Raw genomic sequence first — 115,343 nt, 5'->3', positions numbered from 1 at the left:
CGGGAACGAAACACCGGGCCTCTACACTACGGGCGATGCGGCTCACGAATATCGCGCAGGCCACGCTCCCGCCCGGAGCGGTGCACAGCTACGCCCTGCGCCCGGTCGGCCCCCGCGGCCGCGCTCTTCCGGTCTCGTTCGATCAGGGCCGCCATGTGGGCGCCGGTGATCGGCCGGGCTCCTGGATGTCCATCGCCCTGCGGTTACCGGCCGGAACGACACGCGACGACCTCGCCGCGGCGTGGGAGCGCACGGTCGACCGCCACGGGACGTTCCGGTCGGTGTTCGGCCTCGACGACGCCGGCGAACCGACCCTGCACGAGGTGCACCTCGGGGACGGGGCGTGGGAGACCCACGACGTGCCGGAGGGCATCGCGACGCGCGAGGTCGTGCGCGAGCTGTTCGACGTCGTCTGCCGCCCGCTCGCGGCGCCGTCGCACCGGATGGCCGTGGTCGAACCGGATGCGGCCGCGGACGATCCACGGCCCTGCGTCGTCCTCGCCGCCGACCACGCGCACGTCGACATGTGGTCGCTCGTGGTGGTCGCCCGCGACTTGATCGCCTACCTCGATGCGGCCTCCGGGCAGGCGGGCGCCGACGACCTGCCCGACGCGCCGCCGTTCGCCGAGCACACCGCCGCCCTGGAGAAGCGCGGCCCGGCGCCCGCGGAGGTCGTCGCCGAGTGGGCGGAACTGCTCGATCTGGGCGGCGGCGAGATGCCGCGGTTCCCCCTCCCGGTCGGGGATCCCGAGCCCGGCGCGCTGCCGGTGGTCGAGGTGCGCGAGGTGATGGACGCCGTCGAGTACGACGCGTTCGCGGGTGCCGCCAAAGCCGCCGGCACCTCGACGATCGGTCTGGCGATGTCGGCCCTCACCGATGTGACCCGACGACTGGCCGACGCCCCCCTCAGAGCGGTCTTCCCGGTCCACAGCCGGCATGAGCCGCGCTGGCACGATTCGTCGGGATGGTTCATCACCAACTCGGTCCTCGAGTGCGACGACGCCGCACCGACGGCCTGCGCGGCGTCGGTCAAGCGGGCGATCACCCTCGGCTCCCACCCGCTCGCACCCATCCTCGAGCCCTACGGCGGCATGAAGGTCCCCCGCGGCATGTTCGCCCTGTCGTGGCTCGACACCCGCCGCCTGCCGGCCGAGCTCGACGACCGACTCGACGCACAGTACGTCTCGGCCGTCAGCGCCAGCGACGATGTGATGCTGTGGTTCGTCGTCAACCGCCGCGGGCTGCACCTGCGATGCCGTTACCCCGACACCGACGAGGCCGTCGCCTCGGTCGGCGGGTGGCTGGATGCGGTGGTCGACGCGTTCGTCGAGCGGATCCCCGACACGGGCGCGGAACGAACTGTCGGAGCCGGCCCGGTGTCGATAACGTGAACCGATGCACAACGACAGTGGACACGGGCCCGAAGAAGTCCCGGTAGGGCCGCCGGACGGCGCCGCCGCGGCCGAACGAGCCGCCGGCGGCGGCACGGCCGACGTCGCGGCGGAGGCCAGCGGCACCGACGCGGCCGGGGTGTTCGCGAACGCGCCAGGTGACGCCGACACGCGCTTCTTCGGTCAGCCCCGCGCGCTCGCGCACGTGTTCGGTGTGGAGATGTGGGAGCGATTCAGCTTCTACGGCATGCAGGGCATCCTGCTCATCTACATGTACTACTCGGTCGCCGAGGGCGGCCTGGGGATGGACGAGGCGATCGCCACCGGGATCGTCGGCGCCTACGGCGGTACCGTCTATCTCTCCACGATCGTCGGGGCATGGCTGGCCGACCGCGTGCTCGGTTCGGAGCGGGTGCTCTTCTACAGCGCGTGGGTGATCATGGCCGGGCACATCGCCCTCGCCCTCCTCCCCGGGTTCTGGGGACTGGGTGTCGGGCTCGTGCTCATCGCCTTCGGTTCGGGCGGCCTCAAAGCCAACGCCACCGCCGTCGTCGGCACGCTCTACCGCGCCGACGACCCGCGCCGCGACGCCGGGTTCTCCCTGTTCTACCTCGGCATCAACCTCGGGGCGTTCTTCGGTCCGATCCTGACCGGTCTGCTGCAGACGACGATGGGATTCCAGTGGGGCTTCGGTCTCGCCGCGGTCGGCATGGCGATCGGACTCGTGCAGTACGCGATCGGCCGCAAGGGGCTGCCGGATGCGGCCCGCATCGTGCCGAACCCCCTGCCACGCAACCGCTACCCGATGTGGATCGCGATCACCCTGGGCGCCGTGGTCGCTCTCGCCGCCCTGGTGCTGCTGGGCGTCGTCACCCCGAGCAACCTCGATCTCGTCGTGATCCTCATCACCGTCGTCGCCGCCGTGTCCTACTTCGTGGTCATCCTCGGCTCGAACCGCATCACGTCGATCGAGCGTTCCCGGGTCTTCGGCTTCATCCCGCTGTTCATCGTCAGCGTCGGCTTCTGGTCGCTGTACCAGCAGCAGTTCACGGTGCTGACCATCTACTCCGACAAGCAGCTGGACCGCTCGATCTTCGGCTGGGAGATGCCGGTGTCGTGGGTGCAGTCGATCAACCCGATCTTCATCATCGTGCTCTCCGGCGTCTTCGCGGCCCTGTGGACCAAGCTCGGCAACCGCGCCCCGTCGACGCCGATGAAGTTCGGCCTGGCCGCGATCGTCATGGGATCGGCGTTCCTGCTGTTCCTGCCGTGGGCCGGCGGCGCCCCGAACTCCACACCGCTGCTGGCGATCGTGGGGATCCTGTTCGTGTTCACCGTCGCCGAGCTGCTGCTGTCGCCGGTGGGCCTGTCGGTGACCACCAAACTCGCCCCCACGGCATTCCACGCGCAGATGGTCGCCCTGTTCTTCCTGTCGGTCGCCCTCGGCACGACGATCGCGGGATGGGCCGCGGAGTTCTACACGCCGGAGGACCAGGTGCCCTACTTCTCGATCCTCGGCGGCATCGCCATCGTCATCGGACTGGCGATGATCGCGTCGGTCAAGCCGGTACTGGCGCTCATGAAGGGGGTCCGCTGACCAGGGCCCGCGCACGCGCGTCCAGGCGCGTCCCGTACTCTGGGTGACCGGAACCTCGCCGCGTCGCGCTCCCGCGCACGTGCCCACCCGGCTCGCTCGAGTCCCCCTTTGCTTCCGGAGATCCCATGGCCACCGCTTCGCGCGCCACCGCGTCCGACCGTTACCGTCCGCGCCCGTCCGTCCTCGAGGCGCTGCGCAGCCCCCGTATCCTCACCAAAGAGGTGCTCGCCGGGCTCGTCGTCGCGCTCGCCCTGATCCCCGAGGCGATCTCGTTCTCGATCATCGCCGGCGTCGACCCCCGTGTGGGGCTGTTCTCGTCGTTCGTGATGGCCGTCTCCATCGCGTTCCTCGGTGGTCGCCCCGCGATGATCACCGCCGCGACCGGCGCGGTGGCCCTCGTGATCGCCCCGGTCGCCCGCGAGTACGGCATGGACTACTTCCTGGCCACCGTGATCCTCGCCGGTGTCTTCCAGGTCGTCCTCGGCGCGGTGGGCGTCGCCAAGCTCATGCGCTTCATCCCCCGCAGCGTCATGGTCGGTTTCGTCAACGCCCTCGCCATCCTCATCTTCACCGCGCAGATCCCGCACCTGGTCGACGTACCGTGGCAGGTCTACCCGCTGGTGATCGCGGGCCTGGTGATCATCGTCGGGATGCCGCGCCTGACCAAGGCGATCCCCGCGCCCCTGGTGGCCATCGTCATCCTCACCGTCATCACGGTGACCTTCGCGATCGCCGTGCCGACCGTGGCTGACCAGGGCGAGCTCCCCGACAGCCTGCCGGAACTGCTCATCCCGAATGTGCCGCTGACCGGGGAGACGTTCGCGATCATCGCCCCTTACGCCCTCGCGATGGCGCTCGTGGGCCTCATGGAGTCGCTCATGACAGCCAAGCTCGTCGACGACATCACCGACACCCACTCGCACAAGACCCGCGAAGCCCTCGGCCAGGGTGCCGCCAACGTGCTGTCCGGGATCTTCGGCGGGATGGGCGGCTGCGCCATGATCGGCCAGACGATGATCAACGTGAAGGCCTCCGGCGCCCGCACGCGCATCTCCACCTTCCTCGCCGGCGTCTTCCTCCTCATCCTGGTCGTCGGTCTCGGCGACATCGTGGGCCTGATCCCGATGGCCGCGCTCGTGGCCGTCATGGTGATGGTCTCGGTCGCGACCTTCGATTGGCACTCGATCCGCCCCGGCACCCTCAAGCGCATGCCCATCGGTGAGACCATCGTCATGGTCGCCACCGTCGCGGTCGTCGTGATCACCCACAACCTCGCGATCGGCGTCGTGCTGGGTGTCGTGGTGGCGATGGTGATCTTCGCCCGCCGGGTGTCGCACTTCACCAGCGTCACCCGCACCATCGACGAGCAGGCGAGCGTCCCCACGGCGCACTACCGCGTGGACGGCGAGCTGTTCTTCGCCTCCTCGAACGACCTCACCACCCAGTTCGAGTACGCCGACGACCCGGACCGCGTCGTGATCGACATGTCGCGCTCGCACGTGTGGGACGCCTCGACCGTCGCCGCCCTGGACGCGATCGTGACCAAGTACGAAAACCACGGCAAACGCGTCGTCATCGAGGGCATGAACGAGTCGAGCTCGGCGATCCACTCGCGTCTGACGGGAAACCTCGGCGGCGAGGGCTGAGCGCACGGTCGTGAGCGGTATCGGCGGGGACGGCGAGGCGCGGACGACCCCCGGTCGTCACGCTCGCGCCGTGTTGCGCCTGCTGCGCGACGAGGGCCCCGCCTCCCGAATCGTGCTCGCGGAGCGACTCGGGCTCTCCCCGACGACGATCACCCACACCGTCGGCCCGTTGCTGGTCGACGGCAGAATCGAGGAGCTCGCCGGGCCCGGCGCGCATGCGCGCCGGGGCCGCCCGGCGATCGCGCTACGCGCCGTCCCCGAAGCCGTCACCGTCGGGGGCATCCAACTGGGTGTCGGCATGATCCGTGCCGGGCTGGCGGACGGCCTGGCACGGGCCCGCGGGGTCCGGGTGGCGGAGTTCGACCCACGGATGCCCGCCGACGACGTGCTCGCCCTCGCGGCCGCACAGCTGCGCGCGGTGATCTCCGACGACCCCGGCACGCCCCCGTGCGCCATCGGGGTGGCCGCGCCGGGCGCGGTCGACGGCTCCGGACGCGTGAACACCCTCGCTGTCAACCTCGGCTGGCGGGACATCCCCGTCGCCGACCTGCTCGAACGCGAGCTCGGCGCACCGGTGCACGTGGAGCACAATGTGCGCGCGATGGCCCTCGCCGAGGCGCACTACGCCGAACACCCCTCGCCCGGCCGCCACCGCGCCGGGGGGTTGGCCTACGTCTACCTCCGCAAGCGCCTCGGGCTGGGCCTCGTCATGCGCGGTGCGGCCGCACGCGGCGGGGCCCACGGCGTGAGCGAGCTGGGACACATCCAGGTCGACCCGGCCGGGGTTCCATGCCCCTGCGGCAACCGCGGTTGCCTCGAGACGGTGACCTCGACCGTTCACCTGCGCGCACGCCTGGAGGCAGCCCGTGCGGAGGTGACCGGTGTCGACGACCTCGACATCCTCGTCGCCGTCGACGCGGTACGCGGCACGCCCGTGCACGAGGACTTCGTCGCGCGGATGGCGCAGGGCCTGTCGATCGTGGCGAACCTGACCGGTCCGGATGTGATCGTGCTCGGCGGGGCCTTCGCGACGGCGCCCGACCGCCTCCTGGACGACCTGGCCGACGCGACCGCCGCGGCCACCTTCCCCCTCGTGCGACCCTCGGTCGTGATCCGCCGTGCGAGCCTCACCGAGGGCGGAGTCGCCGGTGCCGCCGCAGTGGCCCTCGATGCCGCGGTCTACGGGCCACCCGTGGTCTGAGACGGTCAGATCAGCGCGAGGAGCGTCAGGGACCCCCCACCGAACACCAGGATGAGCACGATGTCCGGCACGGTGGCGAGACGGTGGATGAACGGCACCGTCGCCGCGAGCGCGACGCTGCCGACGACGGCCCACGCGGGCGGGATGCCCGCGCCCTCGGCGATGCCCGCGCTCGCGTGCAGCAGCGACACCGAGGTCGATGCGAGCAGGCCGCAGATGACCGGCAGGATGTAGGCGGTGATGTTCCGCACGAAGATCGAGTCTCGGGCGCGGTCGTATCCGGCCAGGAGCAGGAGGGCGACGGCGCAACAGCTGCCGACGGTGATCAGCAGCGCCGCGACGGCGAGCACCGCCCCGGCCGCCACCGACCCCGACTCCGCCCCCACCGTGTATGCGACGCCCGCGGCGATCTTGACGAGGATCGGCCCGGGCAGCGCGTTGGCGACCGGAACGATCTGGCCGTAGAAGACCGACGAGTCGACGACTCCGGACGCGACGAAGAATCCGTCGGCGACGCCGACATAGGCCTCGCCACCTCCGAACGACGACACGGTCGACACCAGGATCAGCCCCAGGAACCCCGCGGTCTCGGCGCCCGGCACCGCCACCAGGGCGAGGCCCACACCGACGACCACGAGCGCGGCCACGAGACCGGCCGCCCGCATCGCACGGCGACCGGCACCGGGGGGCGCGGCCGCGGCGTCACCGGTGTCCGGGTGGGACGAACCGCGCACCATCTGCCAGATCGTCACCACCGCGATGCCGCCGAGTGAGGCGAGCACGAGTCCGAGTGCCGACAGCTCCGGCACCGCCCACCCCGGTTCGGCCTCGGCGAGGTCGTGGCCGAGCGAGACGGTCTTGCCCGCGCCCGAGAGCACGAACGCCAGCACGGCGATGATCACCGGCACGGCCCGCAGGCGGCCGGCCGGCGCGAGCACCTTCACGACGTAGTGGGCCAGCAAGTAGAGGATGAACGCCGAGATGCCCAACGAGGCCGCCTCGATCACCGAGACCGCCCCCGGCCCGAGCGCGGAGAAGAGGGCGAGGAGGGCGACCGTTGCCACCGTGCCGGGCAGGGCGACCGCGAGCGCCCCCGCGAGCGCCGCGGTCGAACCGTTCAGCTGCAGGCCCGACAGGGCGGCGAGCTTGGGGGGAAGGGCGCCGGGGGTGATGTTGACGATGACCGTGTCCTTGACGAACTCGTCCTCGTCCAGTCGGCCGGTGCCGACCAGCTCCTTCTCCATCACGGGGATCAGCGCGCTGCCGCCACCGAAACCGATCACGCCGACCTTGAGCATCGCCCCGAAGTGTCGCCAGCGGCCCATCCGGTGTGCGGGACGGGCGGTGGGGACGGCGGGGGCGGTCAGGACGGACTCCTCGGTCGGCGGGCGTCTCCTCCTAGTGTCGCATTATTTTGGCTGTTGGAATAATTCGATGCGGTCCCCTCGCCCGGGACCGCCGTCGACAACACAGGAGATCCGCGCCGTATCGGCCGCGTAGCGGCGGTTCCGGGCCGTCGAGGCTGCGGATCTCCTGTCGGGGTTGCGCGCACCTACGGCAACAGGCCGTGCTCAGTCGGAGGAGGAGAAGGCTGCGTCGAAGGCCCGGCCCGACGGGGTGTAGCTCGACAGGCGACGCACGAACGACAGCGCCTCGGGTGCCCCGACCATCCGGTCCATCCCCGCGTCCTCCCACTCGACCGAGAGCGGGCCGTCGTATCCGATCGCGTCGAGCATGCGGAAGGCACTCTCCCACGGCACGTCTCCGTGCCCGGTGGAGATGAAGTCCCAGCCCCGCCGCGGATCGGCCCACGGCAGGTGCGAGGACAACCGCCCGTTGCGGCCGTTCTGCATGCGCCGCTTGGTGTCCTTGCAGTGGACGTGGAAGATGCGGTCACGGTAGTCCCACAGGAACCCGACGGGGTCCAGGTCTTGCCACACCATGTGCGAGGGGTCCCAGTTCAGGCCGAAGTTGGCGCGGTCCCCGATCGCCTCGAGGGTGCGCGCGGTGGTCCAGTAGTCGTAGGCGATCTCGGAGGGGTGGACCTCGAGCGCGAAGCGCACACCGAGGTCGTCGTACACGTCCAGGATCGGCGAGAAGCGGGCGGCGAAGTCCTCGTATCCCGCGTCGATGAAAGCCTCCGAGGCCGGCGGGAACATCGCCACGGCCTTCCAGATCGACGACCCGCTGAATCCCACGACGGTGTCGACGCCGAGCTTGTCGGCCATGCGCGCGGTCATCATGATCTCGTCGGCGGCACGTCGACGCACCCCTTCCGGGTCACCGTCGCCCCAGGCGCGCGCCGGCAACACATCGCGGTGGCGCTCGTCGATGGGGTCGTCGCACACGGCCTGCCCGGCGAGATGGTTCGAGATCGTCCACACCTTCAGCCCGTTGCGCGCGAGGATCTCGCGACGCGAGCGTACGTATTCGGCGTCATCCCATCGCGAGACGTCGAGATGGTCGCCCCAGCAGGCGATCTCAAGGCCGTCGAAGCCCCACTCGCCGGCCAGGCGTGCGACCTCCTCGAACGGCAGGTCGGCCCATTGTCCCGTGAACAGCGTGACGGGTCTGGTCATCGTTCTCCTCCTCGATCGTCTCCGGCCTCATCGCCGGTCGATGTCCATCGCGACCCATCGTGGTCGCTGCGCTCGACCGCGTCGAGCACCCGCTGCACCGACAACCCCTCGGCGAAGGTCGGGTGCGGCGACGTGCCCGTCGCGATCGCCTCCACCAGATCGACCACCTGGTGGGTGAACCCGTGCTCGTACCCGAGCATGTGGCCCGGCGGCCACCATCCGGACAGGTACGGATGCGCCCCCTCGGTCACGAGGATGCGCGAGAACCCCTGGCGGTCCTCCGGCGCGGTGCGGTCGTAGTACTCGAGGGCGTTGAGGTCCTCCAACGCGAAACGCAACGCGCCACGTTCGCCGGATATCTCGATCTCGAGGCCGTTCTTGCGTCCGGTGGCGAACCGTGTCGCCTCGAACGAGGCCAGCGCGCCACCGCTGAGGCGACCGGTGAACAGCGCCGCATCGTCCACGGTGACATCCCCGTAGCCTTCCCCGGCGGTGCCCTGCAGACCGGACCCGGCCGCCTGCAGGGGTCGTCGCGCGACGATCGTCTCGAGGGTCCCCGAGACGGCTGTCACCGCCTGCCCGGTGACGAACTGCACCATGTCGACGATGTGGGCGCCGATGTCGCCGAGCGCGCCGGATCCCGCGTGCTCCCGCTGGAGCCTCCAGGCCAGCGGCATGTCGCGGTCGACCAGCCAGTCCTGCCGGTAGGCCGCACGCACGTGGGCGATCCGCCCGACGACGCCTTCGGCGATGAGATCACGCATATGGGTGACCGCGGGCACACGCCGGTAGGTGAACCCGACCATGGCGACCTGCCCGCGCTCCCGCGCGCGATCCGCCACGGCCGCCATCGCCTCGGCCTCACCGAGCGAATTGGCCAGCGGCTTCTCACACAGGACGTGCTTGCCGGCGTCCAGCGCCGCGATGGCGATCTCCGCGTGCGAGTCCCCCGGGGTGACGATGTCGACGACGTCGACCTCGTCCGAGCGCACGACCGCGCGCCAGTCGTCCGCCGCGCCGCGCCAGCCCCATCGCGTCGCCGCCTCGGCGGCCGCGTCGGCACGTCGCCCGACCACCACCGCCATGTCCACCGCGCGCGGCAGGTCGAACATCCGTGGCGCCTGTCGCCAGCCCACACTGTGGGCGGCGCCCATGAATCCGTGGCCGATCATGGCCACCCGGAGCGGTGAGTCGGTCATCGTCGTCCTCCTCTTCTCGGCGTGTTCTATGCGTGGGACTCCGACACCCCGAGGTAGCGCGCCTGGGCATCGGGGTCATGGGCGAGGACATCGGCCTCGAGGTCTGCCGCGATGCGCCCGTTGACCATGACGAGGACCCGCGGGCACAGCTCGAGGGTGAAGCGCAGGTTCTGCTCGATGAGCAGCACCGCCTGCCCCTCGCGCACGAGCATGCGCAGGGTGTCGGCGAGGTGGTCGACGATCGCGGGGGCGAGGCCCTCGCTGGGCTCGTCCATCACGAGCAGGTGGGGATCGGTCAGCAACGCCCGCGCGATCGCGAGCATCTGCTGCTCGCCTCCGGAGAGCTCGGCGCCGCCGTTGCGTCGACGTTCGGCCAGACGCGGGAACAGGTCGTAGACATCGGCGACGCTCCAGCGCCGCGACCGGCGTCCGCCCACCATCGTCAGGTGCTCGTGCACGGTGAGTGAGGGGAAGATGCGTCGCCCCTGCGGCACGTAGCCGACGCCTGCCCGGTTGACCTGGTTCGGGGTGCGTCCGACCAGCTCGCGGTCGCCGAAGCGCATCGATCCGGAGTCGATCGGCAGCATCCCGGCGAGCGCTTTCGCGAGGGTGGACTTGCCCATCCCGTTGCGGCCGACCATGCCGAGCGGTTCGGCACCCATCGTGAACGCGACATCCTGCAGGATGTGCACGTGGCCGTACGAGACGTTGAGTCCGGAGACGGACAACAGTGGTTCAGGCGACATCGTCGATCGCTCCTCCCAGGTAGATCTCCCGCACGCGTTCGCTCCGCCGGATCTCGTCGGGGGTGCCTTCGAGGATCTTCGACCCGTCGTGCATGACGATCACGCGATCGGCGACGGCGAGCGCGATGTCCATGTCGTGTTCGATGAGGATCAGGCTGACTTCGTGGGGCAGCTCGCGGAGGATGGTGACCAGGCGCGCACGCTCGGCCGGCGAGAATCCGGCGGCGGGCTCGTCGAGCATGAGGATCTTCGGCTCGAGCGCGAACGCCATCGCCAGTTCCAACTGGCGTTGCTCCCCGTGGGAGATGTCGCCGACGACCGCATCGTGTACCTTCTCGAGGCCGACGCGCGCCAGAAGTTTCGAGGCCTCGTCCCATCGGGGCGCATCGCCGCCGACCGGCCGCAGGCTCCCGCCCGGGAAGCGGCGCCCGCCGAGGGCCACGTAGACGTTCTGCGCGACGGTCATGTTGTCGAACAGCCGCGAGGTCTGGAAGGTGCGTGCGATACCCATCCCGGCCCGGTGCGCGGCGCTGGTGCGCGTCACGTCGGTGCCGAAGAACGACACGCGGCCCGTGCTCGCGCGGACGGTGCCGGCGATGCAGTTGAACAGGGTCGACTTGCCGGCACCGTTGGTGCCGATCACGCTCAGGCGATCACCGTCGCCGAGGGTCAGGTCGATGGGGCGCATCGCGTGCAGGCCGCCGTAGTGCTTGGACAGCCCCACGACCTCGAGCGCCGGGGTGCGGTGCGTCATGCGCGTTCCTCTCCGTCGAAGATGTGGGGGCCGGGCATGATCGCCCGGCCCCCGGCCCGCATCACGGGCAGCTGTCGAACCGGTCGTATGTGACCGTGTCCTGCGTCACGCCGGCCGCTTCGCTGATGGTGTTCAGCACGAGCTCACCGCCGTCGGACTGCACCTCGACGATGAAGTTGTCGACGATGCCCTGGTTGTTCTCATCGACCGTGATGTTGCCGGTCGGGCTGTTCCAGTCGGTCGCCGAGAGCGCCTCGTGCAGGTTCTCCTGGTCGGCGCCCAGATCGCCACCGGTGGTCTCGATGCCCATGAGGAGCGGCATGATCGAGTTGTACGGCAGGATCGCGAAGATCGACGGGCTCGGGAACGCGTCCGGCAGCGCCGTGTAGGCGTCGGAGAACTCGATCCAGTTCGGGTTGTCGTAGTCCTGACCGGGCACGGGGCCGCCGGAGATCATCCCCTCCGCCGCAGAGGCGAGGTTGGTGTCACCGGACAGTGCCGTCGTGTCGACGGCGATCGTCCCTCCGACGAGGGGCTTGGCGACACCGGCGGTGACCGCCTGTGAGAGGAAGCTCGCCGCGTCGGCGCCACCGAGCCCGACATACACCGCGTCGGTCTCATCGGGGATGGTCGAGATGATGGTCGCGTAGTCGGTGGTGCCGACCGGAACCCACGAGCTGCCGGTGATCTGACCACCCGCGTCACAGAACTCGGAGAAGAAGCCTCCGGCGTTGTCGTACGGGAAGGAGTAGTCCTCGGCGATGAGGTAGATGTTCTCGTACCCCTTGTCGTCGTGGGCGTAGGTCCCGACCCCGCCCATCCACATGGCCGAGTCGCCGAAGAACCGGTAGAGGTTGTCGGCACCCTCGAGGGTGAGACCGACCGGGCTGGCCGCCGAGATGACGAACGTCTTCTCGGGAACGGTCAGCGCGTACTGCGCGACCGCTTCGCCCTCGTCACCGGAGACCGGCCCGAAGACGATGTCGACGTCGTCGTTTTCGACGAGCTTCTTCACCTTCGTCTGGGCAGTACCGCTGGTGCCGTCGGTCGACTCGTAGATGAACTCGACCTCCGTGTCGCCGACGGTTCCCCCGTCGGCGTCGCCGCCGTACTGCTGCATGGCCACCTCGATGGCGCGCTTGCTCTCGTCCATGGCGAACGCGAGGCTCCCCTCGCCGACGGCGAGGACGCCGATCGTGAGCGTGCCATCGCCGCCTCCGGCGTCCGAGCCGCCGCCCGAACCGCTGCAGCCGGCGAGTGCGAGCGCGGATGCGGCCGCGATCGCGCCGACGGCGAGGAGTCGCCTGTCAGTCTTGCTGGTCAGCCTCATTGCTGTTTCCTTTCTCGATTGCGTGACCCCGTGACGGTGCTGAGGCCCCGGCTGCGGGCGCGTCGCCCGCAGGGTCTGTGGAGCGCTTCCGGGTGAAGCGCGTCTTGATCTGCGCCGCGATGCCGGCAAGGCCTGCGGGCGCGAAGTAGAGCACCAGGATGAAGATCAACCCGGTGAGGGTGAGGTAGCGGTCGGTGAAGTCCCCCGCGAAGTTGTCCAGGAGAGTGAGGAACAGCCCGCCGGCGAACACACCGCCGAGGGATCCGATCCCGCCGACGACGGCGACGACGAGGATGTCGAGGGTCGCACCCAGGCTCACCACGTCGGGGTCGACTTGTGATCGGTCGAAGGCGAGGATGACGCCGCCGATCGAGGCGATGAACCCGGCGAAGGTGATCGCGAGCACGCGGTAGCGCACGATCGGGTACCCCAGGGCGCTCATGCGCTCGGGACTGTCGCGGATGCCCTGCAGCGCGTAGCCGAAAGGTGTGGAGGCGATGTAGCGGCACAGCAGGTAGCAGCCGACGGCGGCGAGCAGGACGGTGTAGTAGAAGACGTTGAGGTCACGGAAGTCCAGGAACCCCCAGTCCCCGCGGGTGATCGGAGCCAGGCCGCGGCGGGCGTTGGTCACCTCGATCGACTGCGAGGCCCACGAGTAGAAGACCTGGCCGAGCGCGAGGGTGATCATGAGGAAGTAGATCGCCTTGGTGCGCGCCGCGACCAGCGCGGTGATCAGAGCCCCGAGGGTTCCGGCGAGCACGCCGAGTCCGATGGCCGCGACGTCGGGCCACCCGAGGGTGACGGCGGCGAAACCGACCCCGTAGGCGGCGATGCCGGCCACGGTCATCTGCGCGAGCGAGAGCAGGCCCACGTACTTGTTGAGGAACACCAGGCTCATGGCGATGATGCCGAGCCACAGCGACTTCACCCCGATGTTGGACACCCAGAACCGCGGACGATCGACGATGAACGGGAAGATGATCGCGAGGATCAGGATCACCGTCCACACGATCCACATGCGGTTGCGGCGGCGGGTCGGAGGCGTCGCGGCATCGGCCGGCGCCGTACGGGTGTCGGTGGTCATGTCGTCCTCCCCATGAGGCCCTGCGGTCGCAGTGCGAGCACCACGACCATCAGGGCGAAGGTGATCACGAGGGCGTAGGTGGGCACGTACACCAGCGCGAACTGCGAGACGACACCGACGAGCACCGACCCGATCGCCGCGCCGGGGATGGAGCCCATCCCGCCGACGATGACGACCACGAGCGAGAACAGCAGGTAGGTGGCGTCCTGGCCCGGCAGCAGCGGGAACAGGGATCCGCCGACGACACCGGCGAAGCCGGCGAGGGCCGAGCCGACGACGAACACGATGGCGAACACACGCCCGATCGCGACGCCGGTCGCGGCGGTCATCTCACTGTCATCGACACCGGCGCGCACGATGGCACCGAAGCGGGTCTTCTGGATCACCAGCCAGATGGTCACGCCGATGACGATCGCCAACGCGAGGATCACCAGTCGCAGCAGCGGGTAGGGGCTCGACAGGAAGGGAAGGTCGACGCCCCCGGCGAGCCACTCGGGCACCGGCACCTGGGTGGCCGTGCCGCCGAAGACCGCGAACATGAGGTCGGCGCCGACGATCGACACGCCCAGGGTGATCAGGGCCACCCGCATGTCATCGTCTTGGAACCGCTTGATGAGCACCTGGTGGATGAACAGGCCGACCAGGCCGACGGCGGCGGCCGCCACGATCGCCCCGAGCAGCCAGTTGCCGGTCTCACGCACGACCACGTAGCCGATGTATCCGCCGAGGAGATAGCTGGTGCCGTGGGCCATTGTGATGACCCGCATGAGCCCGAAGATCAGCGACAGTCCGCTCGCGACGAGGAAGTACACCGCGGCGAGCGTGAGGCCGTTGAGGGCGACTTGCAGAAACTGGTCCATTCACCTCACTCCTTCGTGACAGGTGGTGTGTTCGTCATTGGACACGAAACTGTATTCCTTCTTGTATACAGGTATGGGCGCAGGGATGGAAGAGGCTGCCGAGCGGGTTTTCAGCCGAAGAAGACCGAGGCCGCTTCGAGCTTTTCGAGGATGCTCACCCGCATGTGGCCGATGTGCTTCTGCACCGCCGGCGGGATCGCCTCGGTGTCGCGGGCGACGATCGCCTTGGCGAGCTCGACGTGCTCGGCGGAGCATCCGACCAAACGGGACTGGGCGGACGCGGCGCGGGTCCAGAACCGCTGGATCCGGCGTCGGGTGTGCTTGACCGTCTCGGAGACCAGCTGGTTGCCGGCGACCTCGTTGACCAGCCGGTGGAACCGGATGTCCGCTTCGGACCACGCGGTCTTGTCACCGGCCTCGGCCGCGGCCATCATCTCGTCGACGACCTCGATGATCTGCGTCGACACCGCCTCGTCGTGCTCGCGGGCGGCTTTGACGAAGATGTACGTGTCGAGCACTTCGAGCAGATCGCACGCTTCGTTGACCTCGCGCGGCGTGAGCGTCGAGACCGAGAACCGGGCGTTGTCGGTGCGTCGCACCAGCCCTTCGGTCTCGAGCCGCTGCAGGGCCTCGCGCACCGGGGTGCGACTGATGCCCAGTTGCGTCGCGATGCGGTTCTCCGAAAGCGGCGCGCCCGAGGACAGCCGGAAGGCGGTGATTTCCGCGAGGAGCCACTCGTACGCCTCGTTCACCCTCGAAGCCGAGTCGGTCATCGACATCGCCCTCACCGCCTTCCGCTCGTTCGACATGCAATCCTCACATCGTACGGTCGATGAATTCGCGCGTGTGGACGTCGACGTCGACCTTCTGCAGCTCGAGGATGCCGCGGGCGACGTGCTCGCTGTAGCGACGGAACGCCTCCTCGCCCTTCTCGGCCGTGGCGCGCATCGGATTGCCGATGATGCCGTTCTCGACGAACTCGTGGTGGTCCATCGGGAAGGTGAAGTACTGGTATCCCTCGAACTCCGTGTCGGGCATCCCGTCGTTCTTGCGGAAGGCATCCGGCAGGAAGGCGGGCGTGTGGGCCCGCGTGTCGACCGCCCGCTCCATCCGCACCAGGTCGGGGTTCCAGGCGAGGTCCTGCGAGGTCTCCAGTTCGCTCGAGTGCCAGCCCGGGGTCTCCTCCGGCGGGTTCTCCATGAGGCCTTCGAGGATGCCGACGTAGCGCTCCATGAACGGCTTGACGAACGAGATCAGCGCACCGGTCTCGTACCGCAGGCGACGCAGCACCGGGTCGACGACCTTCGTGTTCGAGCCGTGACCGTTGATGAAGATGATGCGGTTGAACCCGTGGTGGATGAGGCTGCGGGCGACGTCGTTCATGAGGTTCAGCAGGGTGCTTGCCCGCAGCGTGATGGTGCCTCGGCCCTGGCCGACGCCGTACATGTGCTGCGGCGAGTAACCGGCCCACAGCGGCGGGGTGTGCAGCACACCGATCTGCTCGGAGATGCGCGAGCTGATCTCGACCGCGGTGATGGTGTCCGTGTACAGCGGCAGGTGCGGCCCGTGCTGCTCGGTGCTGGCCATCGGCACGAGCACGGTGTCCTTGGTCTTGAGGTACTCCTCGATGTCGACGTACGACAGGTCGGCGAGGTTCCACGAACGGAACTTCGCGCGGAAGTCCTCGTCACCCTCGGTGAGGTGGGGAACGCGGCGTTCGGGACGTTCGGTCATGAGGTCTGCTCCTTGGTTTCTCGGGCGAGGTGGAGGGTGTGGAAGGCATCGGCGACGAGCCGACCCAGGGCGGGGTCGTCGGCATGGAGGGCGACCGTGCGCACGGGGATGTCCTCGCGCAGGTCGCGTCGGACGGTGTCGAGGAACCGCCGATCGGCGTCGGGGTTCCAGAACACACCCCCGGGGGCATTCGGGATGGACAGCCCCTCGGTCGGGACGATGACCTCCACGTCGGCGGTCGCCTCATTGAGGCGTGCCGCGAAGATCTCGCCGACCTGCGCCATCTCGTCTTCGGAGGTGCGCATGAGGGTGTACTGCGGGTTGTGTTCGTACAGCGGGCGGTCGCGGTGACGCTCGGGGATGGCATCCGCTTCGAAGACGGAGAAATCCACGCACGCCGGCACGACGACCTGGGGGATCCCGGCCCGCCCCACTCGGCGCAGCCGATCGGGGCCGGCGTCGTGGATGCCGCCGGTGAGGTGGTCGACGATCTCGTTGGTGGTGTAGTCGATCACCCCGACGAAGTGACCCGCCTCGGCGAGCTCCTCCATCGACCTTCCGCCCACACCGCTGGAGTGGAACACCACGGCTTCGTAGCCGTGTTCGGCCAGACGCTCGGCGAGCGCCCCCACCGCGGTGGTGGTGTTCCCCAGCATCGTGACGCCGACGTATCGGGCTGTCGGGTCGGGCGCCGGGAGCGCGTGGCCGTGCTCGAGCATCCCCGCCATCGCGGCCGCCGCGTTGTCGAACACGGTGGTGGCGATCGCGTGGAGACCGAGGATGTCGACCACCGAGTGCAGCACCATGACGTCCTTCGTGCCCACGTAGGGCGCGAACTCGTGGTGACCGGACGCGGTGGGGGCGATGACGATCTTGGGCACGCCGAGGGGGAGGCGGTGGAGCGCCGCCGCCCCCATGACGACGCCCACACCTCCGATCGCGATCCCCCCGGCGATGCGCCCTTCCCGCCACAACCGGTCGACGTAGTCGACGACGAAGCCGCGCATCAGCGCGACCGCGTCCCCACGCGTGCCGGCATGCTGCAACCGCTCGAGTGTGATGCCCCCGAATTCCGCGAGGTCGGCGTGGCTGACGTCGGGGGTGATCCCGACGGGTTCGCCGAGGATCCCGGTGTCGATCACGATCGACGGCACGCCGAGCGCCGCGAGGCGATCGCGCAGGTAGGCGACCTCGGGCCCTTTCGTGTCGAGGGTCGCGATGAGGGCGACGGGAAGGCTCACGTGATGCTCCGTTGCAGAGGTGAGGGATGGATGGCTACTTCGTCAGCGGCAACAGGGTGTCGGAGTTCTCCTTGACGAGCCAGTCGTAGTACTCCTCGGTGAGGATCGACGAACCGTGGTCGATGATGAACTTCAGCTGCTCCTCGTCGATCTCGAGGTTGTCGAAGTTCGTCTCCAACGCGTTGGGGTACTTGTTGGCCGGGGTCCGGTCGACCGGGGCGACGAACTCGGCCGTGAGAGCGCCGTCGTATCCGATCTCGCGGAGGACGCCGACGAACTCGTTCCAGTCGTAGTCGCCGTGGCCGGCGGGCATCCGGTTGTTCTCGGCCACATGGACGTCGACGAGCTTGTCACCGACGAGCCGGAACGCGTCGTAGATGTTGCTCTCCTCGATGTTCACGTGGAACGCGTCGAGCACGACGCCGAGGTTCGGGCCGACGGCGTCGCACAGCGCCAACGCCTGCTCGGCACGGGTGATCAGGTAGGACTCGAAGCGGTTCAGCGGCTCGACACCGACGCGGATGCCCTTCTGCTCGGCGAAGTCGTAGATCTCCTTGGTGCCCTCGACCAGCCACTGCCATTCGTTCTCGGGCGTGGAGTCCGGGACGACCTTTCCGACGGTTCCGGGGACGTAGGTCAGGATCTGACCGCCCAGGTCGCTGACCATTTGGATGCAGTCCTTGACGTACTGCACGCTCGAGGCGCGCATCGCCTCGTCGGCCGACTGCATGTTGCGCTTGTCGACCATGAGGGTCACCGCCCCCCAGCAGTCGAGACCGTAGTGGTCGAGCAGCCCACGCACGTGCTTGGCGTCGTACTTCTCGGGCTCCCCACTGATCTCGATGCTCTTGTAGCCGTACTTCGCCAGACGGGCGATCGTCGTCTCGATCGGCTCTTGGCGCATCCAGTTGTGCATGGACAGGTGCATCGTTCTCTCTCCCTTGAGTGTCGGTTGCGGTCGTGCGGATGTGTCGCGTGGTGCGCAGGTCAGCGGCGCGGCGGCCCGAACCCCAGTTTTCCCGGGTTCATGATCCCATCGGGATCCCACGCGTCCTTCTGCGCCTTGAGCAGCCGGAAGCCTTCGCCGTACTGCTTGTGCATGAATCGGCCGAGCTTGATGCCGACTCCGTGGTGGTCGTTGAGCACGGCGCCGTGCGCGATGCCCTCCAGGATGCCGGCGTCCCACAGCCGATCGTGCAGGCGCATGGCCTCCACGGGGTCGGCGGGCGGTTCGTCGACGTAGAAGCGGTCGTAGAGCATCGCTCCCCAGTCGTACCAGTGCGACAGGTGCGCCGTATAGCGGGCGCCGTACTCGGCGAACTCCTCCTCGACGATCTTCTTCTTTGCCCGGTAGATGGCGGGCAGGTCCGAGAACCTCGCGACCTGATCGAAGGTGCCGTACATCAACGGCGGCTGGGGCAGCTTTCCCTTGGCGTAGGGCTCGTACTTGCCCTCCCACCAGATGCGGCCCACGTCGGGACCGTGCGAAGTGCCGCCGGCGGCCTCGACCAGTTCGGTGATCGCCCGGGTCTCGTAATCGACGAGCTCTTGCGCGCCGTCGCACATGACGACCATGAGCGTGCCGGTGAACGGCGTGCCGACCCAGTCTTTGAGCTTGACGCTGTCGGCCTCGTCGTAGAGCCGGATGACCGCCGGCCGCAGCCGGTTCGTCATGATGCGGCGCCCGGCCTCCATGCCGGTGAAGATGTCGGGGAAGCTGAAGGAGAGGAATCCGCGCGCCTCGGGCAGCGGATCCACCCGCAGCGTGGCCTCGGTGATCACCCCGAGGGTGCCCTCGGATCCGACGAAGCTCTGGAGCAGGTCGGGGCCGGCCGCGTGACTGGGGACCCGGAGGGTCTCCACCGTGGCGCCGGGCGGCACGACGGCCTTGACCTGCAGGACCTGGTCTTCGGCCTTGCCGTACTTCGTGGATACGACCCCGGATCCGCGGGCGGCGATGAAGCCGCCGATGGTCGCACCGAGGTGGTAGGAACCGGGATAGTGCGCGAGTGTGAGCCCGTGCGTGTTGAGCTCGGCCTCGAGGGTCGGGCCGTCGATGCCGGCGCCGACGGTGACCGTCAGGCTCTGCTCGTCGATCTCGACGATGTCGTCGAGATCGGTGAGATCCAGGGCGATGCCGCCGTAGACCGCCAGGGTCCCACCCTGCGTGCCGGATCCCCCACCGCGCGGGACGACGGGCATGCGGTACTCCGATGCGATCCGCACGACCTCCTCGACCTCCGCGGTCGTGGCGGGCTTGACCATCACGTCCGCCGAGGGCAGCCGGAGACCGGCGTATTGGATGTACTTCGACGACCACGACCAGTCGGCCGCCTGGGCCTGGAGATCGGCGTCCTCGACGCTCACCCGCTCGCGGCCGACGGCCGCTTCCAGCTCCCGCACGACCTGGCCCTGCAGGAACGCCTCGCCGCTCACTCGCGCCGCGCTTGACCGATCCGTCACCTCAACTCCTTTGTTCGGGACTTCGTCAGGTTCGAATTCCACCTTGTATCCGAAGCTGTATTCAAGCTAGTACACGAGCGCGCCCGAGGTCAACACCCCCTTTTCTCCGCGTGAACTCGACAGGAGATCCGGCCGCCGGACGGCCTTACACCGCCCTCGGGCGTGCGGCGCCGCCGACTTCTCCTGTGTTGTTCACCGAGGGGCGACGGGAGGGGGCGACCGCTCAGTCGGAGGAGGCCGGCAGCAGTCGCTCCGGGGTCCAGGGGAGGCGCCGCTGGGCGGCGAGAACATCCCGTGCCGCCGCCGCGACCTCCCCCGCCGCGGCGCGGCGGGGCGTCGCGGCGGCGAAGTACTCCTCGCACAGCTCGGCCGCACGGTCCCGCAGTCGGGACACGTCGACGCCGGTGACCACCCCGTCGTCGACCACGATGCGCCCGCCGACCATGACCGTGCGCACGTCCCCGGCGCGCGCGGCGGTCACGATCTGGTTCACGAGGTCGATCCCCGGGGTGAAAGCCGCGGCGCCGAGGTCCCAGAAGACGAGATCCGCGGCGTAACCCGGGGCGATGCGCCCGGTCACCTCACCGAGCCCCACGGCCGCGGCGCCTCCCGCGGTCGCGGCCCGCAACACCTCGCCGGGGGTGAGCCACTCGTGCGCGGGACGATCGAACACGTGACTCACCGACGACGTCAGTTGCACGGCGTGCAGCATGTCCAACGCGTCGGCGGAGTTCGCACCATCGGTGCCCACGGCCAGCGTCGCACCGGCCTCCACCAGCGCACGGGAATCCTGCAGCCCCGAGCCGAGCCGCATGTTGCTGCCGGGCACCGTCACGACGTCCACACCACCGGTGGCCAGCAGCCGCGCGTCGGCACCGTCGATCCACACCGCGTGCGCGACCGTCACCCCGGGCCGCAGCATGCCGCGCGCATCGAGCTCCGCCGTGATCGAGCGTCCGTAGCGTTGCGCGCCCGCGCGGGCCTGCGGCTTGGATTCGGCCAGGTGCATGTGCAGGCGCACCCCCGTTTCCCGCGCGAGACGGTCCAGCCCGGCGAGCAGCTCGTCCGAGCAGTGTGCGGGAATCGTCGGTGCCACCGCGGGGGCGAGCATCGTCCGATCGTGGGGCCAGCGCTCGATCAGACCGGCACATGCCGCGATGATGTCCGCCGCGGCGGGCAGGCTGGACGCCGCCGCGGTCGCGGGGTGGCCGCAGGAGGCGAGCGCGGGCAGCGCCTCGTACAGCGAGCGGTCGGCCACCATCGGCGCGAGGGTCGCGCGCACGCCGACGTCGCGGTAGGCCTCGGCCGTGGCGAGGAAGCCGTCCGCGTCGACATCGGGGAAGCGGTACACCAGGTCGAACAGTGCCGTGCAGCCCGAGGCGACCAGCTCGGTGGCCACCAGGAGCGCGCTGATGCGGGTGAGCTCGACCGAGCGCTCCGCGCCGGTCCACGGGCCGTTGATCAGCGAGTGTTCCAACGTCCAGTCCCGGGCGATGCCGCCGAGGATGCCGGTGTGCGAGTGGGTGTGCCCGTTCACGAAACCCGGCGCGACGAGGCGTCGTCGCGCATCCAGGCGCGCCGCGTCGACCCCGGCGAACGGGTCCTCACCGTGGCCGCGGTCGCGGATCTGGGCGATCATCCCGTCTTCGATCAACAGGTCGGCGTGGACGACCTGCTCGGCGTCGGAGGAGAGCACCGCTCCCCCGTGCACGATCAGGCGACGCCGATCGGTCATCGCGAGCCGCCTGACGGAGCGGGGTGCTCGGTGCGCCAGTGCTCGGCGATCGCGGCGCGCGTGGTGATCCACACGCCGGAGTGAGTCTGCACGTGGTCGAGGAACCGGGCCAGGCCCGCGGCCCGCGCCGGATGTCCGCTGAGCCGCGGGTGGATGCTGACCATCATCATCCCGGGACTGTGCGCGCCTTCCGCGTACATCAGATCGAACGCGTCCCTCAGATAGGTGAAGGCGTCCTCGGAGGTCCCCCACCACCCTTTGGCGTACTTGTTGTCGTTGTTGGAGAAGGTGTGCGGGACGACGAGGTGGGGGCGGCCGGCGACCGGGGTCCAGTACGGCAGCTCGTCGTCGTACGCGTCGGAGTCGTATCCGACGCCGTGTTCGACCAACAATCGCCGGGTGGCCAGACTCGGCCCGTATCTGCAGTACCACCCGTCCGGGATGTCACCCCAGGTTCCCTCGAAGGAGGCCATGGCACGGCGCAGGTGCGATCGCTCCGTCTCCTCGTCCAGCAGGTAGTGGCGTGTGAAACGCCAACCGTGCCCGAGCAGATCGAACCCCGCCGCGCGGAAGCGTTCCGCGACGGCGGGATTGCGTTCGAGCGCCACCGCACACGCCGACAGGGTCCCGACCATCCCGCGCTCCTCGAGCAGGCGGAGCACCCGCCACACCCCGACGCGTGCACCGTAGGCCATCAGCGACTCCGCGGCGAGATCCCGCCCGGGCACGTCGGCGCCGGCGGGCACACCGTCGGTCAGAGGTGCCTCGCTGTGCGCGAAGCCGTCGGGGACGGACTCCTCCGCACCGGCCTCGTAGTTCACCGTGAGGTTCAGCGCGACACGCGCACCCTCCGGCCATCGAGGATCGGGGCGGTCGGGTCCGTAGCCGACGAGGTCACGCATCGGGCCGCCCCACCTCCACCAGTTCGGGGGTGTCGTACGCGCGGTAGCTGTCGAAGAAGGCATCGGCGTCCTCGACGAACAGGGATCGGCTGACGGCGTCGCCGAGGCGCCTCGCGCCGGCACCGAGTCCAGAGTTCATGTTCCCGTTCAATCCCATCGACAGCCGCGCACCGTAGGTGAAATCGTAGACGCGCGAGACCCAGGCGTCGGCGGGATCGCGCGGGAGGAACTCGAACCCGGACCCGAGATAGGGGTACTCGGCCAGCGCGTCGTCCTTCCACTCGTCGGGCGCCTGGTAACGATCGCGCCAGCGCGCGATCCGCGGTGCGAGCTCGGCCAGCTCGGGCCGCACCTCGAGTTCGACCGAGGGCCCGGTGCCGGCGATGACATGGTCGAACCGGAACGTCCCGGTCGGGGTGCGGACCTCGATCTCGCCATCGACGAGGGCGACGGACTCCCAGGGCGATGAGACGTGCCAGGAGAACTGCGCGAACCGTGCACACCGGTCCCAGGTGTACTGCGGCACCGGCTGGTTCGTCTGCTGGAAGCGGGCCGTGAACCGCCACTTGTCATCGTCCGACAGGTCGGGGAAGTGTGCCCCGAAGGCGTAGAACTCCATCCAACGGAACGGGTTGACCCGGGGGATCTCGGCGCGTCGGTAGAAGAGGTCGACGCTGTGCGCCCCCGTCTCCAGCGCCTCGCCGGCGTAGTCGAAGGCCGAGGCGCCGCCACCGAGCACGCCGATGCGCTTGCCACGCAGGGTCTCGGTGTCCAGCGGGGCGCCGGTGTGGTCGTACCGGTCCTCGGGCAGGTTCTCGGCGATGATGCCGGGGACGCTCCACCGGCCGTTGCCGGCCATCCCCGTCGCGAGGATGACGCGGCGCGCCCAGGTCCGTCCGATCTCCCCGTCCGGACCGACCGCCCGCACCTCCATGAGGTCGCCGTCGGGTCGGATACCGGTCGCGCGCACCCCGTTGCGCACGGGCGCGGCGGTGACCCGACGGAACCAGCCGAGATACTCCTGCCAGTGCTCCTTCGGGATGAACCGCAGCTGCTCCCACGCCGTGTCCCCGTAGCGTGCGCGGTACCAGGCCTCGGGGGTCAGCGACGGCACCCCCTGGTCGGGTCCGGTCAGGTGCTTGGGGGTGCGCAACGTCCGCATCTTGGCGTAGGTGACCCACGGCCCCTCACGCCCCTCCTCCGCCTCGTCCCACACTTCGACCTCGGTGACGGCGCGGCGCCGGAGGGCGAACGCGAGCGCGAGCCCGGCCTGACCCGCGCCGATGATGAGCACGTCGAGCACGCGACGGTCGGGGGTCGACCGTGAACGCACCCACTCCGGGGTCGGGTAGGAGGTCAGCGCGATGTCGCGGGCCACCTCGGCTTCGAGGCGCCGCAGTCGATCGTCGGCGCTCACCGCTGCAGGAGCGCGGTCAGGTCGCGCACGTCCGCGACGCTCTGGATGTCGGCGACCATGTCGACGATCGCCTGCGCCCGCCCACGGTCCCACGACGCGAACTCGGCGCACTCGTGGAACTTCGCCGCGACCTCCGAGTAGTCCATCGGATCGGCGGGGCTCCCCTTGCCGAAGGCGGCGCGTCCGGACACCGTGCGGCCGTCGGTCAGCTCGATGTCGATGATCGTGGTCATCTTCGCGTAGCCGTCCGCCTCCGCCTCCGGGTGCACACCGAACTCCACCTTGCCCAGCGCCTCCTGGACGTCGGGGCGCAGGACGACCTCGTCGGTGAACTCGTTGAGTCCGGCGCGGCGCTCCAGCAGCAGGATCGCCATGCAGAACTCCATCGAGAACTTGGCCTGCAGCTCGTTCACGGGACGGTGGTGGATGAGGGCGTTGGGCATGTTGTGGTTGGTCCCCACGCGCACACGGACCACGTCCTCCATGCGGATGTCGTGTGCGTGGATCAGGCGCAGCATCTCGGTCATGCCGGGGTGGGTGAGCGAGCCGGAGGGATGGGGCTTGATCGACACCCCGGGGCTGTCGAAGGTCCACGGCGACCCCAGGGTGCCGCGGATGGCGCCCTCGTCGTACCCGCCACCGGCGGCCTGGAAGAAGCCGCGCGGAGCCTCGAGGATCTCCGGGCTGGCGCTCCAGCCGGCGCGGGCGAAGTCGGTGGCCACGACCCCCGATTCGGACGAGCGGCCGGCGTGGAACGGCTTGGTCATGGTGCCGAAGTTCTCGCGCAGGCCCGCCGACTGGCTGCCGGCGATCGACAGGGCACGCTGGGTCTGCTCGACGGTGAGCCCCCGCAGGCGGCTCGCGGCGGCGGCGGACCCGAAGGTGCCGCATGTCGCGGTCGCGTGGAACCCGTGCTGGTAGTGGCGGGGCGAGATCGCCTCGGCGATCTTGCACTCCAGGTCGACGCCGACCAGGTAGGCCATGAGCATGTCGGCGCCGGAGAGCCCGAGCTGCTCCGACACCGCCAACGCCGAGGGGAGTACCGGGGCGGTGGGGTGGGTGAGGAGGCCGTAGACGCGGTCCTCGGCGACGGCGAGTTGCGTGTCGTCATAATCGTCGGCGTGGATGGCGACGCCGTTGGCGAAGGCGGCGAAGCGCGGGGCGGCACGGAGCCCCGTGCCGATCACGGTGGTCTCGCCGCTCCCGGTGACGCCCGTGGCGGCGAGGTAGTCGTGCACGATCTCGCCGGATTCGGCGACCGATCCCGACAGCGCCAACCCGAGACCGTCGAGGATCGACGCGCGGGCCAGGTCCCCGACCCGGTCGGGCACGCTCGAGGCCTCGGTGTCGAGGACGAAACGAGCCGCTTCCGCCGTGAGGTCGACGCCCTTGGTCGGGTCGATCGTCGGGGTGAAGGAAACAGGGGAGGTCATGAGGTGGATCCTTGTCTGTCGGTGCGTGCGGAAAGGGGGAACGGGTCGCCCCGCAGGGCGGAATCGATGGTGTGGGCCGCGGCGAGCAGGCGACGGTCCTCGCCGTCGGCGCCGAGCAGTTGCAGTCCCAACGGCAGACCGTCGACCGCGAGGACGGGCAGCGAGACCGAGGGGATACCGAGGTAGCTGGCGGTCGCCGGCATGGTGCGGCTGCCGGTGCGCGCGTGGCCGACCGGCGCGGGCCCGGTCGTCGAGAGGGTCGCCACCACGTCGACGGCACCGGCGAGCCGGGCGTGGGCCTCGCGCAGTCGCCGCCGGAGCTCGTGCGCCTCGGTGATCTGTGCGTCCGTGAGCGAGCCGGCCCGTCTGACCAGTTCGGTCAGACGGGGGTCCGTCTCGGGGTCCGGGGGTGCCAGGTGAGGGGAGATGTGGCGTGCGGCCTGGGCCGCGAACAGGTCGAACATGCGCTCGGTCGACCCCGGGACGAGGCTCTGGAATGCGGCGAGCGCGTCGTCCGCCGCGCCGGTGAGCGGGCGCGCCCCGGCGTCGGCCAGTCGTCGACGCGCGAGTTCGAGCGCGTGCCACGCGGCCGGGCCGGCCTCGTCCCCGCCGTCGAGCACGACCCAGCCGATCCGCAGTTCGGCAAGGAGCGGCCTCGGATCCGGGGCGGCGTGACCGGTGAGGACGGCGTCGACCCGGTCGATGTCCTGCAAGGATGCGGCGATGAGACCGACGTCGTCGAGGGTCTCGGCGACCGGATGCACACCGCCCATCGGATAGCGTCCGTGGGTGGGTTTGAGCCCGTAGGCCCCGCAGTAGGAGGCGGGTCGGATCGTGGAGGCACCGGTCTGGGTGGCCAGCGCCACCGGCACGAATCCCGCCCCCACCGCGGCACCGGATCCGGCGGAGCTGCCGCCCGGGGTGTGCCCCAGGGCGTGCGGGTTCCGCGTGGGCGTGGTCGTGCCGCACGCGAAGGGCGTGCTCGTGGTCATCCCCACCACGGTGGCGCCGGCGTCGACGAGACGCTGCACGACATCGGCGTTGCGGGCCGGGCGACGTCCGCGCGCACGGGCGGACCCCCACTCGGTGGGGTGGTCGGCGCTGTCGATGATCTCCTTGACCGCGACCGGCATCCCGCCCAGTGCGCCGCCTCGGTCGTCCTCGACGGTCCGCAGGCGTGCGGTGTCGTGATGGGTGAACGCGCGCACCTCCGGCTCGTACCGGTCGATGCGCTCGGCGCTCTCCCGCGCATAGCGCGTCGCCCCGGTCGGCCCGGTCCACGGTCGCAGCACGGCGCGCTGGTGCGCGACGCTCACGCCGGCACCTGTGCGCGGTACCACGCGGCCATCTCGGCGGATGTGACCGGGCGGCACTCCGGGGTCTGCATGATGAGGTCGACGATCCGCTCGAGCTCGGCGATGCGGTGCGGCACCCCGACGATGTGCGGATGCAGTCCGATCGGCATGACCACCGCGCCCCGGGGCGCCTCGGCACGTAGCCGCGTCAGGGTCCGTTCGACCCGGGCCAGCAGGGCACCGTCGGGCTGGTGCTGCACCTGGTAGACGGTGACGTCGTTGTTCTCGACGGTGTACGGCAGTCCGAGCATGCGGCGGGGCCCGGCGTCGAGCCAGACCGGCCGGTCGTCGATCATCCAGTCGTGGGAGTACTCGATACCGGCCTCCGCCTGCAGGCGCAGCGTGTCGTCGGTCTGGTTCATGCCCGGGCTCAGCCACCCTCGTGGGCGGCGACCGAAGCGGGACGACAGCTGGTCGATCGCCTGCGCGATGGCCGCCCGTTCGTCGGGGACACCGTGCACGCTCTGCTGCCGCACCCCGTGGGCGAGCACCTCCCAACCTTCACGCTCGATGAGGTCGGCGGCAGCGGGGTACTCGGGTACGACGGCGGAGTTCACCGCCGCGGAGACCCGTCCCCCGAGGGGGGCCAGAGCCTGCGCGACGCGGTGCAGTCCGGCACGGAGCCCGTAGAGGACCCAGGAGTGATTGGCCACGTCGGGAACCACCGTCATCCCGTGCGGCGGCGGCAGCACGGCGCGCGGCATCGGCGCATCGAGGCTCCAGTGCTCGACGTTGACGACGAAGGGCACGAGGATCGACGCCCCCTCCAGCGGCGCCAGGGCGGTGCCCGCTGCGGCCATCTCGAATGCCGCGGGGGCGCGGCGCGGGGCGGTCACGCCGCTCCCCGTCGTGTGGCCCATCGCAGCAGCACCTCGTCGTCGCCGGGCATCCCCAGCAGCGACACCCCCACGGGGGCGCCGTCGACGATCCCGGTCGGGACCGACAGCTGCGGCATCGCGCACAGCGACGCCGGAACGACCAGGGGGAGGTTGCGTGTGCGGTAGTCCATGAGCTCGTCGAACGACGCGGTCCGCAGCGGCGCCGGACCGACCGCGGTCGGAAGCACCAGCAGGGCGTCCTCCATGTGGTCCGACAGCGCGTTCGCGAGCGCGTGGCGCGCCGTGTCGGCGACGGCGACCTGCGCGTCGTCGACCTGCCCGGCGGCGAGGATGCGATCACGGATGCCCTCACCGAGCGGCGGGTCCTCGGTGAGCACCCACTCCCCGTTGCTCTCCCACAGCTGCCGGCTCATCAGTGGCCAGAACGTGTCCACGAGGTCGGCGGGGGTCACGCCCTCCGGACAGACCCGTCGGGTCTCGAGCTCGAGTCCCCACAGCCGCGACCATCGTGCCGCGGTGCGGTGCACGAGCGCCACGGTGTCGGGATCGGCGGGTGCGAGCAGGTCCTCCGCGACGATCAGACGCGTGATGTGCCGCGGTGCGGCCGACGTGTCCACGAGCGCCTCCAGCGCCGCCGCGATCACGTCGGTGCGGCGTGCGAGCAGGGAGACGGTGTCGAAGCCGGGCGCCATCGGACGCACTCCCTCCAACGGGATGCGGCCGTGCGTGGTACGCAGACCGAACAGTCCGCAGAACGACGCGGGGGTGCGTACCGACCCGCCGGTGTCGGTACCCAGTCCGAGCGCGGCGTCTCCGGCGGCGACCGCCGATGCCGCTCCGCTGGAGGACCCCCCGGGAACGCGGTCCAGCGCGGCGGGGTTCCACGGGGTCCCGAAGTGGGAGTTGACCCCGAACATCCCCGCGGCCAGTTCGTCGGTGGCGGTCTTGCCCATCACCGTCGCACCCGCCGACAGGAGCCGCGAGACGGCGACGGCGTGCGAGCGCGCCGGTGACCCGTCGAAGGTCAGCGCTGGGTTGCCGGCGCCGGTGACCCGGCCGGCGACGTCGTAGAGGTCCTTCACGGCCACGGTGACACCCCGCAGGGGACCGTCGTCGACTTCGGTGAGCGTGAACTGCCCGCCGGGGCTGAAGTAGGAGCCGTCATGGATCATCGTCCGACCGTGCTCTCCCTCAGGTGCCGACGGAGACCGCCGACGATGTGGTCGGCGGCCCGGCGGCGGGCCGCTTCGGCATCCCCGTCGATGACCGCCGCCGCGATCGCCTCGTGCTCCTCGAGCGACGACGCGACGTTCTCGCTCACCGTCAACGCACGGGCGCGGAACAGGCTGATCTCCCGGGAGATCGCCTCGTACTGTCGCAGCAGGCGCGGATTGCCCGAGGCGGTCAGCAGCGCGCGGTGGAAAGCGCGGTTGAGTTCGTAGTACGCCTCGGAGTCGTCGCGCTCGAAGGCCGCGCGCATCGAAGCCAGCAGATCGCGCAGCTCGATCTCGGCGGTGGCCTGCCGCCGGGTGGCCGCGAGCTGGCAGGCCAGCCCGAACAGGGCGGAGCGCACCTCGTAGAGGTGGCGGGCGTCATCTTCGCTCACGGTGCGCACGAACGCACCCCGGTTCGGATACTGCACCACCAGTCCGTCGCGGGCGAGGGCGGTGATCGCCTCCCGCACAGGGCCGCGGCTGACCCCGAGCCGCTCGGCGAGCTGGACCTCTGCCATGCGGTCGCCCGGTGCGAGTTCACCCGAGGTGATGAGCCGCTCCAGCTGGTGACGCACGATCGCGGGGCGCCCGACGGCCACGGTGTCAGTCACGGGCCTCGTCCTCGAGGTCGTAGCCGGCCAGGAAGTCCCGCACATCGGACTCGGCCCGCGCGAACGGATAGTTGCGGTGCGCGTAGTTCTTCACCACGGCGGGGGATCCGGAGTAGAACCGCTCGTATTGCACGTGCCGGCCGGCGAACTCCGTGCCGACCGCATCCCAGACGAGCTTGAACAGCTTCACCCGCTCGTCGAGGCCGTTCTCCCCCGACCCCATCAGGCGCTGCATGGACGCCCGCTCGGTGGGATCGCGCAGGTCCGCGACCGAGGCGGGGAGCTGGATCACACCGCCACCGACCAGTTCACCGAGCAGCTTGATCGCGCGGGGGTAGACGTCGGTCTGCATCCCGAGCGCGGCGTAGAGGAATTGGCCGTCGGGGCGCACGACGCCGACATCGTCGACTTTCGCCCGGGCGTACGCCGATTCGACGAAGGCCTCGATCGTGGTCGCGATCATCGAGATGTCGGCCACGGCATTGCGCACCGATTCGGACTTCTCGCGCCCGTTCGCCTTGGCGGCGAGCGAGGCGAGCCCGGTGATGAACCGGAGCTTGGCCGACAGTCGGATGATCGCCTGGATGTTGCCGAGCTGGTGCGCGGCGGTGTCGAAGAACTGCGCCTGCAGTCCGGCGCGGTCCCCGACCAGGAACACGCGCTCCCACGGGATGACGACCTGGTCGAAGGTCACCATCGCGTCGGATTCGTCGAACCGCGCGGCGAGGGGATAGTCGAAGGGCGATCCGAGCGTGGCGTAGGGCCGCCGCGAGATCAGGCGAAGACCCGGGGCGTTCAACGGCACCACGAAGGACAGCGCGCGGCGTTCCTCCCCCGGTGCGAGCGGACGCACGCACGTGACGAACAGCTCGTCCGCGACCGCACCCCCACTGGCGAGCATCTGGGCACCGTCGACGACGATTCCCTCGGGGCCCTCGTCGACGACCTCCACGGGCCGCACGTGGGACGTGGGGTCGGCGGGGTTGGCCTGCGGAGGGACGATGGCGTTGGTGATCCACAGGGAGCGCGACGCGGCGTACTCGTGGAATTCCACCACCTTGCCGCTGTGCGGGCGCTCGGTGTCGTGGAACAGCTCGGGCTTGCTCGCGAACCCGGCGAGGAGACCCGACACGTGGTCGGCTCCGCGTCCGATGAAACCGTGGGTCGCCTCCGACCACTCCTCGAGCGCGGCTCGTCGGGCGTCGCTGGCCTCGGACGTTCGGGGGATCGCGTAGATCAGGTGGCGACCGGTCTCCGGGTCGAGGAGTCGACTCTCGGAGCGCAGCGCCTGGTCGTAGAGCGCGGCGGTCGTCTGCGCGACCCCGGTGAAGGCCGGGTCGACCGCCACGTTCTCGACCCGTCGACCGTCCACCCGGATGTCGCGTCCGTCCGAGAGCGCGTCGAGGTATTCCTGACCGGTGCGCATTGCCACCTCTTTCGATTGTTGACAATCTGAGCGTAGGGCGGCCGTGTTTCTTCGGTGTTACAGCGGAGTATCACCTCGAAGCACGGGATTTTTCGCGGATTTCGGCAGAGATGTCGAGCACGTTTTGTCGACAATCTGCGTGGCTCAGGTTGCGAGGAGGAAGTCCTGCGCCGGGCCCGCGAAGACTTCCTCGGGCGAAAAGTCCTGCTCGATGAGCCGGTCGCGCCGCAGGTAGTCCAGCAGCGTCGCCACCGTGTGCCGGTTCGCCGCGAAGCCCATCGGCCACGGGTCGCCACCCATCAGGTCCTCCGACTCGCGCAGCGACTCCAACTGCCACGGCAACATCGTCGACAGGGCCGTCGAGTCCCACAGGTCGGCGCGGGCGAGATCCTGCGCGTCGCGGAACGCGCGGTACAGCTGGGGGATGAGCTCCGGCGACGCCTCGGCGATGTGCCGCTTGACGCCCACGAGGTGCATGGGCGGGAAGATGCCGGTTCGGCGGAAATACCCCAGCTCCTCCTCCTGCGGGCGCTCGAACAGGCGCGTGACGCGATCGGAGGGCCACGTGGACGGGGCCCGCGCGGTGTAGAGGGCGTCGATCTCGCCGTCGGCGAGTAGCTGCGCGAGCGAGGCGTCGCCGCGCCGCTCCACGGTGAACTGCGGCGGGTAGAACTGCGGGTGCTCCTCCCCCGCCCGGGCCTGCTCGAGACCGCCGGTGACGTACACCGGCGCGACGCGGTCGAGACCGTAGTGATCCTGCAGGATGCCGCGCAGCCAGACCGCGGCGGCCATGTCGAACACCGGCACCCCGACCCGTCGACCCGCGAGGTCGGCCGGGGAGGAGATGCCGGCATCGGCGTTGACGAATACGCACGAGAGGCGGAAGTGCCGCGAGGGGAACACCGGCAAGGCGACGTAGGGGTTCTCATCGCCCTCCTCCATGAGGCGGACGAACGTCGCGATCGGCAGCTCGACGCAGTCGAAGGTGTGGTCGACGAGCTGCTGGTTGAACAGCGCCTGGGTCGGCAGCAACGACACCTCGACGTCGACGGGGGTCTCGGGTGACCCGACCCGGACGCGCCCGTCGGCGAGCGGGCGGACCCGATCCATGCGGGACAGTCCTATCGTGAGCGTCATGACACAGCCTTTCTGCGGCGCGCCAGTCGCGCGCCGATGCGTTCTTTGAACGAGGTCGCGAACCGCGGATCGAGCTCCCACTCGATGGGGACGACGTTGGGGATGCGCCCTTCCCAGCCGTCCGGCAATCGGGCGGCGTTGTTGACGACGACCACGTCCACCCCCTCGAGCCTCGACGAGTCGTCGACGCCGATGTGGAAATGCTCGATCGGACCCGAGAAGTACTGACCGACCACGGCGGCCATCCACGACACGCCCCTCGCCGTGGGCGCGGCCACCACGAGGCGCCGCGCATGGCGCAGGTTCACGAGTTGGCGCAGCGCCGACTGCGAGGCGACGAAGGTGATCTCGACGACGTTGTCGAAGTCCGACACGACATCGCTGAGGTCGTTGAGGTGGAACACCGGCGTCGTGACGATGTCGAACTCGTCATCGAGGGTGCGACCCCACGCGTCGGCGAGCAGGACCGGCTGCATCTCGAACCCCGACTCCCGCCGCACCAGCGAATGCATGTGCTGCAGGTCGCGTCTGTTGCACTCCACGAAGGCGATGCGCGGAGCCACCTCGAGCTCGTCGACCGCGTCGGCGATGAGGGCGCGGATCTCCTCGAGGGGGACACCCGAGCGCCAGGCCCGCCGCAGCACCCGACGGATCTCGTCACCGATCTCGCCGCGTGAGTCCACCACCGGCGTGCCGACGGTCGCGACGTACGTACCGGTTCGCGGGACAGTCCGCACGAGACCCATCTCGGCCAGGCGTCGCACCGCACGGTCGACCGTGGACGGGTTCGAACCGAGCTCGCCCGCCAGGCGACGACACGAGGGCAGACGCGACCCACGGGCGTAGTCGCCGGCGCCGATGCGGTCCAGGATGATGCGGTAGACGTCGTCGACCCCCATGGGCTCCAAAGGCATGGTCACCCCCGCTCCCCCACCAGAACGAGGTTCGGTGCGGCGACCCCGCCGTCCCGGACCCGGTCGAAGCCGGCCTCGCGCAACAGCTCGGCCACCTCGCCGGCGCGGCGGGCGCGACCGGGCGTCTCGATCTGCATCATGAGGTCGAACATCGCGCCGAGCGGTGCCGGCGCGTCTCCGGGGATCTCGAGGACCACCACGGCACCCCCGGGGCGCAGCGCGTCACGGGCGCCGGCCAGGACCGTGCGGACGTCGGCGTCGTCGAGATCGTGCAGGAGATGCGACATCAGCACGGTGTCGGCCGAACCCGGCGCGACACCCAGGGCGGGCACCGTGAGCATGTCGGCCGCGACGACCTCGATGTCCGCGCGCGCGGCCAACTCGTCGCGGCACCAAGCGGCGACCTGAGGCAGCTCGACCAGTCGCACGTGTGCGCCGTGGTCCGCGAGCGGGACCGCATACGATCCCAGCCCGCCGCCGGCATCGACGACGGCGCGACCGGCGCCGAGCTCGGCGATGCCGGTCAGGTCGGCGCCGATCATCCGCGCGAGGGTGACCAGTGCACGCAGGAACGTGCGGGAGGATGCCGGGTCGTCTTCGAGTCGTCGCCGCCAGGAGGGGATCGTCGGTGCCCCGGTCCGGACCGTCTCGTCCAGTCGCTGCCACTGCCCCGCCAGGTAGTCCTCCTTGGCGGCCAGGTCGCTCAGGGCGCCACCGCGGGCCAGCTGGGCGGCGGCACCGCGCCGTCGGTAGGTCGGCGCGGTGCCGGAACCGTCTCGTGCGAGAAGCGACATGTCCGCCAGCGCGTCCAACAGCGTGCGGGTCGGCGCCTCGGCCGTACCGCACACACGCGCGACGGCGGAGGCGGTCATCGCCGCCTCGCCGATCGCGCCGAACACGTCGACACGCACGGCGGTGGCGATCACCGCGGAGCGCTGGTAGGCGGTGACGGCGTCGAGCACGCCGTAGGCGTCCATCCCGTCCTCGGTCCCCTCGGTCATCGCGACCCCTCCCCTCTGCGCACGCTCACGCGCCGCGCCTCATCTGCAGGTACGTCTTCATCGCCGACCACAGCCCTCCGACCTCCCCCGCGACGGAGCGTAGCCGCGCCCCCGCCGACGGGCGGGCGTCGAGGTCGTGCAGCAGTGCCGTGGCCGCGGCACGCCCCGAGACCCCGGACAGGCCACCGCCGGGCGGGGTGCCGGCGCCGGTGAGGTACAGCCAGGGCACCTCGGTGCGGTGCCCGGCGGCCCCCGGCGGTCGCCACCCGAACATCTGGTCGAGGGTCAGATCGATGTGGTTCGGGTTGCCGGTGCCGCCGATGCGTTGCATCCATGTGCGCGGGCCGGTCACGGTCACCTCGGCCCCCTCGCCGGCCAGGTCGACATCCAGCTGCGACGACACCGTCTCGATCACAGACTGCGCCGCGCGCTCCTCGGCGCGTTCGGTCCAGGCTCCGGATGCGCGCCGCAGCGGCACCACGGTGCTGATCCACGTCGCACTGCCGGGGCCGCCGTCCTGGTCGACACCGGTGACCATCGCCCACGGGCGTCGCGGCGCGCGTCCGGCGACGATGTCCCCGAACCCGCGGCGCAGATCGTCCAGTCCGGCCTGGACGAAGGTGATCGCCTCGTCACCACCGGGCAGTCGGGGACCGGCCCCGGGTCGGGCGATCGAGAGGGTCATCTCGGCGACGTTGAACGAGCCCGACACCAGGGTGCGCGCCGAGGCCGCCGTCGCGTCGGGGACGCGATCGAGCAGCGCGGTGGTGCGCCCGAGGTCGAGGGAGGACACGACACGGTCGACGACGACGCCCTCGCCGTCGGAGGTGTCCACGCGCACACCATCCCGGGTCTGGGTCATCGCGGTCACCGAGGCTTCTACACGCACGTGGCCGCCGGCCGCCTCCAGCGCGGCGCGCAGGGCGTCCGCGAGCGCTCGGGACCCGCCGACCGGACGGACGCCCGGCTCGCCGTGACCGGCGGGAAGGAGGAGCCCCATCGCCCCGCTGCCGGGGGCCCACGGCGGCAGTTGACTGTGGGCGGCGTACAGTCCGAGCGCCGCGCGGGTGCGCGGATCGTCGAGACCGTCCGCGATGACGCGTTCGGCCGACATCAGGACGGTGCGGAACAGGTCGTCGCCTCCGCGCAGCGACGACAGCATCGCGGCCAAGCTCGTCGGTGTCGGTGGCTGCGCGAACATGTCGACGGCGTCGAAGAGCATGCGGGCCCGCGAGACGAGGGCGAGGTACCGGTCACGGTCGGCGCCGAGTCCGTCGGCGGTCTGCGCGGCGTCGGCGGTGAACAGGCGGTCCTCACCGTCGACGCGGAACGCCGACAGCAGCTCGCGCTCCCGCCACGTCAGACCGAACCGCTCCAACCCGAGCTCGCCCGCGATCGCCCGCATCCCGCCGTGGTCGATGGCGCCGCGTTCGATCACGACACCCGACGGCGTGCGCTGGGTCCACAGGCACCCGCCGACCTCGGCGGCCTGTTCGAGGACGGTGACCTCGCATCCCGCGCGGGCGAGCAGCACGGCGGCGACCAGGCCGTTGTGTCCGCCGCCGACGACGGCGACGCGGGTGGCATCGGACGAACCGCTCACAGCACCGACCTCCCCTCGCGGGCGAGCCGGCTGTCGCGCGCGATGTGGCGTGCCAGCGGACGGCTGCGCGCGATCTGCGCGACCTCGTCGACGCTCACGCAGCGGTGGTCGTCGACGACACGCCGTCCGTCGACCCACACCGCCGCCACCGACCGAGGCGAGGCCCCGTAGACGAGCTGACCGTAGGGATCGTGCAGCACGGACACATCGACGGTGTCCTGGTAGAGGACCACGTCGGCCCGCTTGCCCGGTTCGATACTGCCCACCAGGTGCGACAGACCGAGCGCCCGGGCTCCGTCGATGGTGGCCATCTCGAACACGGTCCGCGCGTCGATGACGCTCGGGTCCAGGGCATGCACCTTCTGCAACAGCGCGGCCGACTTGACCGCCTGGAGCATGTCCTGAGAATCGTTGGAGGCGGCACCGTCGGTTCCGATGCCGACCGCGATACCCTCGCGGCGCAACGCCGAGACGGGGCACACGCCGGACCCGAGGATCATGTTGGCGACCGGGTTGTGCGCGACGGCCACCTCCCGTCGGGCAAGGAGGTCGATATCGGGGGCGGTGACCCACACGGCGTGTCCGGCGATGACCGGCCGACCGAGCACCCCGAGATGCTCGGCGTGCGGGATCGTCCGGCGTCCCCACCGTCCCGCCGCGGTGACCAGCTCCTCGCGGGTCTCGGCCAGGTGGGTGTGGACCGACCATCCGCCGCGTTCGCACGCGTCGACCCCGGCGGCGAGGAGGGCGTCGCTCTGTCCGAGCAGCGTGCCGATGCCGTAGCGGAAGGTCACAAGCTCCGTGGCCGCGGCCGCCGCGTGCAGCGCGTGATGCTCGTCGAGGATCTCCTCGACCTCGCCCCAGGGGCCGGCATCGGGGTCGGCGAGGTCCTCCGCGCCGAACGAGACCACCCCGCGCAGCCCCGCCCGTTCGAGCCCCTCGACCACACCGAGGCTGGCGAACGATCCGCGGTTGGCGTGGACGAACATGTCGTTCACGCACGTGACCCCGCTGAGCAGGAGCTCCACCGCCCGCAACGCGGTACCCTCGGCGGCGTCCTCGGCGGTGATCACATCGCCGACCGGGCCGACGATGTGCTGGCCCCACTCGAACAGCGTCAGTTCGGACCCCATACCGGTCGCGAGGGCCTCCGAGAGGTGGGTGTGGGTGTTGACCCAACCGGGGGCCACGATCCCGGTCCCGTCGCCGACGACCGGGACCTCTGGTGCGCGCGCGATGACATCCGCCGCCGGTCCCACATCGACCACGGCGCCCTCGCGGATGCGCACCGCACCGTCGCGCACCGCACCGGGTGCCGCCGCGGTCAGCACCCACGCGGCCCGGATCACGACGTCTTCGCGCATCGGCGGGTTCATCACGCGACCCCACCCGCACTGATGCCGATCCCGGCGGCGATGACTTCCCGCAGTGTGGCGGCGAACCGATCGATCTCGGCCTCGGTCACCACCAGCGGCGGGGTCACGCGCACGGTCCCGGCGGAGTTGAGCACCGATCCGACGAGCACGCCGCGCTCCTGCAGCGCACCGGCGACGGCGTTTCCGTCCCCGGCGACCTCGAACGCGCACCACAGCCCGCGCCCCCGCACGTCGACGATGCGTTCCGGGTACTCCGCCTGCACCTCGCTCATGCGCGCACGCAGGTGTTCCCCGCGTCGCGCGGACGCCTCGACGAGCCCATCGCGCACCATGACGTCGAAGGCCGCGATGCCGGCGGCGCACGACATCGGATTCCCGCCCATCGTCGTCAGGTGCGACAGCGGCGGGTCGACGAAGGTGTCGAAGATCTCCGAGGTCGACACGATCGCGCCCAGCGGCAGCCCCCCGCCGACGGCCTTGGCCATCGTGATGATGTCGGGCACGACATCCCAGTGCTGGTGGGAGAACCACTTCCCCGAACGCCCCATACCGCCCTGCACCTCGTCGACGATCAGGAGGGCCCCGGAACGGTCGGCCAGTGCCCGGAGGCCGGGAAGGAAGTCGTCGTCGGGCACCCGGATCCCGCCTTCACCCTGGATGGGTTCGACGATGACGGCGGCGGTGCGCTCGTCGATGGCCGCCGCGGCGGCGTCGAGGTCGCCGAAGGGCACGAACTCGACCTCCGGCAGGAGGGGTTCGAAGGGTCGCCGCCACTCCTCGCGCCAGCTCACCGACAGCGCGCCGAGCGTGCGGCCGTGGTACGAACGCTCGAAGGCGACGAACTTCGGTCGTCCGGTGTACTTGCGGGCGAGTTTGAGCGCACCCTCGGTCGACTCGGCGCCGCTGGAGGTGAGGTAGGCGACATCCAGTCCCGGCGCGGTCACCGAGGTGATGCGCTCGACCATCTCCACCTGTTCGGGGATGACGAAACGCCCGTACACGTTCACGTGCGCGTAGCGCCCGGCCTGCTCGGTGATGGCGGCCACCACGTCGGGGTGGGTGTGTCCGACGTTGGCCACGGCGATGCCGGAGGTCATGTCGAGGTAGTCGCGCCCGTCCGCGGCGGTGAGGGTGCAGCCGTGTGCGCGGGCCACGACGAACTCCTTGCGCCCGGGCACGGTCTGCGACAGATGCCGCGCGAACCGGTCGCGATAGGAGTCGATGCTCGCGTCGTCGAGGGGGGTCGTATCGCCCATCGGTCGTCCTCAGTCTTCCGTCTGCGCGTCCCAGGTGGGACGCAGGTTGCGCACCGCGATGAAGCGGGAACGGGTCAGTTCGTCGATCGTGTAGCCGATGCCCTCGCGGCCCGCGCCGGCGAGCGCGACACCGCCGAAGGGGACCACCGGGGGGCGGTAGTTGTTGGTGCCGTTGACCACGACCCCGCCGTAGTCCAGCTCGGCGGCCATGGACATGGCGCGGGGGATGTCGGCGGAGAAGACCGCGGCGGTCAGGCGCAACGACGACGCGTTGGCGACGGCGAGCGCCTCATCGGCCGACGAGACCGGGACCACGGTGAACACCGGGCCGAAGATCTCGTCGTCCACGGCCACGGCCGCAGACGTGGGCACATCGGCCAGCAAGGTGGGGGCGAACCACGCGCCGTCGTTGGCGGCACCGCGCACGCGGCGGGCGCCGGAGGCGATCGCACGATCCACCTGACCGCTCACCCGTGCCGCGGAGCGCTCGTCGATGAGCGGCCCCAGTCGCGCGGATTCGTCGAGCGGGTCGGCGGGCGCGAGGGGGGACAGTGCCGCGTCGAGCCGGGCCGTGACCTCGTCGGCCACGTCGCGGTGGACGACCAGGCGCTTGGTCGCGGCGCAGGCCTGCCCGTTCATCAGCAGACGCCCCCGCAACGACTCCGACACCACGAAGTCCAGGTCTGCGTCGGGCAGCACGATCGCCGCACCGTTGCCCCCGAGCTCCAGGTGCAGCGGCCGCAACTGCGCCGCAGTCGCGGTCGCCACGCCGATGCCGGCGCCCACCGAGCCGGTCAGGGACACCGCGTCGACCCCGTCCGCGGCGCACAGCGCCGCCGAGGCGGGGGTGTCGGCCGAGACGATCTGCAACACGTCCTCGGGGATCCCGGCCTCATGCATGAGAGCGACCACACGGCCGGCGGCGAGCGGGTTCTGCGGCGGCGCCTTGACGATGACGACGTTCCCGACGGCGAGGGCCGCGGCGGCCTTCTCGACCATCAGCTCGATGGGGAAGTTGAACGGGATGACGGTGACCACCACGCCCAGCGGCACCCGTTCCACGATGGTCAGGTCGCGCTCTCCGCCGGGGAGCGCACCGGTGGGGGCGATGTCACCGGCGCGCATGCGGCCGAGTTCGGCGTTGGCCTCCATGAGGCGCACGGCACCGCGCACCTCGAACCGGGCCTGCGCGATGATCTTGCCGGATTCGCGCGCGTGCAACCGCGCGATCGACTCGGCGTCGGCCAGGATGAGCTCGCACGCGCGACGGAGGGGATCGGCGCGTTCGTGCGGTGCACGACGTCGCCACCCCGCCAGGGCGGCTCGGGCGCGCGCGACGACGGCGGGCACCTCGCCCACTTCCATCGTCTCCACCTCGCCGAGCACGTCGGCGTCGGCGACCGCGCGGATCTGCTGCACGCTCATGCCGGCACCTCCGTCACGGCGGCGCCCGCCCGGACGGCGGCCTCATCCAGCCAGCGGGTGAGGGCGCGCAGCGCTTCGGGCAGCCCCAGCGGGGTGTCGTTGCCGTCCCCGCGCGCGTAGACCGCGCGCACCGCGCCGGGGGAGCCGCCGCGGCCTTCGCGCGTCAGCCGTTCCGCGAGCTCCGTGCGAGCACGGTCGAGGTCGTCCTGGGTGGGCATGATCGCGATGTCGGGGGCGTCGAGGTCGCCGACACCGATGAGGGGAAGTTCCCGGTCGTCGTGTCCTCGACGGGATCTCGCGAGCCCGTCGAGGTCGCGCTGGGCGCGTCCGGCGAGGAAGCTGCGGTGCGTGAGGCCGGGGGAGAGCCACGCGCCGATCCCGCCGTAGGCGTCGCCCACCCGCCGGAAGGTCTGCGCGATGACCTCGGCCATCCGGTTGTGCATGAGGACATACGCCTCACGCTCGCCGGGCCCCCACTTCCACCCTCCGCTCGCCGCGGGTGTCGCGGTGAAGTCGGGGTGCTCCGGAGAGACCGACGTGCCGCGCGCCTCGAACAGGCCGGGGTCGTCGTAGGAGGTCGCGGGGCTCTGTCGCCCGTCCCATCGGTACACCAGCGGGTAGGGCACGACGCCGAGCGGTTCGGAGATGACGAAACGGTCCAGGACGATCCCGTCCCTCTCCCACGCGGAGACATCCAGCACGGCGGGGTCTTCGCCCTCGTCGAGCAGCGCGAGCAGTTCGCTCGGGGTCTCGACGCCTCCGGTCGGTCGCCAGCCGGCGGCCAGGAGGGCGGCGTTGATGGCTCGATGCTCGCGACTGACCGGGTAGGGCTTGTACTTGCAGCACGGCACGAGCAGGGCCACGCGGGGCCGACCGTCGGAGGCCGGTTCCCAGTGCTCGGTGATGAAGGTGATCCACTCCTCGATGAGCGGGTGCGACAGCGAGTCGACGTTCTCCTGCGGGGAGTACAGGCACAGCGAGGGATCGAGCACGAACGGTGCCCGGATCTTGCGCTGTGAGGCCGGGAAACGGGCGGCACGCGAGAGCGTGGACGTGTCTGCGGTCATGGACGTGCTCCTTCGGCCGTGTCGGCCAGATCGGACAGGTGGGGCAGACCCGCGGCGGTCACCAGCTGCGCGGCCAGTGGACGCGAGCGGGCGACGACCTCGGCGGCGTCCACACGGGTGAGGACGCCGTCGCGGACACTGCATTCGCCGTCGACCCAGACCGATGAGATGTCGCGGGCACCGGCGGCGAACACCACCGCCTGATAGGGGTCGTGGATGTTCGCCAGCGCGAGCGAATCACCGTCGAACTGCACGAGGTCGGCCGCTTTGCCCGGTTCGAGCGAACCGATGGTCTGATCCATCCGCAGGGCGCGGGCCCCACCGATGGTCGCCATCTCGAACGCGTCGACGGCGCTCAGCGCGGTCGCCTGCTGGTGATGGACGCGTGCCAGGAGCGCGGTCGATTTGATCGCCTGCATCATGTCCTGGCTGTCGTTCGAGGCGGGACCGTCGACGCCGATGCCCACGTCGACCCCCAGGCGCCGCAGCTCGGCCACCGGCGCGACACCCGAGGCGAGGATCATGTTCGACACCGGGTTGTGCGCGACACCCACCCGGTTGCGGGCGAGGATGTCGCGGTCGTGCGGGTCGAGCCAGACGCAATGGGCCGCGAGCGTGGGCGCGCGGAAAAGTCCCTCGCGCTCGCAGTGCGCCACGGCGGTCACGCCGGTGCGCTGCACCGTCGCGGTGACCTCCTCGCGGATCTCCTGCAGATGGATGTGGACACCGTGGCCACCGCCGGTGGCGTAGTCCACCGAACGCGCGAACATCTCCTCGCTCTGCCCGCCGACGGCACCGATGCCGACACGGAAGGTCGACAGCCGGCTGGAGCGGGCAGCCTCGAGGAGGGCGTCGTGCTCGTCGAACTCGGCCTGCACGCCCAGCGTCGACCCGATGTCACCGGCGCCGAAGGACACCACTCCGCGCAGGTTCAGCTCGTCGAGGGCGTCCACGACGCCCGGCGTGACGGGGGCGCCGGGTCGCGGATCGGCGACGAACATGTCGTTCGCGGTCGTGATCCCGCTCATCAGCATCTGCGCCCCCGCCAGGAGCGTGCCCACGTAGGCCTTCTCCCGGTCGAGGAAGGGCGAGACGGGACGGATGAGCGCATGGATCCACTCCCACAGCGTGAACTGCGACGCGATGCCGGTGATCAAACCCTCGGAGAAGTGTCCGTGGGTGTTGACGAACCCGGGCGTGACGATGTCGTTCACCCCTCCGTGCACGGGGATGTCGGGGTGCGCCGAACGCAGCGCGTCGTAGGTGTCGACGGCGGCGATGCGTCCGTCGACGATGTGCACCGCGCCGTGACGGATCACCGCGGGGATCCGGTCGGAGGTCGAGGCGGTGAGAACGTATCCGCCGCGGACGAGGGCGGCGGTCATCGGTTCCCCTCGTAGTCGAACTCGTCGCCGCGCACATGTGTGAGTTCGGCGTAGAGCTCGGGGCGTCGGGCGCGGAGCAGTCCTGGGATCGAATCGAAGGGTTTGGGTTCTGCCAGCGAATCGTCGGTATCGCGCAGCCATCGCGCGCGGGCGAGGTCGAGGTGGGCGATGGCGAGTTCGGCGCGTCCGGCCTCGACGAGCACGTGTTCCGGACCCGCGACCAGCGCCGCGCCCTGCTCGTCGCCGTACAGGTTGTTCGTCAGCGCGAGGTGGCAGAGGTTCTCGATCGCCCGGGCGCGGGCGATGACCTGCCAGTTCTTCGTGAGGGCCGTGAAGTGCCCGCCCGCGGGCGAGAGGATGATCTCCGCTCCGCGCAGGGCCAGCACGCGCGTGGTCTCCGGGATCCACAGTTCGGAGCACACGGCGATGCCCATCGGGATCCCGTCCAGTTCGAAGGACCCGAGCTCTCGACCCGGTGCGACGAACCCACCGGTGTCGGCGCTGGGGACGGTCGCGGGGTGCGTGCGCTCGTAGCGCAGCACCGTGCGCCCGCCACGGTCGAGGACGTAGACGACCAGGCGCCACAGGCCGTCCTCGCACGCCTCCATGCGGCTCCACACGACGTTGATCGCCCCCTCGCGGGCGGCGGCGGCCAGCGGACCGGCGGCGTCGTAGTCCTGCCCCTCGCGGAACGGTCCGGGGCTGTGCTCCGGGAAGAGCACGAGGTCGCTTCCCCGTGCCGCCGCCTCGGCGACCAGGTCCACGGCGTGCGCGACGTTCGCGGAGTGGTCGGGCTCGGTGCGCACCCGTGGCTGTGCCACGGCGAGCGTGTAGCTGTCGGCGGTGTCCGTCACGGTCGGCTCCTTTCGCGCCGGGCTGCACCCGTGCGTCACTGTCTCCTGTACCCGGCACCCGAAACGCTAGCCCGCGGGTCGGCGCGGAAAAGGCTTGGGAAGCAGGCTGGAACGCGCTTTTTACAGGGTGGTTACAGGTGACCCCGCGCGGACCAATCGCCGTTACAGAGCGCGGCACAGAGAGACAGTCGGGGCGGTCGCCGCCCCGCCGGTCGCCGATCTGTGTCTGTGTGACCCGCCCGGTAACGGGAATCCGCACGGATTCGAGGCCTTCGTAAAAACGCGGTAAAAGCCTTCCTCGTCGCGGGGGTGCGCACAGCGTCGCGGTGCCACTCTCAGGGATACACACAGCCGGATCGTCTGCCCTGCAGCACCCGAGGACCACCCGGGCACGACGCCGCATCGATGAAAGGGCAACCATGAGAAGACGCACTCTGACCGCGGCACTCGGCCTCGCCGCCGCCGCCGCACTCGTCCTCACCGCGTGTGCGGGAGAGAGCACCGAGACCACCGACGACACCGCCGCGGAGCCGGAATTCACCGTCGGCGTCGCCTATGACCTCGGCGGGCGCGGGGACGGCGGGTTCAACGATCTGGCCTGGGACGGCGCCACCGAGGCCGCCGAGGCCGCCGGCGGCGAGGTGATCGAGTCGACGGCGCGCGCGGAGGACACCGACGCGGACCGCGTCGCGCGTCTCGACCTCATGGCCCAGGGCGGCGCCGACCCGATCATCGCCGTCGGCTACCTGTACGCCACAGCGCTGACGGAGGTGGCACAGAAGTACCCCGACACGTCGTTCGCGATCGTCGACGACGACACGGTCGATCAGCCCAACGTGACCTCGCTGATGTTCGCCGCCAACGAGGGGTCCTTCCTCGCCGGTGTGGCCGCGGCGATGGAGTCCACCACGGGCAAGGTCGGTTTCATCGGCGGCGTGAACATCCCGCTGATCAACGAGTTCCAGGCCGGATTCGACGCGGGCGCGCTCGCCGCCGACCCCGACATCGAACTGTCGGCCAGCTACCTCACCGAGCCGCCGGACTTCAACGGGTTCAACGACCCGCAGCGTGGGGCCGAAGCCGCCAACGGCATGTACGACTCGGGCGTCGATGTGATCTTCGCCGCCGCCGGCGGTTCGGGACTGGGTGTCTTCGAATCCGCCGACGCCGCCGGAACCTGGGCGATCGGGGTCGACAGCGACCAGTACACCACCACGGACGAGCCGCTCAACGAGGTCATCCTCACGTCGATGCTCAAGCGTGTCGATGTCGGTGTCTCCTCCTTCATCGAGAGCGTGCTCGACGGCACCGTGACCGCCGGCACGACCGTGTACGACCTCTCCTCGGACGGTGTCGGCTACTCCACCTCGGGTGACTTCCTGTCTCCGGAGACGATCGAGGCGATCGACGAGTTCGCCGCGCAGATCACCTCCGGCGAGATCGTCGTCCCGGCCACGCTCGACTGAGCGATCGGGAGCACCGCCATCATGGATCGACCCGCCGTCGAACTCACCGGGATCACGAAGACCTACCCGGGGGTCATCGCCAACGCCGATGTCAGCATCACGGTCGCGGCGCAGACCGTGCACGCGATCGTCGGAGAGAACGGCGCGGGCAAGTCGACCCTGATGAAGGTGCTCTACGGGGCCACCCGCCCCGACAGCGGCTCGATGCGCGTGGCGGGTGAGCCGACCTCGTTCGGCTCACCCGCCGACGCCATCGACGCCGGTATCGGGATGGTGTTCCAGCACTTCAAGCTCGCCGACAACCTCAGCGTGCTCGACAACGTCATCCTCGGCGCAGAACCCCTGCGGCGGGGCGTGGTCGACCGCGCGGGCGCCCGGCGACGGATCATGGAGATCTCGGAGCGGTACGGACTCCAGGTCGACCCCGACGCGATGGTCCGCGACCTCGGCGTCGGGGTCCGGCAGCGCATCGAACTCATCAAAGTGCTCTACCGCGGCGCGCGCATCCTCATCCTCGACGAGCCCACCGCGCTGCTGACCGTGCAGGAGGCGGAAGACCTCCTGCAGCGGTTGCGGGAGATGTGCGAGACCGGGCTGACCGTCATCTTCATCTCACACCACCTCGACGAAGTACTCGCCGCGAGCGACCACATCACCGTCATGCGGGCGGGCCGTGTCGTCGCCGACGTCGCCCCGGGCGACCTCGCCGCCGCCGACCTCGCCGTCCTCATGGTCGGCACCGCTCCCCTCGAACTCCCCCGCCGCCCACGGCAGGACGGGCGCGCCGACGTCCTCGAACTGACCGGCGTGACGGGCACCAGCGAATCCGGCGCACGCCTGAACGGGGTCGACCTCGTGGTCAGGCGCGGCGAGATCGTCGGCGTGGCCGGCGTGGAGGGCAACGGGCAGGACGAGCTGATCGAGGCGGTGCTCGGCGTCCTGCCCCTCAGCAGCGGGTCCGTCGTCCTCGACGGACGTGACCTCGCCGGGGTCGCCACGGTGCGACGGCGCGCCGAAGGCATCGGCTGTATCCCCCAGGACCGGCAGCGGGAGGGTCTGCTCGTCGACCAGCCGTTGTGGATGTCGCGCCTGCTCGGCCACACCCACGACCGTCAGCTGGCCCGCCGCGGCCACGTGCGGGTGGGACGTGTCCGTGCCGCCGCCGAACACGTCGTGCGGACCTCCGACGTGCGCACACCCGGCATCGACGTGCTCGCCTCGGCCCTCTCGGGTGGCAACCAGCAGAAGTTCATCGTCGGACGCGAGCTCGACGCACGACCGACGCTCCTGATCGCCGCCCAGCCCACCCGCGGGGTCGACATCGGGGCGCAGAGACAGATCTGGTCGCGTCTGATCGCGGCCGCGAACGAGGGGATGGCGATCCTGCTGATCAGCACCGACATGGAAGAGCTGACGACGCTCTCCGACCGTATCGCCGTCATCTCGCGCGGGCGCATCACCGCGGAATTCGATGCCGAGACCGCCTCCCGCGCCGCCATCGGCCGCTCCATGACGGCGGGCGCGGCATGAGCGCCGCGACCGGTCGCCTGCGGGCCCTGCGCGACATGTTGCATCGCGCCGTCAACGGTCCCCGTCTGGCGACGACCTCGCTGCAGATCGTCGCGGTGGCGCTGTCCCTCCTGTTCGCGATGCTGCTGCTGGGAGTCGTGCTCGCGCTGTACGGCACCAGCCCCACCGCCGTGGTCTCGGTCGTCGGCCAATACGCGATGACCCCCGAGGGCTGGGTGGCGATCGTGAACAAGGGCACGACCTATTACATCGCCGGCCTCGCCGCGGCGATCGGGTTCCGCATGTACCTGTTCAACATCGGCATCGACGGCCAATACCGGTTGGGCGTGTTCTTCGCCGCCGTCGTGGGCGGGTGGCTCTCCCTGCCCTGGTTCCTGCACATCCCGATCATGGTCGCCGTCGCCGCCGCGGTCGCCGGCGCCTACGCCGCGATCGCCGGCTACCTCAAAGCCCGCCGCGGGGTCTCCGAGGTGATCAGCACGATCATGCTCAACGCGATCGCCACCGGGGTCATCGCCTACCTCATCTCCCCCGACCAACTCGGCGTGCAGGAGGAGGGCAGTAACAACATCCAGACCGCCCTCATCCCCGAAAGCGGATGGCTCCCGGCCATCACCATCCCCGGTGCCGGGGATGTCTACGGCTTCGCCGCCATCGCCGTGCTCATCGGGGTCGCGTACTGGTACGTCACCACGCGCACCCGGTTCGGATTCCAGCTGACGGCCGTCGGCGCCGCTCCCCGCGCCTCGCTCCTGGCCGGCATCGACCCCAAACGGATGATCCTGCTCACCATGGTCGTCTCCGGCGTGATCGCGGGGCTCTGCGGCCTGCCCGAGCTGCTCGGCTCGACGCACCGCTACGGCATCAGCTTCCCCGCCGGCCTGGCCTGGGCCGGACTGTCCATCGCCATCGTCGGGCGGAACCATCCGATCGGCGTGGCACTCGCGGCTTTGCTGTGGGCCTTCCTCGAACGCTGCTCGGTGCCGCTGGATCTCATCGGCATCCCGAAGGAGGTCGTGCAGGTGGTGCAGGCCATCGTGGTGCTCGCCGTGGTGACCTCCTACGAATTGGTGCACCGCTACTCCGCATCACGCGAGCGCCGCCGGGCCGCACGCTTCGCCGCCCGAGAGGAGGTCTCGGCATGACCGTCACATCCACCCGCCCCGACCTGACACCCCCGACCACCCGCACACGCCGCGTGCCGCGCTGGGTGTGGGTGGTGCTGATCGCCATGTCGGTCCCCCTCGTCGCCGTGCTGGCCGAGACGCCCGACCTCACCTCCGAGGGCCTGACCGGGGCCACACTGCGCTTCACCGTCCCGATCCTCCTGGCGGGCCTGGGTGGGCTGTGGGCCGAACGCGGCGGCACCCTCAACATCGGCCTCGACGGCATGATGATCATCGGTTCCTGGACCGGGGCGTGGGTCGCCCTGTCGTACGGGCCCTGGGCGGCCCTGCTGGGGGGCGTCATCGGGGGCGCGTTCGCGGGCGTGTTCCAAGCGCTGCTGACCCAGAACCTCGGCGTGGACCAGGCGATCTCCGGAATCGTGGTCAACATGATGGCCATCGGCCTGGTGCGCTTCCTGTCGTCGGTCACCTTCGCCGAAGAGCCCGGGGGCAGCATCACGCAGTCCCCGACGCTGGAACAGTTGCCGCTGGTGAGCCTCCCGGGGGCGGAGCTCGTGCTGGGCGCCCTCGCGGGCCAAGGGATTCTCTTCGTCTCCGACGCGGCCGCGATCATGCTGGGCTTGGTGACGGACGTGTCGGTCGGCACGCTGTTGGCCTTCTCGCTCGTGCCGATCACATGGTGGGTGCTGGCCAAGACCCGCTTCGGCCTGCGGGTGCGCGCGACGGGGGAGAACCCGGCCGCGGCGGACTCTCTCGGCGTTTCGCCCTACCGCATCCACTACCTCACCCAGGGGATCTCCGGGGCGCTGGCGGGCCTGGGTGGCGCGTACATGGTGGTCGTCGCCAGCTCCCTCTACCGCGAAGGTCAGATCGCCGGGCGCGGTTTCATCGGCCTGGCCACGGTGATCTTCGGCAACTGGCACCCCGGGGGCGTCCTGACCGGAAGCCTCCTGTTCGGCTTCACCGACGCCCTCCGCACGCGCCAGGAGGCATCGGTGAACGCCCTGCTGCTGTTGGGAGCGGCGATCCTGCTGGCCCGGTGCGTCTGGCTGTTCGCCGCGAACCGCCGGAAGGAATCCCTCTGGTACGGCGCGTTCGGCCTGCCGGTCCTGCTGTGGTACCTGTTCGGCGACGGCGTCCCCAGCGAACTGGTGAGCATCGCCCCCTACCTGGTCACCCTCGTCGTGCTCATGGCCGCACACCACACCCTGCGGCCCCCCGCCGCCGTCGGGGTCCCCTACCGACGGTCGGAGGAGTGACCCGTGTGCGCCCTCCCTCGCGATGCCGCGCGCACCGCGGCATGGACATACCCGGTCCTCGCCGACGCGCGCGCCGCGCACGCGACATGCCGCGACGTCACCCTCGATGTGGAACGGCTCGCGCAGGTCGCCGACTGGATGCAGTTCGAGACGTTCCCCCCGATCGAGCCTGACGCCCAAGACCCCGGCGACGGCGGCCCGACGCGGGAGGCGCACATCGATTTCACACTGGTGACCGGTGCGATCAACTTCGCCTACACCGACTTCGACACGAGGGTGCCGTGGTCCATCGAGGTCGACGGGCGGGAGTTGATCGACGCCGACGCGATGTTCGTCCGGTTCGAGCAGGCGATCGCCGCGGGGATCCCGGTCCTCGAGGGAGCCTGGTTGGCCGATATCACCCCGGCGGCACTCGGCGAGATCCTCCACGGTCCCCGTCCGATCCCGATGCTCGCCGAACGTGCCGCCGTGCTGCGGTCGGTCGGTCGCGTACTGGTCGATCGCTACGCGGGGCGCTTCCATGTCTTCGTCGACGACTGTCCGCCCCGCCTGTACGCCGACGGTGCCGGGATGCTCGAACGCCTGACGCGGGAGTTCCCCGCCTACGACGACTCGTCCGTGCTGCACGGCCGCGCGGTACGGATCGACAAGCTCGCCCAGCTGGGGATGTGGATGCTGCACCATCGCGGGCTGGTCCGTTTCGACGACATCGACGCACTCTCGGCGTTCGCCGACTACATCGTGCCCGCCGCGTTGCGCGCGATGGGCGTGTTGCGATACTCCCCACCCCTGGCGGAAGCGGTCGACGAGGGCAGGTTGCTGCCGGCCGGGTCTGCGTGGGAGAACGAGATCCGCGTGCAGACCGTCTACGCCTGCGGCCTGTTGACCGACGCCCTGAACGCCCGGCGTCCGGACACACCGCTGATCGTCCCCCAGATCGATTTCCGGCTGTGGTCCGCGTTCCACGACCGCATCGGACCCCACCACCTGACCCAGACCACCGCCTACTGAGAGTCTCCATGCGCCTTCTCCGCGACGTCCGCGACATCCCTTACGACCGCACCGGCGAGCGCCTGCCGATGATCCTCGACGTCGACACCGGCATCGACGACACCCTCGCATTGATCTACGCCGCGGCCCACCCCGACATCGACCTGGCCGGCGTGACCTGCGTGGCCGGCAACGTGCCCCTCGATGATGTCGTCCACAACACGCTCGGTGTGCTCGAGACCGCGGGGCGCGCCGATGTGGAGGTCGCCGCGGGGGCCGCGGGCCCTGTCGCCCGGCCCCTCGAGACCACGCCGGAGACCCACGGGCCCCACGGCATCGGGTACGCGCAGGTCTCACCCAGCACCACCGTCTCCGATCGGCACGCGGTCGACCTCATCGTCGAGACCGCGCGGCGCCGACCCGGCGAGGTCACGCTGGTGACGCTGGGGCCGCTGACGAACCTCGCGGCCGCCGTGCTCGCCGAACCCCGCCTGCCGCTGTTGCTGCGGGACGTGTTCATCATGGGCGGGACCTTCTTCGAAGCCGGCAACGCCGCCCCGCGCGTGGAGTGGAACATCCACGTCGATCCGGAGGCGGCCAAGATCGTCTTCCACCGGTGGAGCGCGTGCGCGGAGGAGGGCGCCGCACCGCTGACGGTCATGGGGCTCGATGTGACCGAGACCTCTCGGATCGATGCGTCCGGTCTCGCCGACGTCGCCCGGGCCTGCGGCCTTCCGGTCGCCGCCGACGACGACGTCGCGATCATGTCGACCGCGTTCGGGGACCCCCTCCTCGACCTCGTGCGCGACAGCCTGCGCTTCTATTTCGAGTTCCACGAGACGGCCGACGGTTTCTACGGCGCGCACATCCACGACCCGTTCGTGGTCGGCGCCGCACTCGACCCCTCCCTCATACACACGCGGGCGACCGTCGTCGACGTGCAACTGGGCGGGGCGATGACCGACGGAGAGACCGTCGCCGATTGGCGCGGACACCTCGACAAGGGCGTGAACGCCCGTGTCGCCGTCGCCGGCGACGGCGCGGCTTTCGGAGAGCGGCTGCGCAGCCTGCTCGCCGACGCCGCGTCGCTCTGAGCGGCCTCCCGGGCCCGACCCTCCGCGGGCCCACCCACTGGAGGCACGGCGAAGGCCCCGCCCTGAGGCGGGGCCTTCGTCGTGGGGTCTCAGCCCTGCAGACCGATGCTGGGGTCGATGAACTCGTTGGTGACCAGCGTGTCGGGGGTGATCTCGGTCACGTCGTACTCGGTGTACTCGCCGACGAGGTCGATGAGCTCCTGCACGCGCGCGGTGTCATAGCTGCCGAGGGCGCCGTCCGAGCCGTTGCCGACCAGGCCGAGCTCCTTCTGCTTCTCGATCGACCACTCGGCGAGATCCTCGGTGTAGATCCAGCCGGTGTCGTACTCGTCGACCAGTTCGACGATGAACGCGTTGGTCGCCGCCGGGTCCTCGATGTAGGCCACCTCGGCGCGCTGCATGATCGGGATGAGCTCACTCAGGCAGTCCGCCTGCTCGGTCACATCCGCCTGACGCACGACCATCGACTGGAAGTACTCGGCGAAGCCCAGGTCGTGGATCAGACCGATCTCGACCGGCTTGCCCCACTCCTCCGCCGCCTCGACCTCGTACATGTAGGGCTCGGCCGACGCGAAGCCGACCTCCGCGACCGAACCGCCGGCGGCGATGAAGCTCGCGGGCTTCGGCGCGTCCGACTGGTCGACCTGGCTCTCATCGATGACTCCGGTACCGAGGAGGTAGTCCTGCCACACGGTCTGGTCCGAGCCCATGAGGATCGTGACGTCCTCATCCTTCAGGTCGGCGATGCTCTCCACATCGGGGTAGGTCTCCGGGTCCCAGTAGATCGAGTACGGGCTGACTTCGAGGGTGGACATGACACCCACCACCGGGTTCGACTCCACCGCGGGGATCGTCTCGGTGACGCGTCCGTACCCCATGAAGATGTCGTCGTCCTGGTACAGCAGCGACTGCACCGGCTGATAGCCGACCGAGGACCCGCCGATGCGGATCTCGACGTTGACACCGGCGGACTCGTCGCCGTCCATCAGAGTGCCCGTGACGGACTTGTTGTCGGTGTCGATCGTGTAGTCGTCACCGACGAGCTCGTAGATGCCGCCGTGCTCGGACTCCGGCTCCCAGTCGGCCTGGATGACGATCGTCTCGGGGCAGACGTCGGTGAGCACGCCGGATGCGGCCGCTTCGGTCGGCTCCGGGTCGGACGAGCTCGAGCAGCCCGCCGTGAGCGCGACGCCGCCGACGGCGGCGATGGCCGCGAAGGTGCGCAGGCCTGTGTGCTGTGCCTTCTTCATGGGGTGTGGTCCTTTCGATCGAACGGCGCCGAAGCGGCCGTGCAGAGGTGGTGCCGGGTAGGTGCTCGGGTGGGGGGTGGGGCGTCCGCCGGCGCCGACGAAGGGGTCATCGCGACCACGCCTCCGACCAGCGTCCGACGATTCGGCGACCGAGCATGCCGAAGAACCAGAACATGAGGACACCGAGACCGCACGCCGCCAGCACGGTGGCGAGCATCTCGGCCGCCTCCAGGCGCGAGCTGTATCGGGCGATCAGCAGACCGAGCCCGATCGCTCCGCGACCGAAGAAGTAGTCACCGACCACCGCACCGACCACGGCGAGGCCCGCGGCCGTCTGCAGTCCGGTGAAGATGTCGGGCAGCGCGGCGGGCAACTGCAAGCGCATCAGCCGGGTCATCCGCCCCGCATGCCGCAGGGTGAACAGGTCGTGCAGCCCAGGGTCGGCGCCGAGCAGACCTTTCAGCGGATTGATGATGAGGGGGAACAGGGCGATGATGACGCAGACGACCACGCGGGCGCCGAAGTCGAAGCCGAACCAGAACCCGATCACCGGGATGATCGCCAGCGTGGGGATCGTCTGCAGGAACACCGCGTACGGGTAGAGCATGTTCTCGATCCACTTGGCCTGGCTCATGAGGATCGCCTGCCCGACACCCAGCACGAAAGCGATCGCCAGTCCGACGGTCGCGACCTTGAACGACTCCCATGCGGCGGAGAGGATGTCACTCCTGGTCTCGGGGACGAAGAATCCGTCGATGATCACTTCGTGCGGCGGGGGCAGGAGGAACTGCTTCCCCGGCTCGAGGACCAGGTACGAGATGGCGTACCACAGCGCGATGATGAGGGCGAAGAACGCCAGGGGCGGAACGATGCGCTTCCACCGCGCACCCTGGCCCGATCCTGCCGAGACGGTGAACTGCGTGGCCATCAGGAGACCTCCCCCAACGCGGTGGCCACTTCCTGCTCCAGGTGGGCGAACTCCGCGGTGAATTTCAGGTCGACCGGGCGTGGGAAGGCGAACGGCACGTCGAACGACGCCACGACCCGCCCGGGGCGCGCCGCCATCACGAGGACCTTCGTCGACAGGAAGATCGATTCGTCCACGGAGTGGGTGATGAACAGTCCCGCGAAGCGGCGCTCGGCGAACAGGCTCATCAGCTCCTGATTGAGGCGGACGCGGGTGATCTCGTCGAGCGCACCGAACGGTTCATCGAAGAAGAACAGGTCGGGCTCGACCACGAGGGCGCGTGCCAACGACGCACGCATCCGCATGCCGCCGGAGAGCTGACGTGGCAGCAGGTGCGAGTACTGCGCGAGCCCGACGGTCTCCAGCGCCGCATCGACGCGTCGCGTGAGCTCGTCGTCGGGCATCTTGTCGAGCTTGCCGAGCAACTCGACGTTCCGACGGACGGTGCGCCACGGCATGAGCGTGGCGTCCTGGAAGACATAGCCGACGTTGTCGGTCGACCGGTCGATCGATCCCGACGAGGGCTCCGTCAGCCCCGAGCCCAGGCGCAGCACCGTGGACTTGCCACAGCCGGAGGGACCGATGATCGAGACGAACTCCCCCCGGCGGATGTCGAGGTCGAGCCCGTCGAACACCGGGCTCGCACCGAACGACATCCCGACATCTCGGAACGAGATGATCGGTGGCTCTTCGGGGTTGACGGTCATGCTGCTCCTCATGTGACGCCGCGACGGGGCGTCTGTGTCTCGGGTGTTCCCGAAGCTACGTCGCCGCACCCGCCCTCGACAAAGCGGATTGCCGCGAAATCACGGGGTTTTACACGCCTTTTACGACCCGACCCCACCGCGCGTTACAGGGCGGGGGACAGAGAGACAGTGGGCCTGTCTCCCAGAATCAGCAGAGACACACACCGCGGGCGGGCTTCGCTAGGGTCGGTCGCGTCTGCCGAGGAGGAACGACATGCCCGAACCCCGTTTCACGATCGACGTCATCGCCGGCGACGGCATCGGGCAGGAGGTCGTCCCCGCCGCGCGACGGTGCGTCGATGCCGCCGTCGCCGCCGCCGCCGGGATCAGCCTGACCTGGCGGGAACGCGACTGGGGCTCGGATCACTACCGCCGCACCGGGCGGATGATGCCCGTCGACGCGCTCGAGACGATGGCGTCCGCGGATGCGATCATGCTCGGCGCCGTCGGCGAGCCCGGCATCCCCGACGATGTGACCCTGTGGGGACTGCTCATCCCGATCCGACGCACGTTCGACCAGTACGTCAACCTGCGTCCGGTGCGACTTCTGCCGGGCACCACCAGCCCCCTCCGCGGGATCGACGAGCTGGACCTGGTGATCGTGCGGGAGAACGTCGAGGGCGAATACTCCTCGATCGGTGGCCGGTTCGACCGCCCCGGCGGCGACACCGTCGCCGTGCAGGAATCGCTCTTCTCACGAAGCGGCACCGCGCGCGTCGCGCGATACGCTGCTCGGCTGGCCGCCTCGCGCCGGGGCACGCTGGTGTCGGCGACGAAGTCCAACGGCATCATCCACACCATGCCGTTCTGGGACGAGGTCGTCGCCGAGACCGTCGCCGAGACCGCACCGGATGTGCGGTTGCGCAGCGTGCTCATCGACGCCCTCGCCGCCGAGCTCGTCCTGCACCCCCATGCCAGCGATGTGATCGTCGCCTCGAACCTGTTCGGCGACATCCTCTCCGATCTCGCCGCGGCCCTCGCCGGGTCGATCGGGGTCGCCCCCAGCGCGAGTCTGAACCCGGAGCGGACCCATCCGTCCCTGTTCGAGCCGGTGCACGGGTCGGCGCCCGACATCGCCGGGCGCGGAGTCGCGAACCCGGTCGCCCAGATCTGGTCGGCCAGCCTCATGCTGAGCCATCTCGGCCTCGACGCCCCCGCGGCGGCCCTGTACGACGCGATGGTGGCCACGATGTCCGCCGGCACGCTCACCGGCGACCTCGGCGGAGACGCGACGACCGAGTCGTTCACGGACGCGGTCGTCGCCGAAATCGAGCGGTGACCATCATCGAGAAGGAGCCGTCACCGGCCCGGTGACGCACCGATATCCGGCACCCCCGGCACCTCAGATCGCGACGAGGGCGAGCGCGATCGTCGTCCCGTAGATGGCGGGGATGCCGATCCCCTCGAACCCGATCCCGCGTCTGTCCCTGATGAGCAGACCGGCAGCGAGCACGGTGGTGATCAGCAAGGTACCCCCGAGCAGCACGAGACTTTCCGGTCCGGCCGCGGCATAGATCGTGCCGTCGAGGAAGAACGCGTCGGCGACGGTGAGGGTCAACACGTCGAAGACATTGCCGCCGATGATGTTCGCCACGCCGAGGGTGAGGGCGCCGATGCGGATCGCCGAGATCAGCACGATCAGTTCCGGCAGCGAGGTCACCGCGGTGGTCAGGGTGAATCCGGTGACCCCACTCGGCCACCCGGTCGCGGCGATCACCCCGAGGCCCGCTTGGCCGATGACCCACCCGGTCACCCCCACGACGAGACCCAGCGCGGCGAAGGTGAGCCATAGCCGGGAGAGCGGACCATCGGACTCGGTCTCGTCGACGTCGTCGCGGGTCTCGCCCGTGCGGATCGGCTTCCACATCGGCGCCTGGTGCATCCGCCGCTGCAGATGCAGACCGTAGACATAGAAGACGGGGATGAGCAGCGTGACCGGGTGGATCCACCCGATCATCAGCTCCGGTGTCGCGAAGGCGATCACCGGCAGGCTCAACAACGCGATGAGCACGACGGCTTGGAGGAGGTTCTCCAACGACGCCGCCGCGTGCTCGAGGTTCGCGCGCCGATACAGCAGGTCGGCGATCGCCAGCCACACCGTCTGCAGTGCGATCCCGCCGATGGGATTGGCCAACGCGAATGCGGCGTCGCCCTGCAGGGCGCCCGTCGCGGTGGTCACGATCCCCGGAAGGGACGTGACCGCACCGAGGAACACCGCTCCGGCGACAGCTTCCCCCAGGCCGGTGCGGTCGGCCAGTTCGTCCGCCGTGCGCGCGAGACGCGAGCCCGCGAAGATCACGACGATGACAGCGGCCAGCAACGCGAGGACGCTCGGCCAGAGCGGCCACGGGTCGGCCATGGGAGTCCTCCTTCGATCGGGGCGAGGGTGCCGGAGGGAGGCGTCACAGCCGGCGCGGGCCCCGACGATACGCACCCGAAATGACGTCGGCACCGCCCTCGCCGCGGCGATCGCGCTGTGCTAGCGTTGCCGCCCGCGCGCGCCGCAGCGCCGGACACGGCAGAATCGATGTATGGCCGCTCCCAGCCCGCATCTCCTGCCCGATCACGCGTGTCTCATCGTCCACGGCACCGACCGTCCCGGGATCGTCGCCGCCGTGTCGGCGCTGATCACCCGCCACGAGGGCAACATCGTCGCGTTCGACCAGTACTCGGACGACCCGACCGGAGGCGACTACTTCCAGCGCGTCGTGTTCCACCGGCCCGACCTGGCCGCCGCCATCCCGGAACTCGAAGACGACCTCGCCCGGACACTCGGCGGCGGATTCGACCTGCAGTGGTCGCTGACCGACCAGTCCACCCCGAAGCGCATGGCGATCCTGGCCTCGAAGCAGGACCACTGCCTGCTCGACCTGCTGTGGCGCCACCGCCGTGGCGAGCTGCCGGTGACCATCCCCATGGTCGTGTCGAACCACACCACCGCCGCGGAAGACGTCCGCACCTTCGGCGTGCCGTTCTTCCACGTGCCGTCGGTCCCCGGGCCCGACAAGTCCGAGTCGGAGGAGAAGATCCTCGAACTGCTGGCCGACAACGTCGATTTCGTCGTACTCGCCCGGTACATGCAGATCCTGTCCGCCGACTTCCTCGACAAGCTCGGGGTGCCCGTGATCAACATCCACCACTCGTTCCTGCCCGCCTTCATCGGCGCCGAGCCGTACAAGAAGGCCAAGGAGCGTGGGGTGAAGCTCATCGGGGCGACCTCGCACTACGTCACGAGCGACCTCGACGAGGGCCCGATCATCGAGCAGGACACCGTGCGCGTGACCCACGCCGACAGCTCCCTGGAACTGGCCCGCCGCGGCGCCGACGTCGAACGGCAGGTGCTCTCCCGCGCCGTACTGTGGCACGCCCAGGACCGCGTGATCCGTCACGGCAACCACACGATCGTCTTCTGACCCACCCCCGACTGAACCGCCCGACCGGGGAGCTCAGCCGACGGCGACTCCGGCGTCGACCGCGCGTCGACGGCGCGAGCGGGGCTCCCGCAGGCCGCTCGCGCGGCCGACGATCCGCCGCAGCGCCCAGTCGATGCGCGCCAGCGCGAACACGGCGTCCCGCGACGCGGGGCTGTCCGACGGCAATTCCCGCAGGTGGTCGATCACGGGCGATGCGTCCGAACGGCGATCGGCGGACAGCGGATCCATCGGGCCGACCCCGGGCTCGGCGGCCTCCCCCAGGACGGCGCGCATCGCCTGTGCCGCCGGGACGATCTGCGCGACCACCACGTCGACGGTATCGTCCACGGCCGTCCCCCGAGACGGCTCCTCGAGCGCACGGATCCGCGCTTGCGCGAAGCGGGCGGCGCCCCGCGTGGCGATGCCGGTGAGGCGGACCTCGTCCGTCTGCAGGTGGGATCCGCCCGGCCCCCCGATCGCCAGCGCGGCGGACATCGACGCGACCGCCTGAGCGAGATCCGTCTGCGCGTCCTCCACTTTCTGCAGTGTCGCCATCAGCTCCGCACGATCGGTGACGTGCCCTTCCCGCACCGCGCGGAGCAGATACTCGAGCGTCTCGAAGTACGCGTCAGCCTTCCCGAGCAACACCGAGCGCGAATTGGTGGACAAGATCAGGTAGGCGCAGAGGACACCGATCAGCGCGCCCGACAGCGTCTCGACCAGGCGCAGCTCGAGAAGAGAACCATCGAGGACACCGAGCATCCGATAGAGCGACACGAGCATCGTCGTGATGAAGACAGACGCGTAGAGGTAGTTGAGCGGACCGAAGTACAGCATCCCGAACACCGCGACGACGGCGATGGCCACGAGCAAGGAGGTTTCGCCGGCCACCAGCGTGACGGCGCCGACCCCGATGCCGATCCCGATGATCGTGCCGGCGACACGTCGGTATGCCCGGGTGAAGATGCCGCTGCGCGTGGTCGCGCCGAGGAAGATCACGAACGCGGTCATCACCGCCCAGTACCAGCGCGACGCCGAGATCGCGTCGCCGACCCCCGCGGCGAGCGCGGCGGCGATCATCGCTTGGACGGCCATGCGGGTCGTCGGCTCCCACGACCGCCACGCCGTCCATCTCATCTTCGGTCGAGGTGGTGTGGCCGGCGCCGCCTTCGGCGTGGCCGGGCGCGGGGAGTCGGCTGCCATCGGATGCTCGACGGTTCCCGGGTGCTCGGCACCCACCGGCGTGCGGACGGGTGTCCGGTGTCGTCCGCGGGCGATGTCGATGCCCCGCAGACGTACGTGTGAGAGCGCGCAGCGCGCGAGCAGATAGGTCTCCACATCGACGATCGACGTCTGGCATTGCGCGATCAGGTCCACCGCCACATCGCGCGCGGCCTGCACACGATGCGAAGCGGCACGATCGTCGAGGATGACCTCGAGGGCGCTCTCCCCTCTCGCTCTGAGGTCGAGGGCCGCCGAATCGGGCGCGGGTCGGTCCCCCTGCCGGGCACGCTCGGCACAGGCCTCCTCCGTGTCGACCCGCGCATCGAGCACCCATTGCGCGAGGGTCTGGTCACCGACGTCGACGTGTCGGTCCGTCTGAAACCGGTGCTGCCAGGACGTGATCGCCCGCCCGACCTGGTCCAGCCTCCGGAGGGCGGAGCGCAATGCCCGGGTGTTCGCGTCGACTCCCCGACCCGGGACGGCTGTCCCCGAGACACGGAGAGCGACCGCCGAACCTGCACGAAGCTCCCGGAGAAGCACCTTCAGCTCACGGCGCGGATGCGTGATCAACAGGGCGGTGCGCACCACGGTCTGCGCCGCCGCGGCCCCCACCGCGACGAGCGCGAACGCGGGGAGTTCCTCCGCGGAGGGCCGCATGAACAGGGTGAAGAAGTAGCCCATGAAGCCCAGCGAACCGATCGCCGCGGCACGGGCGCCGAACCTCCTGGACCAGATGGCCGCGCCCGCGATGAGGATGAAGCCGACGATCACGAGAGGGCCGTGAGTCGAGAGGAATGCCGCCGTGGCGACCGCCGCGACCAACGTCGGGATCAGCAGAGCCGTCGTGAGCAGCCGCCCCCGCGCGGTCGCATCCTTCACCATGCCGCCGGCCTGCACGGACAGGAAGATCGCCATGGCCAACAAGCCCGTCTCGGCGTGGAAGGTGTGGATGACGAACTGACCGAACAGCGCGCTGAGGAGCATCCCCGCCGTCACCGCCACCGCGTTGACCAGCCTCGCGTGCGCGGGATCCTGCGCCGCGAACGCCGAGGTGAGCGCGCCGCGAGTGCTCACATGTTCTCCCTGCCGTCCCGCGGCGCCGCCTCCGGACCCGGTCGCCGTACACCTCGACGAGGCGTCATATCCACTTTCGCGTTCCGCGACCACCGGAGCGGGCACACCGGGATTGTTCACCCGAGACACCACCCGCTCTGTCACCCGGGCGCCACCCGTTCAGGGCGATCGGTACCGCGCGACCGCATGGGCCGCGCGAGGCGGACCGCGCCGGGGTCGTCAGTAGACGTACTCCATGAGATCGGTGCCCAGCACCCGGAAGGCGGAGTGGGCGCGCATGCGGTGCATGATCGACAGGTCGTCGAAGCACACGATGAGCGCGTACGAGACCCCGGCACGTGGACCGGCGAGCACGCCTGCCTCCGAGCGGATACCGGCGCCGCGGCCGGTCTTGTTGATGAACAGCAACCCGTGCTCGTCGTTCTCGTGCGAGAAGGGGTCGAGACCGGTGGCCGATGCGACCAGCGACAGGTCGTGGTTCAGGCTCAACCACTCCGCGACCTGTGCGCTCACCGAGGGGTTCACGGCCGTCGAGTTCACCAGCGCCGAGAACAGCTCCGACAACTCCGCGGCCGTCCCGAGGGCGACGTGGGGCGCGTCGTCGGGTCCGCGGGTGTCCCGGAAGCCGTCCAGCAGCGCGGTCCGCGGCATGCCCAGAGCACCGAGGCGGTTGCGGACCGCCTCCAGGCCCACACGCTCCAGCAGCACGTTCGCGGCGAGCGCATCCCCGGTCGCCGCAGCCAACACGGCCAGATCACCGAGGCTGAACACCTGCGCCGACAGGTGGTGCCACACACCGGCGACCGACACGCCGGCCGTGGTCCCACGGTCCACGATCTCGGCCGGGTCGAGGCGCCCGTCCTCGAACGCCGCGGCGACCTCGACCAGCAGCGGCACGACACCCAGCCCGCCGATCGGCAGGGTGATGAAGTCGTCGCCGACCAGCACGGGATCACCGCGGTCGAGGTCGGTGACCCGCACCGCGACCTTGGCGCCCGATTCGGCGAGTTCGTCGAGCGCGGCGAGTGTCGACGCGAACGAACGGCGGCCGGCTGCCGCGCGGCGCGGCAGCCGCTTATCGTGGGGTCTGACCCGCCTCGAGCTCCGAAGGGACTCTTCGGCGCCTCGTCTGGGCTCAGGGGGCATGCCCACGGACGGTGTCCTCTCCTCGTGGCGTGATGATCACCAGATCGTGACGCGCTTGTCGGGCTCGAGCCACAGCTCGTCCGACTCGGTCACCCCGAACGCGTCGTAGAACGCGTCGATGTTGCGCACGATCTGGTTGCACCGGAACTCGTTCGGCGAGTGCGGATCGATCGTGAGCAGACGGATGGTCTCGGCCTCACGGCCCTTCTGCTGCCACACCTGCGCCCAACTGAGCAGCAGACGTTGGATGCCGGTGTAGCCGTCGATGACCGGGGCGGCGTCGGCGATCTCGGGGCCGGCGTCGTCACTGGCGATCGACAGTGCGTACGCCTTGATCGCGATGCCGAGCCCGCCGAGGTCGCCGATGTTCTCACCGATCGTCAACGCACCGTTGACGGTGTGCTCCTCGGAGAGCCCCTTCGGGACGAGATGGTTGTACTGCTCGATCAGCGCCGTGGTGCGCTCCTCGAACGCCTCACGGTCGGCGTCGGTCCACCAGTCGCGAAGCGACCCGTCGCCGTCGAAGCGGCTTCCCTGGTCGTCGAAGCCGTGGCCGATCTCGTGCCCGATGACCGCACCGATGCCCCCGTAGTTCGCCGCCGCATCCCGATCGGCGTCGAAGAAGGGGTATTGCAGGATCGCGGCCGGGAAGACGATCTCGTTCATCAGCGGGTTGTAGTACGCGTTGACCGTCTGCGGCGTCATGTACCACTCGTCGCGATCGATCGGCCGACCGACCTTCGACAGCTGGCGGTCGTGCTCCCAGACGTGCGAGCGCCGGACGTTGCCGACGAGGTCGGACGCGTCGATCTCGAGGGTCGAGTAGTCCTTCCACGTCGAGGGGTAGCCGATCTTGGGGGTGAAGGCGGCGAGTTTGGCGAGGGCACGCTCACGCGTCTCGGGCGTCATCCACTCCAGCGACGAGATGCTCTCACGGTACGCCTCGACGAGGTTGGCGACGAGGTCGTCCATTTCGGCCTTGGCACGCGGCGGGAAGTGGCGCTCGACGTAGACCTTGCCGATCGCCTCGCCCAGGGCGGCCTCGGTGAGGCTGACCCCGCGCTTCCACCGTTCACGATTGACCGGCACCCCGGTCAGCTGCGTGCCGTAGAACGAGAAGTTCTCGGCGACGAACTCGTCGGGCAGGAACGCCGCGCCGGCGTGGACGATCTTGAACCGCAGCCACGCCTTCCAGTCGTCGAGTCGTTCCTCCACGAGAAGTCCCGCGAGCCCCTCCAGGAAGCTCGGCTGCGACACGACGATCTCGGCGAACGCATCCGGGTGGTTCGGGGCGATTCCCTCCCGCCACGGAAGGAGGTCGACCCCGGCGAGACCGACCGTATCCTCCCACGTGCGCAGGTTGTAGGTCGCGACCGCATCGCGGCTGCGCACGTTGTCCCAGTGGTGGGTGGCGATCTCGGTCTCGAGCGCGAAGACGCGTTCGGCGGCCTCCGCGGCTCCGGCGACGCCGGCGAGGTCGAGGATGCGCTCGATGTGGCCGCGGAACGCGGTACGCGTGTCGGCGAAGTTCTCGAGCCGGTAGTAGCTCTCGTCGGGCATCGACAGCCCACCCTGCAGGAAGAACGGCACGTAGCGCTGGGGGTCACCCGGATCCGGTTCGACGTACAGGTCGATGATCCCGCCGACGCCGTCCCGCTCGAGCACGCCGACGGTGCGCAGCAGGTCCGGGATGGAGGCGACCTCGTCGGCCATCGCCAGTTGCGCACCCAACGGGCTGACGCCGAGCTCGTTCACGCGGTCGACGTCCATGAAGCTGGAGTACATGTCGCCGATCTTGCGGGCCTCGGTGCCCGGCTCGGCTTGCTGCGCTTCCTCGATGATCGCGCGCACGTGCTTCTCGGCCTGTTCGGCGAGCAGGTGGAACGCACCCCACCGGGCCTTGTCGTCGGGGATCTCCGTGCGCTCCATCCACGATCCGTTGACGTGGCGGAACAGGTCGTCCTGCGGGCGGATCTCGTCGCTGAGCTCGTCGAGCGCGAGACCGGATGCGGGGGCGTCGGTCATGCGTCCAGGATAAGCACCGAGTGCGGGTCGGTGGCCAGATCCGACCGTTGTCCATAGGCGACTCTAGGCTCGGAGGGTGGCGACCGCTCGAGACACCCTGAACCGGGACATCCTGCGCCTCGCGGTCCCGGCGCTCGGTGCGCTCGTGGCCGAGCCGCTCTTCCTCATCGTCGACTCCGCGCTGGTCGGGCACCTGGGTACGACGCCGCTGGCGGGCCTGGGGATCGCCGCGGCGATCCTGCAGACGATCGTCGGGCTGATGGTGTTCCTGGCCTACTCGACCACACCCGCGGTCGCGCGGCGGTTCGGCGCCGGAGACTCGTCCCGCGCCGTCTCGGCGGGGATCGACGGAATGTGGCTCGCCCTCGGGCTCGGAGCGCTTCTGGCACTGGTCGGCTACCTCACGACGCCGTTCATGGTGGGCCTGTTCGGGGCGACCGAGGCGGTGACGGTCGAGGCGGAGACCTATCTGGGCATCTCGATGTGGGGCCTTCCCGCGATGCTCATCGTGTTCGCCGCGACGGGGTTGCTGCGAGGACTGCAAGACACCGTCACGCCGCTGTGGATCGCCGGGCTCGGGTTCGGCGGCAACGCCCTGCTGAACGCCTTCTTCATCTACGGACTCGGCTGGGGGATCGCGGGATCGGCGGTGGGCACGGTGCTGGCACAGTGGGCGATGGTCGCCGCGTACGTGGTCGTGATCGGGCGACATGCGCGCCGACACGGCGCCGCGCTGCGTCCCCAGCGGGACGGCGTCTCCAGCAGCGCACGATCGGGCGGCTGGTTGTTCCTGCGGACGGTCGCGCTGCGGGCGGCACTCCTGGCCACCGTCGGGGTCGCGACCACTCTGGGCACCGAGGAGTTGGCGGGATGGCAGGTCGCGTTCACGATCTTCTCCACCGCCGCCTTCGCCCTCGACGCGCTGGCGATCGCGGCTCAGGCCCTGATCGGCAAAGGCCTCGGGGCCGGAGACGAACGCACCGTGCGGCGGGTCCTGCAACGCACCCTCGCGTGGGGCGTCGCGTTCGGCGTGCTCGTGGGTCTGGTCATCGGCGCACTGTCCGGAGTCATCGGACTCGTCTTCACCGGCGACGCGGAGCTGGCCGCACTGGTGCAACCGGCACTGATCGTCCTCGCCGTGGCCCAGCCGGTGGCCGGCGCGGTCTTCGTGCTCGACGGGGTGCTCATGGGCGCCGGGGATGCCCGCTACCTCGCCATCGCCGGAGGGCTGAACCTCATCCCGTATCTGCCGCTGCTGGTCGTGCTGAGCATGCTGCCCCTCTCCGGCGCCACCGGACTGGCGTGGCTGGCCGCCGCCTTCTTCGGCGTCTTCCTGCTCGCGCGCCTGGCGACGCTGGGCTGGCGCGTGCGCGGTCACGACTGGATGACCACCGGCGCCTGACCTACGCCGCGGGACCGCCCGCCGGCGGGCGGGTCAGGTGTCGGCGTGGCGGCGGCACCACTCGTACATCACCACGGCCGCCGCGGCGCCGGCGTTCATCGAGCGGGTCGAACCGTACTGCGTGATCTCCACCGCACCGGATGCGGCGGCGAGCGCCTCCGCAGACAGCCCCGGGCCCTCCTGCCCGAACAACAGCACGCACGCACGCGGCAGGTCGGCACGGTCGACCGGCTGCGACCCGTCCACGTTGTCCACCGCGATGATCGGCAGACCGGCCCCGGCCGCCCACGCGGCGAACGACGCGATGTCCTCGTGGTGACGCACGTGCTGGTACCGGTCGGTGACCATCGCGCCGCGACGATTCCAGCGGCGCCGTCCGATGATGTGCACCTCGGCGGCCAGGAACGCGTTGGCGGTGCGGACGATCGATCCGATGTTGAAGTCGTGCTGCCAGTTCTCGATCGCGACGTGGAATGCGTGGCGACGCGCGTCGAGGTCGGCGATGATCGCCTCCATCGTCCAGTACCGGTACGCATCGACGACGTTGCGGCGGTCGCCGTGGGCGAGGAGCTCGCGGTCGTAGCGCGGATCATCCGGCCACGCGTCCGGGCCGCCGGGCCAGGGTCCGACGCCGTGTGCCACCTGCGGCTCGTCGGCGCGGGTCGCCCCGGTAACGTCACTCGGCTCGTCCACTCCGCAAGGGTAGCCCGGCCGACGTGCACCAATTCAGGCTGGGAGGTCTGGGGAGACCCTTCCCGGACCGGACTCGCGGCGAAGGGCCCCGCGCAGCCTGAATTGGTGCGCGAGGCCAGACGCCTGCCCCGCGCACGGCGGATCGCGTCGCACGGTTGACCGGTACCGCTTCGCTCGCCGCACTCGCCGGCCAGCACGGTGCGGTCTACGAAACAGCACCGTTCGCCCACTGAGGCCTCTTTCGCCCGCCGCGCCCTGGCCGGCGCCGCACCTGGCACACTGAGTGCCACCGCGCAGAAACGCCGTGCGACCGGGAGGACTCATGAGAAGCGACAGCAGGCTCACCGCCCGAGCTCTCGCGGGCCCTGCGGTGCTCGACGACGTGCACGGCCTTCTGGATACGCTGTTCGCGCGCTGCGATCTTCCCGACGAGGACGCGATGCTCTTCCGTCTGGCGGTCGCCGAGGTGGCCACGAACATCATCGAGCACGCTCGCGCTGATCATCCGATCACGGTCGAGGTCGAGGTCGGCATCCGTTCGGGCTCCCTCGTGGCACGACTGGGCGACGACGCCGATCCCCTTCAGATCGACCTCGAAACGCGCCCGATGCCGGACGCCGACGCCGAGGCGGGTCGCGGACTGCCGATCGCACAAGCGGCGTTGTCGCACCTCGAGCATCACGCTGGCACGCGTGGGAACACGTGGTCGCTCCAGCGGGACCTGCCCGCGCAGGCCGACTCAGGCCCGCAGGTCGGAGACCTCTGACCCGGAGACGAAGCCCTCCGCCGCGGAGACTCGCTCAGCGGCGGAGGCGCTTGGTCCGCGCCGCCTTCGCGAACGGCCACGCCACGCCCGTGGCGTGCTCACACGCGTCCCAGATGCGCGCGGCGACCTCGCGGTTCTGCGTCACGCGCGACGCAGAACCACGCCGCGGTTCCCCGCGCAGCACCCCGCGCGGCCCCCAGTACTCGCCCCCGTCGACATCCGGCGCCGCGAGCGCGTGGACCAGCGGCTGCGCACCGAACTCCTTCGATTGCGTGATGGGGGCCTGGATGTTGTCGGCGAACCGGGTCATCCTCGACGGGCTGTTCACTCCGCGGATGCCCGCGGTGCGGCCGCTGGTCGAGTAGCCCGGGTGCGCGACGACGCTGGCGACGGCGACCCCGGCGTCGCGCAGGCGACGGTCGGCCTCGAAACCGAGCGAGCTGGTGGCGATCTTCGACTGGACGTACGCCCGCCACGGAGTGTAGCCCTCGGACAGCTGGGGGTCGACGGGGTCGTACTTCCACATCGACGTGGACATGCTGCCGACCCACACCATCCGCCCCCCTGCGGCGGCGAGCGCCGGCAACAGCTCGCCGGCGAGAGCGAAGTGGCCGAGCACGTTGGTGGCGAACACGAGCTCGTTGCCGTCGCGCGTCAGGGTGCGCTGCTTGGGGGCGTGGACGATTCCGGCGTTCAGCAGCACCCCGTCCAGCGCGCCACGACTGCGCAGCGTCGCGGCGGCGGCACGCAGCGACCCCGAGTTGCTCGTGTCGAGCATGAGCGACTCGACCGCATCCCGGTCGGCGGCCTCCGGTACGCGGCGAAACAGTGCCGCACGGGCGGCCGCGAGCCGCGCCGGGTTGCGGGCCGACATGATCACGTCGGCTCCGGCGCGCACGAGGTGCTCGCACGAGAAGTACCCGAGCCCCGCGTTCGAGCCCGTGACGAGGTAGGTCCGGCCGGTGAGGTCGGGGAGATGCCACTCGGGTCCACTCACACATCGACCCTATGCCGCACATGCCTGGAGCGGAATGGGGCGCGCGGGCGCGTCGCGACGGCCGACGCGTGCGACGGGCCCGGTCGCCCGCAATAGGCTGTGCCCATGCGTACCCGTGACGAGGTCGAATGCTGGCTCACCGACATGGACGGCGTGCTCGTCCATGAGAACACCCCCGTCCCCGGAGCATCCGAGTTGCTGCAACAGTGGCGCGACCTGGGTGTGCCGTTCCTCGTGCTGACGAACAACTCGATCTTCACCCCGCGCGACCTCAGTGCGCGCCTGCGGGCGTCCGGACTCGTCGTCCCCGAGCAGTCGATCTGGACCTCGGCGCTGGCCACGGCGGACTTCCTGCGCCAGCAGAAGCCCGGCGGCAGCGCCTTCGTCATCGGCGAGGCGGGGCTGACCACCGCACTGCACGAGGCCGGGTTCATCATGACCGAGACCGCCCCCGACTATGTCGTCATCGGGGAAACGCGCAACTACTCGTTCGAGGCGATCACGAAGGCGATCCGCTTCATTCGCGGTGGCGCCCGCTTCATCGCCACCAACCCGGATGCGACCGGCCCCTCGACCGAGGGGGTCCTGCCGGCGACCGGGGCGATCTCCGCCCTCATCTCGAAGGCCACCGACAAGGCCCCCTATGTCGTCGGAAAGCCCAACCCGATGATGTTCCGTTCGGCGCTGAACCGTATCGGCGCGCACTCCGAGAACACCGGCATGATCGGTGACCGAATGGACACCGACGTGGTCGCCGGCATCGAGGCGGGTCTGCACACGGTGCTGGTTCGCACCGGAATCTCCGACGACACCGAGATCGAGCGGTACCCGTTCCGCCCGGACGAGATCCTCGACTCCGTCGCCGACCTGCTCGCCGACGGACCCGTGGAGGCGGAGATGCCCGAGGGCGAGGTCTCGCACGGGCTCTGAGCCCGATCCACGCGAGCCCCCGACCGCCCGCCTGCACGTAGGGTGGCCGGTATGGGTGCACTCGACGACGGCGAACGCGTACGGGTCGCAGATTCGGCCCAGTGGCGTGCGTGGCTCCTGGCGAACCACGCCACCTCGACGGGTGCGTGGCTGGTGCGCGCACGGCCCGGGTCCGATCTCGTGGTCGTCCCCTACGAGGACGCGATCCGACAGGCGCTGTGCTTCGGATGGATCGACGGACCGATGCGGTCCTTCGACGACCGCGAGGGCGGCCTCTGGTTCTCCCCGCGTCGACCGCGCAGCGGGTGGGCCGCGACCAACAAGGCGCGCGTGATCGACCTCGAGGCCACCGGGGAGATGACCGACGCGGGGCGGCGGGCTATCGCGGCGGCCCGGGAGAACGGGTCATGGTCGGTCTTGGACAACGCCGAGGCGCTGCGCGAGCCCGACGACCTGGCCACCGCGCTCGATGCGGCCCCCGATGCCCGTGCGGCGTGGGACGCGTTCCCTCCGTCGGCACGCAAGTTCGGGATCGCCCAGGTCGATCTGGCGCGGCGCCCCGCGACGCGCCAGACCCGCATCACGACGATCGTCGACGAAGCCCGGGAAGGCAGGCGCCCCTCATGAACGAGGTCGAACAGACGCTGCTGTTGGCCAGCTCCGCCGTGATCCTGCTGGGCACCCTCATCACATGGGTCGTGGTCTGGCTCCGACGCCGCGACGACTGAGCCGGTCAGGCGACCGGGACCAGCACCGGGTAGTCCGTGTAGCCCTCGGCGCCACGGCCGTAGAACAACTCGGGGCGCGGCGTGTTCAGTTCGGTGCGGTCCCGCCAGCGCTGGACGAGGTCCGGGTTGGCGATGACCGGGCGTCCCACGGCGACCGCGTCGGCCCACCCGCCGGCCACGAGAGCCTCGGCCTCGTCACGCTCGGTCGGGGCGGCGAACCCGGAGTTGAGGATCGCGGGCGCACCGGCGGTCCGACGGATGTGCTGCACGAGGTCGCCGACCGGCTCGGCGTGGAGGACGTCGACGAACGCGAGCCCGAGCGGTGCGAGACCCTCGGCGAGTGCGGTGTAGGTCGCGTGGACGTCGGTGGGGTCGTCTTCGAGCACACCCTGGATGCCGTGCTGGGGCGAGAGCCGGATGCCGGTGCGATCGGCACCGATCGCACCGGCGACGGCGCGGGTGGTCTCGATCGCGAACCGGGCGCGATTGTCCGGGGTGCCGCCGTAGCGGTCCTCGCGGAGGTTGGACACGGGTGAGAGGAACTCGTGGACGAGGTAGCCGTTCGCGCCGTGCACCTCGACGCCGTCCAGGCCGGCGGCGATCGCGTTGCGGGCGGCGGCGGTGAACTGCGCGGTCGCTTCAGTGACCTCGTCGGCGGTCAGCGCGTGCGGCACCGGAAGGTCGACCTTGCCCGTGGCGGTGTGGGTCTGCCCCGGTGCGGCGACGGCGCTGGGCGCGACGGTGCGTCCGGCGCCGTTGATCTCGGGGTGCGAGACCCGGCCGCCGTGCATGAGCTGCATGACGATCGTGCCGCCCTCGGCGTGCACGGCGTCGGCGATGCGTCGCCATCCCTCGACCTGGGCGGGGGTCTCGATGCCCGGCTGGCCCGGGTACGAGCGGCCCTCCGCGACGGGCCACACACCCTCGGTGATGAGGAGTCCCTGGCCTGCGCGCTGCCGGTAGTACTCGACCATGAGGTCGTTCGGCACGCCGTCGGCCTCGGCGCGGAGGCGCGTGAGCGGCGCCATCACGACACGGTTCGACAGGGACAGGGCACCGAAGCTCGCTGGGGTGTAGAGGTCCATGACGGGCGCAACGCCTCCCCGGTACCCGGGTATTCCCGGGGTGCGCGCGTGCTATTGCGGGGCGAGTCCGAGGTCGTCGAGGTCCACGGCGGCCAACCACTGCAGCCCCTCGGCCTCGACGGCGGCCTGTGCGCCGGTCTTCCGGTCGACGATCACGGCGACGGCGACCGGCTCGGCGCCCTCACGTCGGAGGGCCTCGACGGCCTTGAGTGCGGACTGCCCGGTGGTGGAGGTGTCCTCGACGACCACGACGCGCTTGCCGGAGACATCCGCGCCCTCGACCTGGCGGCCGCGTCCGTGGTCTTTCGGCTCCTTGCGCACCACGAACGCATCCAGCGGAGCATCGGTCCGTGCGGACTCGTGCATGACGGCGTTGGCGATGGGGTCGGCGCCGAGGGTCAACCCTCCGACGGCGACGATGCCGTCGATGTCGCGGATGAGGTCGAGCATGATGCGCCCGATCGCGGGGGCGGCGCGGTGGTCGAGGGTGAGCTTGCGCATGTCGACGTAGTACGACGCCTTCTTGCCGCTCGAGAGGGTGAAGTCGCCGTGGAAGACGGCCTCGGCCTTGATCAGCGCGATCAGGTTCTGTCGGTCGATCTCGAGCTCTGCGGTGGAGGCGGCGGTCATGGTGTCGAGTCTAGGAGAGTCCTCGCCCGCGCTTAGGCTGGAATCCATGCGCCTGGCCACCTGGAACGTCAATTCGATCCGCGCCCGCGTCGACCGCATCGTCGACTTCGCCGTCCGCGAGCACATCGACGTCCTCGCGATGCAGGAGATCAAGTGCAAGCAGGAGCAGTTCCCGTATGAGGCGTTCGAGGCCGCCGGATACGAGGTGCGTGCCCACGGCTTCTCCCAGTGGAACGGTGTGGCCGTCGCCAGCCGCGAGCCGATGACCGACGTCGAGACCGCCTTCCCGGGCATGCCCGGGTTCGCGAAGGGTCACGAGGGGCCGGATGCGCCGCTGGAGGCGCGCGCGATCGGTGTGACCACCGGCGGTGTCCGGGTGTGGAGCCTGTACGTTCCCAACGGACGCGGCCTGGGCGACCCGCACTACGACTACAAGCTGCGGTGGCTGGCGGCGCTCGAAGAGCACACCCGCGACGTGTTGGCCGCCGACCCGGACCTGCCGCTCGCGCTGGTGGGCGACTACAACATCGCCCCGACCGACGCCGACAACGGCGATCCGACGATCGTGCCCGGTTTCTCCACCCATGTCTCCCCGCCCGAGCGTCAGGCGTTCCAGTCGCTCACCTCGGCGGGCGTCGTCGACGTCGTGCGCCCGCTGATCCCGACCGGCTACACCTACTGGGATTACAAGCGGCTGCGCTTCCCCCGCAACGAGGGCCTGCGCATCGACTTCATCCTCGGCTCGGAGACCCTCGCCGACGCGGTGACCGACGCATCCATCCACCGTGACGAACGCAAGGGCGAGGGCCCGAGCGACCATGTGCCGGTCGTGGTCGATCTGGACCTGGACGGTGCGGACGACGACGATCGCCCGATGATCTTCTGACCTCACCTCGCCCGACGGGGTTGTGACCCGGTCCGGGACTCGGGATGCTGGTCGCATGACCTCGCTCGCGCGCATCCGCGTCTCGGTCACGGCGACCCTGTTCGTCGGCCTCGCCGGTGTGCTGGCCGTCTTCGTCATCGGTGTCCGCACGAGGAATCCGAAGGTCCTCCGGGTCGTGAGGGTGGTGCAACGCGATGTGCTCAATCCCGGCGCGTTGCGCGCGGCGGGCACGCCCGAGTCGCCCTGGAGCGTGATCCGGCACCGTGGCCGCACATCGGGCACGGAGTACGAGACTCCGATCGCGACGCACCGCGAAGGCGACGAGTTCTTCGTGACCCTGCCGTACGGGCGGGGCACCCAATGGCTGAAGAACGTGCGGGCCGCGGAGGGGGCGACGTTGCTGGTCGGCGGTGACGAAATCGCGGTCGTCGACCCGCGGATCGTGCCGATCGAGACGACGCCGCTGGCGGAGAAGGATCGCTCGGCGATCGCGGTCTTCGGCGTCACCGAGGCACTCGTCCTCCGTGCTGCGCCGGCCTGACGCCGCAACGGCGCGGTGTCAGGCCGGCGCGCCGGGCGTGCCGGCGGGGTCGCTCAGGCGCGTCGCCACAGCGAGGGCGCGGTGATCCAGCCCTCGTCGCCGTTGCCGGTGTGCGCCTGCACGGCGACGTAGGTCGCTCCCTGCCAGGTCACGACATCGCCGGCCGCGTACGTCCCACGGGGGTTCCACGCAGCCGCATCAGAACCGGGGTCGGGAGTCGGCTCGGGGTCGGGCGTCGGATCGGGATCGGGCGTCGGATCGGGCGTCGGCTCGGGGGAGGGCGCGCTCCCGACGGGCGTCCAGAGCGAGGGCGCCGCGATCCAGTTCGGGTCGCCGACTCCACGGTGACTCTGCACCGCTTCGTACACGACGCCCTCGTGGAGCACACGGTCACCGCGCACGTATGCCGCGCCCGGGTCCCACGCGGCGACATCCGTCGGGACGGGGTCCACAGGGTCGACAGCCGTGGCGGAGGTCGTCGCCACGATCTCGACCGGGTCGCTGAGCTTCCCGGCCGCGTCGACGGCCCGCACCGTCCAGGTGTAGGTCGTCTCGGGCTGCAGGCCGGTGTCGTCGAACACCGTCACGGTCGTCTGCGCCGAGGTGACGGTGCCGTCGGGCGCCGTGCGCGAGACACGGTACGAGACGGCGTCGTCCGATGCCGTCCACATGAGCTGGGCGGTCGTGTCGGTGCGGGCCATCACGTGCAGGTGGCTCACCGCGTCGACGGGGCCGGGGTCCACGGGGTCTGGATCCACCGGATCCGGGTCGACGGGATCGGGATCCACCGGGCTGCCGTCACCGGTGATGTCCAGGTCGATCGTGTTGTAGAACGCGTTCGAGGTGTCGGCGACATCCCACACGGCGTAGATGACGTGGTAGCCCGAGTAGTCATCCGGGATCGTCACCGTGTGACTCGGGTTCGTCGACGCGGCCGAACCGTCATGGGGCACGACCGCGAGCAGTTCGAAGTCGCTGCGCTCGAGCGGGTCGTTCGGATCCCAGTCGCGCGTGGTGAGGTAGTAGCGGAACTCCGAGGTGCGGTGGGGGGCGGTGAAAGACCAGTCGAGGGCGAGCTCACCGGTCGAGACCGGGTTCTTCCACCACCGGTCCTCGGACTGCTCATCGAGGTTCCCCCCGAACAGCCCCCCGGCCGAAGCGAGCATGCCGTCCGCAGGACCGGCATCCGGAAAACCCTTCGGGGCCTCCAGAGACTGCGGCTCGTAGGCGACCGCGCCCCGACCCTCGTTCTGAGGTGCGGCGGCTCGGGCGACCACGTCGCCGGAGATGTACCCGTGGGCGTTCGCCGCGGCGGGCGTGAACGCGAGCAGGGTGACGGTCAGGCCGGTGACGGCTGTGCCGGCCAGGACGGGGCGGAGGTGTCGCATGGGGCATCCTTCAGGTTCAGGCGAGGGGGGATGGGTGCCTCTCTCGTATAGCGCACGCCGATGTCGCGGCCGGGTCGCCCGCGGGTCGGGCGATGTCATCCGCTGCGCGAATTCCGCGCTGATCCGGCAATGTGGGTGGCGTGAGAAAACTCTCATGCACGCGGGAGGACCACGCAGCGGTGAGAGGCGGTCATCGCGAGGCCGCCGCGTCGGTCACGCAGCCCGCGGGGGCGGCGTTGCCACTGTCGATGAAGTCCTCGCACGTGAGGAACGCCGTGTGATTCAGCCCCAGGACGAACGACGCCGCCGCCACCCCGACCACGACCAGCGCGATCAACCATTTGGTGCTCACCCGCGTCTCCTCGCCGAACTCCGGCCACACGATACGCACGAGCAGCCAGAGGGTGAACGGCAAGCCGATCAGCACCGCGAGGATCGCCCCGGCGTCGATGAGGAAGACGAAGAGGTCCTCCTCCTCGTCGCCCACGAAGAACATCAGCGCCAGCCAGACACTCGGCAGCAGCAGCAGGAACGCGCGGAGCAACCGCACCCCCACCGGACGCCGCTCGACCAGGACGAAGACGAAAGCCGCCGTAGCCGCCGCCCAGACCGCCATCAGCTGGTCGAAGAAGAGGTCCCCGTAGGCCCCGAGGGTGAACGCCGGCCACCACACCACCACGGCCATGCCGACCATCGCGACGCCGACCCTGCCGTCCTGCGGGTGCGCGGCCCCCTCCCGCCGACGGGCCCGACGCCGATCCATGCGCTCGCTCATCCGGTTCCCTCCCCTCGCACAGTCAACCAGCAGATCGCGCCGGATCTCCCCCGTCGGAGGGATGTCGGAACGTCGTCTCGGTCGTACGGTGGAGGGATGTCCGCCACCGACAGCGCGCGCCCGGTGCGCGAGGCCACCCGGGCGGAGCACCGGGCAGACCTATGGCTCGCCGCCGGCTTGTTCGTCGCCGCGGTGCTCAGTGTCGCCTTGAACTCCGTTGCCGGGATCTTCGGCGCCGACGCCCCCGGTGTCGAGTGGGGGCTCGTGTATGCGTTCGCGCTCACAGCGCCGCTCGCTGTGCGGAGAAGGTATCCATCCCTCGTCGCGATCACCGTCGCGGTGACCTTCTTCCTGGGCATGACCGCACGCGTTCCCGAGGTCTACGTCGGCAACATCGCCATCTTCGTCAGCTTCTACACCGTCGGTGCATGGCTCACCGATCGCCGACAGGCCACCCTCGTGCGCGTGGGCATCATCGTCGGGATGTTCGTCTGGCTCACCGTCAACACCTTCCGCGCAGCCCTCGATCCGGCCGACGACGCCCTGTCCCAGGCGGGCTTGTTCTCCCCCTTCGCGGCCTACATGCTCATCCAGTTCCTCGTCAACGCCGCTTTCTTCGGCGGCGCGTACTACATGGGCGACCGTGCGTTCGCCGCCGCCGAGCAGCGCGCCGCCCTGGAGGAGCGCACGCGCGAGCTCGAACAGGAGCGCGAGGTCACCGCGGCGCAGGCTGTCGCCCTCGACCGCGTGCGCATCGCCCGTGAACTGCACGACGTCGTCGCCCATCACGTATCGGCGATGGGTGTGCAAGCCGGCGCCGCCCGCGCGGTGCTCGACCACGACCCGGTCGCCGCGCGCGCCGCTCTCGAAGGCGTCGAGGAATCCGCCCGCGGCGCCTTGAACGAGCTGCGCCACTTGCTCGAGACCCTGCGAACCGGTGACGCCGAACCTGTCGACGGGTCGACCGTCACCCTCGCCGCACTCGACCACCTCGTCGCGCACTCACAAGACCACGGCCTGCCGACGTCGCTCACGACCGTCGGTGAACCGCGGCCTCTGTCGACGTTGATCGAAGTGAACCTGTACCGCATCGCGCAGGAGGCCCTCACCAATGTGCGACGGCACGCCGGACCCGGAGCGACCGCGGACGTCCGGGTGCGGTACGGCCCGGAGACCGTGGAACTCGAAGTCGCCAACACCGGGCGCACCACACTCCCTCCGCGCCCGGGTCTCGGGATCGTCGGGATGCGTGAACGGGCGGCCGCCATCGGCGGCGACCTCACCGTGGCCCCTCGCGGCCGCGGGGGCTTCCTCGTGCGCGCCGAAGTCCCCACCTCCGCGGCGGTACCCGCATGATCCGGGTCCTGCTCGTCGATGACCACGCGGTCATGCGCGCCGGATTCCGTATGATCCTCGAAGCGAGCGGCGAGGTCGAGGTCGTCGGTGAGGCCGGCACCGGGACCGACGCCCTCGCCGCCGCCGCCGACCTCCGCCCCGACGTGATCTGCATGGACGTGCAGATGCCCGACATGGACGGCATCGAAGCGACACGGCGCATCGTCGCCGACGTCGACACCGCCGTCGTGATCGTGACCACCTTCGACCGAGACGACTACCTCTTCCAAGCACTGTCGGCCGGGGCGAGCGGGTTCGTCCTGAAGAACGCCGGGCCGGAGGAACTCCTCCACGCCGTCCGTGTCGTCGCCGGCGGCGACGCACTGCTGGCCCCCGAGGTGACCCGGCGCGTGATCGCCCGCTTCGCACGGACCGACTCCTCCACCGAACCCGGCCCGTCAGCACCACGGGGCGCCGGATCCACCACCCCCACCCGCGAGAGATCCCGCACCGCCGCAGACGCGCCGGCCACGCCGATGGCCGACCTCACCGAACGCGAAGCGGAAGTGCTGCGCCTGGTCGCACACGCCCTGAGCAACGCCGAAATCGCACAGCGCCTCTACATCGGCGAAGCCACGGTGAAGACCCACGTGTCGAATGTGCTGCAGAAGCTCGGCGCACGCGACCGCGTCGCGGCCGTCGTCTACGCCCACCGACACGGGCTGGTGTGAGGAGTCCTCCTCGCGGAGGAGGACGAGAACCCGCCGCCGGAGGGATGTCTGCGCTCCGGGACCTGCGTAGCGTCGGAGACGGCGGGGAGACCCCCGTCGGAAGGAGAAGGGCATGCTGCGACTGCAGGGCCTCACCAAGAGCTACGGCGACCGCCGCGTCCTCGACGATGTCACCTTCGACGTCGCGCCCGGGCGCCTCACGGGATTCGTCGGTGGAAACGGCGCCGGAAAGACCACGACGATGCGGATCATCCTCGGGGTGCTCTCCGGCGACGCCGGTACCGTCACCCTCGACGGCGACACCGTCACCCCGGCCGACCGTCGCCGCTTCGGATACATGCCCGAAGAGCGCGGCCTGTACCCGAAGATGAAGGTGCTCGAGCACATCGTCTACCTCGCTCGCCTGCACGGATTCGGCAAGGCCGACGCAGAGAAGCGCGCTCGGGCCCTGCTTGAAGACCTCGGACTCGGCGAGCGCCTCGGCGACAACATCGAGACCCTCTCGCTCGGCAACCAGCAGCGCGCACAGATCGCCGCCGCCCTCGTGCACGACCCCGAGGTGCTCATCCTCGATGAGCCGTTCTCGGGCCTCGACCCGCTCGCGGTCGAAGTGGTCGCCTCGGTGCTGCAGGATCGCGCGAAGGCGGGGGCCTCGGTGCTGTTCAGCTCGCACCAGCTCGACGTCGTCGAGCGACTGTGCGACGACCTCGTCATCATCGCCGGCGGCACCATCCGCGCCACGGGCGGCCGCGACGAACTCCGCGCCGCGCACGCCCGACGCCGCTACGAACTCATCTCCACCGGTGACGCCGGCTGGCTCCGCAGCGAAGCGGGCGTCGAGGTCATCGACTTCGACGGCGGCTACGCCGTGTTCGACGCCGACAGCGACCAGACGGCCCAGCGTGTCCTCCGCCGCGCCGTCGCCCAGGGCGACGTCGCCGGCTTCGCGCCCCAGCATCCGTCTCTGTCGCAGATCTTCAAGGAGGTCATCCGGTGAACGCCCTTCCGACCGCACAACCCAGCACCGCACAGAGTGTCTGGCTGGTCGCCGAGCGCGAGATCGGCTCCAAGCTGCGCAGCAAGGCCTTCATCATCTCGTTCGCGATCCTCTTCGTCGGCGCCCTCGCCCTCGTGCTCTGGGGAGGTTTCACCGCGCAGGACTCGTCCGGGACACCGGTGGCCGTCACCTCCGACGCGCGCCAGTACGTGCAGGACGTCCCCGGCCTGGAGGTGACCGAAGCCCCATCCGACACCGACGCGCGCGACCTCGTCGCCGCGGGCGAAGTAGACGCCGCCATCGTCGCCGACGCCGCCTCCCCCACCGGTTTCACCGTCGTCGCCGAGACGAGCGCCCCCACGAACCTGTTGCTCTCGCTCTCCCAGCTGCCGTCGGTGGAGATCCTCGACCCCGAGACGGGCCCGGGCGCGCTCGGCTACCTCGCCGCGCTCGGGTTCGGCATCGTCTTCCTCATGGCTGCGTCGCTGTTCGGCGGCACGATCGCCCAATCGGTCGTCGAAGAGAAACAGACCCGCGTCGTCGAGCTGCTCATCTCGGCCATCCCGGTGCGGTCTCTGCTGGCGGGCAAGGTCATCGGCAACACGATCCTCGCCATGGGCGAGATCCTCATCCTCGTCGCGATCGCGGTCATCGGTCTGACCGTCACGGGACAGTCCGCCGTGCTGCAAGGCCTCGGCGCTCCGATCGCGTGGTTCGCGGTGTTCTTCCTGTTCGGTTTCGTGTTGCTGGCGACCCTGTTCGCCGCCGCCGCGTCGATGGTCTCGCGTCAGGAGGACATCGGGTCGACCACGACCCCGTTGACGATGCTCGTCATGGCGCCCTACTTCCTGGTGATCTTCTTCTGGGAGAACCCGGTCGTCCTGGCGGTCATGTCGTACGTGCCGTTCTCGGCACCGGTCGGCATGCCGGTGCGCATGTTCCTGGGCGAGGCCCAGTGGTGGGAGCCGCTGCTGTCGTTGGTGATCCTCATCGCCACCTGCGTCGCGGCGATCGTCGTGGCCGCGAAGATCTACGAGAACTCGCTCCTACGCATGGGCGCCCGCGTGAAGCTCTCCGAGGCCCTCTCCCGCTGATCCCGGGCGCCGCACCCCGGGCCGGTGTCAGCCGCCCGGGTGCGCACCGGCCGAGGCGGGGCCCTCGGCTCACGTGCACGTACTCAGGCTGGCGGGCGCCGGGACGGGGTGAATCCCGGTCCCGGCGCCGTTTGCCTCCTCGGGGCCTGAATTGGTGCACGTGGTGTGCACCGACGGCCCGGCATAGTTCGGCGGGTCCGGCCGAGGCGGGGGATGGGGTCGGGTCAGGTGCGCAGGGCGGCGCGGCCGGTATGCCCGACCAGGGCGTCGGCGGCACGCACGAGGGCCAGGTGCGACAGCGCTTGGGGCGTGTTGCCGGCGTGCCGGTCTGCGCCGACGTCGTACTCCTCCGACAGCAGCCCCACGTCGTTGGCGACCGCGCACGCACGGTCCATGAGGGCGTTCGCGTCGTCGAGCCGTCCACTGCTGGCGTACTGCTCGACGAGCCAGAAGGTGCAGGCGAGGAACGGGTGCTCATCGCCGGGAAGCCCGTCCACGCCGCTTCCGGTGCGATACCGCATGAGGAACCCGTCGCGCATGAGCGTGCGCTCCATCTCGGCGACCGTGCCGAGCATCCGCGGGTCATCGTGCGCGCAGAAGCCCACCTGCGACAGCAGGAGGAGCGAGGCATCGACCTCGGTCGAGCCGTAGTGCTGCACGAAGTGACCCCGCGCGGCGTCATAGCCGTTCGCGTCGATCTCTTCGCGGACCTGATCACGAAGACGTCTCCACTCGCTCGCATCCCCCGGGAGTCCGGCGTCCTCGACCGCCCGCACACCGCGGTCCAACGCCGCCCACACCATGGCACGGGAGTGGGTGAACATCGTCTCCTCGCCCCGGATCTCCCAGATGCCGCAGTCCGGTCGATCGAACCACTCCACGACCTGGTCCAGCAGCGCCTTCTGCAACGCCCAGGAGAAGTCGGACTCGTCGACCCCGGCGTTGCGGGCCGCCTCGAGGGCGACCATCACCTCGCCGATCACGTCACCTTGGAACTGCGTGTAGGCACCGTTTCCCAGGCGCACCGGCGACGAGTCCTCGTAGCCGGGCAGGCTGTCGAGCTCGCTCTCGGGGAGTTCGCGCTCACCCGCGATGCCGTACATGATCTGCACGTCCGCCGGGTCGCCGGCGACCGCGCGGAGCAACCACCGGCGCCACCGGAACGCGATGCGGGTGAATCCGTGCTCGAGGAGGGCCTCGAGGGTGAGGGATGCGTCGCGCAACCACACGTATCGGTAGTCCCAGTTGCGGGATCCGCCGAAGTCCTCCGGCAGCGACGTCGTGGCGGCGGCGACGATTCCGCCGGTGTCGCGATGCGTCAACGCACGCAGCACCAGAAGCGAACGCACGACTTCTTCGTGGTGCGGCCCGTGGTGCTCGATCGTCTCGGCGAAGTCGTTCCAGAACGTCTCGGTCGACGCGCGCTCTGCGGCGACGTCGATCGGCGGCGGCGTGGGCAGGTGGGAGGCGAACCACGTCAGAGTCACATCGATCTCATCGCCCGCCTCGACCGTCACGGTCCCGCGGTGCCGATGATCGACGGCGCGCAGCCGCGCACCGCGCACGACGAGCGCGCCGGGTCCTGCGATGGCCAGGAGTGCGGGGCTGTCGTCTTCTCCGATCTGTCTCACCCAGGGGAGGGCGCGGGCGTAATCGAAACGCACGACGAGCTCATGGTCGAAGACGACCTCGCCCGAGACACCCACGACGCGGCGCACGATATCGGTGCGATCGCCGTCGATCGGCATGAACTCGTGCACCTCGGCGACACCGTCCACGCTCTCCCACCGGGTCACCAGCGTGAAGGTGTCGCCGTCGTACCGACGCGTCGGCGTCGCGTGCGGGTCGGCCGGGCGCAGCATCCACCGGCCGTGGTCCTCGTCGCCCAGCAGGGCCCCGAACACGGATGCCGCGTCGTAACGCGGCGGACAGAACCAGTCGATGCTGCCCTCCCGCGAGACGAGCGCCGCGGTGCGGCAGTCGCTGAGCAGGGCGTAGTCCTCGATGGGTGCGGGCATGCGGGGCCTCCAGGAGCCTGTGGCGGGCAGCGGTTCGACGCTATCGTGGGCGCCGTGACCTCCGCGACCACGACTTTGCTCATCCTCGGAGCCTCAGGGGACCTCACCTCCCGCCTGCTCCTTCCCGCCCTCGGCGAACTGCTCAGCCGCGAACCGTCCCGTCGGGTGCACCTGCGCGGCGCCGGCATGGACGACTGGGACGACACCCATTGGCGCGACGTCGTCAAGACGGCCTTCGCCGCCGGCGACGCCGATGCCGCCTTCACGGCAGTGGATCAGACCACGTACCAGCGCGCCGACATCACCGAAGCCGAAGATCTGCAGCGCCTGGTCGACGACATCGACGGGCGCCTTGCCCTGTACTTCGCCGTGCCGCCGGCGATCGCGGCCCGCGCCTGCGAGGCGCTGGCGGACGTCACCCTTCCGGCGGGCACCATCCTCGCCCTGGAGAAACCGTTCGGGACGGATGCCGACAGTGCCCACGTACTCAACCTCACCGTGGACAAGATCGTCCCCGAGAACCAGGTCTTCCGCGTCGACCACTTCCTGGGACGTTCGACGCTGCTGAACCTGCTGGGCGTGCGCTTCGCGAATCGGGTGATCGAGCCGGTGTGGAACGCCGAGCACGTCGAGAGCGTGCTCGTGCGCTTCGACGAAGCCCTCGGGCTCGAGGGGCGCGCGGGCTACTACGACAAGGCCGGCGCGATGATCGACATGATCCAGAGCCACCTCCTGCAGGTCCTTGCCTTCCTCGCGATGGACGCACCGGCCTCCCTCGACGAACGCGATCTCCGCGACGCCACCGGCGCCGCGCTCCGGGCCACCCACGTGTGGGACGACGATCCCGCGACGGCCTCCCGCCGTGCACGGTACACCGCCGGCTCCATCGGGGATCGCACGTTCCCGTCGTACGTCGACGAGCCGGGCGTCGATCCCTCGCGCCACACCGAGACCCTCGCCGAGGTGACTTTCGCCGTCGACACCGCGCGGTGGGCCGGCGTTCCCTTCACATTGCGCTCCGGCAAGGCTCTCGGCGAGCCGGTGCGCGAGATCGTCGTGCAGTTCCGGCCGGTCCGTCATGTACCGGCCGGGCTCACCGGGGATGCGTCGGGCTCGATCATGCGCTTCTCGCTCGGCCCCGATCTGCTCTCCCTGGAGCTGAACGTCAACGGCGCCGACGACCCGCTCGAGCTCGAACGCATCGGGCTGACCGCAGACCTGGGCGCGGGCGCGCTCCGCGCTTACGGCGAGGTGCTCTCCAGCATCCTCGACGGTGACGCCGCGCTGTCTGTCCGCGGCGACGCGGCCGAGCAATGCTGGCGGATCGTCCAGCCGATCGTCGACGCGTGGCGTGCCGACGACGTGCCCCTCGACGAGTACCCCGCCGGGGCGACCAACCCCGACGGCTGGCCCTCGCACGTCACCCCGCCGCTGAAGCACTGAGCCACCGAGGGCCGGCGCGGCGGCCGCGCCTGTCCACGGACGCCTGCCGCCGGGTCACGGCGCGGGGTGGGGTGGTCAGGCGACGAGGATGCCGTCGGTGTCGGCCCAGACGAACCCACCGGGACGGAAGACGACGTCTCCGATCTCGACGGGCACATCCACCTCACCGGCGCCGTCCTTGACGCTCTTGCGCGGGTTGGACCCGAGGGCCTTGACCCCGAGATCGAGGGTGGCGAGAACGTCGCGGTCGCGGATCGCACCGTGGATGATCACGCCCGCCCATCCGTTGGCGACGGCAGAGGACGCCATGATGTCCCCCATCAGCGCCGACTCGAGGGAGCCGCCGCCGTCGACCACGAGCACCGCACCCTCGCCCGGGCCGGCGAGTACATCCTTGACCAGTCCGTTGTCGCGGAAGCACCGGATGGTGCGGATCGGCCCTTCGAAGGCCCGGCGTCCGCCGAGGTCCTGGAACTGCACGGAGACGGAGGCGAGGGCGTCTCCGCGCTCGTCGTAGAGATCGGCGGTCGCTGTCATCCGCCCAGGGTACCGCTGACCTCGCACCCCCGACCGACCCCATCCGAGACCGAGTGCGCACGCGGGAATGGATGCGCGTGGATGTTGTTGCACTCCTGCGACGGACGAGGATGCCCGCCGGCCGAATCAGTCCCTTCGAAGAATCGAGACCCCCCATGACATTGCTGCAGGATCGCACCGCCGACACCGACCACCCGGTCCTCGACGTGATCGCCGAGCGGTGGAGCACCCGCGTCTTCGACACCGACACGCCCCTCGACGACGCCGCGCTGCTCGGCGCACTCGAAGCGGCCCGCTGGGCCCCGTCGGCGAACAACTCCCAGCCGTGGCGCTTCATCGTCGCCCGCCGCGGATCCGCCCCGCACGCGTCCCTCGTCGACGCCCTCGGCGGCTTCAACAAGGCCTGGGCCCGTGACGCGGGCGCGCTGGTGGTGTTCGTCGCGCAGACGGCGCGCGAAGACGGCACCCCGCAGCGCTGGGCCGAGTACGACACGGGCCAGGCATCCGCCTACTTCAGCCTGCAGGCGCACGCCTCGGGCCTGGCCACCCACCAGATGGGCGGCTTCGACGATGCCGCGGTCGCCCGCGCGTTCGACCTCGCCGAGAACCTCCAGCCGGTCACCATCATCGCCGTCGGCACCATCGGGTCCTACGCGGGCATCTCGGACGAAGTCCGCCGACGCGAGAGCGCCCCGCGCACGCGTCGCGCGCTCGAGTCCTCGATCATCGTCGACGCCTGAGCCGCACCACCTCCCGTCCCGAGATCGCCAGACCGTAGGGCGCGGGTGCGACAGGGGCGACGGATGCGCGCCGCGGGTGCGAACGAAGGGTGACCGTTCGCGCAACCCTCCCCCGATCGCGCTCCGGGCGTGCTTAGAGTGGCACATGGCCCCTCGGATCGTCGCGATCGGCACCGCCGTGCCACCGGTGCGCTTGGCGCAGACCGATGTCCGCGACATGTTCACCGCTCAGCGGGGAACGAGCAGGCTGACGCAGCGACTCGTCCACGCGGCGTTCGACGCCGCCGACATCCACACGCGCCACAGCGTCGTCGCCCAACTTGCCGCCGACGGGCACCCGGAACCCGGCGAGGCCGTCTTCCGCGATGCATCCGGGGCCCTCCACGCGCCGAGCACCGGCGAGCGCAACGATCTCTACATCCGCGCGGCCCCGGGACTGTACGCAGCGTCCGCGCGCGCCGCTCTCGAAGATGCGCGGGTGAGGCCTACCGAGGTCACCCACGTCGTGACGGTCTCGTGCACGGGCTTTTTCGCCCCCGGTCCCGACTACCGGCTCGTGCGCGACCTCGGTCTGCGGCCCGACGTGGAGCGCTATCACCTCGGTTTCATCGGATGCGCCGCGGCACTCCCCGCGGTGCGCGCGGCCGAGCGGATCGCCCGGGCGGATCCGGATGCGGTCGTGCTGGTCGTCAGCACGGAACTGTGCTCGCTGCACATCCGCGTCTCGGACGACCCGCAGCAGATCGTCGCCGCGTCGGTGTTCGGTGACGGAGCCGCCGCCGCCGTCGTCACCGGCGCCGCGGACATCGGACGCCCGGGTGGCTTCGACCTCGAAGGCTTCGCCACCACCCTCACCTCCGAGGGCGAGACCGACATGACCTGGACGATCGGGGACCGCGGTTTCGACATGATCCTCTCGGCCGAGGTGCCCCGCATCATCGGGCGCGAGATCCGGGATGCGGTGGGCCCGGTCCTCGACGGTGTCGACGCCTGGGCGGTGCATCCGGGCGGACGCAGCGTGCTCGACCGCGTCGAGGCGGGCCTCGACCTCGACCCTGCGGCGCTCGACGCGTCGCGGCATGTGCTGCGTACGCACGGGAACATGTCGAGCGCGACGCTGCTGTTCATCCTGCGGGACCTGCTCGTCGGCGACGCCCTCGCCGATGGCACGGTCGTCGGGGCCCTGGCGTTCGGCCCCGGACTGACCGTCGAATCGGCACGACTCACGAAGCGGACCCCCGGGTGAGCCTCCGCACCCGCGATGCGACGCTGGTCGAGCTGATGGACGACCCCCACTGCGACCCGCGGCGTCTCGCCGCGACGCTGCGCCGCTTCGATCTGGTGAACCGCCTCGTCGCCGGATGGGGCACCGTCTACCGCACCCGACTGCGGCCGCACCTCGCCTCGCTCGGCCGGCCCGCGCGCGTTCTCGACCTGGGATCGGGCGGCGGCGACCTGGTCCGCCGGCTCGCCGCCGCGACCGCCCGCGACGGCCTCGACGTCGACGTGGTCGGCGCCGACCCCGACCCGCGCGCGCACGCGGTGGCGACGGCCACTCCCTCGCCCGGGAACGCGAGGTTCCTGTGCACCGACGCGGCCTCCCTCGTGGGGCGCGGCGAACCCTTCGACGCGGTCGTCTCCAATCACGTGCTGCACCACCTCGACGACGCGCTCCCGGCCGTCGTCGACGCGTCCCTCGCCCTGTCACAAGGCGTCGTGCTGCACGGCGACATCGCCCGGGGATCTCTGGCGTACGGGCTCTACGCGGTCGGGATCACCCCGCTCGCCCCCGGCACATTCCTCCGCACCGACGGCCTCCGATCCATCCGACGCAGCTTCACCCCCGCCGAGTTGCGCACCGCACTGGCCGCCACCGGCGGCTCGTGGCAGGTCTCGACCCCCGCCCCGTTCCGGGTGCTCGCCGAAGGGCGCGGCCGTGCGTGAGGTGATCGTGGTCGGGGCCGGACCGGTCGGGATGCTGCTGGCCGGCGAGCTGGCACGGCACGGTGTCGACGTGGAGGTGCTCGAGCGGCGCCCCGCCCCGGGCGCCGGCACCCGCGCGATCGGCGTGCATGCGCCGGTGCTCGCCGCCCTCGCGCCCTCCGGGGTCACCGAACGTCTCCTCGCGGGGGCCGCGCGCGTCGCCCGCGGCGAGGCCCGTTCCCGCGGCGACGTGCTCGGCGTGGTGCGGTTCGATCGCCTCTCCCGCCGCTTCCCGTTCGTCGCGACGCTCCCCCAGGCGGCGACCGAGGCCGCCCTCGCCGTCGAGGCACCCGAACCGATCCGCGGTGCGACGGTGTCGGCGGTCCTGCCCGCATCCGACCATGTGCGGGTGCGCGCGGCCGTCTCCGGACAGCTCACCGAACGGCGCGCCCGCCTCGTCGTGGTGGCCACCGGTTCGAGCGGCCGCGACCTCGTCTACCGGCCGCGCGCGCTGGCCCGACGCGAGTATCCGGACCGCTACCTGATGACGGATGCGACCGCGGCGGTCGATGCCGACACCTCCGTCGCGGCCGTGCACCTCGACCCGGCGGGGGTGCTGGAGTCGTTCCCGCTCCCGGACGGCCTGCGCCGCTTCGTGGCGTGGGATGCCGCTCCGCACGAGGCCGACACCCCCGCCACACGCGCCGCCCGGTTGCGCGAGGCGATGGCGGTGCGCGGTGAAGCGCAGGCCGGTGAGGGCGTCGGTGCGGCGACCGCGTTCGGCGTGCGCCGGGTCATCGCCCCCCGCCTGCGGCGCGACCGCATCCTCACCATCGGTGACACCGCCCACGAGGTCAGCCCGATCGGTGGGCAGGGGATGAACCTCGGCCTCCTCGACGCGGTCACCCTCGCGCCGTTGCTGGCGCAGTGGATGCGGTGGGGCTCACCTCCGGTCGACCTCGACCATTGGGAACGCCGCAGGGTGCGGTCTGCACGACTGTCGGCGGCCATCGCCGCCGCGAACACCGCCCTCGGGCGCCCCGCCTCCCCCCGGGCCCATCGCCTCCGGACGGGGGCCCTCCGCGCCCTGCTGGCCTCGCCCGCATCCCTCACCTTCGCCCACGCCTACGCGATGGGCTTCGACGCCGACGCGTGACGCCCACGTCCGCGGTCCCGGTCGATGGCCCCCTGTCGGCGCGACGGGTCTGCGCCCGGCTGCACTCGGTCCGTCAGGCGGCGAGCGCCCCACCCGTGGCCACCAGCTGCACCGCGAGCAGCAGCGCGGCCGCCATGACGAGGGGGAACAACACGCGGGCCCGGGGGCGCGCGAACGCGACGACGACGGTTCCGCCGGCGAGGGCGAGGGCCGCTCCGAAGAACACCCACGCGAGCGGCGTCACCGCTGCGAGGTCGCCGTGGACCGGTCCCGACAGCGTCGCCACCGTCCCGACGGCCAGGCCGCCGATGGCGAGCAGCGTGGAAGCCCGCGCCCCGACGATGTGCGGGAAGCCACGGACGCCGGTGCTCGCGTCGTCGTCGAGGTCGGGGAGGACGTTCACCAGATGGATCGCCGCGCCCAGCGCTGCGCCGGCGATCCACGCCCACGGTGCGGCCGGGGCCGGTGGTTCGGCGGACAGCGGGGCCAGCGAAGGGAACGCCCCGAAGCCGACGATGAACGGGATGATCGAGATCGGGGTCGACTTCAAACCGGCGTTGTAGGCCCACGCCGACGCGAGGAACAGCGCGTGCGCGGCCAGCATCCCGAGCCCGATCCACGCCGAGAGCACGACCGCGATCACCAGGCATCCGTAGGCCGCCGCCCATGCCTGGCCGGGGGTCACCCGGCCGCTCACGAGGGGTTTGTCGGTTCGACCCACGGAGCGGTCGCGCCCGACGTCGATGACGTCGTTGGAGATGCCGACCGACAGCTGACCGAAGAACACCGCGACGGTCAGCAACGTGAGATGGAGGGGGGCGACCCCGGCGGCGACGCCGAGCGCGAAGGCGAGGAGGGTCACGACGACGGTCGGCCCGGGGTGCGAAGCGCCCCACAACACCGTCGCGACGCTTCTGCCGCCACGCGCGCGACCTGTCATCCCCTCCATGCTGTGCACGCTACCGGCCGGAAGCAGCCCCGCGGGCGGTGAATGACACCGGAGATCCGCGCCGCGTGACCCGGAAAGCGGGCCTCACGGCGCGGATCGACGAAAATCTCCGGTGTTGTCGACACTGCGCGACGTCAGTCGTCGACGATCTCGGCCTCGATCACGTCGTCGGTGTCGCCCGCGTCGGGGACAGGGGACGGGCCGTCGCTGGTGAGCACGAGGGACGAACCGTCGGCGGCCATGTCGACCCGTACGACGTCGCCGTCCCGCACGTGGCCCGACAGCAGTGCCATCGCGAGTCGATCCTGCACCTCCGACTGGATGAGCCGGCGCAACGGCCTCGCACCGAAGATCGGGTCGTAGCCGCGCTCAGCCAACCATGCCCGCGCATCGGGCGTGACCGCCAGCGCGAGACGGCGGTCCTTGAGGCGCCGCTGCAGGGCGTCGACGGCGAGCTCGACGATCTGCGCGAGGTCGTCTTCGGTGAGCGCCTGGAAGATGACGATGTCGTCGAGGCGGTTGATGAACTCGGGCTTGAACGCCTGCCGCACCAGCCCCTGCACCTGCTCGCGCTTCTGTTCGAGCGACAGGGTGGGGTCGATCAGAACGGGCGAGCCGAGGTTCGAGGTGAGGATCAGGATGACGTTCTTGAAGTCGACCGTGCGCCCCTGACCGTCGGTGAGACGCCCGTCGTCCATGACCTGCAGCAATACATCGAAGACCTCGGGATGCGCCTTCTCGACCTCATCGAGCAGGACGACCGAGTAGGGACGCCTCCGGACGGCTTCGGTGAGTTGACCGCCTTGCTCGTAGCCCACGTACCCGGGAGGGGCGCCGACCAACCGCGAGACGGAGTGCTTCTCGCCGTACTCGGACATGTCGATGCGCACCATGGCGTGCTCGTCGTCGAAGAGGAACTCGGCGAGCGCTTTGGCCAGCTCGGTCTTGCCGACCCCGGTGGGGCCGAGGAACAGGAACGACCCGGTCGGACGGTCGGGGTCGCTGATGCCTGCACGCGAGCGCCGTACGGCGTCGGAGACGGCCTTGACCGCGTCCTTCTGCCCGATGAGTCGCTTGCCGAGCTCGTTCTCGAGGTGCAGCAGCTTCTCCGTCTCGCCCTGCATCAGGCGGCCGACGGGGATGCCGGTCCAGGATGCGATGACGCCGGCGATGTCGGCCTCGGTCACCTGGTCGCCGACCATGCGCTCGCCGGTGGGTTCTTCGCGTTCGGCTTCGAGCAGGCCGCGTTCGAGCGCGGGGATCTCGGCGTAGAGCAGGCGCGAGGCCTTCTCCAGGTTGCCCTCGCGCTGGGCGCGCTCGGCCTCCATGCGGGCGGCGTCGAGGCGGGTCTTGAGGTCACCCACCCGGTTCAGCGATGCCCGCTCGTGTTCCCACCGCGCCTGCAGCTCGCCGAGCCTGGCCTCCTCCTTCGCGAGGTCGTCGCGCAGTGCGGCGAGGCGTTCCTTGGCCGCGTCGTCCTTCTCCTTCTTCAGCGCGAGTTCCTCGAGCTTGAGACGGTCGACGTGGCGACGGAGCTCGTCGATCTCCAGCGGCGCGGAGTCGATCTCCATGCGCAGTCGAGATGCCGCCTCGTCGATCAGGTCGATGGCCTTGTCGGGCAGCTGGCGGCTGGGGATGTAGCGGTGCGACAGGGATGCGGCGGCGACCAGTGCGCCGTCGGCGATGGCGACCTTGTGGTGGGCCTCGTAGCGTTCCTTGAGTCCACGCAGGATGGCGACGGTGTCTTCGACCGACGGCTCGCCGACGTAGACCTGCTGGAAGCGCCGTTCGAGGGCGGCGTCCTTCTCGATGAACTCACGGTACTCGTTGAGCGTGGTCGCGCCGATGAGGCGCAGCTCGCCGCGCGCGAGCATGGGCTTGAGCATGTTGGCCGCGGCGACCGATCCTTCGCCACCTCCGGCCCCCATGAGCACGTGAAGCTCGTCGATGAAGGTGATGACCTGACCGTCGGAGTCGGTGATCTCCTTGAGCACGCTCTTGAGACGCTCCTCGAACTGTCCCCGGTACATCGCACCGGCGACCAAGGCCGAGATGTCGAGGGTGATGAGTTCTTTGTCCTTGAGCGATTCGGCGACGTCGCCGGCGATGATGCGCTGCGCGAGGCCTTCGACGACGGCGGTCTTGCCGACGCCGGGTTCACCGATGAGGACGGGATTGTTCTTGGTGCGTCGCGTGAGCACCTGGCTGACCCGACGGATTTCAGAGTCGCGCCCGATGACCGGGTCGAGCTTCCCCTGCCGCGCACGGTCGGTGAGATTGATCCCGAATTGCTCGAGGGCGCTCTGTTGCTCCTCCTGCCCGGGCATCTGGGTGGCGTTCATGGTGTCTCCTGATGACGTGTGATTCGAAAGTTGAGCCTTACGGACTCAACTTTAGCACCGCCGGCACGCGCACGCCAGCACCAGCCTCCACCGGTTTCCCGGCGGAAGCGGATCGATCACGGCGTCTCAGCCCTGTCGGATGGGGATCGCGATGCGGAACTGCGTCCCCTCGCCGACGGTGCTCGTGGCCGACATCGTGCCCTCGTGCGCGGTCACGATCGCCTTCGTGATCGACAAGCCGAGGCCGATCCCCTTGATCGCCTGGCGGGTGGCCATCTTCGACCGGAAGAATCGTTCGCTGAGCTGTTCGAGGTCGTCGGGCTCGATGCCCATCCCCGTATCGGTCACGGTGACGACCGCGTGCCCGTCGTCCTGACCCACGGCCACGGTGATCGATCCGCCCGCCGGGGTGAATTTGACGGCATTGGAGACGAGGTTGTCGATGGACTGCCCCACGCGGCGGGCGTCGGCGTGCAGTTGCAGGGGCTCTTCGGGCAGCTCTACCTGCACCGTCACTCCGGCACGCTCCGCCACCGGGAGGATCGACTCCCCCGACGCGGACGCGATCGAGGAGAGGTCGATCGTCTCGCGCTGGAGCGGGATCTTGCCCGCCTCGACCTGGGCGATGAACAACAGGTCGCCGACCAGCTGCAGCAGGCGGTTCGCGTTGCGCTCGGCCACTCCGATGAAACGCTTCTGGTCGTCGGAGAGCGTCTCTTCCTCCTCCATCACCAGCTCGAGGTATCCGAGGATCGAGCTGAGCGGTGTGCGCAACTCGTGGGAGATGGTTCCGACGAACTCGTCCTTCAGTCGCGTGATCTCTTTCAGGTGACGGGCGTCGCGGACGACGAAGGTGTACCCCACCGGCTCATCCCCCACGCGCCGTTCTGCGCAGGTGAGGTAGACCGGGATCTCGACGCCATCGACCGACCGCACCAACAGGTCGCCCTCGCCCTGACCCACCGAACGGCCCACCTCGACCAGGCGAGGCAGGATCTCGGCCGTCGGAGCGACGGTGTCATCGGGCCCGGAGAGGCCGAGGGTGCGGGGCACGAAGAGATCGCCGACCGACTCCTGTCCGCGATGCGCACCGTCCACACCGATGATGTCGATCATGTCGTAGCCCAGGAGCAGTTCGGCACCGGGACCCCAGCCGACGATGCCGCCGCGCCGATCGGTGACGATCACGGCTTCGTTGTCCATCGCCTCCCAGATGCTGGTGGCGAACGCTTCCGCCTCGCTCAACTCTTCCGCGGTCTGGGCGAGCTCCCGCCGGCCGCGCTCGGCGTCCTCCAGCAGACGGGCGCGCTCCTGCGACAGGCTCGCGACCTCCTTCAGGCGCGCGCGCGCAGAATGCGTGGTCTCGTTGACCACGACGGCGACGGCGGCGATCACGACGGCGACGAAGACGACGCGGACGATCTGCCCGTTGCCCCAATCCTCCAGGCCCACGAAGTACGGCCCGAGGAACGACACCACCAAAGCGGCGATGCCATAGACCACCATCCGCCGGCCCGGGAGCGTCGCGAGCCAGACGATCGGCAACAAGATGATCACCGAGAACATCGATGAAGACCCGCCGGTACCCACCCGGAACAGCCCGATCGCGATGATCGCGAGGACCGGGATGACCGCCACCCAGTCCCGATGCAGGCGGCGCCACGGCACGAGCAGCGTCGCGATCTCGAGGACGGCGAGGCCGACGACCGATGCCCACATCGCCGCGGGGACGGTGATCTGGCCGGCGCCGAAGAGGAAGAGTGCCGGCAATGCCAACACCACGAGCAGGAGCGTCGGCAGCAGCAGCACAGCAGGATGGGCGCGGCCGCGGCGGTCACGCCCGATCGTGCGTTCGGTCGACGTCGCTGTCATCACGAAGGCCGCAGTTGCTCGAGGACCCTGCGGACCTGAGCCGCGGTGAAGGGCTTGGGCAGGTGCGCGTCGGACGCGGGAAACTGAGACGGATCGAGCACGGAGCAGATCACGATCTTCGAGTCGGGGGCGAGCGACCTGACCAACTCCATGGCCTTCCACCCGTCATCGCGACCGCGTAGCAGCAGATCGATCACCGCGATGTCCGGCGGCTGTTCCGCAAGCAGCGGTTCGGCCGCGGCTGTGCCCACCGCCGTCCGCACGTCGCATCCGGCTCGACTGAAGAGCGTGCGAAGCAGTTCGCGTTGGTCGTCGACGTCGTCGACCACCAGGACATCGGTGGGGGTGGCCATCTCAGGATCCTTCCGCGGGAATCTCGCCCCGTCGGCGACGGGCGAGCCGTTCGACCGCGGCGACGAGGTCCTTCGATGACAGCGGTTTGGCGAGGTAGTCATCCGCCCCCTGCCGTCGTGCTCGTTCAGCGTACTCGGCACCGGCATGCGCGGTCATGACCGCGACGGGCAGATCGGACCGGCGCGCGCGGATGTCGGTCAGCAACTCGAATCCGCCGCGGCCGGGCAGTTCCAAATCGGTGACGACGACCTCGGGATCGAATTCGTCCTCGAGGGTTTCGTAGCCGTCCGCGCTCGCGAGCACCTTGACATCGCACGCCAGTCGTCGACGGAGGATCGTCTGCACATACAGCGCGACGTCCTCGTCGTCTTCGACGACGATCACTCGGAACGGCGAGTCGGTCACCCTAGTCACGATATACGCCGCACGTCACGATGACACCGCCCGCGCACAATCCCCGTGGCGCGACTGCGCACCCGGCGAGACCCGGGCGCCCGTCGCAGACCACGCTGCACGCCACCGGGTCTCAGCGACACGCCCCGGTCTCGTGGCGCCGCGTCAGAGGATGCGGGCGTAGACCTCGAGCATCGCCGATGTGCGCGAAGACTGCCGGAAGGCCGCGGCGACGCCCTCGTCCGGGACCGGCGCGGAGGCGGCGGAGATGTCCGAGACGGCGACCCGCAAGGTCTCTCCCAATGCCTCGACGGATGCATCCGCGACATCCCAGCGTCCCGCACCGAGTTCGGGCGCGATGTCGGGGTCGCTGACCACGGCGGGAGTGCCGAGGCTCGCCGCCTCGAACACCGTCATCCCCTGGGTTTCGAATCCGATCGAGGTCTGCACGACGGCGTCGGCACGGTGGATACGGCGCAAGGTCTCGGCGTACGGCAGGCGACCGGCGAATCCGACGCTCGTGCCGGTGGGCGCATCCAGCCCGTGCGCGGTGACGAACCGTTGCGCCGCACGCAGCTGACTTCCCCCTCCGATGATCTCCACATCGGCGTCGGGGCGGGCGAAGGCCAGCGCCTCAAGGAACGGCATGAGTCGTTTCTCAGGACTCATCCGCCCCAGCCACACCAGTCGCGGACGCCTCCCGGAACCGGCCGGCGTCCTGGTGCGGACCTCGTCGAGCAGGTCATCGTGGATGCCGTTCCAGATCACGTCGACCGTGCCGTCGTGAGCGGGAACGACGGCGTTCTCCTCGAGTCGGCGCGCGAAGTGCGAGGACGGGGCCGTGACCGCGGACGAGCGTTCGGCGAAACGCCGCAGGTACGCCCACCCGTCGGATCCGCGGGTGTCCGACCCGATGGCGCGGCGTTGCCACGCCGACAACGCGCGCAGCACCGTCCGCGGAGCCGGCGCGGTGGCGGCGATGCCCACGTCGACCCGGTTGTGCATGGTGTGGACGATCGGAAGGTCATGGCGCGCGGCGAAGCGGTGACCGAGGAAGGCCCCCCAGAAGTCGGACTGCACGTGGACGACGTCGACACCGGGACGCCCGGCGAGCGCGTCGTCGATCCACCTGTCGGTGCGTCCCGCCGGCCACGACAGTGAATACTCCCGGTCGAAGGTGATCGGCATCGACGGCACGTCGACGTAGGCGGGGTCCGGGGTGAGTGCGGTGCCGCGCGCACGGTGCATCGCGGGGGCGACGATCGTGACGACGTGCCCGGCACGCTCGAGGAACTCGCGCTGCAGGCGCATCGAGACCTGCGCACCGCCGAGGGACTCGACGTGCTGGTCCCCGAACATCACGACGTGCACGGGCTCAATCCGGCAGCGGTTCGCCGCGGTAGAGGGCCTCGAAGGTGTCGAGCGTGCGGTTGATGTCGTGCACCGCGACGCCGTCGAGCGAGGCCTGCTGCATACGCCGTCGTTCGTCGGGGTCGGCGGTGAGTACGTCGGTGAGGCGCGCAGCGAGCTCGTCCACATCGCCCGGCGTGAACAGGTATCCGTTCTCACCGTCGTGCACGAGGTGGGGGAGGGCGACCGCGTCGGCGGCGACGACGGGCAGAGCCGACGCCATCGCCTCCATGGTGGCGATCGACTGCAGTTCGGCGATCGATGCGATCGCGAACACGCTCGCGCGGGAGTACAGGCGTCGAAGCTCATCGTCACTGACGTGCCCGTGGAAGACGACCCGATCGCCGAGCCCGAGATCGCGCGCGAGGTTCTCGAGGTTCTTCCGCTGGTCCCCACCCCCGACGATGTCGAACCCGACCTGGAGAGCCGGATCGAGGGTCGCGATCGCGCGGAGGACGACGTCGATCTGCTTCTCGGTGGTCAGACGCCCGACGAACAGCACACGGTTCTGCGGACGCGGTTCCAGGTCGGGGGTGTAGTTGCTCTCGTCGATGCCGCAACTGACCGGGATCACGCCGGAGACGTCGATGGTCGACTCGAGGAAGTCCGCGGCCTTGCGGGTCGGTGTCGTCACGGCGCGCGTCATCGACAGCGTCCGCTCGGCATCGCCCCACGCCCATCGGATGATGGCGTCGGTGGTCCGCTTGGGCAGCACCGAGAAGTCGAGGATGTTCTCGGGCATCACGTGGTTGGTCGCCACGATCGGGATGCCGCGCTCGTTCGCTTCGTGCGCGAGTCCCCGCCCGATGATGATGTGTGACTGAATGTGCACGACATCCGGCTTGACCTCGTCGAGCACTTTCCGCGCGTACGGCTTCGCACGCCACGGCCAGACGAACCGCAGCCAGTCGTGCGGAAGCCACCGCACCGACGGCAGGCGGTGCACCGTCATCTCCGCCCCCTCGACGACCTCGACGCGCGGACGAACGCGACGGTACCGCTGGTTCGGCGCGACGATGTGCACATCGTGCCCGCGGCCGACCAGACCGGCGGCGAGACGCTCGGCGAAGCGTGCGGCTCCGTTGATGTCGGGCGCGAAGGTGTCGCAGCCGATGACGACGGTGAGGGGACGGCGAGGATCGGGCGTGGCGGGATCTGTCACGGGGTGCGGGCTGCCTATCTGTGCGGCGCCGAAGCGCAGCGGCTGTCTGCGGAATGGGGCGGCGCGGGGTGGATCGCACCGGTCGCGCGCGCGTCAACTGTACCCGAGCACCCTGCCGATTCCGGGGACCGCAGAACCCGTCCTCGACCGCCCACTCAGGAGATCGAAGGATGCGCCCTCTACGCTGGGCGCATGCCGCGACTGCACGCTGATGCCGACGAGCACCTGTGGGTTCCCGTGACGGGGTCGTTGGGCTTCAAGGGCCGCCGTCACCGCAAGGCCGCGATCCGGATGCTGCTGACGCAGGCCAACCGCGCCGCCGGATCCGGGGAGCGTCCGGGCAGCGGGTTTCTCGCCTGGGTGATGAGCCAGGCGACGCCACTGTTGATGAAGCGGGCGAACGGGCGCGTGCTGGTGTGGGTGTGGAAGAGCGACCCGGACCTCCTGGTGGCGATGGCGCAGATACAGGAGGCGACCTCGCAGGCACGTGCCGCGCGAGCCATGATGCCCATCGAGTACGACGACACCGAGTCGTTCCGCAATCCACACCTGGGGATGGGCGAGAAGCTCGTGATGCCGCTGCCGGCCGACCCCCGGACACCTCCGTTCGCGACCTACACGTGGGACACCGGATCGCACTTCGTGACGGTCACCGCGGTCTGCGCCGACCGCGAACGCTTCGGTACCGTCATCGGCTCCCTGGACGACCTGGCGCGTTCGATCCGCGTGGTCGACGACCTCACGGTGGGTGAATCCGAGGACGTCCTCCGGATCGACCCCGCCTGACCCGTCCCGCGCACTCCGCCTGCGCCGCGCCTGCGCCGCGCCCGCGCCGCGCGAAACGTCCCACCCGATACGCTCCGCAGTCACGACACGCGCATCCCCCCACCCCGAGACCCGCAGAAGCCGACTGCGGAGCGGCGGGGATGCGGAGCGGGAACGGGGAGGGGAAACCGTTCAGGTGTGGGCTACCCGCCGGCAGGACGGCGCGCTAGCCTCGGCGAAGACCCTTCGTCGTCAGAAAGGCACACCATGCCCGAGTTCCGCTATGGCCCCGTCGAGCTCTATCTCGTCGGCTTCGAGGGCGAACGCCCCGACGCCGGCACGATGGGCGCCCTGTCCGACCTTCTCGAGAACGGCCTGGTGCGCCTGCTCGATCTGGTGCTGATCTCCAAGTCGGACGACGACGATGTGACCATCGCCGAGATCGAAGCCGACGAGTTCGCCCTGGAACTGCACGAAGTCGGCATCGCCGGCGAAGAGGACATCGCCGAGCTCGCCGAGCTGGTGCCGCCGGGCGGATCGGCCCTGCTGGTCGCTCTCGAGCTCGTCTACGCGCGCGAGCTGGCCGAGCGGGTCAGCTCCTCCGGGGCGGTCGTGCTGAGCGCCGAGCGCATCCCGGCACCGGTCGTCAACGCCGTCATGGACCTGGCCGACGAGGCCTGAGAGAAGAGGAATCATCATGCCCATCCGAAGAGTAGGTCGGCCCGGCCTCATCGGACTCGCCGCCCGCACCGCTGTCGTCGCCGGCACCGCCAGCGCGGTCAGCGGCTCCATGTCGAACAACCGCCAGCGCAAACAGCAGGCGGAGTACGAGCAGCAGCAGTATCAGGCGGCCCAGCAGCAAGCCGCGATGCAGCAGGCCGCTCAGGATGCGGTGGCCCAGCAGCAGGCGGCACAGGCCGCCGCCGCCCCGGCGGCTCCCGCCGCGCCTGCGGCTCCGGCCGCGGGCGGTGTCGACATCGTCGCCGAGCTCCAGAAGCTCGCCTCCCTCAAGGAGGCCGGGATCCTCTCCGACGACGAGTTCGCCGCCGCCAAGGCGAAGCTGCTCGGCTGAGCCTCAGCGCATCTTCTTCGCGATCCCCGTCGGTGCGTCACCGGCGGGGATCGTCGCATCCACGTCCCCCGACAGCCAGCGCAGCCACCCGGTGTTCGGATCACCGTCGAGCACGAGCGCCCGCACGAGCAGAGTGAGCGGAATCGACAGGATCGCGCCGAGCGGGCCGATGATGAAGGTCCAGAAGATCACCGAGAAGAAGCTCAAGGTCAGCGAGAGGTTGACCGCGTCGCTGACGAACTTCGGCTGAATGAGAACCTGCAGGGTCACATTCACCACGCAGTAGATGGCCACGACGATGAGCATCATCGGCCATCCACCGACCACCAGCGCGAGGATCGCGGGGGGCACGAGCCCGAGGACGAACCCGATGTTGGGGACGAAGTTCGTCACGAAGGCGAGGATCGCCCACACGAGCGGGGCGGGGATACCCAGCGCCCACAGTGCGAGGCCGTCGATGACGGCGACGATGAGTCCGAATGCGGCGTTGACGACGTAGTAGCGCCGCACGCTGCTGTTGTAGGCGGCGATGCGGTCGACGGTCGGGCGGATCCCGCGGCCGAAGGTGGCCTCGGCGCGCGAGTAGCGGGACGCGTCGGCGGCCATGAAGATCACGTATGCGAGCACGAAGAAGAACGCCGTCAGCGCGGCGAGTACGCTCCCGCCGACGGACGAGGCGACCGACAGCAGCGTCGAGGGGGACAGGATCGATGCGGTGGTCGCGGCGATCTGGTCGTCGATTCCGAAGCCGCGCAGCCAGTCGATGAGAGCGAGCGCGGACTGTTGCAGATCGGACGCGAAGTCCTGCACAAGTCGACCGAATTGCACACCGGCGAAGGCGAGCATGAGGGCGAGCACCGCGAGGATCACGTACCCGAGCACGATCACGGCGGTCGTCGCCGCCCATCGCGGCCAGCCCTTGCGCCGGAGGACGGGACCGACCGGCTGGCAGATGATGACGATGACCGCCCCCAGCACGAGCGGTCCGACCAGATCCCGACCGAGCGAGAGGCCGACCAGCACCACGACCGACGCCGCGAGCCCGAGCACGATGCGCAGCGCGGGGGGCAGCGCCGGTGTCGGGGCGGGTGCGGGCGCAGGTTCGGGAGCGAAGCGTTTCACGGTGCCAGGCTAGGGGGTCGACGGGCGGTCGGAAGAGGGAGGGTCCCCGCCGGGCTGGCCGAGGCGCACGGCGAGATCGTCGATCTGCGCGGCGAGCGCCCGGATCTGACCGCGTGTGGCCGCCTCACCGGTGTCGTCTGCGCCGGCGGCCGCCTTCTCGAGGACCCACGATGCGAAGGTGGCGGAAACGACGCCCACGACGGCGATACCACCGGTCATGAGGAGCACGGCGATGATGCGCCCCCAGGTGGTCACCGGCGTGTAGTCGCCGTACCCGACAGTCGTGATGGTCACGAAAGCCCACCACAGCGCGTCGCCGAAGGTGGTGATGTTCGAGTCCGGTGAGGCGCGTTCGGCTTCGAGGACGGTGAGTGCCGCGACCCAGATGAGGATGAACGCGGCACCTGCGCCGTAGACCGCGATGCGGGCACGGAGTGCCGCCCCCGCGGTGCGCTGCAGGACATGGATGACGGTGAGGGCCTTGAGAAGGCGCAGGGGCCGCAGGGCGGGGATCACGACGACCGCGAGATCGAACAGGTGGGACCGGAACCACGGACCCTTGGGTCTGGCCAGCGAGAGCTGGACGACGTAGTCGACGGCGAACACGACCCAGGTGAGGAACATGACGATCCGCGCCAAGGTGTAACCCGTGCCGCCGAGGTCGGCGATGACCTGCCACGAGTAGGCGATGATGAACGCGAGCGACGCGATGATGAGTGGCCAGTACGTGATCTGCTGCCACCGTTCCGACGTCATGCGTACGAGCCTAGGAGCGCCTTCCGTCGTTGCCGCGAAGCCTCGCCGCCCTCGTCTTTTCTGTCGCGGCGGCTCACGCGTGGGCGTCGGCCTGGAGGGCGGCGGCGTTGCGGATGAAGAGGATGATCCAGGCGAAGACGAGCACCCCGGCGACCAGCTCGACCGCGGTGAGCGTGTAGACCCCCGTTGCGAACATGATCGCCAGGACCGCGATCACGGCGATGAAGACCCACCCCAGGGTCAGGAAGGCGCGGGCGATACCGGGGATCCACCATTTGAGGGCGATGACGAGCACACCGAACGCGACCGCCATTCCCGAGGCGACGCCGGTGTGCAGCAGGAAGAAGTCGTCCACCGGGAAGATGCCGACGCAGGTCAGGAAGACCCCGACGACGATGAGGGAGTTCCGAGCGTTGCGCGCCCCGTGCGGATGCGGGGTCGGGATGCCGACGGTGACGTACCGGGCCAGGGTGGTCACGATGAAACCGGCGACGATGAGGGTGAGGTTGAACGCGAACGCGGACAGGTCGTCGGTCATGCCGAGGGCGCTGAGGTTGAGCTTCCACCACTGCGGGTCGCTCGCGGTGAGCATCGCCGTGATGACCCCCTCGACGAGGAACACCGCGAGGATGATCGCCAGCAACGACAGGTCCATGTGGGTCGCCGAGTAGAAGACGACGTAAGCGGTGACGAAGGCCGTGGCGCCGGCGAGCGCGATCAGCGCGACCGGGTACACCTCGGCGCCGATGAAGCTGCGCTCCAGGATGGTGGCGAGCACCGTCCAGGTCAGCAGCGCGATGATCGCGTGGGCGAGGGCGAGGGCGGCGACGTCGAGATAGTCGAGCAGCTTCAGTCGCGCGCGACGCTGCGCGATGCGCAGGATGGCGCGGCCCGCACCGAAGGCGACGAGGGCGACGGCGGCCGACGCGATCGCGACGAACTGGCCGATCGAGTCGGGTCCGGCGATGGGAGCCGCCTCGAGTCGGAACACCGGGAGGGTGACCAACGCGACGACGATGAACGCGCTGACGCCGGCGCTCAGCGACAGCGACTCCATCGACCTCTCGGTCGTCCCGTCGAATTCCTCGCGTGCCGCGGCGCGCAGTCTCTCGGATCGTCGCGTCGGGGCCGGTGCGGATTCGCTCACGAGCAGAACACTATCGATGCCACCCCCGGCGCGGGAGATCAGTGGTCGGTGTCGTCGTCGCCGGGCGGGAGGGCGCGATGAGGACGCCACAGCACGACTTCGGTCGCGCGTCGCACCCGCGTGCCGTGCCGCAGGGAGATGACGGAACCGGTCGCGCCGGCGGCGAACACCCGCGCACCGGGGCGACGTTCCAGTTCGCTCTTCATGCGGTCTTCGAGGTCGCGTACGCGCAGATGCAGTTCGCGAACCCGATTCTCCAGTTCGATGATGCGGGAGATCGCCGGCAGGCTCATGCCTTCCGCCGACATCCGCGAGACCTCCTGCAGCTGCGCGACGTGGCGCAGGGAGTAGCGGCGGGACCCGCCTTGCGTGCGGGCGGGCACGACCAAGCCCAGCCGGTCGTACTGCCGGAGGGTCTGTGGATGCATCCCGGCCAGCTCGGCCGCCGCGGCGATGGCGAGGATCGGGGCGTCCTCGTCGATCTCGTCGGGATCAACCATGTCCTCGCCTCGTCTTCCGTGTCGTGCTCGTCTCCGTGCTCCGCTCAACGACCGGACCGGTCCGTCCAGTATCCGGTCGTTGAGCGGGCGAAGCGAGACGAAACGCTAGGTGCGCGCCTTCGCCATGAGGTCGGCACGCGGATTCTCCTTGGGTTCGAGAGCCTGATAGGCCTCGAGCGCCTCCCGCGCCGCGTCGTCCAGGTGGGCCGGAACAGCGACCTGCACCTCCGCGAGGAGGTCTCCGGTGCCCTTCTGCGTCTGAACGCCGCGCCCCTTGACTCTCAATACCCGGCCCGACGGCGTGCCGGGTGCCACGCGCAGCCGCACGGGGTCGCCTCCGAGGGTGGGCACCTCGATGGTCGAGCCGAGCGTCGCTTCGGTGAAAGTGACGGGAACGGTCACCCGCAGGTTCAACCCGTCGCGGGTGAAGACCGGATGCGGTCGCACGGCGACCTGCACGACGATGTCGCCGGTCTCCCCGCCGTCCGGCGAAGGTCGACCTCGGCCGCGAAGACGGATCTTCTGACCGTCGCGCACGCCGGCGGGGATCTTCACCTTGAACGGCTTGCCGTCCTCGCCCTGCAGGGTGATGGTCTCGCCCTTGGTGGCGGTGACGAAGTCGATGGTCGTCCGCGCGGTGACATCCGCCCCGCGTGTGGGACCACCGAACCCCTGGAATCCACCGGTCGGCTGACCGAACCGACCCGAGCCGAAGCCTGCTCCGCGTCCACCCTGCTGCTGGTTGAACATCGAGAAGATGTCGTCGAAGTCGGCACTGTCGTAGCGACCACCGCCACCGCGGCCCTGACCGAACATCGAGAAGACGTCTTCGAAGCCGCCGCCCTGACCTGCGCCACCGGCGGTGAAGCGCGCCCCCGAGCCCATGGCCCGGATCTGGTCGTACTCCTGACGTTGCTCCGGATCGCTCAGCACGGCGTAGGCCTCGCTGATCTCCTTGAACTTCGCCTCGGCCTTGGCATCCCCCGGGTTCGAATCGGGGTGGTAGGTGCGCGCGAGCTTGCGGTAGGTCTTCTTGAGGTCGGCGTCGCTGACCTCCTTGGAGACACCGAGGACCTTGTAGAAGTCCTTGTCGAACCAGTCCTGACTCGCCACGTCTCCTCCTACTCCGCCGGAACGGCGACCACGACCTTGGCCGGACGCAGTTCGACCGATCCCAGTCGGTATCCGACCTCGACGACTTCGAGGATCGTCGGAATCTCGGTGCCCGGCGTCGGCGCCTGGAAGATCGCCTCGTGGTGCTGCGGGTCGAATGCCTCGCCGGCCGCACCGTAGGGCTCGATGCCCATGCGCTCGACGACGCTCCGCAGCTTCTCGGCGATCGCGGCGAAGGGGGTGCCCTCGCTGAGGTCGCCGTGCTTCTCGGCACGGTCGAGGTCGTCGATCACCGGCAGAAGCCCCTTGGCGACGGAACCTTTGGCGCGCTCGATCTCGATCTCGCGCTGCTCCTCGGTGCGTCGACGGTAGTTCGCGTACTCGGCCTGCAGGCGCTTGAGGTCTCCCAGCAACTGCGATTCGAGATCGGCGAACACCTGGTCCTCGGCGGAGTCCGCCTCAGCGGCATCCTCCGACTGCTCGGCCCCGAGGATGTCGTCGACGGTCAGCGCCGGATCCTCCGGCTGGGGGTCGGAGGCCTGAGCCTCCGACCCCTCATCACCGGGGACCTCGTTGTCGGGGACCTCGTCGGGTCCCTGGTCGAAGTCCTTGGGCATGGTTACTTCTTCTCTTCGTCTTCGTCGATGACCTCGGCGTCGACGACGTCCTCATCGGACTCCGTCGAAGCCTGCTCCTCCGACGCGCCGGCGTCGGGGGCGGCCTCCTCGCTCTGCGACGCCTGGTAGATGGCCTCGCCGAGCTTCTGCTGGCTCTGGTTCAGCTTCTCGAAAGCCGTCTTGACGGCCTCGTCGTCGTCGCCCGCGAGCGCAGACTTGAGGGCGTCGACGTCGGCCTGGACTTCGGTCTTGACGTCTTCGGGCAGCTTGTCGCCGTTGTCGGAGATGAGCTTCTCGACCGAGTACGAGGTGGTCTCGGCCTGGTTGCGCACCTCGGCGGCCTCGCGCCGCTTCTTGTCCTCGGCGGCGTGCTCCTCAGCCTCGCGCACCATGCGGTCGATGTCCTCCTTGGGAAGCGAGGAGCCCCCCGTGATGGTCATCGACTGCTCGGTTCCGGTGCCCTTGTCCTTGGCCGACACGTGCACGATGCCGTTGGCGTCGATGTCGAAGGTGACCTCGACCTGCGGGATGCCGCGCGGGGCCGGCGCGATGCCGGTCAGCTCGAACGTACCCAGCGGCTTGTTGTCGCGGGTGAACTCACGCTCACCCTGGAAGACCTGGATGGCCACGGACGGCTGGTTGTCGTCGGCGGTCGTGAAGGTCTCGCTGCGCTTGGTCGGGATGGCGGTGTTGCGCTCGATGAGCTTGGTCATGATGCCGCCCTTGGTCTCGATTCCGAGGCTCAGCGGGGTGACGTCGATGAGCAGAACGTCCTTGCGCTCACCCTTGAGGACACCGGCCTGCAGGGCGGCGCCGACGGCGACGACCTCGTCCGGGTTCACGCCCTTGTTGGCGTCCTTGCCGGTCTCCTTCTTGACCAGCTCGGCGACGGCGGGCATGCGGGTCGACCCACCGACGAGCACGACGTGGGCGATGTCGGCGACCTTGATGCCGGCTTCGCGGATGACGTCCTCGAAGGGCTTCTTGGTGCGGTCGAGGAGGTCCTTGGTGAGGTCTTCGAACTTCGCGCGCGAGAGCGTCTCGGACAGCGACACCGGGCCGGACTCGGTCAGCGAGAGGTAGGGCAGGTTGATCGAGGTCGACGACGAGCTGGAGAGCTCCTTCTTCGCCTGCTCCGCGGCCTCCTTGAGGCGCTGGAGCGCGATCTTGTCACCGGAGACGTCGACGCCGGTGGTCTCCTTGAACTGCTTGATCAGGTAGTCCACGACGCGCTGGTCCCAGTCGTCCCCACCGAGGCGGTTGTCGCCGGAGGTGGCGCGCACCTGGATGGTCGAGAAGTCGTCGTCCTTGCCCACCTCCAGCAGCGAGACGTCGAAGGTTCCGCCACCGAGGTCGAAGACGAGGATGAGCTCGTCCTCCTGGCCCTTGTCAAGGCCGTAGGCGAGCGCCGCGGCGGTCGGCTCGTTGATGATGCGGAGCACGTTCAGGCCCGCGATCTCACCGGCCTCCTTGGTGGCCTGACGCTCGGCGTCGTTGAAGTAGGCCGGAACGGTGATGACGGCGTCGGTGACGGTGTCGCCCAGGTACTCCTCGGCGTCGCGCTTGAGCTTCATGAGGATGCGCGCGGAGATCTCCTGCGGCGTCCACTTCTTGCCGTCGACGTCGAATCCCCAGTCGGTGCCCATGTGGCGCTTGACGCTGGAGACGGTGCGGTCGACGTTGGTGACGGCCTGGCGCTTGGCGGTCTCACCGACGAGCACTTCGCCGTCCTTGGTGTAGGCGACCACCGAGGGGGTCGTCCGGAAGCCCTCGGCGTTCGCGATCACCTTGGGCTCGCCGCCCTCGAGGACGCTGACGACGGAGTTCGTCGTACCGAGGTCGATTCCAACAGCACGGGGCATGTCTTCTCCTTCTGGATGAGGCCGAGCGGGTGCGGGGCCTGGGTTGTCTACGAAAAGTCGGGGTCGACCCAGAGACCTGAGCCGATGTGACTCAACAGTAGACCGCCCGGTTCGCCGTGTCAAATGAACTTGATATGAGTTGGCTCAACTTTCGATCCGCCGGGACTGTCGCCGCGCACTCCACGCCGCGAATCCCTTCGCGTCCGGGACACGGGCCAGAAGCGGACCCATGATGATCGTGATGAGCACGTACGCCGTCGCCAGTGCCGCGAGGGACCGGTCCACCCCGGCGCCGATCGCGAGCCCGGCGATGACGATCGAGAACTCCCCGCGCGGCATGAGCGCGAACCCGGCGCGCCACCGTCCGGCCTCGCCGACCCCGCTGCCTGCGGCGGCGAGGTATCCGGTGAGCAGTTTCGTGCCCATCGTCAACGCCGCCAACCCCAAGGCGGGGACGAACATCGGCAGCAGGTCCGCGGGGTCTGTGGACAGGCCGAAGAAGAGGAAGAACACCGACGCGAACAGGTCCCGCAGCGGGGTGAGCATCTGTTGGGCGTGCCGCGCGACCGGGCCCGAGATGGCGATACCGACGAGGAAGGCGCCGACCGCGGATGACACGCTCGCCTGGGCGGCCAGGCCCGCGACGATCAGGGTGACACCGAGCACCGTCAGCAGCAGCACCTCCGCGCTCCGTGCGGACACCAGCCGTGACACGACATGACCGTGCCGCAACGCGATGAACAGGATCACCGCGACCGCGGCCACCGCGATCACGACGGTGAGGATGCTCGCGCCGAGGCTGAGCCCCAGCAGCAGGGCCGTCAGCAGCGGCAGGTAGAAGGCCATCGCGAGGTCTTCGATCACGAGGATCGACAGCACGACCGGTGTCTCGCGGTTGGCGAGCCGGCCGAGGTCCTGCAGGAGCTTCGCGACCACCCCGGACGAGGAGATCCAGGTGATGCCGCCGAGCGCGACGGCGGCGACGGGACCCCAGCCGAGGAGCAGACCCACTGCCACGCCGGGAAGGGCGTTCAGCAGCATGTCGACCACCCCGGCGCGGCGCGACGTGCGCAGGCTGCCCACGAGCTCGTCGGCCGTGTACTCCAACCCGAGCATCAGCAGGAGCAGGACGACGCCGATCTCGGCACCGACCTCGATGAACTCCTCGCCGGCGGCGAAGGGGAGAAGCCCGCCCTCACCGAAGGCGAGACCCCCGAGCAGGATCAGCGGGATGGGGGAGATGCCGAGCCGGCCGGCCAAGCGACCGAGGAGCGCGATCCCCAACAGCAGCGCGCCGAGCTCGATGAGCACGAGCGCGCTGTGATCCATGCCGTCCTCAGCTGCCCTCGATGATGCGGGTGAGCATGTCGAGCCCCTGCGGAGTGCCGATCACGACGAGCAGATCGCCGACGCTGAGCACGTCCTCCGGTCCCGGCGCCGGCGAGACACCGCCGGCGCGGACGATCGCGACGATCGAGCACCGTGTGAGGGTGCGTGCCCGGGTCTCCCCGAGGGGCCTGCCGGCGTAGGGCGAGTCGGCGCGTACGGGGACCTGGGCGGTCGACAGCCCGTCGACCTGGTCGCGGAGGCCGGCGATCTGGGTCAGGATGACCGAGCCACCCAACACCTCCGACAGCGCGGTGGCCTCGTCGTCGCTGATCTCCACCGCCACCTCGGCACGGTCGGGATCGTGCGGATCGGCGACGGCGAGTTCGCGACCTCCGTCGCGGAACGTGATCACGGAAAGGCGTCGCCCGGCCGCGGTCCGGACATCATGACGGATGCCGATCCCGGGCAGTTCGGTGCGCTCGACGTTGACGGGCATGGCCACATCCTCGCATCATGAGGCCATCCCCGCGTGTCCTTCGCCGGGAACCGGCCGTTCACCGAAAGGTCATACCGTGACCGACATGCCCCTTCCCGAGAGCCCCTCGCCCGAGTCCGAGAATGCCTCCGCGACGATCGGCAACACCTCCGAGACGCGAAAGCGCGGCGTGCTCGCGTGGGCGCTGTGGGACTGGGGATCGGCGGCGTTCAACGCGGTCGTGACCACGTTCGTCTTCAGCACCTACCTGGCCAGCAGCCTGTTCGTCGATCCGGCGATCGTGGATGCGGCCGGTGGCAGCGACGACGATCCCGCGCTCGTGGCCGCCCTGGCGAACAACGCCAGTGTGGTCGGACTCGCCCTCATGATCGCGGGCATCCTCATCGCCGTCCTCGCCCCCGTGCTCGGCCAGCGGTCCGACGGCAGCGGGCGGCGCAAGTTCTGGCTGGGCGTGAACACGTTCGTCGTCGTCGGCGCGATGGCGGCGATGTTCTTCGTCGAGGGGACCCCGGCGTACCTCATTCTGGGCGCCACCCTGCTGGCGGTCGGCAACGTGTTCTTCGAGTTCGCCGGGGTCAACTACAACGCGATGCTCGTGCAGGTCTCGACGCGCAAGAACATGGGCCGCGTCTCCGGTTTCGGCTGGGGCATGGGTTACGTCGGCGGCATCGTGCTGCTGCTCCTGCTGCTGGTCCTGTTCATCCAGGGGTTCGGTGTCGATGGCGCCGCGGGCGTCCTCGGCATCCCCACCGACGACGGCCTGAACATCCGCATCGCCGTCGTCGCATCAGCGGTGTGGTTCGGCGTGTTCGCCGTGCCGGTGCTGCTGAAGGTGCCCGAGATCCCCGCGGCCGAGCGGCGCGTGCGGGTCGGCTTCTTCCGCTCCTACGCCGTGCTGTGGGGCACGCTGGTGAAGCTGTGGCACGGCAACCGCCAGGTGCTCATGTTCCTGCTGGCCAGCGCCGTGTTCCGCGACGGACTGGCCGGCGTGTTCACGTTCGGCGCGATCATCGCGGCACAGGTGTTCCGCTTCTCCCCCAGCGAGGTGCTCTACTTCGCCGTCGCCGCCAATGTCGTCGCCGGCGCATCCACGATCCTCGCCGGACGCCTCGACGACCGGTTCGGACCGAAGAACGTCATCATGGCGTCGCTGATCGGGCTCGTGGCGACCGGCACGGTGGTGCTGTTCATCGGCACCGCGCAGATCGGCTTCTGGATCGCCGGGCTGCTGCTGACCGCCTTCGTCGGTCCGGTGCAGTCGGCGAGCCGTTCGTTCCTGGCCCGCATCACCCCCGAAGGGCGCGAGGGCGAGATCTTCGGCCTCTACGCCACCACGGGCCGCGCGGTGTCGTTCATGGCGCCGGGCCTGTTCGCCCTGTTCGTCGCGATCTCCGGCGACACCCGTTTGGGGATCCTCGGCATCACGCTGGTGCTGCTGGTGGGGCTGGCGCTCATGATCCCGGTGAAGGCGAAGCAGGCCGTCATCGACTGAGGACGGCCTGCTTCGCCGGGGCTTCAGGGCGCGATGATCACTCGGGTGGGTGGGCACCGACGTCGGTGCGCGAGGCCTCGATCTGGGTGACGGACGGATCGACCCGTTCGGCGGGCGACGCCCCCCGGCCGCTCGCCACCCCCTCGCCGTTCCCGTTCGTGGTGTCTGAACGGCGGTGCATCCACCGAGGCAGTCGCGGCCAACGCACACCGCGCTGGTCGGGCTCTTCCACATCGAGGCCGTAATAATCGCCGATCCGCTCCACGAACGCCGCGCGTTGCGCGTGGTCGTAGGCGCGGCGTTCTCGCTGGAAGGCGACGATCGTGGCCCAACAGATGAGCAGCATGACGACGCTGAACGGAAGCGCGATCGTGATCGCCGCGGTCTGCAAGGCGGTCAGGCCGCCGGTCAGCAGCAGCGAGATCGCCAGCAGCGCCGTCACCAGGGTGAAGAAGGTGCGGATCCACTTCGCCGGCTCCTGGTTGCCCCCGGTGGCGATCATGCCCATCACGAGCGCACCCGAGTCACTGGAGGTGATGAAGAACACCGCGACGAGCACCATCACGCCGATGGTGAGCAGCGTCGTGCCCGGGAAGTACCCGAGCAACTGGAAGATGGCCCCCTCGATGTTCACCGAACCGTCCGGGAGGGTCATCGACCCGGGCTGGGTCATCTCGAGGTACAGCGCTGATCCGCCGAGCACGGCGAACCAGAGGATGCCGAGCAGGGTCGGCACGCCGATCACGCCCAGCACGAACTGACGCACCGTGCGGCCGCGGGAGACGCGGGCGATGAAGATGCCGACGAAGGGTGCCCACGAGATCCACCAGCCCCAATAGAACGAGGTCCACGACGCCTGCCAGGCCTCACCGGCCTCGCCCTGGAAGGCGCTGACGGTGAAGGAGAGACCGACGAAGTTCTGGATGTACGACCCGATGGACTGCACCCATTCGCGGAGCAGGTACTCGGTCTGACCGAAGATCAGGATGTACAGCAGCAGCAGCCCGGCGAGCACAAGGTTCGTCGACGACAGCCACTTCATGCCGCGGGTCACGCCCGAGAGCACCGAGGCGAGCACGCAGACGGTGATCACGCCGATGATGAGCACCTGCAGGCCCTCACTCGGCTCGGCGATTCCGGCCGCGTCGAGGCCCGCGCTGATCTGGAGCACGCCCAGGCCGAGCGACGTGGCGACACCGAACACGGTGCCGGCAAGCGCGACGACGTCGATCGCGTGGCCCCACGGGCCCTCGACACGCTTCTTGCCGAGGACCGGCTCGAGGGTCCAGCGGATGGAGATCGGCCTCCCGCGGCGATGGATGGCGTAGGCGAGGCTGAGGCCGACGATGACGTATATCGACCACGCGGTCACGCCCCAGTGCAGGTACGTCTGCGTGAGAGCTGCCTGCGCCAACGCCGGCTCCTCGCCGGTGACGCCGGGGCGCGGTGAGACGAAGTGGCTGAGCGGTTCGCTCACGCCGTAGAAGACCAGACCGATGCCCATCCCGGCGGCGAACAGCAGGGAGAACCAGGCGCCGATCGAAAACTCCGGTTCGTCGTCGTCACGGCCGAGCTTGATGTCGCCGAAACGCGAGAAGCCGAACATGATCGCGATCGCGACGAAGATCGCGGCGATCAGCACGTAGTACCAGCTGAACGCGTCGACGATCGTGTCTTGGATGCCCGCGAACAGCGCCTCGGCGGCAGCCGGTGCGAGGATCGCGAAGCCGCTGAAGGCGAGGATCACACCGGCAGCGGGCCAGAACACCCACGGCTGCACGCCGCGGCCGGTTGCGAGGGTGGGGGTGGAGATCACCCGCTCAGAGGGATCGGTCCCGGCGGGAGCGATCTCCTTCTCGGATTCGGGTGGGTCGACGGCGGGCCCGGTGTTCGTCTCGTTGTCGCTCACGGCTCCACGGTATCGACCGACGCGGAATCGCCGCGAGTGGTCGCCACCGGTTGCGACCACTCGCTATGCTCGTGGGTTCCTTTCCGCATCCGGCCACGCGTCGGCGAGCTTGCCGAGCAACCGCGCGAGCTCTGCACGCTCTGCGTCGGTGAAGTCCGTGAGGGCCGCGCGGACCGCATCCGTGCGCTCACCGCGGAAGCTTCGGGCGATCGCCGCCCCCTCCTCCGTGAGGGCGATGCGGGTGCGCCGCGCGTCATCAGGATCAGCTTCCCGCCGCACCATCCCGGCCTGCACGCCCTGCTGCACCAGACGCGACGCCCGTGGCTGGTCGACACCGATCCGCTCGGCCAGCTCGCTGACGCTCAGCGGGTCGGTCGCCCCCGCGAGCACGTCCAGCATGCGCACACGCGCGGGCCCTCCGAAGCGCGGACCGGCGTGGGGCCCACCGAATGGTCGCGCACCCGGCCACTCGGGACGACCTCGTTCGCCGACCCCCGGCTTGCCGTGCGGATGGTGTCCACCCTCCCACGGGGGACGGGGGAACCGGCGTCCGCGCAGCCGCGCGAGGGCGGCGGCGATCGCGGCCGCGGGATCGGTCGCTCGAGAGTCGGGCATGCGTCGAATTTACATGCCTCTTGACATGCACACGGGTTACATGTCATTGTGCATGTACTTGCTTTTTTACATATATCCGAGGAGTCCCCGTTGACAACCCCTGAAACCTCCCGCCCGATCGGCTTCTGGCTCCGCGCCCTCGATGCCGCCCTCACCCACGAGATCGACGAGCGCCTCGCCGCGGAGGGCGCGAGCCGCCGTGACTGGACGCTGTTGCACACCCTCGACCGTTCCGTCGACGCGTCGAACCCGCCCCGGCGCGGACCGGGTCGCGGCCGCCACCTGCACCACCTCGCCGACCGCGGGTGGATCGAGCAGTCGAGCGACGGCGGCTGGTCGCTGACCGAGGCGGGCCGTGACGCGAAGCACCGTCTCGGCGGCCTCGTCGACGGCGTCCGCACCCGCGTGATCGACGCCGTCGGCGAGGCCGACTACGACACCACCGTGCGAAGCCTGGCCGCCATGACCTCCGCGCTCGGCGGGGATGCGCTCGACGAGCCGGGCCCCTTCGGTCGAGGCCGGTTCGGCCGCCGCTTCCACGGCCGTCGCGCTCCCCACGGACACCACGGATGCCGCGATCACGCGGACCACGAGGGAGACGCCGGTGACGAGCACGGCAATCGCCACCACGGCTTCGGCCCACACGACCCGGGTCACGACCCCCGCCGCACCCCCGCCACCTGACCCGCATCCCGTTCGATGTCGGAAAATCGGCCCGATGTCGGAGGATCGCGGCGTGATTGTCCGACATCGGCGTAATTGTCCGACATCGGCGTGATTGTCCGACATCGCGGTCGGCGCATCGCAGGGCGCAACGCTGCGCCGGGGTTCCGGACGGGAGTCTACCCGCGTAGACTGCGGCGCATGGCGACGCCGACGGACGGGACGCGCGACGACGCGGGACGCGTCCGCCGGGTGACGCGCGCCGATGTCGCGCGCGCCGCCGGCGTCAGCACCGCGGTGGTCAGCTACGTCATGAACGACGGGCCACGACCGGTCGCGCCGGAGACAGCCGAGCGCGTGCGTGCGGTGATGGCCGAACTGGGCTACCGACCCAACTTCACCGCCCGCGCACTGAACCTCGGCACCACTCACACCCTCGGCCTGGTGCTGCAGGACACACTCAACCCCTTCTTCGCGGAGCTCGCACAGTCGCTCGAGCGCGCCGCCTCCGCACGCGGCTACCACCTCGTCGTCGCCGAGTCCCACGGCGATCCCGCAACCGAGCAGCGCCTCGTCGCCGAGCTCACCGGGCGGCAGGTCGACGGGCTGCTCCTCATGAGTTCCGGCGACCGGTGGCGTGACCCGGCACCACGGGATCCCCGAGATCCGCCCACGGTCCTCCTCGACTGCGCCGGCCCCGTGGCGGGGCGGCACACGATCGGCCCGGATGCCGCCGACGGCGCGCGCGCCGCGGTCACCCATCTCGCGCAGACGCATGGTCGCCGCCGCACCGGCTTGGTCATCGGGCCCGACGGTCTTGCCAGCCCCGACCCGCGAATCGTCGGCTGGCGAGATGCGATCGCCGCGCACAGGGTGATCGAGGGTCCCCTGATGATCGAGACGTGGAGCAACGCCGGCGGTTACCGCGCCGCGCGACGCCTGATCGAGACCGGGACACTCCCCGACGCGCTTTTCGTCAGTTCCGACGCGCAGGCGATCGGCGTGGTCCGGGCACTTCTCGAAGCCGGCGTCGACATTCCGCGCGAATGCCCGCTGGTGAGCTTCGACGGCACGCGCGCCGGGGAGTACACCTGGCCGGCGCTGACCTCGGCGCGGCAGCCGGTGGGCGAGATGGCCGACCTCGCCCTCGACCTCCTCACCAGCGAGAGGTCCACCCCCCGCCACCACGCGTTCCCCGTCGGGCTCGTGCTGCGCGAGTCGTGCGGCTGCCCACCCACTCCGCCATCGGTCGCGTCCGACCACTGATCCGAAAGGCCCTCCGTGACCGCATCCACCTCCGTCTCCGTCCGCCGCACGGTCTCCCTGCGCGCGGCGGGCGTCTCACTCGTCCTCGACCTCTCCGACGACCTGCTCCCCGCCGTCGTCCACTGGGGCGCCGACCTCGGGTCGCTCACGACCGAGGACGAGGCTTCCGCGCTCACGGATGCGGGCGTCAACCCGGTCGGGCTGAACCAGGTGGATGAGCCCGTCCGCGTCGCGATCCTCCCCGAGGGCTGGACCGGCTGGCCGGGACGCCCCGGCTTGTCCGGTTCCCGCGCGGGCCAGGCGTGGTCGCCGCGGTTCCGGGTCACCGCGCGCACCCTGGACGGATCCCCCGTCGCCGCCGGCCTCACCGAAGGTGGCGCCGGGGCCGTCCGAGTCCGCGCCGAAGATGCGGCGTCGAGCCTCGCGGTGGACCTGCACGTGGAGCTTCTCCCCGCGGGCATCCTGCGCACACGGGCGGAGCTTTCGAACCTCGGAGCCGACGAGTACACCCTGGACGCGTTCACCCTCGCCCTGCCGATCCCGTCGGTTGCCCGTGAGGTGCTGGACTTCGCCGGACGCTGGGCGCGCGAGCGCACCCCGCAACGCACCGACCTGGGAATCGGCATCCACCTCCGCGAGAACCGGCGCGGTCGCACCGGCGCCGATTCCGCGTACCTCCTGCACGCGGGCGCCCCCGGTTTCGACTTCGCCGGCGGCGAGGTGTGGGCGGTGCACACCGCGTGGAGCGGCAACCACGTGCACTACGCCGAGCGGGTCTTCAGCGGCGAACAGGTCCTCGGTGGCGGCGAGTTGCTCCTTCCCGGCGAGATCGTGCTCGGGGCGGGCGACTCGTACACCTCTCCCTGGCTGTACGGAGCGTACGGAGATGGACTCGACGAACTCGCCGGACGCTTCCACCGTCACCTGCGGGCGCGCCGGCAGCATCCCTCCTCTCCGCGCCCCGTCACATTGAACGTGTGGGAGGCGGTGTACTTCGACCATTCACTGCCGGGCCTGATCGAGCTCGCCGACCGCGCCGCGGAAATAGGCGTCGAACGCTATGTGCTCGATGACGGATGGTTCGGCTCACGTCGCGATGACACATCGGGCCTCGGCGACTGGCAGGTCTCGGCGGAGGTGTGGCCGGATGGACTCGGCCCACTCGTCGATCACGTCACGGGTCTCGGCATGCAGTTCGGCCTGTGGTTCGAACCCGAGATGGTGAACGTCGACTCGGATGTCGCGCACGCGCACCCGGAGTGGATCATGAGCGCCGACCGCGATCGTCTTCCCGTTCCGAGCCGCAACCAGCAGGTGCTGAACCTGGCGATCCCCGCCTGCTACGACTACATCCGGGATGCCATGGTCGCGATCTTGCGCGAGTACGACATCTCGTACATCAAGTGGGACCACAACCGGGACCTCGTCGAGGCGGCCGACCGCGCCGACGGCCGACCGGCCGTGCACGCGCAGACGCTCGCCTTCTACCGGCTCGTAGATGAGCTGAAGGAGTCGTTCCCGGGACTGGAGATCGAATCGTGCTCCTCGGGCGGTGGCCGGGTCGACCTCGAGGTCATCGAACGTACCGACCGGGTGTGGACCTCGGACTGCATCGACCCTCACGAGCGCCAACTGATGCACCGGTGGACGCAGCAGTTGCTGCCGCCGGAGCTGATGGGCGCGCACATCGCGTCGGGGATCTCGCACACGACCGGTCGCGGCCACTCGTTGGAGTACCGCGCATCCACCGCCGTGTTCGGGCACCTCGGCATCGAGTGGGATCTGCGGGCCGCACCGGCGGACGAATTCGCGCAGCTGGGCGCGTGGGTGGCGTTCTACAAGCGCTGGCGCGGCCTGCTGCACACCGGTGACGTGGTGCGTTTGGACACGGGCGACGAGACCTTGTTCGGCCACGGCGTGGTCTCGCGCGACCGGTCGCGCGCGTTGTTCGCGATCGCCGCGGTCGAGCGGTCGATGACGAGCATGTGCGGGCGCGTGCGTCTCCGTGGGCTGGATGCCGGGCGCCGCTATCGGGTGCGCCCGGTATTGCCGGCGGGTGAGCTTGCGGGGATGCTTCCGCCGCCATGGTGGGGGACCGGCGCGGGGGACATGGCCGCCCATTCGGCGGTCAGTGCGGAGCGGATCGCGGGCGGGTCCGGCGCGGTGTTCAGTGGTCGGACGCTGGAGCGCGTCGGAGTCGCGCATCCGGCGGTGTTCCCCGACACGACCGTGTTGTACGAGATCGAGGCGGTCGATTCGTCACGCGATTGACGGGGCCTCCCGCGGCCACCGCTGTGCCCCCCGACGACGCGGCGACCGCGGGGTGAAACCCCGGGTTTCGGTGAGAGCGACGATGTCGCTCCGGATTCCCGATGCCCCTACGTTAGAGGATTCTCATCCAGAGGGGAAGAGTCTTCTCACTTTCCGACCGAGCCCGCGTCGGTCACCCCGACGTCGCTGCGGTGGAAGTTGCGGAACGAACGCGACGCGGTCGGCCCCCGCTGGCCCTGGTAGCGGTTGGCATAGGGTCCCGAACCGTAGGGGTTCTCCGTCGGCGAAGACAGGCGGAAGAAGCACAGCTGCCCGATCTTCATGCCCGGCCACAGCTTGATCGGGAGGGTGGCGACGTTCGACAGCTCAAGCGTCACGTGCCCCGAGAATCCAGGGTCGATGAATCCGGCTGTCGAGTGGGTGAGCAGGCCCAGGCGGCCGAGGGATGACTTGCCCTCCAGGCGCGCCGCGACATCGTCCGGCAGCGTGACCTGCTCGAACGTCGACCCCAGGGCGAACTCCCCCGGATGCAGGATGAACGGCTCCTCGGGGTCGACCTCGATGAGGTGCGTGAGGTCGGGCTGGTCCTCGGCCGGATCGATGAAGGGGTACTTGTGGTTGTCGAACAGTCGGAAATAGCGGTCGAGGCGCACATCCACACTCGAGGGCTGCACCATCTGCGCATCCCACGGCGCGATCCCGATGCGTTCGGCCTGGACTTCTGCGCGGATATCGCGATCGGAGAGCAGCACGGCATCAGCCTAGCGATCCGCGCACCGCGCATCGACGCAGACCTTGTATGCTGTCGGATGCTGCGGTTTTCCGCTTGCGGGGATGTAGTTCAATGGTAGAACTTCTGCTTCCCAAGCAGACAGCGCGGGTTCGATTCCCGTCATCCCCTCCATTTGTGTCAGTTCCAAAGCTAGGTTGGATTTTCCAAAGCTAGTTCGGACTGAAGTTTCCGGACGTCTGAAATCGACCCGCGGTGACAGCTCGCTGCCGACGACCATGCTCTTGAGTGGGTCACGAGAGTCTCCAGTGGCCGCTGCTCGACCGCGCGTTTAGCGAACCGGCATCGTGTCGACACCCGAGCGGGCTATTCGCGCATCTGCGTGGATCACCCACCGGGGCGACTCCCCTGAAGTGCAAGTGTCCCCCGCGATAGCGATGCTTGGAAGATGCCCTCCCGCTCCCGTTCGACCTCGCCATGGCGCAAAACCTCACCACTCAGGGGCGCGCTCAGGGACCGCTGAACGCGCCGAATGGGCAAGACGAAAGGGTGCGGGAGCGAACTCATCGGCGGTGACGTCGCCGAGCAGGGACTTCGGGTCCGGGAACCCGATCCCCGCGCGCTTCGCTCGATAACACGTTTCAGCTAGGTGGAGTCCACCGTCGATTCGGATCGTCCCAAGTCGTTGTGGGAACTGCTGACTCCGACGTGCCGTCCGCGCTCCGACCGCCGCGCTGGAACTCTCTCGCAACAACCTCTAGCGAGTCGATGGCGCGCTCGGCGACGTCGTGGTCGTCCGTCGCCACAACAGCGCGGAGTACGCGAGTGTCGTCCGTGATCTCGATGTTCACCGTGGTCGGAGTCGTCGGATCTCCTCCTGGCGGTGTTCTTCGGCGGGCGAAGAGCAGCTTGATCCCGTCCCAGAGAGCATTCGCGCCCACGGACAGCAGGATCGTAAGCGCGACATCGATGTAGATCTGCGGGTCGGGAGCAACCGCGAACTGATATGCACGCTGGACCACGAGCCTTTCAGCTGGGACTCCTCGAAGGATGAGCTGTTCCTCGGCGCCAATCAGCGCCTCGTCCCCGAACCAAGCGTGGTCCGCACTCAACTGAAACGGCGCATCCGCCTGGTGTGGGGAGTGCTCGTCCCGCGCAAGTGGCCTCATCACCGTGGCGGACATCGCAGGATGTGAGTCGATGAAGTGCACGTCGTCGACATGCATCTCTGCCCGGAACCGCAACTCTGCGATGCCATCGCTTCGGTCTTGGACTAACACCTCAAAGTGACGAGTTCGTATCGGCTTGGTGAGATCGTGGTCCAGGTGGAAGGGGAACTGCCCACCGTCGAGATTCTCGGCGAAGCTCCGGAGAAGTGCCGCCGGGAAGGCGACGCCTCCGTACGCTTCGATGGGTTCGCTGGTCATCAAGACGCCGTGGACGGGACGCCATTCCGATTCGGCCATTTGATCATCGTGCCACGCTGACTGACAGGGTGGTTCGGGGAATCCGTCGAGGGCGGTGTCGATCCGGGACCGGCTCGCGCGCGCGGATGCGCACATTCGACGACAGCCTGGACCACCCACGAGCGGTGCCAGTGTCTTGAGGAAGCCGGTCGTTAGCGGTGGCTAGGCGCGGTGTACGCACGCATCCATTCGTCGGCGAGCGGGCGAAGCAACGCCAGCGCCTCCAAACCGTCCTCGACATCCGGGCGGCTCACCTCCTCGGCGTGCGCGACCGCGTTTCTGAGGCTCCTCACACTCGCGAGAGTGTCACGATGATCAGCGATGAACGCCTGCTGCACGCTCCGGAGTTGACGGTCCTCGTCATCCACGCTCTTCTTCGCCCGCTGTCGAGGGGCGAAGCTAATTGCAAGCATTACGTCGAGCGCTTCCCACTCACGGATTAGTTGCATCTTCAGCTCGTCGTTGCTCTTGTTGTGGAACGCTTCTCTTGCGGCGTCTAGGTCCACGGGCCGCCGCGATCCACTGCCTGGCCACGGTTCCACATATTGACGCCGTTGAGCCTCGCGCTGGAGGTCGAGCACAGACCGTTGAACGTCCGCAGACGCTCCCGCGCTCCATGGCACATCCGGGAGCAGGAAGGTCTGTGAGACGGTTGCTGCAGCGGCCGAGTTCGCAGAACTAACCATTACCGCGTTGAGTTGAACCTGCAGAGTCTGCACGGTCGTTGTGAGATTGCGGACCTCCTCCTTCGCTTCAGTTGCTTCCGAACTTGCCGCGGCCGCCGCTTGC

At 69.8% G+C, this 115,343-nt stretch carries 102 protein-coding genes and 1 tRNA gene (1 of these 103 running past the window's edge); 35 read left to right on the top strand and 68 right to left on the bottom strand.

Translation table 11 applies throughout. The features are described from left to right. Positions 1-35: 35 nt before the first annotated feature. The 4 genes from ABD204_RS05320 to ABD204_RS05305 all read left to right on the top strand — a co-directional run bounded on the left by ABD204_RS05320 (position 36) and on the right by ABD204_RS05305 (position 5,835). Complete coding sequence (locus ABD204_RS05320) at positions 36-1,391, top strand: peptide synthetase (RefSeq protein WP_194423624.1); 1,356 nt, start codon at positions 36-38, stop codon at positions 1,389-1,391. A gap of 4 nt (positions 1,392-1,395) precedes the next feature. Beyond that, positions 1,396-2,988, top strand: a complete 1,593-nt coding sequence (locus ABD204_RS05315; RefSeq protein ID WP_194423623.1) for a peptide MFS transporter — start codon at positions 1,396-1,398, stop codon at positions 2,986-2,988. A gap of 125 nt (positions 2,989-3,113) precedes the next feature. Continuing rightward, a complete protein-coding gene (locus ABD204_RS05310) occupies positions 3,114-4,634 on the top strand; it encodes a SulP family inorganic anion transporter (protein WP_194423622.1) in 1,521 nt (506 codons plus the stop codon). Positions 4,635-4,644: 10 nt separating this feature from the next. Beyond that, complete coding sequence (locus tag ABD204_RS05305; protein ID WP_194423621.1) at positions 4,645-5,835, top strand: ROK family transcriptional regulator; 1,191 nt, start codon at positions 4,645-4,647, stop codon at positions 5,833-5,835. A gap of 5 nt (positions 5,836-5,840) precedes the next feature. Here the strand turns inward: ABD204_RS05305 and ABD204_RS05300 are convergent, their stop codons facing one another. The 32 genes from ABD204_RS05300 to ABD204_RS05145 form a co-directional block, all read right to left on the bottom strand. Continuing rightward, positions 5,841-7,160, bottom strand: coding sequence for a chromate transporter (locus ABD204_RS05300; RefSeq protein WP_338402944.1), 1,320 nt, complete (start codon positions 7,158-7,160; stop codon positions 5,841-5,843). A gap of 246 nt (positions 7,161-7,406) precedes the next feature. Beyond that, entirely contained in the window at positions 7,407-8,414 is a 1,008-nt protein-coding gene (locus ABD204_RS05295) for a sugar phosphate isomerase/epimerase family protein (protein ID WP_194423619.1), read from the bottom strand. After that, positions 8,411-9,613 (bottom strand): Gfo/Idh/MocA family protein, encoded by a 1,203-nt coding sequence (locus tag ABD204_RS05290; RefSeq protein WP_241747780.1) that lies wholly within the window; start codon positions 9,611-9,613, stop codon positions 8,411-8,413. Before ABD204_RS05290 ends, ABD204_RS05295 begins: the two co-directional genes overlap by 4 nt. Positions 9,614-9,639: 26 nt before the next feature. Beyond that, positions 9,640-10,359, bottom strand: coding sequence for an ABC transporter ATP-binding protein (locus ABD204_RS05285; protein WP_194423618.1), 720 nt, complete (start codon positions 10,357-10,359; stop codon positions 9,640-9,642). Then, complete coding sequence (locus tag ABD204_RS05280; RefSeq protein ID WP_194424240.1) at positions 10,349-11,113, bottom strand: ABC transporter ATP-binding protein; 765 nt, start codon at positions 11,111-11,113, stop codon at positions 10,349-10,351. Before ABD204_RS05280 ends, ABD204_RS05285 begins: the two co-directional genes overlap by 11 nt. A gap of 61 nt (positions 11,114-11,174) precedes the next feature. After that, positions 11,175-12,443: an ABC transporter substrate-binding protein gene (locus tag ABD204_RS05275; RefSeq protein ID WP_194423617.1), complete on the bottom strand. Its 1,269-nt coding sequence runs from the start codon at positions 12,441-12,443 to the stop codon at positions 11,175-11,177. Beyond that, complete coding sequence (locus ABD204_RS05270) at positions 12,421-13,527, bottom strand: branched-chain amino acid ABC transporter permease (RefSeq protein ID WP_194423616.1); 1,107 nt, start codon at positions 13,525-13,527, stop codon at positions 12,421-12,423. Before ABD204_RS05270 ends, ABD204_RS05275 begins: the two co-directional genes overlap by 23 nt. Beyond that, on the bottom strand, positions 13,524-14,387 hold the full coding sequence (locus tag ABD204_RS05265; protein ID WP_194423615.1) for a branched-chain amino acid ABC transporter permease: 864 nt from the start codon (positions 14,385-14,387) through the stop codon (positions 13,524-13,526). The genes ABD204_RS05270 and ABD204_RS05265 overlap by 4 nt, the downstream gene beginning before the upstream one ends. Before the next feature lie 110 nt (positions 14,388-14,497). Then, a complete protein-coding gene (locus ABD204_RS05260; protein ID WP_194423614.1) occupies positions 14,498-15,196 on the bottom strand; it encodes a GntR family transcriptional regulator in 699 nt (232 codons plus the stop codon). Positions 15,197-15,203: 7 nt separating this feature from the next. Continuing rightward, positions 15,204-16,121, bottom strand: coding sequence for a creatininase family protein (locus ABD204_RS05255; protein WP_194423613.1), 918 nt, complete (start codon positions 16,119-16,121; stop codon positions 15,204-15,206). Further along, on the bottom strand, positions 16,118-17,362 hold the full coding sequence (locus ABD204_RS05250; RefSeq protein WP_194423612.1) for a Tm-1-like ATP-binding domain-containing protein: 1,245 nt from the start codon (positions 17,360-17,362) through the stop codon (positions 16,118-16,120). The genes ABD204_RS05255 and ABD204_RS05250 overlap by 4 nt, the downstream gene beginning before the upstream one ends. 34 nt (positions 17,363-17,396) lie before the next feature. Further along, positions 17,397-18,290, bottom strand: a complete 894-nt coding sequence (locus ABD204_RS05245) for a sugar phosphate isomerase/epimerase family protein (protein WP_194423611.1) — start codon at positions 18,288-18,290, stop codon at positions 17,397-17,399. Positions 18,291-18,349: 59 nt separating this feature from the next. Then, positions 18,350-19,825, bottom strand: coding sequence for an FAD-binding oxidoreductase (locus ABD204_RS05240; protein WP_194423610.1), 1,476 nt, complete (start codon positions 19,823-19,825; stop codon positions 18,350-18,352). A 223-nt stretch (positions 19,826-20,048) separates the two neighbouring features. Then, positions 20,049-21,560, bottom strand: a complete 1,512-nt coding sequence (locus ABD204_RS05235; protein WP_194423609.1) for an amidohydrolase family protein — start codon at positions 21,558-21,560, stop codon at positions 20,049-20,051. Beyond that, the gene (locus ABD204_RS05230) at positions 21,557-22,462 is read right to left on the bottom strand and encodes a polysaccharide deacetylase family protein (protein ID WP_194423608.1); all 906 of its coding nucleotides are present in this window, start codon (positions 22,460-22,462) and stop codon (positions 21,557-21,559) included. The genes ABD204_RS05235 and ABD204_RS05230 overlap by 4 nt, the downstream gene beginning before the upstream one ends. Then, positions 22,455-23,879, bottom strand: coding sequence for an FAD-dependent oxidoreductase (locus tag ABD204_RS05225; RefSeq protein ID WP_194423607.1), 1,425 nt, complete (start codon positions 23,877-23,879; stop codon positions 22,455-22,457). The genes ABD204_RS05230 and ABD204_RS05225 overlap by 8 nt, the downstream gene beginning before the upstream one ends. Further along, positions 23,876-25,312, bottom strand: a complete 1,437-nt coding sequence (locus ABD204_RS05220) for an MmgE/PrpD family protein (protein WP_194423606.1) — start codon at positions 25,310-25,312, stop codon at positions 23,876-23,878. The genes ABD204_RS05225 and ABD204_RS05220 overlap by 4 nt, the downstream gene beginning before the upstream one ends. Then, the gene (locus ABD204_RS05215) at positions 25,309-26,628 is read right to left on the bottom strand and encodes an amidase family protein (RefSeq protein ID WP_194423605.1); all 1,320 of its coding nucleotides are present in this window, start codon (positions 26,626-26,628) and stop codon (positions 25,309-25,311) included. The genes ABD204_RS05220 and ABD204_RS05215 overlap by 4 nt, the downstream gene beginning before the upstream one ends. Further along, positions 26,625-27,503 carry a polysaccharide deacetylase family protein gene (locus ABD204_RS05210; RefSeq protein ID WP_194423604.1) on the bottom strand — a complete coding sequence of 293 codons (879 nt, stop codon included), beginning with the start codon at positions 27,501-27,503 and terminating at the stop codon, positions 26,625-26,627. Before ABD204_RS05210 ends, ABD204_RS05215 begins: the two co-directional genes overlap by 4 nt. Continuing rightward, complete coding sequence (locus tag ABD204_RS05205; protein ID WP_194423603.1) at positions 27,500-28,678, bottom strand: amidase; 1,179 nt, start codon at positions 28,676-28,678, stop codon at positions 27,500-27,502. The genes ABD204_RS05210 and ABD204_RS05205 overlap by 4 nt, the downstream gene beginning before the upstream one ends. After that, positions 28,675-29,331: a GntR family transcriptional regulator gene (locus tag ABD204_RS05200; RefSeq protein WP_194423602.1), complete on the bottom strand. Its 657-nt coding sequence runs from the start codon at positions 29,329-29,331 to the stop codon at positions 28,675-28,677. The genes ABD204_RS05205 and ABD204_RS05200 overlap by 4 nt, the downstream gene beginning before the upstream one ends. Beyond that, positions 29,324-30,757, bottom strand: coding sequence for a 4-hydroxyphenylacetate 3-hydroxylase family protein (locus ABD204_RS05195; RefSeq protein ID WP_241747911.1), 1,434 nt, complete (start codon positions 30,755-30,757; stop codon positions 29,324-29,326). The genes ABD204_RS05200 and ABD204_RS05195 overlap by 8 nt, the downstream gene beginning before the upstream one ends. Positions 30,758-30,901: 144 nt before the next feature. After that, a complete protein-coding gene (locus ABD204_RS05190) occupies positions 30,902-31,894 on the bottom strand; it encodes an ABC transporter substrate-binding protein (RefSeq protein ID WP_194423600.1) in 993 nt (330 codons plus the stop codon). Further along, entirely contained in the window at positions 31,891-32,808 is a 918-nt protein-coding gene (locus ABD204_RS05185; RefSeq protein WP_241747910.1) for a GntR family transcriptional regulator, read from the bottom strand. Before ABD204_RS05185 ends, ABD204_RS05190 begins: the two co-directional genes overlap by 4 nt. A gap of 2 nt (positions 32,809-32,810) precedes the next feature. Next, positions 32,811-33,809 carry a methyltransferase gene (locus ABD204_RS05180; RefSeq protein ID WP_194423598.1) on the bottom strand — a complete coding sequence of 333 codons (999 nt, stop codon included), beginning with the start codon at positions 33,807-33,809 and terminating at the stop codon, positions 32,811-32,813. A 25-nt stretch (positions 33,810-33,834) separates the two neighbouring features. Beyond that, positions 33,835-35,412 (bottom strand): phytoene desaturase family protein, encoded by a 1,578-nt coding sequence (locus tag ABD204_RS05175; RefSeq protein ID WP_194423597.1) that lies wholly within the window; start codon positions 35,410-35,412, stop codon positions 33,835-33,837. Beyond that, positions 35,409-36,776 (bottom strand): amidohydrolase family protein, encoded by a 1,368-nt coding sequence (locus ABD204_RS05170; protein WP_322597510.1) that lies wholly within the window; start codon positions 36,774-36,776, stop codon positions 35,409-35,411. The genes ABD204_RS05175 and ABD204_RS05170 overlap by 4 nt, the downstream gene beginning before the upstream one ends. Positions 36,777-36,787: 11 nt before the next feature. Further along, positions 36,788-38,044 (bottom strand): aspartate aminotransferase family protein, encoded by a 1,257-nt coding sequence (locus tag ABD204_RS05165; RefSeq protein WP_194423595.1) that lies wholly within the window; start codon positions 38,042-38,044, stop codon positions 36,788-36,790. 9 nt (positions 38,045-38,053) lie between these two features. Further along, the gene (locus ABD204_RS05160) at positions 38,054-39,469 is read right to left on the bottom strand and encodes an aldehyde dehydrogenase family protein (RefSeq protein ID WP_194423594.1); all 1,416 of its coding nucleotides are present in this window, start codon (positions 39,467-39,469) and stop codon (positions 38,054-38,056) included. Next, a complete protein-coding gene (locus tag ABD204_RS05155) occupies positions 39,466-40,536 on the bottom strand; it encodes a hypothetical protein (protein WP_194423593.1) in 1,071 nt (356 codons plus the stop codon). Before ABD204_RS05155 ends, ABD204_RS05160 begins: the two co-directional genes overlap by 4 nt. Further along, entirely contained in the window at positions 40,533-41,921 is a 1,389-nt protein-coding gene (locus tag ABD204_RS05150; RefSeq protein ID WP_194423592.1) for an amidohydrolase family protein, read from the bottom strand. Before ABD204_RS05150 ends, ABD204_RS05155 begins: the two co-directional genes overlap by 4 nt. Further along, positions 41,918-42,775: a carbon-nitrogen hydrolase family protein gene (locus ABD204_RS05145; protein ID WP_194423591.1), complete on the bottom strand. Its 858-nt coding sequence runs from the start codon at positions 42,773-42,775 to the stop codon at positions 41,918-41,920. Before ABD204_RS05145 ends, ABD204_RS05150 begins: the two co-directional genes overlap by 4 nt. A gap of 419 nt (positions 42,776-43,194) precedes the next feature. On the opposite strand from ABD204_RS05145, the gene ABD204_RS05140 reads away from it, so the two are divergent. From ABD204_RS05140 to ABD204_RS05115, 6 genes are read left to right on the top strand one after another with little or no spacing between them, the layout of a single operon-like run. After that, positions 43,195-44,241 (top strand): BMP family lipoprotein, encoded by a 1,047-nt coding sequence (locus ABD204_RS05140; protein WP_194423590.1) that lies wholly within the window; start codon positions 43,195-43,197, stop codon positions 44,239-44,241. Between the two features lie 21 nt (positions 44,242-44,262). Next, positions 44,263-45,771: an ABC transporter ATP-binding protein gene (locus ABD204_RS05135; protein WP_194423589.1), complete on the top strand. Its 1,509-nt coding sequence runs from the start codon at positions 44,263-44,265 to the stop codon at positions 45,769-45,771. Then, complete coding sequence (locus ABD204_RS05130; protein ID WP_206697142.1) at positions 45,768-46,916, top strand: ABC transporter permease; 1,149 nt, start codon at positions 45,768-45,770, stop codon at positions 46,914-46,916. Before ABD204_RS05135 ends, ABD204_RS05130 begins: the two co-directional genes overlap by 4 nt. Then, entirely contained in the window at positions 46,913-48,157 is a 1,245-nt protein-coding gene (locus ABD204_RS05125) for an ABC transporter permease (protein ID WP_194423588.1), read from the top strand. The genes ABD204_RS05130 and ABD204_RS05125 overlap by 4 nt, the downstream gene beginning before the upstream one ends. A gap of 3 nt (positions 48,158-48,160) precedes the next feature. Further along, complete coding sequence (locus ABD204_RS05120; protein WP_194423587.1) at positions 48,161-49,168, top strand: queuosine salvage family protein; 1,008 nt, start codon at positions 48,161-48,163, stop codon at positions 49,166-49,168. An 8-nt stretch (positions 49,169-49,176) separates the two neighbouring features. Further along, a complete protein-coding gene (locus ABD204_RS05115; protein WP_194423586.1) occupies positions 49,177-50,241 on the top strand; it encodes a nucleoside hydrolase in 1,065 nt (354 codons plus the stop codon). A gap of 89 nt (positions 50,242-50,330) precedes the next feature. Here ABD204_RS05115 and ABD204_RS05110 read toward each other — a convergent pair whose 3' ends face one another. The 3 genes from ABD204_RS05110 to ABD204_RS05100 all read right to left on the bottom strand — a co-directional run bounded on the left by ABD204_RS05110 (position 50,331) and on the right by ABD204_RS05100 (position 53,165). Further along, on the bottom strand, positions 50,331-51,491 hold the full coding sequence (locus tag ABD204_RS05110) for a substrate-binding domain-containing protein (protein WP_194423585.1): 1,161 nt from the start codon (positions 51,489-51,491) through the stop codon (positions 50,331-50,333). A gap of 106 nt (positions 51,492-51,597) precedes the next feature. Then, positions 51,598-52,419 carry an ABC transporter permease gene (locus ABD204_RS05105; RefSeq protein WP_194423584.1) on the bottom strand — a complete coding sequence of 274 codons (822 nt, stop codon included), beginning with the start codon at positions 52,417-52,419 and terminating at the stop codon, positions 51,598-51,600. After that, a complete protein-coding gene (locus tag ABD204_RS05100; RefSeq protein ID WP_241747779.1) occupies positions 52,419-53,165 on the bottom strand; it encodes an ABC transporter ATP-binding protein in 747 nt (248 codons plus the stop codon). The genes ABD204_RS05105 and ABD204_RS05100 overlap by 1 nt, the downstream gene beginning before the upstream one ends. Positions 53,166-53,418: 253 nt before the next feature. Here ABD204_RS05100 and ABD204_RS05095 point away from each other — a divergent pair, with 253 nt between their 5' ends. Beyond that, positions 53,419-54,483, top strand: a complete 1,065-nt coding sequence (locus ABD204_RS05095) for an isocitrate/isopropylmalate dehydrogenase family protein (RefSeq protein WP_194423582.1) — start codon at positions 53,419-53,421, stop codon at positions 54,481-54,483. A gap of 63 nt (positions 54,484-54,546) precedes the next feature. Here ABD204_RS05095 and ABD204_RS05090 read toward each other — a convergent pair whose 3' ends face one another. Then, positions 54,547-55,563, bottom strand: coding sequence for a sodium:calcium antiporter (locus ABD204_RS05090; protein ID WP_194423581.1), 1,017 nt, complete (start codon positions 55,561-55,563; stop codon positions 54,547-54,549). Positions 55,564-55,735: 172 nt separating this feature from the next. Between ABD204_RS05090 and purU the strand changes: the two genes are divergently transcribed. Next, positions 55,736-56,617, top strand: coding sequence for a formyltetrahydrofolate deformylase (gene purU, locus ABD204_RS05085; protein WP_194423580.1), 882 nt, complete (start codon positions 55,736-55,738; stop codon positions 56,615-56,617). Positions 56,618-56,650: 33 nt separating this feature from the next. Here purU and ABD204_RS05080 read toward each other — a convergent pair whose 3' ends face one another. From ABD204_RS05080 to ABD204_RS05070, 3 genes are all read right to left on the bottom strand, one after another. Next, positions 56,651-58,915 (bottom strand): FUSC family protein, encoded by a 2,265-nt coding sequence (locus tag ABD204_RS05080; protein ID WP_194423579.1) that lies wholly within the window; start codon positions 58,913-58,915, stop codon positions 56,651-56,653. 219 nt (positions 58,916-59,134) lie between these two features. Further along, positions 59,135-60,061: a serine hydrolase gene (locus ABD204_RS05075; RefSeq protein ID WP_194424238.1), complete on the bottom strand. Its 927-nt coding sequence runs from the start codon at positions 60,059-60,061 to the stop codon at positions 59,135-59,137. A gap of 36 nt (positions 60,062-60,097) precedes the next feature. After that, complete coding sequence (locus ABD204_RS05070; RefSeq protein ID WP_194423578.1) at positions 60,098-62,086, bottom strand: M13 family metallopeptidase; 1,989 nt, start codon at positions 62,084-62,086, stop codon at positions 60,098-60,100. A gap of 76 nt (positions 62,087-62,162) precedes the next feature. On the opposite strand from ABD204_RS05070, the gene ABD204_RS05065 reads away from it, so the two are divergent. Beyond that, positions 62,163-63,488, top strand: a complete 1,326-nt coding sequence (locus ABD204_RS05065; RefSeq protein ID WP_194423577.1) for an MATE family efflux transporter — start codon at positions 62,163-62,165, stop codon at positions 63,486-63,488. Between the two features lie 33 nt (positions 63,489-63,521). On the opposite strand, the gene ABD204_RS05060 is transcribed toward ABD204_RS05065, so the two are convergent. Then, complete coding sequence (locus ABD204_RS05060) at positions 63,522-64,181, bottom strand: TrmH family RNA methyltransferase (protein WP_194423576.1); 660 nt, start codon at positions 64,179-64,181, stop codon at positions 63,522-63,524. Between the two features lie 322 nt (positions 64,182-64,503). Between ABD204_RS05060 and ABD204_RS05055 the strand changes: the two genes are divergently transcribed. After that, positions 64,504-64,947, top strand: a complete 444-nt coding sequence (locus ABD204_RS05055) for an ATP-binding protein (protein ID WP_194423575.1) — start codon at positions 64,504-64,506, stop codon at positions 64,945-64,947. A 34-nt stretch (positions 64,948-64,981) separates the two neighbouring features. Here the strand turns inward: ABD204_RS05055 and ABD204_RS05050 are convergent, their stop codons facing one another. Continuing rightward, positions 64,982-65,944 carry an SDR family NAD(P)-dependent oxidoreductase gene (locus tag ABD204_RS05050; protein WP_194423574.1) on the bottom strand — a complete coding sequence of 321 codons (963 nt, stop codon included), beginning with the start codon at positions 65,942-65,944 and terminating at the stop codon, positions 64,982-64,984. Positions 65,945-66,049: 105 nt separating this feature from the next. On the opposite strand from ABD204_RS05050, the gene ABD204_RS05045 reads away from it, so the two are divergent. Both ABD204_RS05045 and ABD204_RS05040 read left to right on the top strand, forming a co-directional pair. Continuing rightward, positions 66,050-66,874, top strand: coding sequence for an HAD-IIA family hydrolase (locus tag ABD204_RS05045; RefSeq protein ID WP_194423573.1), 825 nt, complete (start codon positions 66,050-66,052; stop codon positions 66,872-66,874). A 51-nt stretch (positions 66,875-66,925) separates the two neighbouring features. Continuing rightward, complete coding sequence (locus tag ABD204_RS05040) at positions 66,926-67,501, top strand: YdeI/OmpD-associated family protein (RefSeq protein ID WP_194423572.1); 576 nt, start codon at positions 66,926-66,928, stop codon at positions 67,499-67,501. A 106-nt stretch (positions 67,502-67,607) separates the two neighbouring features. On the opposite strand, the gene ABD204_RS05035 is transcribed toward ABD204_RS05040, so the two are convergent. Together ABD204_RS05035 and pyrE are read right to left on the bottom strand one after the other, a co-directional pair. Further along, positions 67,608-68,687 (bottom strand): alkene reductase, encoded by a 1,080-nt coding sequence (locus ABD204_RS05035; RefSeq protein ID WP_194423571.1) that lies wholly within the window; start codon positions 68,685-68,687, stop codon positions 67,608-67,610. 51 nt (positions 68,688-68,738) lie between these two features. Next, complete coding sequence (gene pyrE, locus ABD204_RS05030) at positions 68,739-69,317, bottom strand: orotate phosphoribosyltransferase (protein ID WP_194423570.1); 579 nt, start codon at positions 69,315-69,317, stop codon at positions 68,739-68,741. Between the two features lie 46 nt (positions 69,318-69,363). On the opposite strand from pyrE, the gene ABD204_RS05025 reads away from it, so the two are divergent. Continuing rightward, positions 69,364-70,203: an exodeoxyribonuclease III gene (locus ABD204_RS05025; RefSeq protein WP_194423569.1), complete on the top strand. Its 840-nt coding sequence runs from the start codon at positions 69,364-69,366 to the stop codon at positions 70,201-70,203. Between the two features lie 55 nt (positions 70,204-70,258). Then, complete coding sequence (locus tag ABD204_RS05020; protein ID WP_194423568.1) at positions 70,259-70,744, top strand: nitroreductase/quinone reductase family protein; 486 nt, start codon at positions 70,259-70,261, stop codon at positions 70,742-70,744. Positions 70,745-70,797: 53 nt separating this feature from the next. On the opposite strand, the gene ABD204_RS05015 is transcribed toward ABD204_RS05020, so the two are convergent. Together ABD204_RS05015 and ABD204_RS05010 are read right to left on the bottom strand one after the other, a co-directional pair. After that, positions 70,798-72,132 carry a lytic polysaccharide monooxygenase gene (locus ABD204_RS05015; protein WP_194423567.1) on the bottom strand — a complete coding sequence of 445 codons (1,335 nt, stop codon included), beginning with the start codon at positions 72,130-72,132 and terminating at the stop codon, positions 70,798-70,800. Positions 72,133-72,322: 190 nt separating this feature from the next. Next, complete coding sequence (locus ABD204_RS05010) at positions 72,323-72,907, bottom strand: hypothetical protein (protein ID WP_241747778.1); 585 nt, start codon at positions 72,905-72,907, stop codon at positions 72,323-72,325. A gap of 96 nt (positions 72,908-73,003) precedes the next feature. On the opposite strand from ABD204_RS05010, the gene ABD204_RS05005 reads away from it, so the two are divergent. The 4 genes from ABD204_RS05005 (at position 73,004) to ABD204_RS04990 (ending at position 77,064) form a co-directional block, all read left to right on the top strand. After that, entirely contained in the window at positions 73,004-74,263 is a 1,260-nt protein-coding gene (locus ABD204_RS05005; RefSeq protein WP_194423566.1) for a sensor histidine kinase, read from the top strand. Next, entirely contained in the window at positions 74,260-74,973 is a 714-nt protein-coding gene (locus tag ABD204_RS05000) for a response regulator (RefSeq protein ID WP_194423565.1), read from the top strand. Before ABD204_RS05005 ends, ABD204_RS05000 begins: the two co-directional genes overlap by 4 nt. A 112-nt stretch (positions 74,974-75,085) precedes the next feature. Further along, entirely contained in the window at positions 75,086-75,970 is an 885-nt protein-coding gene (locus ABD204_RS04995) for an ABC transporter ATP-binding protein (protein ID WP_194423564.1), read from the top strand. After that, complete coding sequence (locus ABD204_RS04990) at positions 75,967-77,064, top strand: ABC transporter permease (RefSeq protein WP_194423563.1); 1,098 nt, start codon at positions 75,967-75,969, stop codon at positions 77,062-77,064. Before ABD204_RS04995 ends, ABD204_RS04990 begins: the two co-directional genes overlap by 4 nt. Positions 77,065-77,288: 224 nt before the next feature. Here ABD204_RS04990 and ABD204_RS04985 read toward each other — a convergent pair whose 3' ends face one another. Further along, the gene (locus ABD204_RS04985) at positions 77,289-79,082 is read right to left on the bottom strand and encodes a glycoside hydrolase family 15 protein (protein ID WP_194423562.1); all 1,794 of its coding nucleotides are present in this window, start codon (positions 79,080-79,082) and stop codon (positions 77,289-77,291) included. A gap of 45 nt (positions 79,083-79,127) precedes the next feature. Between ABD204_RS04985 and ABD204_RS04980 the strand changes: the two genes are divergently transcribed. After that, entirely contained in the window at positions 79,128-80,525 is a 1,398-nt protein-coding gene (locus tag ABD204_RS04980; protein ID WP_322597509.1) for a glucose-6-phosphate dehydrogenase, read from the top strand. A gap of 75 nt (positions 80,526-80,600) precedes the next feature. Here ABD204_RS04980 and rraA read toward each other — a convergent pair whose 3' ends face one another. Next, the gene (rraA, locus tag ABD204_RS04975) at positions 80,601-81,062 is read right to left on the bottom strand and encodes a ribonuclease E activity regulator RraA (protein ID WP_194423560.1); all 462 of its coding nucleotides are present in this window, start codon (positions 81,060-81,062) and stop codon (positions 80,601-80,603) included. 155 nt (positions 81,063-81,217) lie between these two features. Between rraA and ABD204_RS04970 the strand changes: the two genes are divergently transcribed. The 4 genes from ABD204_RS04970 to ABD204_RS04955 all read left to right on the top strand — a co-directional run bounded on the left by ABD204_RS04970 (position 81,218) and on the right by ABD204_RS04955 (position 84,881). Then, positions 81,218-81,802 (top strand): nitroreductase family protein, encoded by a 585-nt coding sequence (locus ABD204_RS04970; protein WP_194423559.1) that lies wholly within the window; start codon positions 81,218-81,220, stop codon positions 81,800-81,802. A 145-nt stretch (positions 81,803-81,947) separates the two neighbouring features. Further along, positions 81,948-83,048 carry a type III polyketide synthase gene (locus ABD204_RS04965; RefSeq protein ID WP_194423558.1) on the top strand — a complete coding sequence of 367 codons (1,101 nt, stop codon included), beginning with the start codon at positions 81,948-81,950 and terminating at the stop codon, positions 83,046-83,048. Then, the gene (locus ABD204_RS04960) at positions 83,045-83,746 is read left to right on the top strand and encodes a methyltransferase domain-containing protein (RefSeq protein WP_194423557.1); all 702 of its coding nucleotides are present in this window, start codon (positions 83,045-83,047) and stop codon (positions 83,744-83,746) included. Before ABD204_RS04965 ends, ABD204_RS04960 begins: the two co-directional genes overlap by 4 nt. Next, positions 83,739-84,881 carry an FAD-dependent oxidoreductase gene (locus ABD204_RS04955; RefSeq protein WP_194423556.1) on the top strand — a complete coding sequence of 381 codons (1,143 nt, stop codon included), beginning with the start codon at positions 83,739-83,741 and terminating at the stop codon, positions 84,879-84,881. The genes ABD204_RS04960 and ABD204_RS04955 overlap by 8 nt, the downstream gene beginning before the upstream one ends. A 73-nt stretch (positions 84,882-84,954) precedes the next feature. On the opposite strand, the gene ABD204_RS04950 is transcribed toward ABD204_RS04955, so the two are convergent. From ABD204_RS04950 to ABD204_RS04920, 7 genes are all read right to left on the bottom strand, one after another. Beyond that, positions 84,955-85,821 carry a UbiA family prenyltransferase gene (locus ABD204_RS04950; protein WP_194423555.1) on the bottom strand — a complete coding sequence of 289 codons (867 nt, stop codon included), beginning with the start codon at positions 85,819-85,821 and terminating at the stop codon, positions 84,955-84,957. Positions 85,822-85,964: 143 nt separating this feature from the next. Next, positions 85,965-88,172, bottom strand: coding sequence for an ATP-dependent Clp protease ATP-binding subunit (locus tag ABD204_RS04945; RefSeq protein WP_194423554.1), 2,208 nt, complete (start codon positions 88,170-88,172; stop codon positions 85,965-85,967). Positions 88,173-88,298: 126 nt separating this feature from the next. Continuing rightward, a complete protein-coding gene (locus ABD204_RS04940) occupies positions 88,299-90,044 on the bottom strand; it encodes a sensor histidine kinase (protein ID WP_194423553.1) in 1,746 nt (581 codons plus the stop codon). After that, the gene (locus ABD204_RS04935) at positions 90,044-90,397 is read right to left on the bottom strand and encodes a response regulator (RefSeq protein ID WP_194423552.1); all 354 of its coding nucleotides are present in this window, start codon (positions 90,395-90,397) and stop codon (positions 90,044-90,046) included. Before ABD204_RS04935 ends, ABD204_RS04940 begins: the two co-directional genes overlap by 1 nt. A gap of 1 nt (position 90,398) precedes the next feature. Beyond that, the gene (locus ABD204_RS04930) at positions 90,399-90,803 is read right to left on the bottom strand and encodes a response regulator (RefSeq protein ID WP_194423551.1); all 405 of its coding nucleotides are present in this window, start codon (positions 90,801-90,803) and stop codon (positions 90,399-90,401) included. Positions 90,804-90,956: 153 nt separating this feature from the next. Beyond that, a complete protein-coding gene (locus ABD204_RS04925) occupies positions 90,957-92,162 on the bottom strand; it encodes a glycosyltransferase (protein WP_194423550.1) in 1,206 nt (401 codons plus the stop codon). Between the two features lie 4 nt (positions 92,163-92,166). Next, complete coding sequence (locus tag ABD204_RS04920; RefSeq protein ID WP_194423549.1) at positions 92,167-93,363, bottom strand: glycosyltransferase; 1,197 nt, start codon at positions 93,361-93,363, stop codon at positions 92,167-92,169. Positions 93,364-93,555: 192 nt separating this feature from the next. On the opposite strand from ABD204_RS04920, the gene ABD204_RS04915 reads away from it, so the two are divergent. The 3 genes from ABD204_RS04915 (at position 93,556) to ABD204_RS04905 (ending at position 95,200) form a co-directional block, all read left to right on the top strand. Further along, positions 93,556-94,149 carry a hypothetical protein gene (locus ABD204_RS04915; RefSeq protein WP_194423548.1) on the top strand — a complete coding sequence of 198 codons (594 nt, stop codon included), beginning with the start codon at positions 93,556-93,558 and terminating at the stop codon, positions 94,147-94,149. Between the two features lie 246 nt (positions 94,150-94,395). Further along, positions 94,396-94,809, top strand: a complete 414-nt coding sequence (locus ABD204_RS04910; protein ID WP_194423547.1) for a DUF6325 family protein — start codon at positions 94,396-94,398, stop codon at positions 94,807-94,809. A gap of 16 nt (positions 94,810-94,825) precedes the next feature. Then, positions 94,826-95,200, top strand: a complete 375-nt coding sequence (locus tag ABD204_RS04905) for an SHOCT domain-containing protein (protein WP_194423546.1) — start codon at positions 94,826-94,828, stop codon at positions 95,198-95,200. A gap of 3 nt (positions 95,201-95,203) precedes the next feature. On the opposite strand, the gene ABD204_RS04900 is transcribed toward ABD204_RS04905, so the two are convergent. The 9 genes from ABD204_RS04900 to ABD204_RS04860 all read right to left on the bottom strand — a co-directional run bounded on the left by ABD204_RS04900 (position 95,204) and on the right by ABD204_RS04860 (position 104,142). Beyond that, entirely contained in the window at positions 95,204-96,322 is a 1,119-nt protein-coding gene (locus tag ABD204_RS04900; RefSeq protein WP_322597508.1) for an AI-2E family transporter, read from the bottom strand. 9 nt (positions 96,323-96,331) lie between these two features. Next, complete coding sequence (locus ABD204_RS04895; RefSeq protein WP_194423545.1) at positions 96,332-97,078, bottom strand: potassium channel family protein; 747 nt, start codon at positions 97,076-97,078, stop codon at positions 96,332-96,334. Between the two features lie 73 nt (positions 97,079-97,151). Further along, positions 97,152-98,225, bottom strand: a complete 1,074-nt coding sequence (locus tag ABD204_RS04890; protein ID WP_194423544.1) for a DUF998 domain-containing protein — start codon at positions 98,223-98,225, stop codon at positions 97,152-97,154. Between the two features lie 38 nt (positions 98,226-98,263). Next, positions 98,264-98,725, bottom strand: a complete 462-nt coding sequence (locus tag ABD204_RS04885) for a heat shock protein transcriptional repressor HspR (protein WP_194423543.1) — start codon at positions 98,723-98,725, stop codon at positions 98,264-98,266. A gap of 105 nt (positions 98,726-98,830) precedes the next feature. After that, positions 98,831-99,838, bottom strand: coding sequence for a DnaJ C-terminal domain-containing protein (locus ABD204_RS04880; RefSeq protein WP_194423542.1), 1,008 nt, complete (start codon positions 99,836-99,838; stop codon positions 98,831-98,833). An 8-nt stretch (positions 99,839-99,846) separates the two neighbouring features. Continuing rightward, positions 99,847-100,455, bottom strand: coding sequence for a nucleotide exchange factor GrpE (locus tag ABD204_RS04875; RefSeq protein WP_194423541.1), 609 nt, complete (start codon positions 100,453-100,455; stop codon positions 99,847-99,849). Between the two features lie 2 nt (positions 100,456-100,457). Beyond that, positions 100,458-102,317, bottom strand: coding sequence for a molecular chaperone DnaK (dnaK, locus tag ABD204_RS04870; protein WP_194423540.1), 1,860 nt, complete (start codon positions 102,315-102,317; stop codon positions 100,458-100,460). Between the two features lie 144 nt (positions 102,318-102,461). Further along, complete coding sequence (locus ABD204_RS04865; RefSeq protein WP_194423539.1) at positions 102,462-103,646, bottom strand: cation:proton antiporter; 1,185 nt, start codon at positions 103,644-103,646, stop codon at positions 102,462-102,464. Between the two features lie 7 nt (positions 103,647-103,653). Further along, positions 103,654-104,142 (bottom strand): cation:proton antiporter regulatory subunit, encoded by a 489-nt coding sequence (locus ABD204_RS04860; RefSeq protein ID WP_194423538.1) that lies wholly within the window; start codon positions 104,140-104,142, stop codon positions 103,654-103,656. Positions 104,143-104,227: 85 nt separating this feature from the next. On the opposite strand from ABD204_RS04860, the gene ABD204_RS04855 reads away from it, so the two are divergent. Then, positions 104,228-105,634 carry an MFS transporter gene (locus ABD204_RS04855; RefSeq protein ID WP_194424235.1) on the top strand — a complete coding sequence of 469 codons (1,407 nt, stop codon included), beginning with the start codon at positions 104,228-104,230 and terminating at the stop codon, positions 105,632-105,634. Positions 105,635-105,671: 37 nt separating this feature from the next. Here ABD204_RS04855 and ABD204_RS04850 read toward each other — a convergent pair whose 3' ends face one another. Together ABD204_RS04850 and ABD204_RS04845 are read right to left on the bottom strand one after the other, a co-directional pair. Then, positions 105,672-107,450, bottom strand: coding sequence for a BCCT family transporter (locus ABD204_RS04850; RefSeq protein WP_322597567.1), 1,779 nt, complete (start codon positions 107,448-107,450; stop codon positions 105,672-105,674). A gap of 156 nt (positions 107,451-107,606) precedes the next feature. Continuing rightward, a complete protein-coding gene (locus ABD204_RS04845; RefSeq protein ID WP_194423536.1) occupies positions 107,607-108,158 on the bottom strand; it encodes a MarR family winged helix-turn-helix transcriptional regulator in 552 nt (183 codons plus the stop codon). 90 nt (positions 108,159-108,248) lie between these two features. Between ABD204_RS04845 and ABD204_RS04840 the strand changes: the two genes are divergently transcribed. The 3 genes from ABD204_RS04840 (at position 108,249) to ABD204_RS04830 (ending at position 112,358) form a co-directional block, all read left to right on the top strand. Beyond that, complete coding sequence (locus ABD204_RS04840; protein WP_194423535.1) at positions 108,249-108,842, top strand: hypothetical protein; 594 nt, start codon at positions 108,249-108,251, stop codon at positions 108,840-108,842. 180 nt (positions 108,843-109,022) lie between these two features. After that, the gene (locus ABD204_RS04835; RefSeq protein ID WP_194423534.1) at positions 109,023-110,087 is read left to right on the top strand and encodes a LacI family DNA-binding transcriptional regulator; all 1,065 of its coding nucleotides are present in this window, start codon (positions 109,023-109,025) and stop codon (positions 110,085-110,087) included. A gap of 15 nt (positions 110,088-110,102) precedes the next feature. Further along, entirely contained in the window at positions 110,103-112,358 is a 2,256-nt protein-coding gene (locus ABD204_RS04830; protein ID WP_194423533.1) for an alpha-galactosidase, read from the top strand. 146 nt (positions 112,359-112,504) lie between these two features. Here the strand turns inward: ABD204_RS04830 and dcd are convergent, their stop codons facing one another. Next, positions 112,505-113,110: a dCTP deaminase gene (dcd, locus tag ABD204_RS04825; protein ID WP_194423532.1), complete on the bottom strand. Its 606-nt coding sequence runs from the start codon at positions 113,108-113,110 to the stop codon at positions 112,505-112,507. A gap of 78 nt (positions 113,111-113,188) precedes the next feature. Between dcd and ABD204_RS04820 the strand changes: the two genes are divergently transcribed. Next, positions 113,189-113,262: transfer RNA gene (locus ABD204_RS04820), tRNA-Gly, on the top strand. 467 nt (positions 113,263-113,729) lie between these two features. Here ABD204_RS04820 and ABD204_RS04815 read toward each other — a convergent pair. Together ABD204_RS04815 and ABD204_RS04810 are read right to left on the bottom strand one after the other, a co-directional pair. Next, positions 113,730-114,554 carry a hypothetical protein gene (locus ABD204_RS04815; protein ID WP_194423531.1) on the bottom strand — a complete coding sequence of 275 codons (825 nt, stop codon included), beginning with the start codon at positions 114,552-114,554 and terminating at the stop codon, positions 113,730-113,732. Positions 114,555-114,706: 152 nt separating this feature from the next. After that, on the bottom strand, positions 114,707-115,343 hold the 3' portion of the coding sequence (locus ABD204_RS04810) for a hypothetical protein (protein ID WP_194423530.1). The gene runs 299 nt beyond the window's last position; the window shows 637 of its 936 coding nt (coding positions 300-936); its start codon lies beyond the right edge, outside the window — the gene reads right to left on this strand; the stop codon is at positions 114,707-114,709.

It is taken from the genome of Microbacterium aquimaris, from assembly GCF_039531285.1.
Lineage (GTDB): Bacteria > Actinomycetota > Actinomycetes > Actinomycetales > Microbacteriaceae > Microbacterium > Microbacterium aquimaris.
Note: the sequence above shows the minus strand (reverse complement) of the source record. Positions and strands in the feature narration are given on the sequence as shown.

Coding starts and splice junctions, on each gene's coding strand:
- ABD204_RS04815 (WP_194423531.1), bottom strand. CDS start 114,554: ATGGCCGAATCGGAATGGCGTCCCGTCCACGGCGTCTTGATGACCAGC.
- ABD204_RS05115 (WP_194423586.1), top strand. CDS start 49,177: ATGCGCCTTCTCCGCGACGTCCGCGACATCCCTTACGACCGCACCGGC.
- ABD204_RS05000 (WP_194423565.1), top strand. CDS start 74,260: ATGATCCGGGTCCTGCTCGTCGATGACCACGCGGTCATGCGCGCCGGA.
- ABD204_RS04905 (WP_194423546.1), top strand. CDS start 94,826: ATGCCCATCCGAAGAGTAGGTCGGCCCGGCCTCATCGGACTCGCCGCC.
- ABD204_RS05090 (WP_194423581.1), bottom strand. CDS start 55,563: ATGGCCGACCCGTGGCCGCTCTGGCCGAGCGTCCTCGCGTTGCTGGCC.
- ABD204_RS04950 (WP_194423555.1), bottom strand. CDS start 85,821: ATGACAGGTCGCGCGCGTGGCGGCAGAAGCGTCGCGACGGTGTTGTGG.
- ABD204_RS05255 (WP_194423613.1), bottom strand. CDS start 16,121: ATGACCGAACGTCCCGAACGCCGCGTTCCCCACCTCACCGAGGGTGAC.
- ABD204_RS04845 (WP_194423536.1), bottom strand. CDS start 108,158: ATGCCCGACTCTCGAGCGACCGATCCCGCGGCCGCGATCGCCGCCGCC.
- ABD204_RS05165 (WP_194423595.1), bottom strand. CDS start 38,044: ATGGGCGATACGACCCCCCTCGACGACGCGAGCATCGACTCCTATCGC.
- dnaK (WP_194423540.1), bottom strand. CDS start 102,317: ATGCCCCGTGCTGTTGGAATCGACCTCGGTACGACGAACTCCGTCGTC.
- ABD204_RS05285 (WP_194423618.1), bottom strand. CDS start 10,359: ATGTCGCCTGAACCACTGTTGTCCGTCTCCGGACTCAACGTCTCGTAC.
- ABD204_RS05260 (WP_194423614.1), bottom strand. CDS start 15,196: ATGTCGAACGAGCGGAAGGCGGTGAGGGCGATGTCGATGACCGACTCG.
- ABD204_RS05270 (WP_194423616.1), bottom strand. CDS start 13,527: ATGACCACCGACACCCGTACGGCGCCGGCCGATGCCGCGACGCCTCCG.
- ABD204_RS05140 (WP_194423590.1), top strand. CDS start 43,195: ATGAGAAGACGCACTCTGACCGCGGCACTCGGCCTCGCCGCCGCCGCC.
- ABD204_RS05110 (WP_194423585.1), bottom strand. CDS start 51,491: ATGAAGAAGGCACAGCACACAGGCCTGCGCACCTTCGCGGCCATCGCC.
- ABD204_RS04945 (WP_194423554.1), bottom strand. CDS start 88,172: ATGAACGCCACCCAGATGCCCGGGCAGGAGGAGCAACAGAGCGCCCTC.
- ABD204_RS05180 (WP_194423598.1), bottom strand. CDS start 33,809: ATGACCGAGGGGACCGAGGACGGGATGGACGCCTACGGCGTGCTCGAC.
- ABD204_RS04875 (WP_194423541.1), bottom strand. CDS start 100,455: ATGCCCAAGGACTTCGACCAGGGACCCGACGAGGTCCCCGACAACGAG.
- ABD204_RS05235 (WP_194423609.1), bottom strand. CDS start 21,560: ATGACCGATCGGCGTCGCCTGATCGTGCACGGGGGAGCGGTGCTCTCC.
- ABD204_RS05100 (WP_241747779.1), bottom strand. CDS start 53,165: ATGACCGTCAACCCCGAAGAGCCACCGATCATCTCGTTCCGAGATGTC.
- pyrE (WP_194423570.1), bottom strand. CDS start 69,317: ATGACCGCCGCCTCCACCGCAGAGCTCGAGATCGACCGACAGAACCTG.
- ABD204_RS05130 (WP_206697142.1), top strand. CDS start 45,768: ATGAGCGCCGCGACCGGTCGCCTGCGGGCCCTGCGCGACATGTTGCAT.
- ABD204_RS05170 (WP_322597510.1), bottom strand. CDS start 36,776: ATGCGCGAAGACGTCGTGATCCGGGCCGCGTGGGTGCTGACCGCGGCG.
- ABD204_RS05020 (WP_194423568.1), top strand. CDS start 70,259: ATGACCTCGCTCGCGCGCATCCGCGTCTCGGTCACGGCGACCCTGTTC.
- ABD204_RS04970 (WP_194423559.1), top strand. CDS start 81,218: ATGACATTGCTGCAGGATCGCACCGCCGACACCGACCACCCGGTCCTC.
- ABD204_RS05160 (WP_194423594.1), bottom strand. CDS start 39,469: ATGAGCGTGCAGCAGATCCGCGCGGTCGCCGACGCCGACGTGCTCGGC.
- ABD204_RS05035 (WP_194423571.1), bottom strand. CDS start 68,687: ATGGACCTCTACACCCCAGCGAGCTTCGGTGCCCTGTCCCTGTCGAAC.
- ABD204_RS05015 (WP_194423567.1), bottom strand. CDS start 72,132: ATGCGACACCTCCGCCCCGTCCTGGCCGGCACAGCCGTCACCGGCCTG.
- ABD204_RS05275 (WP_194423617.1), bottom strand. CDS start 12,443: ATGAGGCTGACCAGCAAGACTGACAGGCGACTCCTCGCCGTCGGCGCG.
- ABD204_RS05045 (WP_194423573.1), top strand. CDS start 66,050: ATGCGTACCCGTGACGAGGTCGAATGCTGGCTCACCGACATGGACGGC.
- ABD204_RS05055 (WP_194423575.1), top strand. CDS start 64,504: ATGAGAAGCGACAGCAGGCTCACCGCCCGAGCTCTCGCGGGCCCTGCG.
- ABD204_RS05195 (WP_241747911.1), bottom strand. CDS start 30,757: ATGCGCACCGGTCAGGAATACCTCGACGCGCTCTCGGACGGACGCGAC.
- ABD204_RS04940 (WP_194423553.1), bottom strand. CDS start 90,044: ATGACAGCGACGTCGACCGAACGCACGATCGGGCGTGACCGCCGCGGC.
- ABD204_RS04985 (WP_194423562.1), bottom strand. CDS start 79,082: ATGCCCGCACCCATCGAGGACTACGCCCTGCTCAGCGACTGCCGCACC.
- ABD204_RS04995 (WP_194423564.1), top strand. CDS start 75,086: ATGCTGCGACTGCAGGGCCTCACCAAGAGCTACGGCGACCGCCGCGTC.
- ABD204_RS05220 (WP_194423606.1), bottom strand. CDS start 25,312: ATGACCTCCCCTGTTTCCTTCACCCCGACGATCGACCCGACCAAGGGC.
- ABD204_RS05190 (WP_194423600.1), bottom strand. CDS start 31,894: ATGACGCTCACGATAGGACTGTCCCGCATGGATCGGGTCCGCCCGCTC.
- ABD204_RS05040 (WP_194423572.1), top strand. CDS start 66,926: ATGGGTGCACTCGACGACGGCGAACGCGTACGGGTCGCAGATTCGGCC.
- ABD204_RS05005 (WP_194423566.1), top strand. CDS start 73,004: ATGTCCGCCACCGACAGCGCGCGCCCGGTGCGCGAGGCCACCCGGGCG.
- ABD204_RS05230 (WP_194423608.1), bottom strand. CDS start 22,462: ATGCGTGACCTCGTCGGCTACGGACCCGACCGCCCCGATCCTCGATGG.
- ABD204_RS05150 (WP_194423592.1), bottom strand. CDS start 41,921: ATGACCGCCGCCCTCGTCCGCGGCGGATACGTTCTCACCGCCTCGACC.
- ABD204_RS05155 (WP_194423593.1), bottom strand. CDS start 40,536: ATGACCGCAGACACGTCCACGCTCTCGCGTGCCGCCCGTTTCCCGGCC.
- ABD204_RS05135 (WP_194423589.1), top strand. CDS start 44,263: ATGGATCGACCCGCCGTCGAACTCACCGGGATCACGAAGACCTACCCG.
- ABD204_RS05295 (WP_194423619.1), bottom strand. CDS start 8,414: ATGACCAGACCCGTCACGCTGTTCACGGGACAATGGGCCGACCTGCCG.
- ABD204_RS04935 (WP_194423552.1), bottom strand. CDS start 90,397: ATGGCCACCCCCACCGATGTCCTGGTGGTCGACGACGTCGACGACCAA.
- ABD204_RS04910 (WP_194423547.1), top strand. CDS start 94,396: ATGCCCGAGTTCCGCTATGGCCCCGTCGAGCTCTATCTCGTCGGCTTC.
- ABD204_RS04915 (WP_194423548.1), top strand. CDS start 93,556: ATGCCGCGACTGCACGCTGATGCCGACGAGCACCTGTGGGTTCCCGTG.
- ABD204_RS04860 (WP_194423538.1), bottom strand. CDS start 104,142: ATGCCCGTCAACGTCGAGCGCACCGAACTGCCCGGGATCGGCATCCGT.
- ABD204_RS05125 (WP_194423588.1), top strand. CDS start 46,913: ATGACCGTCACATCCACCCGCCCCGACCTGACACCCCCGACCACCCGC.
- ABD204_RS05280 (WP_194424240.1), bottom strand. CDS start 11,113: ATGACGCACCGCACCCCGGCGCTCGAGGTCGTGGGGCTGTCCAAGCAC.
- ABD204_RS05290 (WP_241747780.1), bottom strand. CDS start 9,613: ATGACCGACTCACCGCTCCGGGTGGCCATGATCGGCCACGGATTCATG.
- ABD204_RS05315 (WP_194423623.1), top strand. CDS start 1,396: ATGCACAACGACAGTGGACACGGGCCCGAAGAAGTCCCGGTAGGGCCG.
- ABD204_RS04965 (WP_194423558.1), top strand. CDS start 81,948: ATGGCCCCTCGGATCGTCGCGATCGGCACCGCCGTGCCACCGGTGCGC.
- rraA (WP_194423560.1), bottom strand. CDS start 81,062: ATGACAGCGACCGCCGATCTCTACGACGAGCGCGGAGACGCCCTCGCC.
- ABD204_RS05075 (WP_194424238.1), bottom strand. CDS start 60,061: ATGCCCCCTGAGCCCAGACGAGGCGCCGAAGAGTCCCTTCGGAGCTCG.
- ABD204_RS05265 (WP_194423615.1), bottom strand. CDS start 14,387: ATGGACCAGTTTCTGCAAGTCGCCCTCAACGGCCTCACGCTCGCCGCG.
- ABD204_RS05310 (WP_194423622.1), top strand. CDS start 3,114: ATGGCCACCGCTTCGCGCGCCACCGCGTCCGACCGTTACCGTCCGCGC.
- ABD204_RS05300 (WP_338402944.1), bottom strand. CDS start 7,160: ATGGGCCGCTGGCGACACTTCGGGGCGATGCTCAAGGTCGGCGTGATC.
- ABD204_RS04885 (WP_194423543.1), bottom strand. CDS start 98,725: ATGGTTGATCCCGACGAGATCGACGAGGACGCCCCGATCCTCGCCATC.
- ABD204_RS05105 (WP_194423584.1), bottom strand. CDS start 52,419: ATGGCCACGCAGTTCACCGTCTCGGCAGGATCGGGCCAGGGTGCGCGG.
- ABD204_RS04865 (WP_194423539.1), bottom strand. CDS start 103,646: ATGGATCACAGCGCGCTCGTGCTCATCGAGCTCGGCGCGCTGCTGTTG.
- ABD204_RS04855 (WP_194424235.1), top strand. CDS start 104,228: ATGCCCCTTCCCGAGAGCCCCTCGCCCGAGTCCGAGAATGCCTCCGCG.
- ABD204_RS04895 (WP_194423545.1), bottom strand. CDS start 97,078: ATGACGTCGGAACGGTGGCAGCAGATCACGTACTGGCCACTCATCATC.
- ABD204_RS05320 (WP_194423624.1), top strand. CDS start 36: ATGCGGCTCACGAATATCGCGCAGGCCACGCTCCCGCCCGGAGCGGTG.
- ABD204_RS05205 (WP_194423603.1), bottom strand. CDS start 28,678: ATGATCCATGACGGCTCCTACTTCAGCCCCGGCGGGCAGTTCACGCTC.
- ABD204_RS05070 (WP_194423578.1), bottom strand. CDS start 62,086: ATGACCGACGCCCCCGCATCCGGTCTCGCGCTCGACGAGCTCAGCGAC.
- purU (WP_194423580.1), top strand. CDS start 55,736: ATGGCCGCTCCCAGCCCGCATCTCCTGCCCGATCACGCGTGTCTCATC.
- ABD204_RS05010 (WP_241747778.1), bottom strand. CDS start 72,907: ATGAGCGAGCGCATGGATCGGCGTCGGGCCCGTCGGCGGGAGGGGGCC.
- ABD204_RS04835 (WP_194423534.1), top strand. CDS start 109,023: ATGGCGACGCCGACGGACGGGACGCGCGACGACGCGGGACGCGTCCGC.
- ABD204_RS05025 (WP_194423569.1), top strand. CDS start 69,364: ATGCGCCTGGCCACCTGGAACGTCAATTCGATCCGCGCCCGCGTCGAC.
- ABD204_RS05245 (WP_194423611.1), bottom strand. CDS start 18,290: ATGCACCTGTCCATGCACAACTGGATGCGCCAAGAGCCGATCGAGACG.
- ABD204_RS05095 (WP_194423582.1), top strand. CDS start 53,419: ATGCCCGAACCCCGTTTCACGATCGACGTCATCGCCGGCGACGGCATC.
- ABD204_RS05185 (WP_241747910.1), bottom strand. CDS start 32,808: ATGCCTTTGGAGCCCATGGGGGTCGACGACGTCTACCGCATCATCCTG.